Source organism: Pedobacter sp. AC402, assembly GCF_979252805.1.
This window is the reverse complement of record NZ_CEEDAI010000001.1, coordinates 288,358-403,700: the sequence shown is the minus strand read 5'-3', so window position 1 is coordinate 403,700 and position 115,343 is coordinate 288,358. Positions and strand designations below refer to the sequence as shown.

Annotated in this window: 111 protein-coding genes, 1 tRNA gene and 3 pseudogenes (2 of these 115 only partly in view); 64 read left to right on the top strand and 51 right to left on the bottom strand. The window is 37.8% G+C overall.

Annotated features, from left to right (window positions below; all coding sequences use genetic code 11):
* The 8 genes from ilvB to atpD form a co-directional block, all read right to left on the bottom strand.
* Positions 1-225: the start of a biosynthetic-type acetolactate synthase large subunit gene (gene ilvB / locus AC0IWE_RS01825; protein WP_471791679.1), read on the bottom strand. 1,527 nt of this gene lie to the left of the window's left edge; only the first 225 of its 1,752 coding nucleotides appear in the window; it begins with the start codon at positions 223-225; its stop codon lies beyond the left edge, outside the window.
* A 21-nt stretch (positions 226-246) separates the two neighbouring features.
* A complete protein-coding gene (locus AC0IWE_RS01820) occupies positions 247-837 on the bottom strand; it encodes an ORF6N domain-containing protein (protein ID WP_471791678.1) in 591 nt (196 codons plus the stop codon).
* A gap of 49 nt (positions 838-886) precedes the next feature.
* Positions 887-2,569 (bottom strand): dihydroxy-acid dehydratase, encoded by a 1,683-nt coding sequence (gene ilvD / locus AC0IWE_RS01815; RefSeq protein ID WP_463496728.1) that lies wholly within the window; start codon positions 2,567-2,569, stop codon positions 887-889.
* 241 nt (positions 2,570-2,810) lie between these two features.
* Positions 2,811-3,389, bottom strand: coding sequence for an O-methyltransferase (locus AC0IWE_RS01810; protein WP_471791677.1), 579 nt, complete (start codon positions 3,387-3,389; stop codon positions 2,811-2,813).
* 124 nt (positions 3,390-3,513) lie between these two features.
* Positions 3,514-4,164 carry an aminotransferase class IV gene (locus AC0IWE_RS01805; protein WP_471791692.1) on the bottom strand — a complete coding sequence of 217 codons (651 nt, stop codon included), beginning with the start codon at positions 4,162-4,164 and terminating at the stop codon, positions 3,514-3,516.
* 10 nt (positions 4,165-4,174) lie between these two features.
* Entirely contained in the window at positions 4,175-4,405 is a 231-nt protein-coding gene (locus AC0IWE_RS01800; protein WP_471791676.1) for a hypothetical protein, read from the bottom strand.
* Between the two features lie 755 nt (positions 4,406-5,160).
* Positions 5,161-5,406 carry an ATP synthase F1 subunit epsilon gene (atpC, locus tag AC0IWE_RS01795; RefSeq protein WP_055912620.1) on the bottom strand — a complete coding sequence of 82 codons (246 nt, stop codon included), beginning with the start codon at positions 5,404-5,406 and terminating at the stop codon, positions 5,161-5,163.
* 81 nt (positions 5,407-5,487) lie between these two features.
* The gene (atpD, locus tag AC0IWE_RS01790) at positions 5,488-6,990 is read right to left on the bottom strand and encodes a F0F1 ATP synthase subunit beta (RefSeq protein WP_025145829.1); all 1,503 of its coding nucleotides are present in this window, start codon (positions 6,988-6,990) and stop codon (positions 5,488-5,490) included.
* A 161-nt stretch (positions 6,991-7,151) separates the two neighbouring features.
* On the opposite strand from atpD, the gene AC0IWE_RS01785 reads away from it, so the two are divergent.
* The 19 genes from AC0IWE_RS01785 to AC0IWE_RS01695 all read left to right on the top strand — a co-directional run bounded on the left by AC0IWE_RS01785 (position 7,152) and on the right by AC0IWE_RS01695 (position 18,378).
* Entirely contained in the window at positions 7,152-8,060 is a 909-nt protein-coding gene (locus AC0IWE_RS01785) for an SDR family oxidoreductase (RefSeq protein ID WP_471791675.1), read from the top strand.
* 82 nt (positions 8,061-8,142) lie between these two features.
* Entirely contained in the window at positions 8,143-8,607 is a 465-nt protein-coding gene (locus tag AC0IWE_RS01780) for a redoxin domain-containing protein (protein ID WP_471791674.1), read from the top strand.
* A 99-nt stretch (positions 8,608-8,706) separates the two neighbouring features.
* Positions 8,707-8,780, top strand: a tRNA-Arg gene (locus AC0IWE_RS01775).
* A 398-nt stretch (positions 8,781-9,178) separates the two neighbouring features.
* Positions 9,179-9,772 carry an RNA polymerase sigma factor gene (locus AC0IWE_RS01770; RefSeq protein ID WP_471791673.1) on the top strand — a complete coding sequence of 198 codons (594 nt, stop codon included), beginning with the start codon at positions 9,179-9,181 and terminating at the stop codon, positions 9,770-9,772.
* A gap of 105 nt (positions 9,773-9,877) precedes the next feature.
* The gene (locus AC0IWE_RS01765) at positions 9,878-10,216 is read left to right on the top strand and encodes a hypothetical protein (protein WP_471791672.1); all 339 of its coding nucleotides are present in this window, start codon (positions 9,878-9,880) and stop codon (positions 10,214-10,216) included.
* Positions 10,182-11,054 (top strand): FecR family protein, encoded by an 873-nt coding sequence (locus AC0IWE_RS01760; RefSeq protein ID WP_471791671.1) that lies wholly within the window; start codon positions 10,182-10,184, stop codon positions 11,052-11,054. Before AC0IWE_RS01765 ends, AC0IWE_RS01760 begins: the two co-directional genes overlap by 35 nt.
* A gap of 138 nt (positions 11,055-11,192) precedes the next feature.
* Entirely contained in the window at positions 11,193-12,209 is a 1,017-nt protein-coding gene (locus AC0IWE_RS01755; RefSeq protein WP_471791670.1) for an STN domain-containing protein, read from the top strand.
* On the top strand, positions 12,184-12,426 hold the full coding sequence (locus AC0IWE_RS01750) for a hypothetical protein (RefSeq protein ID WP_471791669.1): 243 nt from the start codon (positions 12,184-12,186) through the stop codon (positions 12,424-12,426). Before AC0IWE_RS01755 ends, AC0IWE_RS01750 begins: the two co-directional genes overlap by 26 nt.
* A 41-nt stretch (positions 12,427-12,467) precedes the next feature.
* Complete coding sequence (locus tag AC0IWE_RS01745; protein WP_471791668.1) at positions 12,468-12,683, top strand: hypothetical protein; 216 nt, start codon at positions 12,468-12,470, stop codon at positions 12,681-12,683.
* Positions 12,684-12,746: 63 nt separating this feature from the next.
* A complete protein-coding gene (locus AC0IWE_RS01740; RefSeq protein ID WP_471791667.1) occupies positions 12,747-12,890 on the top strand; it encodes a hypothetical protein in 144 nt (47 codons plus the stop codon).
* Positions 12,891-13,237: 347 nt separating this feature from the next.
* The gene (locus AC0IWE_RS01735; RefSeq protein ID WP_471791666.1) at positions 13,238-13,396 is read left to right on the top strand and encodes a hypothetical protein; all 159 of its coding nucleotides are present in this window, start codon (positions 13,238-13,240) and stop codon (positions 13,394-13,396) included.
* A gap of 42 nt (positions 13,397-13,438) precedes the next feature.
* The gene (locus AC0IWE_RS01730) at positions 13,439-13,777 is read left to right on the top strand and encodes a hypothetical protein (RefSeq protein ID WP_471791665.1); all 339 of its coding nucleotides are present in this window, start codon (positions 13,439-13,441) and stop codon (positions 13,775-13,777) included.
* 242 nt (positions 13,778-14,019) lie between these two features.
* Positions 14,020-14,790: a hypothetical protein gene (locus AC0IWE_RS01725; RefSeq protein ID WP_471791664.1), complete on the top strand. Its 771-nt coding sequence runs from the start codon at positions 14,020-14,022 to the stop codon at positions 14,788-14,790.
* Positions 14,791-14,824: 34 nt separating this feature from the next.
* Positions 14,825-15,886, top strand: a complete 1,062-nt coding sequence (locus AC0IWE_RS01720; RefSeq protein WP_471791663.1) for a RagB/SusD family nutrient uptake outer membrane protein — start codon at positions 14,825-14,827, stop codon at positions 15,884-15,886.
* Positions 15,858-16,373, top strand: a complete 516-nt coding sequence (locus AC0IWE_RS01715) for a RagB/SusD family nutrient uptake outer membrane protein (RefSeq protein WP_471791662.1) — start codon at positions 15,858-15,860, stop codon at positions 16,371-16,373. The genes AC0IWE_RS01720 and AC0IWE_RS01715 overlap by 29 nt, the downstream gene beginning before the upstream one ends.
* Positions 16,333-16,770: a RagB/SusD family nutrient uptake outer membrane protein gene (locus tag AC0IWE_RS01710; RefSeq protein WP_471791661.1), complete on the top strand. Its 438-nt coding sequence runs from the start codon at positions 16,333-16,335 to the stop codon at positions 16,768-16,770. The genes AC0IWE_RS01715 and AC0IWE_RS01710 overlap by 41 nt, the downstream gene beginning before the upstream one ends.
* 91 nt (positions 16,771-16,861) lie before the next feature.
* Positions 16,862-17,251: a DUF5018-related domain-containing protein gene (locus AC0IWE_RS01705; RefSeq protein ID WP_471791660.1), complete on the top strand. Its 390-nt coding sequence runs from the start codon at positions 16,862-16,864 to the stop codon at positions 17,249-17,251.
* 222 nt (positions 17,252-17,473) lie between these two features.
* Positions 17,474-17,695: a metallophosphoesterase gene (locus tag AC0IWE_RS01700; RefSeq protein ID WP_471791659.1), complete on the top strand. Its 222-nt coding sequence runs from the start codon at positions 17,474-17,476 to the stop codon at positions 17,693-17,695.
* Between the two features lie 59 nt (positions 17,696-17,754).
* Positions 17,755-18,378: a metallophosphoesterase family protein gene (locus tag AC0IWE_RS01695; protein ID WP_471791658.1), complete on the top strand. Its 624-nt coding sequence runs from the start codon at positions 17,755-17,757 to the stop codon at positions 18,376-18,378.
* Between the two features lie 201 nt (positions 18,379-18,579).
* On the opposite strand, the gene AC0IWE_RS01690 is transcribed toward AC0IWE_RS01695, so the two are convergent.
* On the bottom strand, positions 18,580-19,278 hold the full coding sequence (locus tag AC0IWE_RS01690; protein WP_055912596.1) for a phosphonatase-like hydrolase: 699 nt from the start codon (positions 19,276-19,278) through the stop codon (positions 18,580-18,582).
* A gap of 220 nt (positions 19,279-19,498) precedes the next feature.
* On the opposite strand from AC0IWE_RS01690, the gene AC0IWE_RS01685 reads away from it, so the two are divergent.
* From AC0IWE_RS01685 to AC0IWE_RS01665, 5 genes are all read left to right on the top strand, one after another.
* Positions 19,499-19,846 carry an alcohol dehydrogenase catalytic domain-containing protein gene (locus tag AC0IWE_RS01685; protein ID WP_471791657.1) on the top strand — a complete coding sequence of 116 codons (348 nt, stop codon included), beginning with the start codon at positions 19,499-19,501 and terminating at the stop codon, positions 19,844-19,846.
* Positions 19,847-20,097: 251 nt separating this feature from the next.
* Positions 20,098-20,334, top strand: a complete 237-nt coding sequence (locus AC0IWE_RS01680) for a zinc-binding dehydrogenase (RefSeq protein ID WP_471791656.1) — start codon at positions 20,098-20,100, stop codon at positions 20,332-20,334.
* Positions 20,335-20,381: 47 nt separating this feature from the next.
* Complete coding sequence (locus AC0IWE_RS01675; RefSeq protein ID WP_471791655.1) at positions 20,382-20,579, top strand: hypothetical protein; 198 nt, start codon at positions 20,382-20,384, stop codon at positions 20,577-20,579.
* 23 nt (positions 20,580-20,602) lie between these two features.
* Positions 20,603-21,817, top strand: coding sequence for an MFS transporter (locus AC0IWE_RS01670; RefSeq protein WP_471791654.1), 1,215 nt, complete (start codon positions 20,603-20,605; stop codon positions 21,815-21,817).
* 84 nt (positions 21,818-21,901) lie between these two features.
* The gene (locus AC0IWE_RS01665; protein WP_055912590.1) at positions 21,902-22,231 is read left to right on the top strand and encodes a hypothetical protein; all 330 of its coding nucleotides are present in this window, start codon (positions 21,902-21,904) and stop codon (positions 22,229-22,231) included.
* 4 nt (positions 22,232-22,235) lie between these two features.
* Here AC0IWE_RS01665 and phnA read toward each other — a convergent pair whose 3' ends face one another.
* Positions 22,236-23,477: a phosphonoacetate hydrolase gene (gene phnA, locus AC0IWE_RS01660; protein ID WP_471791653.1), complete on the bottom strand. Its 1,242-nt coding sequence runs from the start codon at positions 23,475-23,477 to the stop codon at positions 22,236-22,238.
* A 452-nt stretch (positions 23,478-23,929) separates the two neighbouring features.
* Between phnA and AC0IWE_RS01655 the strand changes: the two genes are divergently transcribed.
* The gene (locus AC0IWE_RS01655) at positions 23,930-24,505 is read left to right on the top strand and encodes an adenylate kinase (protein ID WP_055912583.1); all 576 of its coding nucleotides are present in this window, start codon (positions 23,930-23,932) and stop codon (positions 24,503-24,505) included.
* Between the two features lie 170 nt (positions 24,506-24,675).
* A pseudogene (gene obgE / locus AC0IWE_RS01650) lies at positions 24,676-25,672 on the top strand (GTPase ObgE).
* A gap of 93 nt (positions 25,673-25,765) precedes the next feature.
* Here obgE and AC0IWE_RS01645 read toward each other — a convergent pair.
* A complete protein-coding gene (locus tag AC0IWE_RS01645; protein ID WP_471791652.1) occupies positions 25,766-26,512 on the bottom strand; it encodes a YdcF family protein in 747 nt (248 codons plus the stop codon).
* 124 nt (positions 26,513-26,636) lie between these two features.
* Positions 26,637-27,002 carry a YtxH domain-containing protein gene (locus AC0IWE_RS01640; protein WP_132400671.1) on the bottom strand — a complete coding sequence of 122 codons (366 nt, stop codon included), beginning with the start codon at positions 27,000-27,002 and terminating at the stop codon, positions 26,637-26,639.
* A gap of 185 nt (positions 27,003-27,187) precedes the next feature.
* Here AC0IWE_RS01640 and AC0IWE_RS01635 point away from each other — a divergent pair, with 185 nt between their 5' ends.
* From AC0IWE_RS01635 to AC0IWE_RS01610, 6 genes and pseudogenes are all read left to right on the top strand, one after another.
* A complete protein-coding gene (locus tag AC0IWE_RS01635; RefSeq protein ID WP_055912574.1) occupies positions 27,188-27,568 on the top strand; it encodes an OsmC family protein in 381 nt (126 codons plus the stop codon).
* Between the two features lie 104 nt (positions 27,569-27,672).
* Positions 27,673-27,990: a hypothetical protein gene (locus AC0IWE_RS01630; RefSeq protein ID WP_471791651.1), complete on the top strand. Its 318-nt coding sequence runs from the start codon at positions 27,673-27,675 to the stop codon at positions 27,988-27,990.
* A gap of 68 nt (positions 27,991-28,058) precedes the next feature.
* A pseudogene (locus tag AC0IWE_RS01625) lies at positions 28,059-28,925 on the top strand (DUF2130 domain-containing protein).
* A gap of 694 nt (positions 28,926-29,619) precedes the next feature.
* Entirely contained in the window at positions 29,620-30,873 is a 1,254-nt protein-coding gene (locus AC0IWE_RS01620) for a glycoside hydrolase family 97 N-terminal domain-containing protein (RefSeq protein ID WP_471791650.1), read from the top strand.
* Between the two features lie 16 nt (positions 30,874-30,889).
* On the top strand, positions 30,890-31,684 hold the full coding sequence (locus AC0IWE_RS01615; protein ID WP_471791649.1) for a glycoside hydrolase family 97 catalytic domain-containing protein: 795 nt from the start codon (positions 30,890-30,892) through the stop codon (positions 31,682-31,684).
* A 737-nt stretch (positions 31,685-32,421) separates the two neighbouring features.
* Positions 32,422-32,898, top strand: a complete 477-nt coding sequence (locus AC0IWE_RS01610) for an acyl-CoA thioesterase (protein ID WP_055912568.1) — start codon at positions 32,422-32,424, stop codon at positions 32,896-32,898.
* A 391-nt stretch (positions 32,899-33,289) separates the two neighbouring features.
* Here AC0IWE_RS01610 and AC0IWE_RS01605 read toward each other — a convergent pair whose 3' ends face one another.
* A complete protein-coding gene (locus AC0IWE_RS01605) occupies positions 33,290-35,041 on the bottom strand; it encodes a HAMP domain-containing sensor histidine kinase (protein ID WP_471791648.1) in 1,752 nt (583 codons plus the stop codon).
* A gap of 1,660 nt (positions 35,042-36,701) precedes the next feature.
* On the bottom strand, positions 36,702-37,223 hold the full coding sequence (locus tag AC0IWE_RS01600) for an NADPH-dependent FMN reductase (protein ID WP_471791647.1): 522 nt from the start codon (positions 37,221-37,223) through the stop codon (positions 36,702-36,704).
* A gap of 180 nt (positions 37,224-37,403) precedes the next feature.
* Between AC0IWE_RS01600 and AC0IWE_RS01595 the strand changes: the two genes are divergently transcribed.
* From AC0IWE_RS01595 to AC0IWE_RS01540, 12 genes are all read left to right on the top strand, one after another.
* Positions 37,404-38,207: a ParA family protein gene (locus AC0IWE_RS01595; RefSeq protein WP_055912555.1), complete on the top strand. Its 804-nt coding sequence runs from the start codon at positions 37,404-37,406 to the stop codon at positions 38,205-38,207.
* Between the two features lie 7 nt (positions 38,208-38,214).
* Positions 38,215-39,123, top strand: a complete 909-nt coding sequence (locus AC0IWE_RS01590; RefSeq protein ID WP_055912552.1) for a ParB/RepB/Spo0J family partition protein — start codon at positions 38,215-38,217, stop codon at positions 39,121-39,123.
* A complete protein-coding gene (locus AC0IWE_RS01585) occupies positions 39,123-39,845 on the top strand; it encodes a DUF5683 domain-containing protein (RefSeq protein WP_471791646.1) in 723 nt (240 codons plus the stop codon). Before AC0IWE_RS01590 ends, AC0IWE_RS01585 begins: the two co-directional genes overlap by 1 nt.
* A gap of 124 nt (positions 39,846-39,969) precedes the next feature.
* Positions 39,970-40,704, top strand: a complete 735-nt coding sequence (gene dapB, locus AC0IWE_RS01580) for a 4-hydroxy-tetrahydrodipicolinate reductase (RefSeq protein WP_471791645.1) — start codon at positions 39,970-39,972, stop codon at positions 40,702-40,704.
* A 164-nt stretch (positions 40,705-40,868) separates the two neighbouring features.
* Complete coding sequence (gene lepB, locus AC0IWE_RS01575) at positions 40,869-42,062, top strand: signal peptidase I (RefSeq protein ID WP_471791644.1); 1,194 nt, start codon at positions 40,869-40,871, stop codon at positions 42,060-42,062.
* 147 nt (positions 42,063-42,209) lie between these two features.
* Complete coding sequence (locus AC0IWE_RS01570; RefSeq protein ID WP_471791643.1) at positions 42,210-43,424, top strand: ROK family protein; 1,215 nt, start codon at positions 42,210-42,212, stop codon at positions 43,422-43,424.
* An 84-nt stretch (positions 43,425-43,508) separates the two neighbouring features.
* Positions 43,509-46,091, top strand: a complete 2,583-nt coding sequence (locus AC0IWE_RS01565; protein WP_471791642.1) for a SusC/RagA family TonB-linked outer membrane protein — start codon at positions 43,509-43,511, stop codon at positions 46,089-46,091.
* A 173-nt stretch (positions 46,092-46,264) separates the two neighbouring features.
* The gene (locus tag AC0IWE_RS01560) at positions 46,265-46,843 is read left to right on the top strand and encodes a hypothetical protein (RefSeq protein ID WP_471791641.1); all 579 of its coding nucleotides are present in this window, start codon (positions 46,265-46,267) and stop codon (positions 46,841-46,843) included.
* A 25-nt stretch (positions 46,844-46,868) separates the two neighbouring features.
* Positions 46,869-47,696: a SusD/RagB family nutrient-binding outer membrane lipoprotein gene (locus tag AC0IWE_RS01555; protein WP_471791640.1), complete on the top strand. Its 828-nt coding sequence runs from the start codon at positions 46,869-46,871 to the stop codon at positions 47,694-47,696.
* 7 nt (positions 47,697-47,703) lie between these two features.
* Entirely contained in the window at positions 47,704-48,465 is a 762-nt protein-coding gene (locus tag AC0IWE_RS01550; protein WP_471791639.1) for a SusD/RagB family nutrient-binding outer membrane lipoprotein, read from the top strand.
* 61 nt (positions 48,466-48,526) lie between these two features.
* Entirely contained in the window at positions 48,527-49,948 is a 1,422-nt protein-coding gene (locus AC0IWE_RS01545) for an alpha-L-fucosidase (protein WP_471791638.1), read from the top strand.
* Positions 49,949-49,951: 3 nt separating this feature from the next.
* Positions 49,952-52,624: a glycoside hydrolase family 3 N-terminal domain-containing protein gene (locus tag AC0IWE_RS01540; RefSeq protein WP_471791637.1), complete on the top strand. Its 2,673-nt coding sequence runs from the start codon at positions 49,952-49,954 to the stop codon at positions 52,622-52,624.
* A gap of 991 nt (positions 52,625-53,615) precedes the next feature.
* Here the strand turns inward: AC0IWE_RS01540 and AC0IWE_RS01535 are convergent.
* The 8 genes from AC0IWE_RS01535 to AC0IWE_RS01500 form a co-directional block, all read right to left on the bottom strand.
* On the bottom strand, positions 53,616-54,701 hold the full coding sequence (locus AC0IWE_RS01535) for an Ldh family oxidoreductase (RefSeq protein WP_471791636.1): 1,086 nt from the start codon (positions 54,699-54,701) through the stop codon (positions 53,616-53,618).
* Between the two features lie 90 nt (positions 54,702-54,791).
* Positions 54,792-56,378 (bottom strand): bacillithiol biosynthesis cysteine-adding enzyme BshC, encoded by a 1,587-nt coding sequence (bshC, locus tag AC0IWE_RS01530; RefSeq protein ID WP_471791635.1) that lies wholly within the window; start codon positions 56,376-56,378, stop codon positions 54,792-54,794.
* Positions 56,379-56,447: 69 nt separating this feature from the next.
* Complete coding sequence (locus tag AC0IWE_RS01525) at positions 56,448-58,289, bottom strand: alpha-L-fucosidase (protein WP_471791634.1); 1,842 nt, start codon at positions 58,287-58,289, stop codon at positions 56,448-56,450.
* Between the two features lie 825 nt (positions 58,290-59,114).
* Positions 59,115-59,270: a hypothetical protein gene (locus AC0IWE_RS01520; protein WP_157255484.1), complete on the bottom strand. Its 156-nt coding sequence runs from the start codon at positions 59,268-59,270 to the stop codon at positions 59,115-59,117.
* A gap of 14 nt (positions 59,271-59,284) precedes the next feature.
* Positions 59,285-59,818 (bottom strand): hypothetical protein, encoded by a 534-nt coding sequence (locus AC0IWE_RS01515; protein ID WP_471791633.1) that lies wholly within the window; start codon positions 59,816-59,818, stop codon positions 59,285-59,287.
* A 283-nt stretch (positions 59,819-60,101) separates the two neighbouring features.
* On the bottom strand, positions 60,102-62,021 hold the full coding sequence (locus tag AC0IWE_RS01510) for a DEAD/DEAH box helicase (protein ID WP_463496654.1): 1,920 nt from the start codon (positions 62,019-62,021) through the stop codon (positions 60,102-60,104).
* A 324-nt stretch (positions 62,022-62,345) separates the two neighbouring features.
* The gene (locus AC0IWE_RS01505) at positions 62,346-63,200 is read right to left on the bottom strand and encodes a carboxylesterase family protein (protein ID WP_471791632.1); all 855 of its coding nucleotides are present in this window, start codon (positions 63,198-63,200) and stop codon (positions 62,346-62,348) included.
* Positions 63,201-63,235: 35 nt separating this feature from the next.
* The gene (locus tag AC0IWE_RS01500; protein ID WP_463496650.1) at positions 63,236-63,703 is read right to left on the bottom strand and encodes a DUF4293 domain-containing protein; all 468 of its coding nucleotides are present in this window, start codon (positions 63,701-63,703) and stop codon (positions 63,236-63,238) included.
* 192 nt (positions 63,704-63,895) lie between these two features.
* Between AC0IWE_RS01500 and truA the strand changes: the two genes are divergently transcribed.
* The 5 genes from truA to rlmF all read left to right on the top strand — a co-directional run bounded on the left by truA (position 63,896) and on the right by rlmF (position 70,133).
* Complete coding sequence (gene truA / locus AC0IWE_RS01495; protein WP_471791631.1) at positions 63,896-64,648, top strand: tRNA pseudouridine(38-40) synthase TruA; 753 nt, start codon at positions 63,896-63,898, stop codon at positions 64,646-64,648.
* A gap of 124 nt (positions 64,649-64,772) precedes the next feature.
* Positions 64,773-66,542: an ABC transporter ATP-binding protein gene (locus tag AC0IWE_RS01490; protein WP_471791630.1), complete on the top strand. Its 1,770-nt coding sequence runs from the start codon at positions 64,773-64,775 to the stop codon at positions 66,540-66,542.
* Between the two features lie 57 nt (positions 66,543-66,599).
* The gene (locus AC0IWE_RS01485) at positions 66,600-67,625 is read left to right on the top strand and encodes an isoaspartyl peptidase/L-asparaginase family protein (protein ID WP_055912507.1); all 1,026 of its coding nucleotides are present in this window, start codon (positions 66,600-66,602) and stop codon (positions 67,623-67,625) included.
* Positions 67,626-67,681: 56 nt separating this feature from the next.
* Positions 67,682-68,968: a C4-dicarboxylate transporter DctA gene (dctA, locus tag AC0IWE_RS01480; RefSeq protein WP_463496643.1), complete on the top strand. Its 1,287-nt coding sequence runs from the start codon at positions 67,682-67,684 to the stop codon at positions 68,966-68,968.
* 148 nt (positions 68,969-69,116) lie between these two features.
* Positions 69,117-70,133: a 23S rRNA (adenine(1618)-N(6))-methyltransferase RlmF gene (gene rlmF / locus AC0IWE_RS01475; RefSeq protein WP_082458854.1), complete on the top strand. Its 1,017-nt coding sequence runs from the start codon at positions 69,117-69,119 to the stop codon at positions 70,131-70,133.
* A gap of 301 nt (positions 70,134-70,434) precedes the next feature.
* On the opposite strand, the gene AC0IWE_RS01470 is transcribed toward rlmF, so the two are convergent.
* Positions 70,435-70,857, bottom strand: coding sequence for a cupin domain-containing protein (locus AC0IWE_RS01470; protein ID WP_471791629.1), 423 nt, complete (start codon positions 70,855-70,857; stop codon positions 70,435-70,437).
* Positions 70,858-71,386: 529 nt separating this feature from the next.
* On the opposite strand from AC0IWE_RS01470, the gene sucD reads away from it, so the two are divergent.
* From sucD to fabG, 11 genes are all read left to right on the top strand, one after another.
* Positions 71,387-72,259, top strand: a complete 873-nt coding sequence (sucD, locus tag AC0IWE_RS01465; RefSeq protein ID WP_055912499.1) for a succinate--CoA ligase subunit alpha — start codon at positions 71,387-71,389, stop codon at positions 72,257-72,259.
* Between the two features lie 345 nt (positions 72,260-72,604).
* Positions 72,605-73,108 (top strand): methionine-R-sulfoxide reductase, encoded by a 504-nt coding sequence (locus AC0IWE_RS01460; RefSeq protein WP_055912497.1) that lies wholly within the window; start codon positions 72,605-72,607, stop codon positions 73,106-73,108.
* Positions 73,109-73,252: 144 nt separating this feature from the next.
* Complete coding sequence (locus AC0IWE_RS01455; protein ID WP_463496634.1) at positions 73,253-73,633, top strand: septal ring lytic transglycosylase RlpA family protein; 381 nt, start codon at positions 73,253-73,255, stop codon at positions 73,631-73,633.
* Between the two features lie 453 nt (positions 73,634-74,086).
* A complete protein-coding gene (locus tag AC0IWE_RS01450; RefSeq protein WP_025145778.1) occupies positions 74,087-75,058 on the top strand; it encodes a ribonucleoside-diphosphate reductase small subunit in 972 nt (323 codons plus the stop codon).
* Positions 75,059-75,203: 145 nt separating this feature from the next.
* Positions 75,204-77,588 (top strand): ribonucleoside-diphosphate reductase subunit alpha, encoded by a 2,385-nt coding sequence (locus AC0IWE_RS01445; protein ID WP_055912493.1) that lies wholly within the window; start codon positions 75,204-75,206, stop codon positions 77,586-77,588.
* A 118-nt stretch (positions 77,589-77,706) separates the two neighbouring features.
* The gene (locus AC0IWE_RS01440; protein WP_471791628.1) at positions 77,707-78,180 is read left to right on the top strand and encodes a hypothetical protein; all 474 of its coding nucleotides are present in this window, start codon (positions 77,707-77,709) and stop codon (positions 78,178-78,180) included.
* Between the two features lie 111 nt (positions 78,181-78,291).
* Positions 78,292-78,513 carry a cysteine-rich CWC family protein gene (locus AC0IWE_RS01435; RefSeq protein WP_082458853.1) on the top strand — a complete coding sequence of 74 codons (222 nt, stop codon included), beginning with the start codon at positions 78,292-78,294 and terminating at the stop codon, positions 78,511-78,513.
* 377 nt (positions 78,514-78,890) lie between these two features.
* Positions 78,891-80,858: an SPFH domain-containing protein gene (locus AC0IWE_RS01430; protein WP_055912827.1), complete on the top strand. Its 1,968-nt coding sequence runs from the start codon at positions 78,891-78,893 to the stop codon at positions 80,856-80,858.
* A 416-nt stretch (positions 80,859-81,274) separates the two neighbouring features.
* Positions 81,275-82,150 carry a carbon-nitrogen hydrolase gene (locus AC0IWE_RS01425; RefSeq protein ID WP_055912491.1) on the top strand — a complete coding sequence of 292 codons (876 nt, stop codon included), beginning with the start codon at positions 81,275-81,277 and terminating at the stop codon, positions 82,148-82,150.
* An 89-nt stretch (positions 82,151-82,239) separates the two neighbouring features.
* Positions 82,240-83,316: an agmatine deiminase family protein gene (locus AC0IWE_RS01420; RefSeq protein ID WP_471791627.1), complete on the top strand. Its 1,077-nt coding sequence runs from the start codon at positions 82,240-82,242 to the stop codon at positions 83,314-83,316.
* A 114-nt stretch (positions 83,317-83,430) separates the two neighbouring features.
* On the top strand, positions 83,431-84,174 hold the full coding sequence (gene fabG, locus AC0IWE_RS01415; RefSeq protein ID WP_471791626.1) for a 3-oxoacyl-[acyl-carrier-protein] reductase: 744 nt from the start codon (positions 83,431-83,433) through the stop codon (positions 84,172-84,174).
* Positions 84,175-84,268: 94 nt separating this feature from the next.
* On the opposite strand, the gene AC0IWE_RS01410 is transcribed toward fabG, so the two are convergent.
* Positions 84,269-85,003: a L,D-transpeptidase family protein gene (locus AC0IWE_RS01410; protein WP_471791625.1), complete on the bottom strand. Its 735-nt coding sequence runs from the start codon at positions 85,001-85,003 to the stop codon at positions 84,269-84,271.
* Positions 85,004-85,259: 256 nt separating this feature from the next.
* On the opposite strand from AC0IWE_RS01410, the gene AC0IWE_RS01405 reads away from it, so the two are divergent.
* Entirely contained in the window at positions 85,260-87,344 is a 2,085-nt protein-coding gene (locus tag AC0IWE_RS01405; protein WP_471791624.1) for a hypothetical protein, read from the top strand.
* 168 nt (positions 87,345-87,512) lie between these two features.
* A complete protein-coding gene (locus AC0IWE_RS01400) occupies positions 87,513-88,061 on the top strand; it encodes a transposase (RefSeq protein WP_471791623.1) in 549 nt (182 codons plus the stop codon).
* Positions 88,062-88,401: 340 nt separating this feature from the next.
* Here the strand turns inward: AC0IWE_RS01400 and AC0IWE_RS01395 are convergent, their stop codons facing one another.
* The 5 genes and pseudogenes from AC0IWE_RS01395 to AC0IWE_RS01375 form a co-directional block, all read right to left on the bottom strand.
* Positions 88,402-89,016 carry a trimeric intracellular cation channel family protein gene (locus AC0IWE_RS01395; RefSeq protein WP_471791622.1) on the bottom strand — a complete coding sequence of 205 codons (615 nt, stop codon included), beginning with the start codon at positions 89,014-89,016 and terminating at the stop codon, positions 88,402-88,404.
* Positions 89,017-89,128: 112 nt separating this feature from the next.
* On the bottom strand, positions 89,129-89,428 hold the full coding sequence (locus AC0IWE_RS01390) for an FtsB family cell division protein (RefSeq protein WP_025145767.1): 300 nt from the start codon (positions 89,426-89,428) through the stop codon (positions 89,129-89,131).
* Between the two features lie 126 nt (positions 89,429-89,554).
* A complete protein-coding gene (gene eno, locus AC0IWE_RS01385; protein WP_471791621.1) occupies positions 89,555-90,922 on the bottom strand; it encodes a phosphopyruvate hydratase in 1,368 nt (455 codons plus the stop codon).
* A 368-nt stretch (positions 90,923-91,290) separates the two neighbouring features.
* Positions 91,291-91,455 carry a GNAT family N-acetyltransferase gene (locus tag AC0IWE_RS01380; RefSeq protein ID WP_471791691.1) on the bottom strand — a complete coding sequence of 55 codons (165 nt, stop codon included), beginning with the start codon at positions 91,453-91,455 and terminating at the stop codon, positions 91,291-91,293.
* Positions 91,444-91,802: pseudogene (locus tag AC0IWE_RS01375) on the bottom strand (GNAT family N-acetyltransferase); the annotation flags it as partial. The gene AC0IWE_RS01380 and the pseudogene AC0IWE_RS01375, both read right to left, overlap by 12 nt.
* A 202-nt stretch (positions 91,803-92,004) precedes the next feature.
* Between AC0IWE_RS01375 and AC0IWE_RS01370 the strand changes: the two are divergent.
* Both AC0IWE_RS01370 and AC0IWE_RS01365 read left to right on the top strand, forming a co-directional pair.
* Complete coding sequence (locus AC0IWE_RS01370; RefSeq protein ID WP_471791620.1) at positions 92,005-92,511, top strand: ABC transporter ATP-binding protein; 507 nt, start codon at positions 92,005-92,007, stop codon at positions 92,509-92,511.
* The gene (locus AC0IWE_RS01365) at positions 92,511-93,623 is read left to right on the top strand and encodes a hypothetical protein (RefSeq protein WP_471791619.1); all 1,113 of its coding nucleotides are present in this window, start codon (positions 92,511-92,513) and stop codon (positions 93,621-93,623) included. The genes AC0IWE_RS01370 and AC0IWE_RS01365 overlap by 1 nt, the downstream gene beginning before the upstream one ends.
* Before the next feature lie 155 nt (positions 93,624-93,778).
* On the opposite strand, the gene AC0IWE_RS01360 is transcribed toward AC0IWE_RS01365, so the two are convergent.
* The 22 genes from AC0IWE_RS01360 to AC0IWE_RS01255 all read right to left on the bottom strand — a co-directional run.
* Entirely contained in the window at positions 93,779-93,937 is a 159-nt protein-coding gene (locus AC0IWE_RS01360) for a hypothetical protein (protein ID WP_471791618.1), read from the bottom strand.
* Positions 93,934-95,184, bottom strand: a complete 1,251-nt coding sequence (gene dacB, locus AC0IWE_RS01355; RefSeq protein WP_471791617.1) for a D-alanyl-D-alanine carboxypeptidase/D-alanyl-D-alanine endopeptidase — start codon at positions 95,182-95,184, stop codon at positions 93,934-93,936. Before dacB ends, AC0IWE_RS01360 begins: the two co-directional genes overlap by 4 nt.
* Before the next feature lie 21 nt (positions 95,185-95,205).
* Entirely contained in the window at positions 95,206-96,330 is a 1,125-nt protein-coding gene (locus AC0IWE_RS01350) for an ATP-binding protein (protein ID WP_463496600.1), read from the bottom strand.
* Positions 96,331-96,474: 144 nt separating this feature from the next.
* Positions 96,475-97,077, bottom strand: coding sequence for a CDP-alcohol phosphatidyltransferase family protein (locus AC0IWE_RS01345; protein WP_471791616.1), 603 nt, complete (start codon positions 97,075-97,077; stop codon positions 96,475-96,477).
* Between the two features lie 66 nt (positions 97,078-97,143).
* Positions 97,144-98,133, bottom strand: coding sequence for an aspartate-semialdehyde dehydrogenase (locus AC0IWE_RS01340; RefSeq protein ID WP_055912460.1), 990 nt, complete (start codon positions 98,131-98,133; stop codon positions 97,144-97,146).
* A gap of 391 nt (positions 98,134-98,524) precedes the next feature.
* On the bottom strand, positions 98,525-99,397 hold the full coding sequence (locus tag AC0IWE_RS01335; RefSeq protein WP_471791615.1) for a TIM barrel protein: 873 nt from the start codon (positions 99,395-99,397) through the stop codon (positions 98,525-98,527).
* Positions 99,398-100,273, bottom strand: coding sequence for a sugar phosphate isomerase/epimerase family protein (locus AC0IWE_RS01330; RefSeq protein WP_471791614.1), 876 nt, complete (start codon positions 100,271-100,273; stop codon positions 99,398-99,400).
* 11 nt (positions 100,274-100,284) lie between these two features.
* Positions 100,285-101,175 (bottom strand): hydroxypyruvate isomerase family protein, encoded by an 891-nt coding sequence (locus AC0IWE_RS01325; protein ID WP_463496592.1) that lies wholly within the window; start codon positions 101,173-101,175, stop codon positions 100,285-100,287.
* 1 nt (position 101,176) lies between these two features.
* A complete protein-coding gene (locus AC0IWE_RS01320) occupies positions 101,177-102,415 on the bottom strand; it encodes a nucleoside permease (RefSeq protein WP_471791613.1) in 1,239 nt (412 codons plus the stop codon).
* A gap of 157 nt (positions 102,416-102,572) precedes the next feature.
* The gene (locus AC0IWE_RS01315) at positions 102,573-103,253 is read right to left on the bottom strand and encodes a 3-keto-disaccharide hydrolase (RefSeq protein ID WP_471791612.1); all 681 of its coding nucleotides are present in this window, start codon (positions 103,251-103,253) and stop codon (positions 102,573-102,575) included.
* Between the two features lie 104 nt (positions 103,254-103,357).
* Entirely contained in the window at positions 103,358-104,815 is a 1,458-nt protein-coding gene (locus AC0IWE_RS01310; RefSeq protein ID WP_055912448.1) for a Gfo/Idh/MocA family protein, read from the bottom strand.
* 31 nt (positions 104,816-104,846) lie between these two features.
* The gene (locus AC0IWE_RS01305; protein WP_055912445.1) at positions 104,847-105,230 is read right to left on the bottom strand and encodes a c-type cytochrome; all 384 of its coding nucleotides are present in this window, start codon (positions 105,228-105,230) and stop codon (positions 104,847-104,849) included.
* 107 nt (positions 105,231-105,337) lie between these two features.
* Entirely contained in the window at positions 105,338-106,390 is a 1,053-nt protein-coding gene (locus tag AC0IWE_RS01300) for a sugar phosphate isomerase/epimerase family protein (protein WP_463496583.1), read from the bottom strand.
* 9 nt (positions 106,391-106,399) lie between these two features.
* Entirely contained in the window at positions 106,400-107,557 is a 1,158-nt protein-coding gene (locus AC0IWE_RS01295; RefSeq protein WP_471791611.1) for a Gfo/Idh/MocA family protein, read from the bottom strand.
* A gap of 266 nt (positions 107,558-107,823) precedes the next feature.
* Positions 107,824-109,524 carry a GMC oxidoreductase gene (locus AC0IWE_RS01290; protein WP_200912328.1) on the bottom strand — a complete coding sequence of 567 codons (1,701 nt, stop codon included), beginning with the start codon at positions 109,522-109,524 and terminating at the stop codon, positions 107,824-107,826.
* Between the two features lie 25 nt (positions 109,525-109,549).
* Positions 109,550-110,134 (bottom strand): gluconate 2-dehydrogenase subunit 3 family protein, encoded by a 585-nt coding sequence (locus AC0IWE_RS01285; RefSeq protein WP_471791610.1) that lies wholly within the window; start codon positions 110,132-110,134, stop codon positions 109,550-109,552.
* Between the two features lie 279 nt (positions 110,135-110,413).
* Positions 110,414-110,599, bottom strand: a complete 186-nt coding sequence (locus tag AC0IWE_RS01280; protein WP_471791609.1) for a hypothetical protein — start codon at positions 110,597-110,599, stop codon at positions 110,414-110,416.
* Positions 110,569-111,318, bottom strand: coding sequence for a sugar phosphate isomerase/epimerase family protein (locus tag AC0IWE_RS01275; RefSeq protein ID WP_471791608.1), 750 nt, complete (start codon positions 111,316-111,318; stop codon positions 110,569-110,571). The genes AC0IWE_RS01280 and AC0IWE_RS01275 overlap by 31 nt, the downstream gene beginning before the upstream one ends.
* Before the next feature lie 47 nt (positions 111,319-111,365).
* Entirely contained in the window at positions 111,366-111,908 is a 543-nt protein-coding gene (locus AC0IWE_RS01270; protein WP_471791607.1) for a TonB-dependent receptor domain-containing protein, read from the bottom strand.
* Complete coding sequence (locus AC0IWE_RS01265) at positions 111,824-112,492, bottom strand: TonB-dependent receptor domain-containing protein (RefSeq protein WP_471791606.1); 669 nt, start codon at positions 112,490-112,492, stop codon at positions 111,824-111,826. Before AC0IWE_RS01265 ends, AC0IWE_RS01270 begins: the two co-directional genes overlap by 85 nt.
* The gene (locus AC0IWE_RS01260; protein ID WP_471791605.1) at positions 112,470-114,296 is read right to left on the bottom strand and encodes a carboxypeptidase-like regulatory domain-containing protein; all 1,827 of its coding nucleotides are present in this window, start codon (positions 114,294-114,296) and stop codon (positions 112,470-112,472) included. The genes AC0IWE_RS01265 and AC0IWE_RS01260 overlap by 23 nt, the downstream gene beginning before the upstream one ends.
* 193 nt (positions 114,297-114,489) lie before the next feature.
* On the bottom strand, positions 114,490-115,343 hold the 3' portion of the coding sequence (locus AC0IWE_RS01255; RefSeq protein WP_471791604.1) for a FecR family protein. Its footprint extends 169 nt past the window's final position; only the last 854 of its 1,023 coding nucleotides appear in the window; the start codon falls outside the window, past its right edge; the stop codon is at positions 114,490-114,492.

Sequence of the window (115,343 nt, the reverse complement as noted above, 5' to 3'; positions counted from 1 at the left end):
ACCTCCTTGCTCATGGCGAACCAATATGTGTTCTAATTTATCGGCATAATCATAAAGAGCATCATAAATTGGCATGATTGCTCCACCCGGATAACCAAAAATGGTGGTAACACCTTCTTCAATTAATCCATTCAACAAAACCTGCGACCCTGTTCCTTTAAATAAGGTTTTTGAGGTTTCTGCTTTCGCCTCGCTTTGTTGTATTGTATCTTGTGCAGTTTCCATAGTTATGTTTTTGCGGTTCTATTATTTTTTAATTTTAAACCCAATTCTTTCTCTGTCGTTCCACTTCAATTGAGCGATTTTTTCGTCTATTAAGTTTTCCATTGCATCGTAAAGTTCGTTAAGCTGAACATCATGTTCGCCAATGCGCTCTTTAATTTCTGTTAGCTGTTCGTTAAGGTTGTTTTGCTTTAGCAAAATTTTCCGAACATCTACAAAGGCTCTCATAATGGCAATGTTCATGTTAATTGCCTTGTCACTCTTCAAAACGCCACTCAACATGGCAACACCTTGCTCTGTAAAGGCATAAGGCAATTTTCGAGTACCTCCCCAACTTGAAGTCACAATTTGTGACTTCAAGTTGGGGCTGCCTGTTATCACAATTTGTGATGATGTACCCTGATTATTTGCATCAATCTGAAGTTTTATCTCTTCAAACTCAGCAGAAGTTAACTGAAACATAAAATCTTCTGGAAAACGCTTTACGTTACGTTTCACCGCCTGATTCAGCACCTTGGTTTCAACTTCATAAAGCGATGCCAGATCAAAATCAAGCATTACTCTTTCTCCCCGGATGTCATAAATCCTATTCTGAATACTTTTAATTATTTGCATAATCTTTTCTTTTAGTAATCAATTAATCCAGGGATGATTTTTTTGATTTTTAGTCTTCGTCAGTTACGCAACCACTAGCTGCATCTGAAACTGTTTTAGCATATTTATATAAAACACCTTTTGTTACTTTTAATGGAGGCTGCACATAATTTCTTCTACGTTCAGCAATTACTTCATCACTTACTTCTAGGTGGATAATATTATTTACTGCGTCGATCAAGATTCTATCTTCATCTTCTACCAGGCCAATAAGACCTCCTTTGTAAGATTCGGGAGTGATATGACCAACTACGAAACCGTGTGTGCCACCAGAGAAACGGCCATCCGTAATTAAAGCGACAGATTTGCCTAAACCAGCACCAATAATTGCGGAGGTGGGTTTTAACATCTCTGGCATACCTGGTGCGCCAACAGGGCCTGAGTTTTTAATTACAATCACATCGCCGGGTTGAACGCGTCCGCTTGAAATTCCTGCAATTAAATCGTGCTCACCATCGAATACACGTGCAGGGCCTTCAAATTTTTCACCTTCTTTTCCGCTGATTTTTGCAACAGAGCCTTTTTCAGCAAGGTTTCCATAAAGAATCTGTAAATGCCCAGTTGCTTTAATTGGTTCACTTAATTTCTGAATAATTTTTTGGTCGTAATCCATAACCGATTTTACATCAGCTAAATTTTCGGCCATGGTTTTTCCGGTAACAGTTAAGCAATCACCATGTAATAAACCTTCATTTAATAAATATTTCAATACCGCCGGGATACCTCCATATTGATGCAAATCCTGCATTAAGAATTTTCCACTTGGTTTAAAATCAGCCAAAACCGGAGTTTCATCACTCATGCGTTGGAAATCATCCTGAGTAACCTCTACACCAATGGCTTTACCGATAGCAATAAAGTGTAATACCGCGTTTGTACTGCCACCTAAAATAATAATTGATCGGATTGCATTTTCAAATGCTTTCCTGGTCATGATATCAGAAGGTTTGATATCTTTTTCCAATAAAACCCTAATGTATTGACCTGCATCCAAACATTCCTGTTTTTTTTCTTCGCTTACTGCAGGGTTAGAAGAAGAATAAGGCAAACTCATACCTAAGGCCTCGATGGCTGCTGCCATAGTATTTGCAGTATACATGCCACCGCAGGCACCAGCACCAGGGCAGGTATGTTTTATAATGCCTTGAAAATCTTCTTCAGAAAGATTACCACATATTTTTTGTCCTAAAGCTTCGAAGGCAGAAACGATGTTCAATTCTTCACCCTTGTAATGGCCTGGGGCAATTGTACCACCATAAACCATAATTGAAGGGCGATCTAAGCGTGCCATGGCCATAATGGCTCCGGGCATATTTTTATCGCAACCTGGTATTGCGATAACACCGTCATAATATTGGCCTCCGCAAATGGTTTCAATACTATCTGCAATTACATCGCGGCTTACCAATGAGTAACGCATACCATCAGTACCGTTGCTCATGCCATCACTTACGCCAATGGTATTAAAAACCAAGCCCACTAAATCATTGTTCCAGACCCCTTTTTTGACATCTTTTGCAAGATCATTCAGGTGCATATTGCAGGTGTTACCATCGTAACCCATACTAGCAATACCGACCTGCGCTTTAGCCATATCAGCATCAGTTAATCCGATTCCGTAAAGCATAGCTTGTGCTGCCGGTTGTGTAGGGTCTTGTGTAAATGTTTTACTGTACTTGTTTAATTCGCTCATTGTTTAAAATGTATATTCTGGTTCTGTTAGTTGTATAATTTGAGGCAAAAAAAAACCGCCTCGTTTCGGAGGCGGTTTCGGTATGTATATTTTTTATATTATACGCAACGGTTTCCACCTCTTTTTTGAGAAATGACAATAATTAAGTTGCTAATAATGTTTGTGTTTATATTCATGTTTTCGATGAATCACAAACATACTAACTATTTAAAAGATGCAAAGAACTATTTTAAGTATTTCTCTATTTTTTTACTCCGATTACAATCCCGGTTGCCCAAACCTGCTTTGTTAAAAGCAAATCATCTCTGGATTCTAAATCTTTAATCAACTTAACTGCTTTTTCCTGATGCCCTTCAGGCCAGTTTTGTTGAGGTAGCATATCATCAATAATATAAAATCCGCCGGTGTTCAGCATGGATAAAGCTTCATCTAAAAGCAGGTATTTACCATGCCAGGTATCGGCAAAAATGTAATCGAATTTTTTGTCTTTATTATTTTTAATCCATTCGGCACCGTCCGTATCCACCAAGTTTAAGCGTGTGTCATCACCTAAAAAGGTTTCAGCGATGGCTAAAAATTTTGCGTCGTTATCGATTGAAGTAAATGTACTTTGCTGATCCAAACCATCCAATATCCATGATGTGGATAAACCTGTTCCGGTTCCAAGTTCTAAAAATTTGCCTGATGGTTTAGTCGCAGCCAGTGTTCTGAGTAAAGCGCATGTCAACACATCAGAAGCCATACCAAATCCTGATGCTTTTGTTGCATCGCTGATTTGCTGGTAAGCTTTTGGATAATGTTGATTGATCTCTTCAGTCATTTGCTTTTAGATGCTTTTTATTTTATTTAAGTTTATTTTTGGTTGATGATTTTTTAGTCGATGGCTCATAGCTTGATATGCCATTAACCATGAACTAATTAACCATCAGCCAGTATGCTTCTCACTATATGATTACCTCGTAATTTACTTTTTCCAATACCAGGTTTTTATAAGCGCGTTGTATGGTATAACCGATAGATTCTCTCCATAATGGGCGATAAACAATGTCATCAATCGAGGCAATGCCTGCAATTTCAGTAGCGGTACCACATAAGAAAGCACTATCTGCATTTTTAAGATCTTCTACAGTTAATTTTTTCTCAATACATTCAATATCAAGCACGGTACAAAGTTCTTTTACGGTTGCACGTGTAATGCCAGGTAAAATATTTCCTGCTGACGGGGTATAAAGTTTTCCATCTTTTTCGAGGAAAATATTTGCTCCGGATGCTTCGGCAACAAAACCATGCATATCTAAAAGGAGTGCTTCATCGTAACCTTTAATGTTGGCAGCAGTGGTAGCGAGGATTGAATTAACATAATTGCCACTCAACTTTGCTTCCATTGGAGTTGATTTTGGATTTGGCCTTTCGTAATCTGAAACTGTTAACTTCAATAATTTATTGCCAGAGTAAGCATCCCATTCCCAGGCACAAATCATGATCGAAACTCCACTAGGACCGTTTAATTTCATATTTGGGTGGCAAAATACCAGCGGACGGATGTAAGCATCTTTTAACTTGTTTAATTGAAGCAATTTATAGGTTGCAGCAATTAATTCCTGTTTATTCCATGGAAAAGGGATATTTGCCAGCTGGCACGAACGCTTCTAATCGGTCGAAATGTGCTGCAGCTTTGAAAATCCGGTTGCCATTATGTGTTTTATAGGCTCTAATACCCTCAAAAGCAGCATAGCCGTAATGTAGCGACTGCCCGTAAAGATCTGTACTGCTATTTACAGCCTTTTCGAAAGCACCATCAAGGTAAATAATCGTATTAGAATTGTAGTATTTCATCTGTTATCTTATTATTTTGTCATCAGTCAGATGGATCTTATCATGATTAATTAAGCCTTGCAATTGTGCTTTTTGGTTTATTAATCGTGGCCGGTTCATAATACTGTGTTTTGTTATTTAAAAAAAGCGTCCCGTTTGTATCGGGACGCTTTAAGTATATTAGTTTTTTAAAATCTATTTATAAGCTGCCCGTTTTCATTTCTGCTAAAATATTTAGGAGTAGCAGGTTAAGTAAAATGACAGGTAACAACACTACATTGCCAGCTGCTTTAGCAGTAGTATATGTAGAAACTATGTTGTTTTGAATGATCATTATTACCTTATTGTTTACAAAAACCAATTTAGTTTTTGGTTCATTAATATGCAAGAGAAATCAGAAAAAAGTGAAATCAATACATAATTCTTTATAATTATGTATTATCAGAATATTATTCTTATTTGGAGTCCGAATAGTTATTTAATGCCGATAGCCTTATACCAAATATCAAAACGGTATACGGTATGTTTATTATGCTTGCATTATAAATTTTCTATTTTTCTGCTTAAATCCCTGTATAGTGCGCTAAAAGTTGAAAATTTTGGCTGTATGTGAAATTGAAATCCGGATGAAAATTTAAGTATATATCAACAATTTTAGTTGATTATGTTTTTGCTTTAATTCTGGTTTCCAAATAAGGCATTTGGTTAGCCTATATAAAAAAAGCCTCCCGGATTTTTTAAATCGGGAGGCTTTTTAAATGAGTTAATTATTCTGCTTAAGCAATACCTTCAGCTAATACCACAATTTTGTTGTGGATAGCTTCAACCACACCGCCTTTAATAAAAAAGCGTTGCTCGTCAGCTTTGTTTGCTTTTATAATAACTTCTCCATCTTCTAAAGTAGAGATGATAGGGGCGTGGTCTTTTAAAATCTGGAAAGAACCTAAAGTACCAGGAACCGTAACTGCTGTTACTTCACCTTCGAAAACTTTTTTATCTGGAGTTAATATTTCTAAATTCATTTTGAATAGATTTGAGATTTGAGATACAAGATTTGAGACCAAGTCTCTCTCATATCTCATATCTAGTGTCTCACGTCTTTCTTAGTTTGCTTCTGCTAATAATTTTTTACCTTTTTCGATTGCATCTTCAATGCTACCAACCAAGTTAAATGCAGCTTCAGGGTACTCATCAACTTCACCATCCATGATCATGTTAAATCCTTTGATGGTATCTTTAATGTCAACCAATACACCTTTTAAGCCTGTAAATTGCTCAGCTACGTGGAAAGGTTGAGATAAGAAACGTTGAACACGACGTGCTCTTGATACTACTAATTTATCTTCTTCAGATAATTCGTCCATACCTAAGATCGCGATGATATCCTGTAATTCTTTATAACGTTGTAAAGTTTCTTTAACACGTTGTGCAGTATTATAATGCTCATCACCCAAAACAGCCGGAGAAAGGATACGTGAAGTAGAATCCAATGGATCTACTGCAGGATAAATACCTAGCTCAGCAATTTTACGTGAAAGTACTGTAGTAGCATCTAAGTGGGCAAAAGTTGTTGCCGGAGCCGGGTCAGTTAAATCATCCGCAGGTACATATACCGCTTGTACTGATGTAATTGATCCACGTTTTGTTGATGTGATACGCTCTTGCATTAAACCCATTTCAGTTGCCAATGTTGGTTGGTAACCTACTGCTGAAGGCATACGACCTAATAAAGCCGATACTTCAGAACCGGCCTGGGTAAAACGGAAGATGTTATCAACGAAGAAAAGGATGTCTTTTCCAGCGCCTTCTCCATCACCATCACGGAAATATTCTGCAACTGTTAATCCTGATAAAGCCACACGAGCACGTGCACCAGGAGGCTCGTTCATTTGTCCGAAAACCAAGGTTGCTTTTGATTCTTTTAATTTTTCAGTATCAACAGCTTTCAAATCCCAACCACCTTTTTCCATTGAGTGTAAGAATTCGTCGCCATAATTGATTACACCTGATTCGATAAACTCACGAAGTAAATCGTTACCCTCACGAGTACGCTCACCAACACCTGCGAATACTGATAAACCAGCATAAGCTTTAGCGATGTTGTTTACCAACTCCATAATTAATACTGTTTTACCCACACCAGCACCACCGAACAAACCAATTTTACCACCTTTAGCGTAAGGCTCTAATAAATCGATTACTTTAATACCTGTAAAAAGTACCTCAGTTTCAGTAGATAAATCTTCAAACTTAGGAGGAGTAGCATGGATCGGACGACCATCAGTTTTATCAACTGCATTGATACCATCAATCGCTTCACCAACTACATTAAATAAACGACCTTTAATCTGGTCGCCAACTGGCATTTTAATTGCAGCGCCAGTATCAACTACTTTCATACCACGAACTAAACCGTCAGTAGAGTCCATCGAAATTGCACGTACACGGTCTTCACCTAAGTGCTGTTGAACTTCTAAAACAATTTTTTGTCCATTTTCTTTCGTTATTTCTAACGCATCAAAAATTTTAGGTAGATGGGCATCATCAGCAAAGCTAACGTCAACCACTGGGCCGATAATTTGTGCTATTTTTCCTAAGTTAGGCATATCTGTTGTGAGTAAATTTATTACAGTCAATGAATTAAAGCTGTTTAAAGGGGCTCCAATTCGGTTGGCAAAGTTAAGTTATTCTAACTGAATTTTAAATATATATTATAAATTTTTTCAACATGGTTTTTATCGATAATTTAGAGGCTGAAATAAGCAATATGAAAACCATTTTAACAACAGGGAGCAATGGCCTTTTAGGACAGAAAATAACCGAAAAGGTACTGGCTGAAGGTAGGGTGAAATTGGTGGCCACATCCAAAGGTGATAATCGATATCCTGTAAAAGATGGCTATGAATATGCAGAAATGGATATTCTGAAGAGCGATGAGGTGAGGGGAGTTATTAAGAAATATCAGCCTGATGCGATTATCCATACTGCGGCGATGACCAACGTTGACACCTGCGAAGCCAACAAAGAATTATGTAACCAGCTTAATGTAGATGCTGTTCAGACCTTATTGTCGATTTGTGAAGAAAAAAATATTCAGCTGATCCATCTAAGTACCGATTTTGTTTTTGATGGTGCCGACGGACCTTACAGGGAAGAAGATGCCGTTAATCCGGTAAGTTATTATGGCGAATCGAAAGTGCTGGCGGAAGAGCTGCTTAAAAATTCAAAGGCCAGCTGGGCTGTTTTAAGAACGATCTTAGTTTACGGAATTACGAATGATATGAGCCGGAGCAATATTGTATTATGGGCTAAAGGCGCTTTAGAAAAATTATCTCCCGTAAACGTGGTAAACGATCAATGGCGCATGCCTACTTTGGCCGAAGATTTGGCCGAGGCCTGTTTGCTGGCTGTTGAGAAAAATGCACGGGTATTTCTCAGTGTATCGGGTAAAGATTACATGAGTATTGCAGGTTTAGTGCGGAAAGTTGCCGATTATTGGGCGCTCGATCAATCTTTAATTAATGAAATAAGCTCGGTAAGTTTAAACCAAGGGGCTAAACGCCCGGTTAAAACAGGTTTTGTGTTGGATAAAACGATAAAAGACCTGGGTTACAATCCTCATAGTTTTGAAGAGGGGCTCGCGATTTTAGATCGACAGATGAAAAAAGATTATTAATTCATTAGTCTGGCTACATGCATTAACGACAATTGAATTATTGAACCAATTAATATATTTAAACAATTAAACAAATTACCCAATGGCATTACAAGTTGGCGATACAGCCCCTGATTTTAAATTATACAGTTCTGATTTAGCAGAGATTTCACTTTCTGCATTTAAAGGCAAAAAGGTAATCATACATTTTTTTCCTATGGCTTTTACTGGTACATGTACCGAACAATTGTGCACCATGCGTGATAATTTCAGTTATTATGAAGGAATAAATGCACAGGTAATTGGTATTTCTGTTGATTCGCCATTCTCTTTGGGTAAATTTAAAGAGGTACAAAGTTATCAGTTCCCATTATTGTCTGATTTTAATAAAGAAGTTTCTAAAGCTTACGGTGCTTTTTATGATGAATTTGTGTTCGGATTGAAGGGTGTTTCAAAAAGAGCGGCTTTTGTGATTGATGAAGAAAGAAAAATTAGTTATGCTGAAGTTTTAGAAGATGCACATGATTTGCCTGATTTTAAAGCAATTAATAATGCATTAGGTGTATAAAGCATAAACTGTAGAAGATTTTTTTGATATTTTTTTAAAATTTAATTGGAAATTAAAATATCAAATTATACCTTTGCAGTCCGTTAACGATACGGAAACGCATTTGTAGCTCAATTGGATAGAGCATCTCACTACGGATGAGAAGGTTTGGGGTTCGAATCCCTACAAGTGCACTGAAAGGGAGGATTGTAAAATTCTCCCTTTTTTTATGTCTTAAAATTAATTATACGCTTGTCATTCAGGTAATTGTATTTTAATTTTCAATTAAGCATCACCTATTTATAATTTCCACTGTCAAATACTAATTGTGAGGGGATTCACTTTTAAACACCATTTTTTTCTGATAAACCTGCTCGATATTTCATTTACCTCATCTGCTGCTTATTACAGATAATTCCTAATCGGTACAACATTTCAAATTTATATGATTTCCTTTTTGTGCAGATCGAATCTATCATATCACAGTTTAAAAAAATGTTTTGATTTTAGCTAAACAAAGTTTAGCTTTGGTAAACAATAACCAAATAAATTTCATTCCCATCATTTTCAAATCGATAGATTTTAATCTAAAATGGAAAATCGCGATAAACTTTCTGATTATGATGTGGTTGCGCAGCTTCGGATGGGAAGTGAAGACGCATTTATACAAATCTATAACCGCTATTGGGAAACCCTTCTTAATTGTGCTTATCAGCGTTTGCATTCAAAAGCAGATGCAGAGGAAGTAGTACAGGAATTATTTGTAAATCTTTATTTCCGGCGGGAAGAAATAGATCCAAAATCCAATTTAGAAGCTTACCTTAAAACAGCACTTAAGTTCAAAGTGATTGATGCCTATCGTTTGCAGCAAATGCATTATAAGCATATTGATAACCTGGTTTATGAAGCCAATCTGTTGCCAGCTGCAGTAGACGATCAGTTAGAAAAAAAAGAATTTAAAACGCTGGTACTTGCTGCATGCAACAAACTACCCGAAAAGTGCCGGGAAGTATTTATCCTGTTCCGTTTCGAAGAATTATCTCATAAGGAAATTGCCGACCGAACTGCAATTTCTGTGAGCACTGTTAAAAAACACCTCCATAAAGCCATGCACTTTCTTAGGGAAGAATTTAAGGGAAGCAAAACTTTTTTCACTGTCGTTTGCATGTTTTTTTTATCGAAATAAATTTTTTTAAAAAATTATTTATTTGATAATCAATAATTTAATTGCTTTTTGATATTTTTTTTCCTTTGGCATAGAACCTTTTTTCTTTTGCTTCGAATACCTTATATGAGCAACAATCAAAATGCTTCAGATAAGCACCTGCTGGAAATAATAACCAAATTTAAAAATGGAGAGGCTACGGCAGCCGAAATCATGCAAATTGAACGTTGGTATGATCGTCAGGCCGCTAATGAGGGCTATACCGATCATATGTCATCGGAAGAACGTTTAGCAACCCAGCAGATGATGTTGATGCGAATTAACGACAGCATTAAACAAGCTCAAAAACCAACAATAAAACTTTCTAAACGCAAATGGTTAATTACATTGTCAATAGCTGCAAGTATAGCTCTTGGCCATAGGCATATCAATGTATATTGGGTTAAGTTCTCAAAAAGTAGTTAACCACAATCAAATTGTTAACAATGTTGATGTGGCTCCAGGAAGTGATAAAGCAACATTAACACTCGCAAACGGAAAAAAAATCAGTTTAGCTGCCCTAACCAATGGTGAGGTTGTTAATCAAAACGGGGTTCGTATTGCTAAAACAGCCAACGGGCAGTTGGTTTATGAAGTAACCGGAAATTCAGCATTGAAAAACCTTAAACCCGAATTTAATACCATAGATGTCCCCTTAGGCGGTCAATGGCAGGTAATTCTTCCCGATCATTCTAAAGTATGGTTAAATGCATTGTCAAGTATAACCTATCCATTACAATTTGTTGGTAAAGAGCGGGTTGTGGAAATTTCAGGCGAAGCCTATTTCGAAGTTGCCCATAACTCACAAATGCCATTTAAGGTAAATGCGAGGAATGAAGTTATTGAGGTTTTAGGTACTCATTTCAATATAGCGGCCTATGCCGATGAAAAACAAATTAAAACAACGCTTTTACAAGGTTCGGTAAAAATTTCGGATGGCAAAATAACCAGGTTACTCGTTCCGGGAGAACAGGCTGTGGCAAGCTCAGGAAAGATTACGGTAACGAACGATATCGACATGGAAGAGGTTGTGGCATGGAAAAATGGTTATTTTAAATTCGACGATAACCTCGAAACCATTATGGCCAAAGTTGCGAAATGGTACAATGTTAATGTTATTTATGAATTCAAACCTGATCCAAACAATATATACGCAGGCAAAGTGTCGCGTTCAAAAAATATCTCGTCCTTATTGAAAATCATTGAATTTAATGGTGATGTACACTTTAAAATAGATGGAAGGAGGGTAATTGTGACGAAATAACCCCATACAAACCAGGTAAATGAAAAAAAATGGCCAAAGGTGTTCGAGCACCTTCGGCCGGATGCTGAGTTTACCCATTCCGACAAGTCGGAATAAAATTTAACGAAGAATTAATCCGAAACCCAACAAATCAAATTTATGAATTTAAACTTACATAATCGGTATGGAGGTAACTGCCATATCTATTACAAAATTCTGCTGGTGATGAAAATTACTACATTTTTTCTGATTATAGCCATAATGCAGGTAAGCGCGGGTACTTTCGCGCAAAAAGTAACCCTTAACAAGGTGAATACACCCTTATCATTAATAATTAACGAAATACGGGATCAGAGTAATTACGATTTTTTTTACAATAAAAAAGCCCTAAAACTGGCCAAACCGATTACGATTAATGTAAAAAATGCTTCGGTAGAGGAGGTATTGAAAATTTGCTTCAAAGATCAGGCACTTGAATATCAGATTACAGATAATATCGTGATGATTAAAGGAAAGGAAGCAAAATTTAATTTTACCGATCCATTTCAGTTTACGGCCGAAAAAATAACAGGTAAAGTGGTTGATGAGCAAGGCCAGCCAATACCAGGAGCAAGCATAACCGAAAAAGGTACTACTAATGTAAGCCAAACCAATGGTAATGGAGAATTTACCATTAGTGTGAAAGACAATACATCTGTTTTAGTGATTTCTTTTATAGGTTACCAAAGTAGAGAAGTGGTGGCAGGTAACGTGAAAAAAGGTAATGTTACACTTACAGCATCACAAGAAAGCTTAAGTGATGTGGTTGTAACTGCTTATGGTAAGGCTAAAAAAAGCAGTTTAACTGATGCTGTGCAAACTATTGATGGCAAAGTATTGGAAAACAGGCCTATCCGTACAGTAACTGATGGATTAATTGGTTTAGCACCTGGAGTGAACATCAGAATGCCAAGCGGTGCTCCTGAATCCAATCCCTCAATAAACATTAGGGGCTTTACCTCTATTAACAACACAAGTGCGCCATTAATATTGGTTGACGGAGTTGAAAGGCCAATTCAGGATGTTAATCCTAATGATGTAGAAACGATTTCCTTTTCTGAAAGATGGGGCTGCAACGGTTATCTATGGTTCAAGAGCACCTTATGGGGTATTGTCAATTACCACAAAAAGCGGTAAAGAAGGAAAGCTGTCGTTTAATTATACCACCAATTCAAAAATTGGCAGGATGGTGCTTTTTCCAACGCAGCCGAATTCGCCAGATTGGGCAAGATACATTAACATTGCGCAGCGAAACGGGCAACCTAACGGAACAGGTACAGATGGCGTTGATGCACTTACCATTGCACGGATGGAGGCTTGGCTGAAAACAGGATTGGAACGATCCTTCATTTAATGCGATAAGAACTCAATTTGGAGATAAAGCGCAGCAATATATTGAAAACGGACAGTTTCCGAGTGGGAGATGCCAGTTTTAAAGGCTGGAACAGAGAACAATTTTTTGCTACAACAAAACTATACGACAGCTATTTTAATAAGTATGATTACAGTCAGCAGCACAATTTAAATTTTAGCGGTGGAACAGATAAGGTAAGTTACTGCTCTAGTTTCGGCTATAATGATACTAAAAGGCTTGTTAAAAGGCGATCTTAATTACACATACACGTTATAATTTTCAAACCAAACTTAAAATACAAGGCTGCCGATTGGTTAGATTTGAGAACAGATATTAATTATGCCAGGCAGGCAAACCAAGGCCCCAACTATATAGGTAACGGAGCAGATGTTGCCAATTATGACGCTATTTTCGCCGGTATGACGACAGTATTTTGCTACACCCTTAAAAGTTCCATCAGGTAATGCATATTCATGGATCTTAGGTGCAGCGGGTATTTTAGGTGATGGTGGACTTATTAACAACACCAGAAACGATATTGTACTTAGCGGTGGCGCAACCATAAAGCCATTTAAACATTTTGAAATTAACGCAGATTATTCAAGAAGACAGAGCTTTTCTGAATATTCTAAAGTTACAAAAGTAGTGTATACGGAATTTCCGGATGGTACGAAAATTCAAAATAACCGATCTGCAAATTTGAGTAGTATTAGTAAAACAAATGGCGTGCTGGGGTACCAGATGGGGCTAGATTGAATGCCCAGTACAGCAATACTTTTGCACAAAAACATACTTTGCTTGCACAATCTTGGTGTTCAAACAGCAGAAAACCGGTTTTAAATCTCTAACAGGGAGCAAAACAGATTTATATGCTCAGGATGCAAAACAAGCACTTAGTGCTGCGGCGAATAACCCGGCAGCAAGCGATAACATATACGAGTGGAGTACTTTCGGGTTTTTAACGGGGTAATTTTACCTATGATTCTTATCTAGAAAGTATACATGATCAAATTTGCCGGTAGAAGAGATGCAAGCTCCCGTTTTTGCACCTAAATCCAGATGGGGTTTATTTCCATCTATATCAGGAGCGTGGAACGCGGCGAAAGAGAAGCTTTTGGCCGTTGAAAAATATTGTTTTCAGAATTCAGGCCCTGTGTTTCCTGGTCAACATCCGGAGATTCGAAATACTTATAAATCAGATGGTATTACTCCTGAATATTATACGTATTTACCTACTGTACCTACTTCCTTAAATAGAAATCTGCTTTTAGGAAATGCGTACTTCGAAATGCTGCATCAACACCTGGCTTGGTTAATTCAGACCTCGCCTGGGCAAAACCTACAGTTTTAAACTTTGGGTCGGATATTACCGCCCTGAAAAAATAGGTTCACCTGAACGTTACGAATGGTACCAACGCACAGTAATAGATCAAAATCGGACCTGGTAGATCCACTTCGCACAGGTGTTCCGTACTGAATCCACCACAGAAAAACAATGCGGTTTCCGAAACCCGTGGTTGGGAGCTTACAGTAGGTTGGGCCGATCAGTTTAAGGCAGCAGGTAAACCTTTAAACTATTCGATTAAGTTTAATATGAGCGATTATATCGGCTATGTTAAACAATATAATTCAAACAAAACAGGGGTAAGTAATATTTGGACACCCGGCCAGCAATTCGGACAAAACTTTGTGTACGACGTAAAGGGCATTGCTCGGAACGCTGCCGACCTCAAAACAGGAACATTGAACGGAACTTATAACTATCCAGGATACATTATGTATAATGATGTTAATGGCGATGGTTACATTAATTCTGGTAACGGTGGCTTTTGGTACAGCAGGGGCGATTTAGTTAATGGCGGTTTTAATTACCCGCGTAAAAGTTATTCTATACTCCCAACTGTTTCCTGGAATAACATTACTTTTTCTGCAGTGTTGGAAGGGGTAATGCAATGGCGGGTTTACAATGATACTGAATGGGTTTGGGGTACAAGAGCAGGTAGTGACCTGGCTTATTTCTATACGCCTGCATTTAAAGAAAGTACTGATTTAGGTTATTGGAGCCCTGGTAACACCAATGCTTTTTTTCCGGCATTTAATACAGGCAGAGGTTTGCCAACAAATAAATATTCGTTAAACCTGGCCAATTTAAGAATCAGGAATATTACGCTTGCTTACGATTTACCACAAAAATGGGTAAGCAAGGTTAAATTGAAAAAGGTTAACATTTATTTTAGTGGCGAAAATTTAGGCTTTATCTATAATAAATCCTTTATTAAATACGATCCTGAACTCTTAAGGAATGGTGTAAATGGTTACCCGCCATTGCGCTATTATTCAATGGGATTAAACATAAACCTATAACTAATCTATCACTTCATACATAAATAAAATCGAGATGAAAGCTTACATTAGTAAATCAAGCAAACTCATATTTACCCTCTTTATAATGATGTGCTTTGTGGCCTGCAAGAAAGATTTTTTGGAAAAAACACCTTTGGATTCGGTAAATCCAAGTGATTTTTTTAAAACTGCAACACAACTGCAAATTTTTGTTAATGGATTTTACGGTCGACTTGCACCACAATATAGTGGAATAAACGGTACAGGTACACCTACAGGAGGCAATAGCAATCTAGGGCTGGATGCCAATTCTGACATGATGATTGTACAAACCACAGCTACAGCTAGTTTGTACAGGTGGGATGCTGTTTCAGTAGCACCAGATGCAAGTGCAGCTTGGTCTGGAAGTTATGCAAGTATCCGATCAGATAACTATTTCCTCCAGAATGCTAACCTTAAAGCCGAAAAAACAGATGCTGCCAACCATTACATTGGTGAAGGATACTTTTTTAGAGCGTGGGATTATTTTAGCTTGCTCAAAAACTTTGGCGGCGTGCCTATAATTACAGAATCCTTAAGTGAAAATGATTTGGACAAATTATTTAAGCCAAGAGCTTCGAGATATGAGGTAGCTAAACAGATTATTGCAGATTTGGATTTAGCTATTGCTAAGCTAAACTGGAAAGGAGAAGGCCAGGCGGCTATTGCAGGAAGATTAAATAAAGAATCTGCATTAATATTAAAGGCAAGGGTTGCATTATACGAAGGCACATGGGAATATTACCATGGTAAAAAAAGCAGTGCTTATGCCTTAGCCGGTAAAAATGGGGTTGAGTTTTTAGAAATGGTAGAACCTACAGTTTTGCAACTCATGGCAAGGAACGGTGCCAAAATATTTACAACAGGTGATAAAACAATGTCATACAATCAGCTTTTTGCACAAAGAAATGCTGCAAACCTCGACGGTGTTTTCCTTTATAAAGTATATGATGCGGCTTTGCTGGCTACAAGCCATAATTTCTTCACTAAGATTATGGATTCCGGTCCTTCTATTACCGATCACCTGGTTGATATCTACTTAAATAAGGATGGAACACCACAAGTATCTCTCCCCTAATTATACAAGTACACTAAATCAGCTTGGTGATAATTTAGATCCCCGGTTTAAACAAACCGTGTGGACTCCAGATCGTGGTCCGCTTAATCAATTGCCAGGCCGCGGTAGCGATGGCGTTTCATTCAGGTATCCGATTATTGCTTCGCAGCCTCCATATAGTTCGTTAGGTTTTACTTCAACCGGATATCGTAATTACAAGGGTGCAGTTTTGGCACAAGAGTCTACTAGAGGTGAAACAGATGATATCCTGATGCGCTATGAAGAAGGTTTGCTGTCATTAGCTGAAGCCAAAGCCATATTAGGAACAATTAATCAAACAGACATCGATAAAACTGTTAACCTGATTAGGAGCCGTGTTGGTATGGTACCATTAAATATGAATACCATTACTCCTGGAGCATATCGCGAGGATTTAGGATTTGATCCTACCGGAACACCTGTTTTAAATGAATATCAGAAGAGAGCGAACTGTAGAGTTTGCGCTTGAAGGTTTTAGGCTCGATGACATAAAGCGATGGGCCGTATACGAAAAGGTAATTAATGGTTATCAGCCAAAAGGAGCTTCATTACAGGAGTTTTTAGATTATTTTAACCGTACACCTGCTCAAGTCGTTATAGATAAAGGATCAGACCCAACATTATATAGCCAGATCAGAAAAGATGGTTATATCCTTAACGAATTTAGCTTGGTTATCGGTAACAATGTAGATAAGTTTACCAGCGGAAGAATGAATCCTTACTTTAAAGTGCCTGATTTTAAGGTTGGCGGACGAGGATTATTCATCGAGTCAGGAAGAGATTATCTAAGTGCCATCCCGCTACAGCAAATAAAGCTTTATCAGGCAAACAATGCTGTGCTGAGTCAAAATCCAGGTTGGAATTAATTCATTATTGATATTTACTAAACTATTAAAAAATGAAACATAAAAATATATTATATGGTTTGATGTTGATGGGCATTGTTGTTTTATCGTCTTGTTTGTAAAACCCAGGGTAGAATTGGATGATACCAAGTGGGGAGATAATGCGGTGATAACAAACGTGCAATTGTTCAGGTATGATGAGGTTAAAAACCAGTTGGGCTACGGAGAAACGGTTACCGGTTATCAGATAACAGGTATAACTACCGCCTCAAATGTTATTGATAAAAGCCAGGCTACGGTTAGAATTGTTGTTGTAAAGGGGACAGACCTAACTAAGGTTGGCATTAGATTTTCTCATTTTGCAAAATCAATTGAGCCTATAAATGGTGCGCCAACTGCCGGCATAATTGCTGATTTTTCTAAAGGCGATTTTACTTATCGGCTCCATTCGGCTGATGGAACTGATCGTGACTGGAAAATTTTAATTTCAGTGGCACCGTAAGTTAATTAAAACCCAATGCCAAGTGGAAACAATTTCTGCTTGGCATTTTTATTACATAAAATAGAAACAATTATCCTGATTTTACCGCAAATTCCAGTTAGCCGGATCAAATTATTTAACACAAATATTGTTAGCAATGAAAAACTTAAACAGAAGAGAATTTATCAGCGGGATGTTTGCCACAGGGATTGTTCTGCAGATTCCTGATACTGCTCTCTGGCCATGTTTTCGCCGAAAGCAAAACCGATTATAGTTGGTGTAATTACCGATTTACATCAAGATGTAATTCATAACGGCAGCGAACGGTTAAATGCTTTTTTAACCCACTGTAAAAATATTGATCCCGATCTGATTCTTCAAATGGGTGATTTTGCCTATCCAAACGAAAAAAATAAGGAACTGATAGATCGCTTTAATGGTGCCCACCCTAGGCATTGCATGTAATTGGCAATCATGATACAGATTCAGGCCATACCAAAGCACAGTGCATCAGCTATTACAAAATGCCAGCCAGGTATTATACAAAAGAAATTAATGGGGTATGTTTTATTGTGTTGGACGGGAATGATAAAGGATCGCCAAAACATAAGGGAGGATACCCATCATTTATAAATGATGAGCAAAAAAATTGGTTGCAGCAACAATTAAAGGAGATCAATAAACCCATTATTATTGTAAGCCACCAACCGCTTGCAGGTGCTTTGGCGGTAGATAATGCCGAAGAAATACAGGAAATACTCAGTTCGGCTGGTGATAAAATTCTATTGGCTATAAATGGTCATACCCATATCGATTGCCAGTTGTTGATTAAAAATGTCAATTATCTTCACATTAATTCAGCCTCTTACTTTTGGGTGGGAAGCAAATACAAACACAATAGCTATCCTGAAGAAATTCATCAAAGCCATCAATGGATAGCCAGCACCTGCCCTTACGAGGATTCGCTTTTTACTACCTTAACAATTGATCCCTCATCGGCAAGCATTATCATCGAAGGCAGAAAAAGCAAATGGGTTGGCCCATCTCCAAAAGAACTGAATTTTAAGGATGAAACGGGGTTGCTTGTCGGCAAAGAGATTGTTCCTATTATACGCAAAAGAAGAATTATTGGTGTAGGGAAAAAATAAGTTTGATACACTTGAAATTCATTTTTATGGTAGTTGCCATTGCGTTATGCTGATGGTAGCTACCTTAATTATAAAAGAAGCTTCCAGAAAATAGGTAAAGCGACATAATTTAAGCTAAAAACATAATTAAAAGCAAAAAAAATGCTGACGTGTTTCCACGCCAACATTTTGATGTTAATCATTGGGTATTTAATTGAGCGCTTATGCGTTTGCCGGGGCTCCAGATATAATGCTTAAAACTTCCTTTAGCTCGTTAATCACAGCATCTGGATTTGCTTCTTCCAATTGTTCTTGTGTATGTGCACCTGTGGTAATGCCAATACTTAATCCGCAACCTGCATTTTGGCCTTCTTCTATATCAATATTCGAATCGCCAACTTTAACCACAAGTTTTCCATCATTTATTCCATGTTGTTTCATGGCCAATAAAATCATATCCGGTTCAGGTCTGTTTTGGCTAACATCTGATGCTGTAATCAGGGTATCAAAATCAACGCCCGCTTTCCAGCCAATTTTATCCAGAATAGCTGTTGCAGTAGATCGGTCGTAACCTGTATTCAGCACTGAAATAATTTCTTTTTCACGAAGTTTTTTAAAAAGTTCAATCGCACCCGGTTGTCCTGAAATATCTTCCTTTTCGTAAGCGAGTTTTAATTTTCCGATAAACTCATCATAAATGTCTCCTACAACACTTTCTTCAAAATTACCTTCGTAAGTTCTTAATACAGACCTAATGGCTTCTCTTTTTTCTTTTCCGGCGGCTACAGCGAGTACCTGATCGAGACTGTAATTAAAACCAGCCGCATTTATAGCATTCATTAAAGTTTTGTATACCAGGTTATTTTCGTTTATTGTTGTGCCAGCCATATCAAATACGACCATTTTAATTTCAGTATGCATTGTGCTTTTTATCTTTAAGGTAAATTAATTTTTTAAACTCAGTGGCCAAATATAATACCTGAAAAGTTACTAAACAAATGTTTAGTAATTGTTAACATTTACATTAACATTTGTTTACTTTTGCTAAACATTAAAAACGTTTATTTGCCAATTCTTGGCAATACACAAAAATGTGAGGCCACGATAACCAAATTGATCAATAGATAAATAAATATGAAAAATGCAAACTCTCATTGCCTTCAATGGATCAGGAAACCACCTTGAAGAAATGAAAACGGCTATTCCTGAATTGAAACCTGGTGAAATTCTTGTCGAGAATCTTTACACAACCATTTGTGGGAGTGATCTGCATACTTTCTGTGGATTACGAACCGAAGCCGTGCCCACGGTACTGGGCCACGAAATTGTTGGCGAAATTGTAGGTTTTCATCCTGAGCATGCCCAAATAGATTATTTAGGAAACCAGCTCAAAATCGGTGACCGGGTTACCTGGAGCAGTATTTGCTTCCAATACCGATTCGGACAGGGCGAGGGCAGGCATGCCACAAAAATCAGATGGGCTTTTTAAATATGGCCATGCTACCATAACTGATACTGATGCCCTTCACGGCGGACTTTCTACACACTGTGTATTAAAAAATGGTACCACAGTACTTAAAATCAGTAAAGAAATTCCGTTAAAGGTGGCAGCTACCATTAATTGTGCAGTTGCTACGGTTGCCGGTGCGGTACGATTATCAGGAAGTTTAAAAGGAAAAAAAGTGTTAATCTCCGGAGTGGGTTTACTAGGTCTAGTAGCTGCGGCAATGTGCAGTGCTGATGGGGCAGGAAGAGGTACTCGTTGCCGATGTAAATGCAGAACGCTTACAGCTGGCGCAATCATTTGGGGCTGGCAACCAATACTTATTAAACGAAAATCCTCAGCTTCCCAATAATATTGATGTAGTTTTCGATATGAGTGGCTCGCCAGATGCAATGGAAGCCGGACTTTCTACACTTACAGTTGGCGGCACGAGCAGTTCTGGATCGGAGCTGTATTTAAAGCCCGTGAAGTAAAGGTAAATGCCGAACAAATTGTTCGCAACCTGATCACCATCAAAGGGTTGCACAATTATAACCATGAAGATTTTACAGCAGCAGTTAAATTTATAGAAAATAATTATTCAAAATTTCCTTTCGAAGCATTGGTTTCAGCGGAGTTTGTGCTCGCTGAGGCCGAAGCTGCATTTAATTATGCAGTTGCGAATAAACCTATTCGTGTTGGGATAAATATTGCTAAAAAAGGCGGTAATGAACAGTAGCTCAAATACTTTAAAGTGGCGAGATGCTCCTGGTAACCATGTTGTGTTACCTCTTCTTTTATACTGGAAGGCACAATTTCGGCTGGGCAATAAAAGGTATGGTTGCAGAATTGCATATTCCTTACAGCACCATTGGCTGGATTAGCTTTTGTATGTTAATCGGTTATGCAATAGGCCAGTTTATCAACGGAAACCTTGCCGATAAATTAAGCCCGAAACTGATGATCGCAACAGGTGCCTATTTATCAATTCTGACAAATATTGCTATCAGTTTTTCCAACACGGCTACCTTAATTATGATCCTTTGGGGGCTAAATGGTTTCTTTCAATCTATGGCCTGGGCACCGGGTGCAAAACTGATTAATAACTGGTGGGATGAACACGAACGTGGTAAAGCTTTTGGTTTTTATACCATGGCGGCTGGATTATCTTCGGCAGTTACTTACCTGATTTCGATCGTGTTATTACAGCAGGGAATAGAATGGCGGATGTTGTTCCGTTTGCCTGTTTTACTTTTATTGATTACGGCTACCATACTTTTAATTGTAGCGAAAGATAAACCGGATGAGAATGAAAACACAGGAAATGCACAAGTTGATGCTCAGGAAACTGCTTGGTTGGATCGATATAAGGAAGCTTTTAAAAATAAAAAGTTTCTTCTCACTTCTTTGTCTTTTGGTTTCGAAAGTATGGCCCGTTATGGCCTTATATTTTGGGTTCCTGTACATTTTCTGGGTAAAGAATGGAAAGAAAATCCAGGCAATATCTGGGTTACTTTTCTGCTGCCGGTTGGGATGGCCATTGGTGCACTTTGTTTTGGCGTTTTGTCCGATACCATGTTTAAAGGAAACCGACTAAAGGCCATCATTGTGGGCATGTCGGTAAGTGCCGTGCTATCAATTCTCATTTTTATTGTGCCAACACAACAAATTGCATTAAGTGGTTTGCTGATGTTGCTTACAGGTTTCTTTGTATACGGTCCGCAGGCTTGCTATTGGCCATTAAGTCCTGATATGTTGGGCAGTAAGTTAACTGGTACAGGAGTGGGAATTATGAATATGTGTGGTTATCTTTTTGCGGCCATTGGCGAACCTTTTTTAGGTTACGTGATTGATATTACCGGCGATAGCAACAATATTTTTATTGTTACGGCAATTGCCTGTGTATCATCAGCTTCGATAGCATTTTTTGTTTCCAGAATGGGAGAAAAGACAAAAGTAGAGCAAGTTTTGGCCTAGTAAAGGCGATTACACAGGTTAAATTAAAAACCGGCAGTAAATTTTGGCTGTCGGTATGGTTCAAAGCATTTTTTTAAATAGAATATGAGTGTAAAAGGGATTAACAGGGCAACGGTAACAAACATGATCGGATTGCTTGAGCAATTGGAAGAGCTGGAAGGCATGGTTGGTAATGACCCTGAGGGTTGCGACCAAATCAGGAATCTTAAAGCAGATTTAATTACTACTTATCAGAAGTACGAATGTATGGTAAGGGAAATTAGTGAGCAGGTTGGTGTTTATCAGGATCTCTACGGAAAAATCAGGTTTAGATTTGTACCGGAAAAATTGAAATTACTCAGGCGAACTATTCCACAGGATAGCTACGAATTTGTGTTATTAAAAGCTAGCATTCAAAAAAGCCATATGATTTAAGTGTTTAATGCGTGCCATTAACTGTAAAATCAAAAATATCAAAATTGCGTGGATCACCCTGTGCTTTTAACTTATAAATAGCATTTAAGGGTTCTGAAATTATCATGGGTACCATTTCTTCATATCGGCCACCGTGCGAGCGTAAGGTGCCGTCTAATGCCTTTAAATCATGATGAGCGGCTGTTTTTCCGATAACAACATCACGGGCAGACAGTACAAATAGATCTCCGGTGCGATCGGCCGGTTGTTCCAGTATGCGGCAACCTGTTTCCTTATCATACACTTCAGTAATGCCAATTTGCTGCCTCAACCAGTTTTTTACCACTTCAATTTTAGCGGCATCATCCACATAAACCAACACATAAGAACCCAAGGCTCCATGGTGTTTAACATAAGGATCAGTAATGGGGCAGATTACCCTAAATCCACCACCAAATTTCTCATTAAGCATGGTTTCGATAAACAAAACATTTGGTGTTCCATCAGTTTTTATTTTTGCATTCATGCCATGATCGGCCGTTGCACCAATAACAGCTCCTAATTGCAGCATTTTTCCCAGTTCAATATCCTGTTCTTCGTAAAAAGCAAGCGATTCTTCCGTATCAGGTGCATAAGTATGTTGCATATAATCGGTAAGCGATAAATATAAAAAATCAGCCATGCCTTTTTCCAACAAGGCTACACCTGCTCTTAATACAAATAAACTCGCCTCTGCACTATAAATAAGGGGAGCTTTTTGCCCAATGAGTTCTTCTACATTCTCAATACCATGGGTTTGCAAATTTGCTTGTGCAGCCTTTTCAGCCGAAAAAGCAATGCCATTTAACTGATGTGAAAGGATATCACGTAGTTTTTCTTTTGCCGTAACAACTGCTACTTTTCTGCCAGCGTGCGCTGCTGCTGCCAATAATGTTTCGGCCCTCAGGTAATTGGAAGCATTCATCATTACCTCCTCATCTTTTTCGGCATCGTAAAAAAAGTTGCCACAAATACCATGTACTGCCGGACTCACCCCTGTTACGATAGACGAATTATTTACATTGGTAAAAGAAGGCAATGCACCGCGTACCATACCTCTGTATCCCTGTAGTATCATTTTTTTTAGGTTTGGCATCCGGTCGTGAACCAGTGTGGTATCAAGGTACTCGTCGGCCGAGCCATCCATGCAGATAACTACAATCGGTTTTGAGGGCGGTAAATAGGTTATATTATTTGCTGAAAAAGATTTGGTAGAAATAGCATTCATTGTTTGGTTACAAGGTTGTTTTGCGAACTGTGAATTTAACGCTTTATCGTGTAAAACCCATTATAAATATAGTTTAATTAATAAATACAGTGTGAGTTAATGAGCTTAGAAAATCCTGAACTATTTCAGCTATTCGTTTGCTAAAAGGTTTAATCAAATTTGATTAAATGCGATCGGAATTATTTGGCAAAATGCCCCAGTTATTGGAAGAATATGATGTGAAATATAAATATAGCATAAGATTCTTTGTTGATTAAGATAAATGTCATTAAAATAGCTCTTTTTTAAATAAATTCTTAATTTTAAATGGCTTCTAAATTAATAATTATATATTTGCAGCCTTGAAAGTAAACAATTTAACTAATCTTTTAGATCCAGTAATTTGTATTTACTTTTGATAGAGCCATAGGAATAAGGCTTTTTTAATTTTAAAGACAACCTAAACAACTTGAATGCTTAATTTAGTTCTCTTTGGCCCTCCAGGGGCGGGTAAAGGCACCCAATCTGAAAAACTGATTGCAAAATATCAGCTGGTACACGTTTCAACAGGCGATCTTTTTAGAGCACACGTTAAAGGAGAAACCGAATTAGGAAAAAAAGTTAGTCAATTGTTAGCTGATGGAGAATTGGTTCCTGATGCCATTACAATTGCCATGCTTGAAGAAGAGGTAGATAAAAATCCGGATGCCAAAGGATTTGTGTTTGATGGATTTCCACGTACCGTTCCACAAGCAGCAGAGCTTGATTTATTTTTAGAGCGTAAAGGCAGCAAAATTGCTGGTGTAATTGCTTTGGATGTAGATCAGGATGAGTTGACAAAACGTATTGCTGAGCGCCATAAAACGAGTGGCAGACCAGATGATGACGCTGAAAAACTAAAAAAGCGGATTTCAGAATACTTTGATAAAACCATCCACGTTTTGCCTTATTATGAGGAGCAAGGAAAGTTGAATAAAGTAAACGGTATTGGCGAAATTGATACGGTATATAACGATCTTTGTGCTGTAATTGATCAGTACAAGGTATAATTATCGATTTATATTATAAAACAATAGGATTATAGAAAGGGATTTAACCAATCCTGATTCAATATTTCAAAAAACATACAAAGAGTTATAATGTTAAAACGTTATAACTCTTTAATTTTAAAGGAGCTTGTATTAACAATGTTCCATGATTAACATTTCAATATTTAAATATGTCACAGGGTTCGAATTTCGTAGATTATGTAAAAATTTGTTGCCGTTCTGGTAAAGGCGGTGCAGGTTCGGCACATTTACATCGTGATATTTTAACATCAATGGGCGGTCCTGATGGTGGTGATGGCGGTCGTGGTGGCCACATTATTGTTAAAGGAAGTATCCACATCTGGACATTGTTGCACCTTAAATACCGCAAGCACATTATTGCAGAAGATGGTGGTGCAGGTGGCAGTTCTCATAAATTTGGTAAGCAGGGCACTGATGAAATTCTTGAAGTACCGCTAGGTACCATTGCCAAAGATGCAGAAACCGGCGAAGTACTATTTGAAATTACCAAAGATGGCGAAACCAAAATTTTAACAGCTGGTGGCCGTGGTGGTTTAGGTAACGCACACTTTAAAAATTCAGTTCAACAAACTCCACGTTTTGCACAACCAGGAGAACAGGGAAAAGAAGTTTGGAATATTTTAGAATTAAAAGTACTGGCTGATGTAGGCTTGGTTGGTTTTCCCAATGCAGGTAAATCTTACTTTGCTTTCTGTTGTTTCTGCAGCCAAACCCGAAATTGCCGATTATCCTTTTACTACAATCGTACCTAACCTGGGTATTGTAAGTTACCGTGGTGGCAAATCTTTTGTAATGGCCGATATTCCGGGCATTATCGAAGGGGCATCAAAAGGTAAAGGATTAGGTTATCGTTTCTTGCGTCATATCGAACGCAACTCTGTGCTTTTATTTATGGTTCCGGCAGATACAAGCAGAAGCATTAAAGAAGAATATGAAATTTTAAAAAGCGAGCTCGAATCTTACAATCCGGAGTTAATGCAAAAACCACATGTTTTAGCCATTACGAAATCAGACATGCTTGATGATGAATTAATGGAAGAAATGAAACAGGACCTGCCAAAGATTCCATCTATTTTTATCTCATCAGTAGCAGAAAAGAATATTCTTGAATTGAAAGATATGCTTTGGAAAGCGATTGAAAGCTAGTTTTTGGTTAATAATTTAAACTTTTTAATTGCTTAACTGTTGCTTTGAGCAATTAAAAAGTTAACCGATTTCATCAATCAAGCTATCATTCATCTAGGCTCTGAAGCGGTCTACAGCCAGTCCGATCCATTCTTTAAATAGCAGTTCCCACATGCCTAGTGTACCCGCGTTTGGTATAATGCAATCAGCCCATGCAAATTCAGTTTCTCCCAAAAAATTGGTAGGGTAGTATTCAATTTTATTTTTGGTTTGTTTGTCGAAAATCAATTTCGCCCTTGGTATGTGCCAGGCACTCGTAATTACCAAAATCTTTGCCTGTGGGTTGTTGTTGTTAATAAGCGCTATACTGTATTTAGCGTTTTCAACCGTGTTTCTGCTTTGGTTTTCTACAATTATTGCAGCATCCGGAATGCCAATCAGTTTCAGGTATTTAATGGCTAAATCAGCCTCTTTAACTTTATTATTCATCAGGTTCGCACTTCCGCTGCTTAAAAGAATCTGTTTAATCTGCCCCTTTTTATAAAGCGCAATTGCCTGGAATAAACGATCGCTTGCTGAGCCAAAAGAAATTTCATTATTCCGTTTATTTAAGCCAGAAAAGCCACCAAGTACAATACCTACATCATATTTTTGTACTTTCGGGTAGCCCGCTTCATAGGCATTCATCACTACGCCCCCAATAAAGGCATTTGAAAAAAAAGCAGCCAGCACCAATCCGAAAATTAAATACTGCTTCCCTTTTTTAGGATTCCTTGCTGCGGTTGCGCAAATTAAGAGTACAAAAACCCATACTATTGGTTTAATCAGAAACAGTAAAATCTTCGAGAGGATAAAAATCATAAATGGACATTATCCTGTAAAACTAAGAAATTGTTTAAGAGCTAGTGATGCGAATGCAGCGAAAATTCGTCATTTCGAATGCAATGCAACCGAAACGACGAATTTCTATTATAAACTTTAATTTTTATCCTTGTCCTTCTTGCACCTGACCATTTTCATGCGCGTTTTCCAGAATTTCTTTCACATCCGATTTGCGTTTCTTGGCAACCGTATGTTTAAAGTGAGGCACTTCATGTTCAACAATATCTTCTTCAATTGCTTCAACACCAAAAACTTTCTCTTTCAAAAGATTGTACTTATCTTGAAAACCATACCTTAGGTTTTTGGCACCACCTGCAATTTTTCCGCGTGTACCTGCACCACTATCAGGGGCAAATAAAATACTGATTACCGCACCCGCAGCTAAACCAGCCACAAGGGCAAGCGCTATTTTTGCACTGTTATCCGATTCGTGCTTTAAATATTTTCCGATTAACTTTCTGTATTTCATAACGTAGCATTTTTAAAAGCAACAAATGCTGGCTTATAATGTTTTGAGGTTTTTTGATTTGGAAAAGAAATGCATTTGGTTTTAAAGAAAGAAGAAGTGCTTTACCCATCATTTTTAAAAAAAGACCGGAGTTTTACTTAAGTTTAAAGTTAATGCACATATTTGAAATTCTAAAATGAATAATAATGGTAAAAGCAACAATAAATAAAGAACATTATGCCTGTTCGGTAAGCAATGGTTCGCACGATATTATCGTAGATGAGCCCTTCGAACTCGGTGGAACACACAAGGGTTTTGCTCCCAAAGGATTGTTAATGGCCTCTTTAGCATCGTGTGTAGCCATTACCTTAAGAATGTATGCCGATAGAAAAGAGTGGCCGATTGATAAAATAGAAGTAGAGGTAAATATTGATACCGAAAATGGTGAAACAGTATTTTTCGAAGAAATTACTTGTACAGGAGTACTCACTGAGGAGCAAAAAATCAGGTTGGAAGATATCGCTTCGAAATGCCCGGTAAGTAAAATCCTGGCGGCCGGGCATGAAATCAGGTCGAAAGTACTTTAAAGGTAAAGGTGTAAAACTCGTTTTTACAATGATAAAAAGCTTTAATATCTTTACCAATAAAAATGCCTCGGTGTACTTTGCACCCGTGGTTAAAACAATAATCAATGCCTACCGAAATAAAATGCCCCAACTGTGCACATGTTTTTCCGATGGAAGAAGCCATGGCCGAAGATTATAAAAAAGAGTTACGAGAAAAAGCGGCTGCTTATGCAAGGCAGAAAGATGAAGAATATCAACGTAAACTGCAGATTTTCGAATCAGAAAAACAACAGCAGGTAAAAGCATTTGATGCTAAACTTGCAGAAGAAAAGGCCAAGCTCAAAGATAACCTGGAAGAAAACCTGCGCAAAAGTATTTCTGCAGATTTCGAAACCAAGCTGCAGATGCTCGAGGGCAATGCAAAAGATAATGCCGAAAATTAAGGCTTGCACGCGAAAAAGAACTGGAGTTTTTACGTCGCGAGGAAAGCCTTAAAGTTAAAGAAGAAGAAATGGAGCTTGCCTTTCAGCGTAAAATGCAAGAGCAGCGTAACGAGCTGGTAGAGCAGATCCGTAAGCAGGAAGCAGAAAAAAACAGCATTAAAGATACCGAACATCAGTTGCGTTTAAAGGAGCTGGAGAAACAGCTCGATGACCAGAAAAAACTGGCAGAAGAAATGAAACGGAAAGCCGAGCAGGGCAGTATGCAATTGCAGGGCGAAGTGCAGGAGCTTATTTTAGAAGAATTGCTCCGTACCAATTATCCTTTCGATTTAATAGAAGAAGTTGGTAAAGGAGTTAGGGGAGCAGATTGCGTGCAGGTGGTGCGCAACCAGTTTGGACAGGAATGCGGCAAAATTATTTATGAAAGCAAACGTACCAAAGATTTTGGTGGCGACTGGATCGAGAAACTGAAGAAAGACATGCGCAGCATGGGTATTGATGTGGCCGTAATTGTAAGTTAGTGTTACCCTAAAGGTATGGATTGTTTTGGGCAACGCGATGGCGTTTGGATCTGTTCTTTCGAAGAAGTAAATGCCGTGGCCTATGTTTTACGTGAAGGGATTTTGCGACTGGCAGGTGCAGTGAAATCGCAGGAAAACCGCGGTGAGAAAATGCATATGTTATACGATTACCTGATGGGAGCCGAATTTTCGGAGCAATGGAAAGCAATTAGAGAAGGTTTTATGAGCATGAAGCTTTCCATCCAGCGCGAGCGTGATGCAATGGAACGGTTATGGAAAGCGCGGGAAAAACAGTTGGAGAAAGTGCTGTTAAATGCAACGCATATCCGGGGTTCGATAGAAGGTATTGCCGGGAGTGATAGTGTGCAACTGAGTTTGACTGATGATGATGACGATACTTTGCTTTTAGAATAAGAGAGAAAACCGTGACTCTGTTTCGCTTTTAAATCGGACCTTCATTATGGCTCAAATATATTGAATCATCATCCGGGCTTAATTTTCTATCGGATTGTTTTCTGGTTAAATGATATTGTTGGTCGTTTTGTCTATATTGTTATAACTGATCATCGTCCGGGGCTAGTTTTTATAGCAGATCGTCATCCTGAACTTGTTTCAGGAACTATTGATAAGAAACATTAGAACTGGCAATTTCCAACTGAAAACTGTCAACTGAAAACTGCCAGCTGAAAACTGTCAACCGAAAACTGTCAACTGAAAACTGATCTGGGCGTTACCCAATCCCGTGAAAAACGGGAAAGGGTCAGGCTTTTCAGGGCTGCGCTGCGCTCTGGTACCGATGAAGAATCGGTACTGAACCCTTACAATCCTTAACGCGGATGAAATTGATAAGAAGAATACTTAAGTTAATTTGATAGATACTAGATTGATTTAAATGAGATGAAATTATAACCGGATAGTCTGCGGCAAGATTTGGTAAGGATCTATTAAAATGATTAAATCTCTTTTGAGATACGATTTGAGTGTTTCACGATTTGAATTACCATTCATTCGGTACTGTTCGATAACATTATCAGGAAGAAATTAATAACTTTAAATAATTTTCAGGTTGAATAAAACCTGAATTGAATAACAATAAATAAATAATAAAATGAATAAAAATTCTAATCAATCTTTTAACCGCTCAGGGATTCTTACTATCCTCTGCACCTTAATTTTTTTTGGGAATAGTTTCGGGAACGTTCCCGAAAAAGATTTTAAGTCGCCGGATGGTAATTTGATAGCTCACTTTGCATTGGCAGAAGGAGGGGTACCTACCTACAGTTTAAAGTATAAAGGCAAAGACGTTATTAAAACCAGTAAACTTGGTCTGGAGCTTAAAGATGGCAAATCTCTAATGAACGGTTTTACCATTACCGATACCAAAACAAGCACCTTTAACGAAACCTGGAAACCGGTTTGGGGTGAGGTAAAAGAAATTGTAAACCATTACAACGAGCTGGCCGTAACGCTAACACAAAAAGAAAGCAACCGTTATATTATTGTGCGTTTGCGGTTATTTAATGATGGTTTAGGCTTTAGGTATGAATTTCCTGAGCAGAAAAACCTCGATTATTTTATAATCAAAGAAGAAAAAACCCAGTTTGCCCTGGCTGGCGATCATAAAGCATTTTGGCTTCCGGGCGATTACGATACGCAGGAATATAGTACGGTAACTTCAAATCTATCAGAAGTTCGTGCTAAAATGAAAGCCGCTGTAACGCCAAATGCATCGCAAACCACTTTTTCACCAACAGGTTTACAAACACCTTTAATGATGAAGAGTAAAGATGGTTTATACATCAATATCCATGAAGCCGCTTTGATCAATTATTCTTTAATGTCGCTAAATCTGGATGACAAGAACATGGTTTTAGAATCGTGGTTAACACCTGATGCTATTGGTGATAAAGGATATATGCAGGCACCATGTTTGTCGCCTTGGCGCACCATTATTGTAAGCGATAAAGCTGCCGATATTTTAACTTCAAAACTCACTTATAACCTTAACGAGCCAACTAAATTTAAAGATGTATCATGGATAAAACCAACAAAATATGTTGGTGTATGGTGGGAAATGATTACAGGTAAAAGTACCTGGGCTTATAATGATTTAACCAGTGTACAGTTAGGTGTAACCGATTATTCGAAAACCAAACCCAACGGAAAACATGCTGCAAATACCGCACACGTAAAAGAATATATAGATTTTGCCGCCAAAAATGGTTTAGATGCCGTTTTGGTTGAAGGCTGGAACGAAGGCTGGGAAGATTGGTTTGGTAAAACAAAAGATTATGTATTTGATTTTGTAACGCCATATCCTGATTTTGATGTAAAAAGAGCTACACCGTTATGCAGCCAGTAAGGGCATTAAAATGATTATGCACCACGAAACCTCATCGTCGGTACGTAATTATGAACGCCATTTAGATACTGCTTATAAGTTTATGAAAGCCAATGGTTATGATGCCGTAAAAAGCGGTTATGTTGGCAATATGATCCCCAGGGGAGAGCACCATTATGGCCAGTGGTTAAATAACCATTACCTGTACGCAATTCAGAAAGCGGCCGAATATAAAATTATGGTAAATGCACACGAGGCGGTTAGGCCAACCGGTTTGGCGCGTACTTATCCAAATCTGATCGGAAATGAATCAGCAAGAGGTACAGAGTATGAAGCTTTTGGCGGTAACAATGCCGATCATACCACTATTTTACCCTTTACCCGTTTAATTGGTGGACCGATGGATTATACCCCGGGTATTTTCGAAACCAAAGTAAGTGCTTACAATCCCGAAAACACCTCATTTGTACACAGTACACTCGCCCGTCAGCTCGCCCTTTACGTAACCATGTACAGTCCGCTGCAAATGGCTGCCGATTTACCCGAAACCTATAACAAGTACATGGATGCTTTCCAGTTTATTAAAGATGTTGCTGTAGATTGGGACGATACCAAAGTTTTGGAAGCCGAACCAGGTGATTATATTACTTTCGCACGTAAAGCAAAAGGCAAAAACAATTGGTTTGTAGGTCGTACCAATGATGAAGAGGCACGTACCTCTAAAATTGATTTCAGCTTTTTAGATCCCGGTAAAAAATATACCGCAACCATTTATGCTGATGCAAAAGATGCAAATTATGAAACCAATCCTGAAGGCCTATACCATTCGTAAAATGGAAGTAACCAATAAAACAAAGTTCACGCAATACTGTGCTCCAGGCGGAGGATATGCAATTAGCATCATGGCGAAATAATTTTGTGGTGTCAGTTGTTAACAATTGACGTTGTATTTAACGTATTATTTTGTTTTACCACGGATGGACACAGATAAGCACAGATCAAATATTATCTGTGCTTATCCTTTTTATCTGTGGTTAAAGTGTTTTGTGGCGCCAGTTGGCAACAATTGACGCTGTATTAACGTATTGTTTTTTTACCACGGATGGACACAGATAAACACAGATCAAATATTATCTGTGCTTATCCTGTTTATCTGCGGGTTAAAGTGTTCTATGGAGTCAATTGGCAACAACTGACGCTATATTTAACTTATTATTTTATTTTACCACGGATGGACAAAAATAAACACAGATTATAACTCACTATCTGTGTTTATCCTGTTTATCTGTGGCTAAATTGTTCTGTAGTGTCAGTTAGTAACAATTAACGCTATTTTGTTATTAGTTGGATGTCAACATTTGGCCGCACAGGAAATGCGATTGTTCATTCCGTCATACTGAGCTTGTTTCATTATCTATCATGCAAATTAGATCCTAAAATGAACTCATGATCACGACCAAAAGGTAAAACATAGTGTTCTATCAAATGGTATCATCCAACCGCACGTTTCTTTCATTATACCTTATTTTATAATATCTTAGCAAAACCATTAAATCAAGCACTATTACCATGCCCAGAACCAAAAACCACATCGAACTTCAATTTTTAAGCGAACCGTCAGACGTTAATTATGGCGGCAAGGTACATGGAGGAATGATGATGAAATGGATAGATCAGGCAGCTTTTGCCTGTGCTTTACAGTGGAGTCAAACGTATTGTGTAACTGTTTATGTAGGAGGAATCCGCTTTTTTCATCCCGTTCATATCGGCCATTTGGTTAAAATGGAAGCTCGCATCATTTATACCGGTAAAACCAGTATGCACATTGCTGTTGATGCTTTTTCTAAACCTGTAGGACAAACAGATTTTGTGAAAAACACCCATTGTATTATTGTGTTTGTGGCCGTAGATGATGATGGACAGCCAAAACCGATCCCCGCCTTTAAACCCAAAACTGAAAAGGAAATTGCCATGCATGGTTATGCCATTAAGCTAATGGAATTACGAAAAAGCATTGATAAAGAAATGGAGCCGTACATTGTATAAGTGTTTGCCAGCATAGACGCTACGGTTTTAAATACAAAGAAAATAGAGGAAAATGCACGGAGTTAATTGTTTAACAACTTTTCTTCTCTATTACCTCTGTGAAAAACTCTTGCCCTCTGTGGTAAATCATCACCTCCGGCACATTCTCTTTGGGTTTGTTGGAAAATAAACATTACGTGTATGAAGCAGCATAGCCGCTACGGTTTTAACCACAAAGAAAACATAGGAAAATGCACGGAGTGCACCGAGTTAATTGTTTAGGAATTTATCTTCTCTATTACCTCTGTGAAAAACGGTATGCACTCTGTGGTAAATCATCACCTCTGGCCCATTCTCTCGCCATTTCTTGGCGAATTAAACTTTGCGTCCTTTGCGGTAAAAAACGAGCAATCTATTCCACAACTGGTAAGCTAAAACAAAACTTACTGCCTTCACCAATTGCACTTACCACCCATATTTTACCTTGTTCTGCTTCAATAAAATCTTTCGAAATGGCTAGGCCTAATCCCGAGCCCGATTTATTTTGTCCATCGGTAGGTACCTGGAAATACCTGTCGAACAATCTTTTCTGGTATTTTTCATCAATCCCTTTACCAAAATCGCGTACCGAAAACTCTATAAATTTATCCTTATGGAAAACATCAATCATCACCTTCGATTTTTCTGAACTGTAACGCAATGCATTGGATAAAAAGTTAACCAATACCCATGCAGTTTTCTGTATATCCGCATTTACGCTAGGTAAATACTGGTCGCAGTTGAGCACCAGTTCAATTGATTTTTGTTCAGCCTGAAATTTAACGGCATCAACAGCATAACGAACAATTTCTTCAGGTTTGGTAATGGCAAAAGTGAGTTTCAAGTTGCCGGTTTCTACTTGTGAGAGATCCAACAACTCACTGGTAATTTTTAAAAGCCTGTCGCTATCTTCCTTTATATGGTTTAGCAATTCATGTTGTTCTTCGTTCATGTTACCTACACGACTATCGTTAAGTAACTTTAAACTCATTTTGATAGAAGATAATGGAGTTTTCAATTCATGCGAAACAGTCGCAATAAAATTAGTTTTGGCTTCATCAAGCTCTTTAAATTGTGTAATATTTTTTAGGGTATAAACACTTCCGGCAGATTTTGAGGAAGCAAACAAAGTTTTTTCCTCCTGCTCTTCGTAATTCGGAATAATGATTTCCCGGTTTTCCAACAGAAAATAAGATTCTTTATCGTCGGCATATATTTTTAAGGTATTATCTGCCGTTTCTGGTTTAATAATGCGTTTAAGCAACTCGTTTTTTTGCATCAGTTCTGCCACATTCTGTCCAACAACTTTGTCCTCATCAAGGCTCATCAGCTTTGCGGCCAGGTGGTTTAAAAACAGCACTTCACCTTTTTCATTCAAACCGATAATGGCATCCTGCATTTGTGCAATAATGGCCTCTATACGTGATTTTTCAGATTTGATTTTCGATAAATTGCTATTTTCCCATTCATTAAGTTTCACTACCATGCCATTAAAAGAATCGGCCAGTTCGGTAAACTCATCATCATTTTCGAAATGCAGGCGTTGTTTGTAATTTTTGCGACTGATCTGTTTAATGGCTGCACTAAATTCGGCAAGAGGATTTGCCACAAAGCCAGGGAAGTTAACGATGAAGGTAAATAAAATGATAAAACTTAGAGTTGCCGCAATCATGATGTATAGATTTGCCCTGGAGGAAGCTTGATTAGCGAGTTCATTTTTATCGTAAATGGCTTTCATATTTACCTTTTCGATATTTTGAAGTGCAAACCGTAAATCTCTGATGCTGTTTTCTTTTATGGTGATGGTTGTTGTAGAAATTAGGGTTTTAAAAGCGGTTTCCAGTTTCTGAAAAGCTACTTTTTCACCAGGCTCGGTTATGTTTTTACCTTCATTTTCTAAATTTTCGGCAAATGTGCTTTCCTGTTTCTGGCTTAGCGGAAAATTATTCTGGTCGATTACATTGCGCATGGCAGCAACATATTTGAGCGATTTGTAGTTATCTTTAAGAATCACCTTCGATTTATCAGACAGCTCATTTAGATAAAAGAGCGCAATTAACCCGAAGGATAATACGATTATAAAGAGAAACCCGAATCCGAGGCGGAGCTTGGTTTTTATTTTCATCTGTTTTTATTTTTATGGTGGTGAGCTATCATGATTTACTTATTATTTTGTAAATCATTGATTGGTCATTACTTTTTTGGTTTTACCGCAAAGGGCGGTGAGATTTTCGCTTGGTAACGCAAAGCAACTGCTCATTTTTTGGTAAAAATAGGTTATAATTAAATCTGTTTCTTTACTAACTACATTATATAACAAAGGTTACATACTTAGCGGTTGTTTAGCCTGTTTACAATAGCTATGCCAGTGGATTGGCGTATTATTTAAGTTGTTGTTTTTTAAGATTTTATGATTTTTTTGGTGATTGTTTTGAGCTAAAGACCTTTTCATTTTGGAAGGGTTTTTATCAAAATGAAAAATAGTTTCTGGAGGTTTAGGGTTGGTGATTTTTGTTCTTAACGATAGTGGAAAGCATGCCAACGAGTAACAATTGCTAGTTTTTTTGGAAAGCAGGTACAGTAACATTTTAGGTTTAGGCAGTTCCTGCTGTCCGCTTTACTACGTGCCGCTTCCATCGGGTTTAGGTGGCGCAGCCTGTAATTCTATTTAAGGTTGTATGGTGCTGGAAATAAATCAAGGCACTGTTTTTTGTTCCTAAACCTGATTATAATGGAAAGCCCATAAACGAGGTACGAGTGCGGACTTGTAATGAAAAGCAGGACTAACATTCCTATGGAATACAGACTTCGCTTTCCAAAGAAGATGATGCTAATATTTTTTGGAAAGCAGGGGCAGTAACATTTTAGGTTTAGGCAGTTCCCGCTGTCCGCTTTACTTCGTGCCGCTTCCATCGGGTTTAGGTAGGGCAGCCTGTAATTCTATTTAAGGTTGTATGGTGCTCAAAATAAATCAAGGCACTGTTTTTTGTTCCTAAACCTGATTATAATGGAAAGCCCGTAAACGAGGTACGAGTGCGGACTTGTAATGAAAAGCAGGACTAACGCTCCTATGGAATACAGATTTTGCTTTCCAAAAGAAGATGATGCTAATTTTTTTGGAAAGCAGGTGCAGTAACATTTTAGGTTTAGGCAGTTCCCGCTGTCCGCTTTACTTCGTGCCGCTTCCATCGGGTTTAGGTAGGGCAGCCTGTAATCCTATTTGAGGTTGTATGGTGCTGAAAATAAATCAAGGCACTGTTTTTCGTTCCTAAACCTGATTATAATGGAAAGCCCGTAAACGAGGTACGAGTGCGGACTTGTAATGAAAAGCAGGGCTAACGCTCCTATGGAATACAGACTTCGATTTCCAAAAGAAGATGATGCTAATATTTTTTGGAAATCAGGTGCAGTAACATTTTAGGTTTGGGCAGTTCCCACTGTCCGCTTTACTTCGTGCCGCTTCCATCGGGTTTAGGTGGCGCAGCCTGCAATCATATTTGAGGTTGTATGGTGCTGAAAATAAATCAAGGCACTGTTTTTTGTTCCTAAACCTGATTGTAATGGAAAGCCCGTTAACGAGGTACGAGTGCGGACTTGTAATGAAAAGCAGGACTAACGTTCCTATGGAATACAGACTTCGCTTTCCGAAAGAAGAAGATACTTATATTTTTTGGAAGATGATAAACGCCAATTTTTCAATTAGCTTATCAAGGAATCGTCTCGCTGAGATGCACCTGTAATCTGTTGTGGGTTATAAAATGTTTCTTAAAGAGACGAATGTTTTATTAAAATTTGATAAACTTTTCTATCTGTTCGTTGGTAAACTTAACTGTATCAGGCTGATTGAAATTACCTTCAGCATCCAGTTCGGCTTTAATATTGGGAATATGCAAACGAAGGGGCAAAATATTAAGATGAATATAATGGCAAACACCTGTAAAATGATCTACACCACGGATATTACCATATTTACCGGAAGAAATGCCAACCAATGCCGCCTTTTTATCATAAAAACTATCAGGAAAATTACAGGCATCGATTAACACTTTTAATACTCCAGGGTAGCTGCCATTATATTCGGGCATAATAAATATAAACTTATCGGTTTTATCGATCATGTTCTGGATTTCCTGAAAAGCATCCGATCTTTTGCCGTACATATCAGTATTTAATACATCAGCAGGCAGATGCTCTAAACTGAACAAATTAGCAGGATTGCCTTTTTCTTTTAGTTGGCTTTGGTAATATTTAGCAACTTTTAGCGTATTGCTATTGGGTCTGTTTGTGGCGGCTATAATCGTGATCATGGATAATTGTTAATAAGATGTGTAAAACCCAAATGCGCTTCTTGCTAAAATTGCCATATAGTTTGTATCTTAGCTGATTGTGAAAAAGGCCGTAAACAAGGCAAAAATAGAACTTTTTGCCAATTAAAGCGCATAAATATCACAGCCCAAATAAACGTTAAGTAAATTTCGGATACATAGATGAGCAAAATTATTGCATTAGCAAATCAAAAAGGTGGTGTTGGTAAAACAACTTCATCAATAAACCTGGCTGCGAGTTTGGCCGTACTAGAATATAAAACTTTACTGGTTGATGCTGATCCTCAGGCAAATTCGACTTCAGGTATCGGTTTCGATCCCCGGAATATTAAAGATAGTATTTACGAGTGCATCATTAATGATATAGATCCTTTACAGGCCATTCAAAAAACGGATACTCCGAATTTAGATTTACTGCCTGCACATATAGACCTTGTTGGTGCAGAAATTGAGATGATTAACCTCAATAACCGCGAATATAAAATGAAAGCGGTTTTAGAGAAAATTAAAGACCAGTACGATTTTATTATCATTGATTGTTCTCCATCCTTAGGTTTAATTACCATCAATGCTTTAACAGCAGCCGATTCGGTTATTATTCCTGTTCAGTGTGAGTATTTTGCATTAGAGGGATTGGGTAAGCTTTTAAACACCATCAAAATTGTTCAAAACCGTTTAAATCCTGATCTGGAAATTGAGGGTATTTTATTAACCATGTACGATGTTCGTTTACGTTTATCCAACCAGGTGGTAGAAGAGGTGAGAACCCATTTCCACGAACTCGTTTTCGATACTATAATACAGCGTAACACACGTTTAAGTGAGGCACCAAGTTATGGTGTTTCGGTAATTATGCACGATGCAAACTGTAAAGGAGCCATAAATTACCTTAACCTTGCCCGCGAAATTGTGAAGAAAAACGGTTTGTTAAAGGAAGAAGAAAACATTGGAACAGCAACTTTATAAATTATAGATGACATCTTTTCAGCGAAAAACAGGTTTAGGAAGGGGTTTAAGTGCGCTTTTAGATGATAGCGAATCTTCTCATCCGCCAAAGCAGCAGGTAAATGCTGTAAGCGAAACCGAGCAGATTGGCAATATCAGTCACGTAAGTTTAACTGAAGTTGAAACCAACCCATACCAGCCACGAACCGAATTTGATCAGGTAGCTTTAAACGAACTTGCCGATTCGATAAAAGTACAGGGACTGATTCAGCCGATTACGGTTAGAAAAACAGGCGCAAATAAATACCAGTTAATTTCGGGCGAACGCAGGTTCAGGGCTTCAAAATTGGCCGGTTTAACACAAATTCCAGCATATATTCGTAGTGCCAACGACCAGCAGATGTTGGAAATGGCATTGATTGAAAATATTCAGCGCGAAAATTTAAATGCCATCGAGGTGGCTTTAAGTTTCCAGAGAATGATTGATGAGGTGGGCCTAAAGCAAGAGCAATTGGGCGAACGCGTTGGTAAAAATCGTACAACGGTTACCAATTACCTGCGTTTGCTAAAACTTCCACCAGCAATACAAGCCTCAATCCGCGACCAGAAAATTAGTATGGGCCATGCAAGGGCTTTAATTAATGTAGATGGCGTGGATAAACAATTGTTCATCCACCAGGAGATTTTAGAAAAAGGCCTTTCCGTACGTAAAGTTGAAGAAATTGTGCGCAATTTGCAGCATTTACCTTTGCCAGCCAGTGAGAAACCTAAAGTAAAAGGTGTTTCCTTTCAATATCAAAAACTACAAGATGATCTGGCTTCAAAATTTGCAACCCGTGTAAAGTTAAAAATCAGCCAGAATGGTAAAGGGGCAATTGAGATTCCTTTTATGAGTGATGATGATTTAAACAGGATTTTAGAATTATTAGACTGGTAATGCAAAAGACTAAGCTTTTAATACTGGTTTCCCTATTTACATTTTTTCTTGTAAACTTCGCCTCGGCGCAGGTTAAGGATACGGTGTTAAAATCTGTTGAACCCACTAAAAAAATTAAACTATCCAAATCAATAGATACTGCGGCTAAAAAACCGATGACCAGGAAAGATTCGATGAAGGCCAAATACGTAAACCCTGGTAAGGTTGCAGGTAGGAAAGCCGTTTTCAGATCGATGCTGATTCCGGGTTGGGGGCAATTGTATAATATACAGTTGCTTAATGACGGTTATGGTACAAGAGCAGGCAAAAGCCAGGTATTACAAAAGCTGTATACAGGTGGTAAAATTGTAGCCATTTATGGCGGTGCCACTGCGCTCACTTTATCCTACCTTGATAGTAGGAAAAATTATAATCGGTTTTTGGCAGAAGCACAATATCGAGAACAAAATCCGGGAAAAAAAGCTGATCAGGGTTTATCACAATATACCAATCAGGGGATATTGGATGGAAAAAGCCTTTATAAACGAAATTCTCAGATCGTGCTTTTTTCTTATGGGTTACTCTATGCTGCCAATATTGTTGATGCTTATGTGGCTGCACGACTGCACTTTTTCAATATTGATAACAACCTTTCTTTTAAGGTTACGCCATCAATGATCAATTCAAGCACTATGTATGGCTTTAATGCCACACCTGCATTAAAATTATCGCTAACCTTTTAGAAAATGAAACGATAAATGATTTCTCCATTTTCAATATGAAATCTTGATCGTTTTATTACCTTTAAACCACTAAAGCTGTTTTAACGACAATTAAATTAACAAAAACGGAAATAAATATATAGAAATGAAAATTGCGCTTTTAGGTTATGGCAAAATGGGGCAGATTATCGAAAGATTTGCACTTGAACGCGGTCACGAAATCGTTTTAAAAATATCAATCGATAATCAGGAAGATTTAACCAGGCAGAATTTAAAATCAGCAGATGTGGCGATTGATTTCAGTACTCCTGATTCGGTTTTGAAAAACATTGATGCCTGTTTTGATGCCAACGTTCCGGTAGTTGTAGGCACAACCGGTTGGTATGGCAAGCTGCAAGAGGTTAAAGATGATTGCAGCAACAGTAACAATACTTTGCTTTATGGGTCTAACTTTAGTATTGGCGTAAATTTATTTTTTAAGCTTAACCAAACTTTGGCCAAATTGATGAATAATTATCCGGCTTACGAGGTGCAGGTAGAAGAAATTCACCATACCCAAAAATTAGATGCACCAAGCGGTACAGCCATCACGCTGGCCGAGGGCATTGTTGATAATTTGGAGCGCAAGCAGGAATGGTTAAATGAAGTGGTAGGTACTGATGTGGAATTGTTTCCTAAAGCAGATCAATTGCTTATAGAATCGCATAGGATAGAAAATATTCCAGGTACACATACCGTAATTTACAGTAGTGAGGTAGATGAAATTGAAATCAAACATACCGCACATAACAGAGCTGGTTTTGCGTTAGGTGCAGTTGTTGCGGCAGAATGGGTGAAAGATAAAAAGGGATTTTACAACATTACTGATATTTTTGAGTAGAAAAACAATTTTCGGTTAATGGTTGGCCAAATTCAGTTAATGCAGTTAACCGATTGACATGTCAAAAATAAATATGTGATATCACGCAATTTGTGAAATCACACCCAAAGAAATACAGATAACAGGTAAACGATCAAGTTGATCGCCAACCAAAAATAAGATATATGAATTACAAATTCTGGCAGAAAAAAAATGATGCCCCAAGGAAGAAAAAAACGAAAACCCGCGAATGGGTGGATGCTATTGTTTTCGCAGTAGTAGCAGCAACAATCATTCGTGTATTTTTTATCGAAGCTTATACCATTCCTTCTGGATCAATGGAAAGATCTTTACTTATCGGAGATTTTCTTTTTGTTAGTAAGGTAAATTATGGTGCACGTATTCCGATGACGCCCGTAGCTTTTCCTTTTGCTCACCATACTATGCCATTAACAACATCAACTAAAGCATATTGGGATGGCGTACAGTGGAAATATCACCGTTTACCCGGTTTATCCAAAATTAAAAGAAACGATGTAGTTGTTTTTAACTTTCCGGAGGGCGATACCGTTGCTGTAGAAAATCAGGCAGCAAGTTATTATGAGCTTGTTAGGGGCATGGGCCGCGAACAGGTAAGAAGTACTTATACCATTACAGACAGGCCGGTTGATAAGCGTGAAAATTTTATTAAGCGTTGTATTGGCATCCCTGGCGATGTAATTTCAATGAGCAATGGTGTTGCGAATGTAAATGGTAAAAACGAACCTTTAAAAAATACAGGTATGATGCCTTATCGCATCGAATTTAAAACCATGGATTTTAATTATGCTGCGCTTGACGAATTTAATCTGAACCTTGGAGGTACACCAGCAGTAGCTGCCAATACGTATGTGGTAGATGCTTCGCCGGAAATTGCCGATAAACTGAAAACTTTTGATTTTGTAAAATCGGTAACGCTAAGTCCTGATGCACCCGGTGCTGTTCCGGGAGGCGTTTTTCCTAATGATCCTAACCGTGTATGGAATAGGGATAACTTTGGTCCGGTTAAGATCCCTTCAAAAGGGTGGACGGTTAAAATTGATACCAATACCATGCCGCTCTATTACAGGGCAATTAGAACTTACGAAGGAAACAAAGTAGAACAAAAAGCAGGTGTTTGGTACATTAATGATAAAGTTGCCACTACTTATACTTTTAAAATGGACTACTACTGGATGATGGGCGATAACCGCCATAACTCTGCCGACTCACGCTATTGGGGTTTTGTACCAGAAGATCATATTGTGGGCAAAGCCTTATTTGTTTGGATGAGTTGGGACAGTACAGCATCGTTTTTACATAAAATACGATGGAGTAGGTTGTTTATGGGTATCCATTAATAAAATATAATTCTTTTAAAAGGGTGGATAATCGAAGATTATTCGCCCTTTTTGTTTTATGTCGATTCATAATTAACTTAAAAAAAAAATTAAAAAGTATAACTATGTTTTAAAAATATTTATTAAGTTTGAATATAATCAAATAAAATGTCTGTAATTGTGAAGAAAAACCAGCGTCTGAAGGCTGGTATCATTAAGCATTTATATTATAAGAAGTCGCTTTCACTTACAGATTTAAGTAAGTTGACACAGAAAAGTTTACCCTTGGTTACAGCTGTTGTTAATGGCTTAATAGCTGAAGGTTATGTTTTAGAAGAGGGTTATGCACCATCAACAGGTGGTAGAAGAGCAGCTATGTTCTTTATCAATCCAAAGCTGACCAAATATGTAGTTGCGATTGCAATGGATCAGCTTACCACAAGGCTAACCATTTACGATCTTTCCAGGAAGATGATTATGCCAATTCAATCATTAGAATTCAATCTATCATCCGAAAATAACAACATCAATGATCTTGTCAATTTTATAAATACCAGTATCAATCAATCTGGAATTGATAGAGATAATATTTTAGGTGTTGGCATTGGTATGCCTGGTTTTGTTAATGCAGAAGAAGGCATTAATCACTCATTCTTAAAGGTTGAAGAAGGTACTACATTGCAGGCATGCCTTGCTTTAAATATCGGTTTACCAGTTTATATTGATAATGACTCGAGTTTAATTGCCCTTGCTGAATTAAATTTTGGTGAAGCTGTTGATCTTAAAGATGTTATGGTTGTTAATATCGGGTGGGGTACAGGTTTAGGGATGATAATTGATGGTAAGCTTTACAGGGGAAGTAGTGGAAGTGCAGGTGAGTTTAGCCACATTCCACTTTCTGATAGTGATAATTTATGTTCATGTGGCAGACGTGGGTGTTTGGAAGTAGATACTTCTCTACTGGTAATGGCAAAAAAAGCAGAACAGGAAATTAAAAATGGTGCAGAATCAAGCATGAATAAATTGTTTGAAGATAAAAGCAAGCACCCCGCCGATCATTTCTTAACAGCTGTAAGACAGCAAGATCCGGTTGCTATATCTATTTTAGTTAAAGCCATTTTTCAATTGGGTAAAGGTATTGCAACTCTTATCCATCTTTTAAATCCACAGTGTATTGTTTTGAGCGGAAGAGGTGCTAAAGCAGGTAAAATGCTATTGCCTCCGATACAACAAGCTATACACGAATTTTGCATTCCCCGCATTGCTGAGCAAACTGAAATCAGGCTTTCTACACTAACAGACGAAGCCGAATTATTGGCTGCTGCAAGCTTAGCAGTTGAACATAGCCATTTCGAAGAAATGGTAACTAATCCACTCATTTAAATCATTATTATGGAGAAATAAAAACATTTACTAACTCGATCAAATCAAACAAATTTCAACTAATTTTTAAACTAATCAATAATCATGGAAAAAATGTACTTAAGGTGTTTAAGTATACTATTGTTATCACTTATAACGATAAATGCTTTTGCGCAAAAAACAATTACCGGAACGGTAAGAGATGCATCGGGAACAATTCCCGGGGTAAGTGTTTCTGTTAAGGGAACAACTAAAGCTACCCAAACCGATGGTGCCGGAAAATTTTCTATAGCAGTTAACCCGAATGAAGTACTTGTATTTTCGGCAATTGGATATGCCAGGCAGGAAGTTTCTGTAGGGGCAGAATCTACACTAAACATAACATTAAAACAGGATGCAAAAGCCTTAAGTGATGTGGTTGTAACAGCATTTGGTATTCAACGCCAAAAAAAGGCACTAGGGTATTCTACAGCAACTGTTTCTGCAAAAGAGTTAACAGAAGCTGGTAATACCAACTTTGCTTCGGCTTTATATGGAAAAGCTTCAGGCGTGCAGGTAACTACAGCACCAGGTGGTGCAAGTAGTGCAGTTAATGTTCAAATCCGTGGTATTAATTCCATTAACTATAACCAACAGCCACTTTACGTTGTAGATGGTGTTGTGATTCGTAGTGAAGGCCAATATGGTGCTAGCGGAAGAAATAATGGAGGTTTTTATGATGACCAACGTATTAGGGGAAATGGTATTTTAGATATTAATCCAGAAGATATTGAAAGTCTTTCTGTTTTAAAAGGGGCCAGCGCATCAGCACTTTATGGCTCTGACGCTGGATCTGGAGTAATTATCATTACCACTAAAAAAGGGGTTAAAGGTAAAGGACCAACAGTTGATGTAAACTATTTTGGAACAGTTGAGCAGCCGGCGTTTCTTCCTAACTATCAAAATGTTTATGGGCAGGGATACGATAGGGCAACTAACTTATCTGTTGGAGCTACCGAAGAAGGATGGATTGCAGATTCTAAATCACCTTCAGGCTTTCGCCCAAACTTTAGGGCATACGCCAATTTCGGTCCTAAAATGGATGGACAACAGGTGCGCTGGTGGGATGGTTCTATCCGTTCTTTTTCTCCACAACCCGATAACTACAAAAATATTTTCAGAAATGGTTTAAGCTCATCTGCTAATATTGCATTGTCAAATCAAACAGATAATTATAGCTACCGCATATCTTACACACGTCTTGATTATGATGGCATACAGCGCGAATCAGGTCTTAAAAAGAATTCATTCACTTTAAACAGTTCGTTAAAATTAAGTAAAAGCTTAAGTGTTGATGTTGTTGCCAATTATGTAAATTCAATAACACACAATAGGGCATACCAAACCAATAGGCTTGCACAATCATTTGATGGATTTTTTGGACGGAATGAGGATATCGATTTAGTACGCGAAAAATATCAAACCTCACAAGGTTATGCCTGGGTTCCTTTTAATCAAACTGCCAGAAACCCTGCTGAAGCGTTTGTTTTTAACGTTCGTCCTAACCTTTACGACTATTTTTGGTCAACCCTAAAAAATACCAGCGATGAAACCGAAAACAGGTTATACAGCAGTGCTACTTTAAACTGGGATATTTTTAGCAAATTAAAGTTTAGAGGACGTGTTGGTAATGATTATACCGGCCGTAATACTGAAGATAAAAATTACAGCCAATTTCCAGTAGCCTTTAACCCTGAAACCTCAAGCACTGGAGCATATTCAACGGGGAATGGTACTTATAGTACAATATATACCGATGCACTTTTAACTTACACCGATAATATCACCAAAGATTTATCTTTTTCTGCAAGTGCTGGCTTTACATCCAGAAAAGAAAATTATAAAGATCAATCTTCAGGAACACAATTTGGTTTGGTTTCTGAAAACTGGTTTTCGCTAAACAACTCCTATGGTATTCTTCAAACTTCTGCAAGTAGAAGATCCCTTTTAAAATACGGATCTTTTGGTATCTTAAATTTATCATATAAAGACTATCTTTTTGTAGAGGGTACCATTCGCCAAGAATCTTCATCAACACTGCCACCGTTAAATAATACATATTACTATCCATCTGTTAACGGAAGTTTTGTTTTTACAGATGCATTTAAAGGTGCCTTGCCAGAGTTTTTGAGTTATGGTAAATTACGTGCTTCGTACGGTGTAGTTGCTAATGCTTCCCTTCCATACGAATCTAATGTATCTTACGGACAAAACTCCTTACAAACCAACAATGGTTCTGTTCCGCAACTGGTTTTGCCAGGTGGCTACGGTAACGAAAGCTTGCAACCTGAAAAAAAGTATGAGCAAGAGTATGGATTGGAAACCCGTTTTTTAAATGGCAGGTTTGGTATCGATCTAAGCTACTATAGCAATCGCATTAGAAATCAAATTCTGCGCCTTCAAATCGCGTCAAGTAATGGTAGCGGAAGTCAGATTGTTAACGTAGGAGAGATAGGTAGTAAAGGTTGGGAACTTTCATTAAATGCAAAACCTATAGTTTCAACAGATTTTAACTGGCAAACCAGTTTAAATTTTTCTCAAAATAGAACAAAAGTATATGCTCTTCAGCTCCTGGCATACCTGAGCTTATCTTTTTTAATGGTGAAGATAACGCAATCCGGATTACAGCAAAGCCTGGTGATGATTTAGGAAACATTTATGTTTACCCTACTAAAACCAATGCAGGAGGCCAGAAAGTTGTAAGCGATGATGGTTTTTATGTTATCGATAAATCGCAGTATGTAAAAGCAGGAAATGTTACTCCAAGTATAACAGGAGGCTTATCTAACACTTTAAACTATAAAAATTTCTCACTTAGCTTTTTGGTTGATTACCGTTTTGGTAGTGATGTAGTTTCTACTCCTTTAAAATATGCTACTGGAACTGGAGTTTACGAAAATACCCTTCAATATCGTGATACTGAGCATGGTGGTTTAAGTTATTATGTAAACAGTGCAGGTGCTAATGTATTGTTGCCAAATGCAAACAGCGCAGCACCAGGTGGACAAAAAGTATATCACGATGGTTTAATCCTTCCGGGTGTTAAAGCTAATGGCCAACCGAATGATATCATATTGGATGCAGCAAGCTATTATTTCAACTCATTTGCCGCAGGTAGTTCTGATGCGCTTAATCAGGAAGGTGCAGTTTATAAAAATAATTTTATTAAGCTAAGAGAATTAACGCTTGGTTATAGATTGCCTAACAACCTTATTAAAAAAATTGGAATGTCTAATATGAGAATTTCACTGATAGGCAGAAACCTTTTATACTTCCATAGAACTTTAAAGAATCTGGATCCAGAAACTTTAATTGGAGACAAATGGTATAGTCAAGGTGTAGATAATGGTTCATTGCCAGCCACAAGAAGTTTTGGATTTTCATTAAATGCTAGTTTCTAGGCTGTAACCCATAAAAATAATTACAATGAAAAAGATATTTATAAATATAAGTTTGATACTTTCTCTAGTGCTGTTATTTTCATCATGTAAAAAACAGTTAACTGATTTGTATTACAATCCAGAGCGCTCAACAACAACCAACTTGTCTGGTTTTTTTACAGCCATGCTAAATAGCGACCGTGTTAGACCAGCTTACTGGAACCAGCGTACTTTTCTGGCACCGCACCCTGCAGTGTATTCCCAAGCTGCATCATTTGCTAATGGCAGCGAAGCATACCGTCAAATTGATGGGTATATTGGTAACTATTGGTCAGATTTTTACTATCCGGCTGGTAATGGTAGCGGTCCGTTGGGCGTATACAGAGCTATGGAAGTAACTTATGCAACGCTACCTGCAGCTGAACAGGCTAACCAGGAAGTTTATATGCAGGCAGCCAAAATTTTTCTTTATGATCAAGCTTCAAAAATGGTCGATTTATTTGGCGATATTCCTTTTTCAGAAGCGGGAAGTCTGGAAGCTACAAATGCGATTAAGGATCCTAAATTTGATGATGCAAAAGCATTATATACAACTTTAATTAAAGGGCTTGATGATGCTGCTACATATTTTGCCAATGCAAAACTTTCGGCTACCGTGGCACCTGCGTTTAATAAGGCAGATATTTTATTAACTGGTAACCTTGATAAATGGAGGAGGTATGCTAATTCAATACGCCTTCGCTTATTAATGCGCACATCATTTGTAGATGAAGCAACCGCAAGAACAACCGTATTAAATATGTTGAGTAACAGTACAAATTTCCCGTTGGTAGATGGTAATAATGTAGGCAGTTATATCTCCGGCAACAACTGATATATTATTGCAGCCATTAACTACAAATACCAATAGTTTAAGAAGTGCAATTACCGAAATCAACACTTACTTTGCTCCTGATTATGCATTGAATAAATTAATGCTTCCAGCCAACGATCCTAGAATTCCGTTGGTTTATGATAAATTTGGCCAGACGGTTAATAACGTTTTTGTTCCAAATAAAAACTTTAGGGCAATGCCTGTAACTTACACATCTAACCAACAGGATACAGCTTTTACCAAATATTCGATATTAGATTCTGCAACTTTCATAAACAATATAAAGGTGCCCGGGATATTGATTACAGCTTCTGAGGTTAACTTTTTGAAAGCCGAAGCTTTTGAGCGTTGGGGAACTACAGCGAATGCGCAAACCGCCTACAATGCTGCTTTAGCACAATCGGTTTCCTTTTATTATTATTTACACTCCATAGGAGGTGGAAAATTAAGTGCTCCACTTGCTACCGATGTAAATGCATTTGTAAATGCCAGTACATCAGCATATACCGGTACATCTGAGGAAAAGCTAGCTAAAATCTGGAATCAAAAATGGCTAAATTTCGGTTTCTTGCAATCTGATCAAGCTTGGTCTGAATATAGACGAACGAAATATCCTAAATTGACGGTTGTTCCGCAAACATTAGTTGGTTTTGAACTCCCTCCAAATCGGTTAACTTACCCAAGTGTTGAATCGGCTAACAATTCAAATTATAATTCAGTTAGATCAAAAGATACACGGACCAATAAAGTTTTTTGGGACGTAAAATAATTCAAACTCTACTAAAAATGCCTTGTAAATTTTTTTACAGGGCATTTTAATTATTTGATACATGAAAACAAGAATCGTTTTATTAGCAATTATCTTTTCTGCGAAAATTTTGCACGCCCAGCAGAACGATATCATGCCACAATCGGAGATTTACGAATGGCCTAAAGATGACGCCGTTAAAAAGAAACTTGATACCTGGCAGGATAAAAAATTCGGAATGATTACTCACTGGGGACTTTATGCTGTTCCTGGCATTATAGAATCATGGTCCATTTGCTCAGAAGACTGGATAGAAAGAGACAGCACCATTAAATACGAAGACTATAAAAAGTGGTACTGGGGTTTAAGTGAAAAATTTAATCCAACAAAGTTTAACCCCGAACAATGGGCAAAAGCAGGTAAAGATGCAGGCATGAAGTATTTGGTGTTTACAACCAAACACCACGATGGCTTTGCCATGTTTGATACCAAACAATCTGATTTCAGCATTGCTAAAGGTCCTTTTTCAACCAATGCAAAAAAAGATGTTGCCAAATATGTATTTGATGCTTTCCGCAAGGAAAATTTCATGATTGGGGCCTATTTTTCTAAACCCGACTGGCATTCGCAATATTATTGGTGGGATAAATACGCTACTGCAGACAGGAATAACAATTACGATATCAGAAAGCATCCATGGCGATGGAATATGTTCAAAACCTACACACAGAACCAGATTGGTGAGCTGATGAACAACTATGGTAGTATCGATATTTTGTGGTTAGATGGCGGCTGGGTTCGTCCACGGGCCAGCGTAAACAAGGAGGTACTTTCCTGGGGTGCTCCAATTCCGGAATGGAGTCAGGATATTGATATGCCTAAAATTGCAGCTGATGCAAGGAAATCACAACCTGGCTTAATTGTAGTAGATAGAACAGTGCACGGGCAGTTCGAAAATTACCAAACGCCTGAACAGAAAATTCCGGAAAAGCAACTGGATTATCCATGGGAAAGTTGTATGACTTTAGGCGGAGCCTGGGGTTTTGTACCCAACGATCAGTATAAGTCGGCAACCGAAGTGGTTCATAAACTGGTAGAAATTGTAGCCAAAGGCGGAAGTTTGCTTTTAGGTGTAGGCCCGAAAGCTGACGGCACTTTACCAGACGATGTAATTAAAAAATTGGAAGATATTGGCAAGTGGACCAGTAAAAACGGTGCTGCGATTTATGGAACAAGGATTACCAAAAATTACCATGATGGGCAAAACTGGTTTACCCAAAGTAAAGATGGCAAAACAATTTACGGCATCGCTTTGATGGGAAATACTCCGCTTAAAGAAATTTCATGGAAAGGCAGTATTCCGAAAAAAGGAACATTGATAATCATCATTGGCAACAATCAAAAAGTAAAATGGAAATTGACAGATGGTAAAGTACATTTTGAGCTCCCTAAAACGGAGGAGAAAATAGCCTTAACCTTTGCTTTTACGCCCGAAAATAATTAAGTGATGCTTAAACCAAAAAAAATCTTCTGTTTATTGCCCGTACTTTTTGTATGCAGTAATCTTTTTGCTCAGGTTAAAAAAGGGCAACAATCAGCCTATAAAAATCCAAAATTAAGTATCGATTTGAGGGTGAAAGATCTCATTTCGAGAATGACTCCAGAAGAGAAATTTTGGCAGTTATTTATGATTCCGGGGGATGTAACCGAAGCAAATAAAAATCAATTTAAAAACGGGATTTTTGGTTTACAGGTAAGTGCTGCAGCACAAGGCGGTGGTACTGCCCAGCAGATGTTAACTTACAATACGGCAGAAGATGGACTTTCACTCGCAAAAAAGATCAATAAAATTCAAAAATATTTTGTTGAAGAAACCCGTTTGGGCATCCCGATTATTCCATTTGATGAAGCTTTGCATGGTTTGGTAAGGCAAGGAGCTACCGCTTTTCCCCAATCGATTGGTTTAGCAGCAAGTTTTGATACCGCTTTAGTGGCCAAAATTGGTACAGCAATTGCCAGTGAGGCACGGGCACGAGGTTTAAGAGATCTTTTGGCTCCTGTAATTAATATGGCTACAGATGTAAGATGGGGCAGGGTAGAAGAAACTTATGGAGAAGACCCTTACCTAACCACTGTGATGGGGCACGCCTTTATGAATGCCATAGAAAAACAAAACATCATCGTTACCCCAAAACATTTTATCGCAAATGTGGGTGATGGCGGTAGAGACAGTTATCCAATAGAAATGGATAAACATTTTTTAGAAGAAATCCACTTTCCTGCGTTTAAAGATGGAGTTAAAAATGTAGGGATCCGCTCATTGATGACTTCCTACAACAGCGTTTTTGGAACGCCGGCAACCTCAAATAAATGGCTGCTGACTACTAAATTAAAAAACGAATGGGGATTTAAAGGATTTGTCATTTCTGATGCAGGTGCAGTTGGTGGTGCCAATGTATTGCATTTTACCGCTAAAGATTATAAAGATGCAACGGCACAATCGATTAATGCTGGCCTTGATGTAATTTTTCAGGTAGATTATAACCATTATAAACTCTTCTTGCCAGCATTTTTAGATGGCAGCATTCCAAAATCCAGAATAGAAGATGCTTTAGCCAGAGTGCTGCGGGCAAAATTTGAGCTTGGGCTGTTTGAGCATCCTTATGTAGATGAAAGTATTGCCGAAAAAATGTTAACCGACCAAAGTAACCGGAATTTAGCAAAAGAAGCCGCAATAAAGTCGTTTGTGCTATTAAAAAATGAGAATAATACACTTCCTTTAAAAAGTACGAAACACATTTTGCTTTTAGGTGAAGATGCAATTGAGGCCAGATTGGGGGGCTACAGCGGCACTGGGAACAATAAGGTAAATATTTTAACAGGTTTAAAAAACGCAATATCCAATAACGTTGAGATTACTTATTTAAAAGGCAGCACCAGAGAAACTCAGCTTTATACGCCAATGGATAGCCAGTATTTATCCTCCAATAAAAAAGCAGGATTAACCGGAAAATACTATAAAGGACTTAACTTTTCTGGTAAGCCGGTAAAAGAAATAATTGATCAGGCTGTTAATTTCAGCTGGACACTTTACCCGCCAGATGAGCAGCTTCAATTGGATGATTATTCGGTAAGGTGGGAAGGCAAAATTGTAGTGCCTCAAAATGCCGACGTTAATATCGGATTGGAAGGAAACGATGGTTACCGATTATACCTGGATGATCGATTACTTATCGATAATTGGGACAAAAAATCTTTCAATACCAAAACAGTCCCATTTCATTTAGAGAAAAATAAGGAATATACAATTAAGGTCGAATTTTTTGAGTCAAAAGGCAATGGTAAAATCAAACTCATTTGGGATTATAACCTTAAGAAATCAAATGAAATAACTGATGCAGTTGCCGCTGCCAAAAATAATGATGTAATTGTTTTTGTTGCAGGCATAAAAGAAGGAGAATTTTTAGATCGGGCAATGTTAAACCTGCCCGGAAATCAAGAATTGTTACTAGAAGAGCTTTCAAAAACCGGAAAACCCATTGTTGTAGTATTAACCGGTGGAAGTGCAATTAATATGCAGCTCTGGTTAAATAAAGTTAATGCAGTTTTAAATGTTTGGTACCCTGGTGAAGCTGGTGGAGATGCCATTGCCGATGTTTTGCTTGGAAAAGTTAACCCTTCTGGTAAACTTCCAATTACTTACCCTATCGATGAATCTCAACTTCCGCTAGTTTACAACCACAAACCTACCGGAAGAGGCGATGATTATAACAATTTAAGTGGCGAACCTCTTTTTCCTTTCGGCTACGGATTGAGTTATACCAATTTCTCGTACACCGATTTAAAATTTAACCGGAAAAGCATTGCTAAAAATGAAACCGCTACGGTAAGCTTCGAACTTAAAAATACAGGTAATTATGATGGTGAGGAAGTTGTGCAGTTATACATGCGGCCATTGTTAAACAAATTGGCGCAACCTGTTCTTGCTTTAAGGGCTTTTATGCGAGTTACTTTAAAGGCAGGAGAAACAAGAAATGTTTCCTTTAAAGTGGACAAAAATGTGCTTCAAACTCTGGATATCAATAACGTATGGGGAGTAGCTCCTGGAGAATACCGGATTATGATCGGTTCGTCAAGCAAGGCCCTTTATTTGAAAGATAATGTAACCGTTAAGCCTTAAAATCACCCCCACAGTTGGGTATAAAAGCATATCGTTAATAGTTGCCGTCCTAAATAAATCGTCATTGCGAGAAGGCTTTTTCAGCCGCCGAAGCAATCTTTCCTGTAGATATCGCCAGCATGAAAGATTGCTTCGTCGTTCCTCCTCTTAATGACGATCGTTTTAATAACACCAAGGTCTGTGTCCCCACAGACCTTTCCTATCTTAAATAGTATTAGTTTGTAACGAGGATTTTTAAGGCACGCATTTGCAATGCGAAAATAATTCCTTTAAGAGCGATAAAATCGCATTACTCGTACATCCTCGTTACAAACGAGGACGATGTAGTTTATTAAGATTGTCCTAAATAAATCGTCATTGCAAGAAGGCTTTTTCAGCCGACGAAGCAATCTTTCCTGTAGATATCGCCCGCATGAAAGATTGCTTCGTCGTTCCTCCTCGTAATGACGATCGTTTTAATAACACCAAGGTCTGTGTCCCCACAGACCTTTCCTATCTTAATAGTCTTAGTTTGTAACGAAGATTTTTGAGGTACGCATTTGCAATGCGAAAATAATTCCTTTAAGAGCGATAAAATCGCATTACTCGTACATCCTCGTTACAAACGAGGACGATGTAGTTTATTAAGATTATCCTAAATAAATCGTCATTGGGAGAAGGCTTTTTCAGCCGACGAAGCAATCTTTCCTGTAGTAGATATTGCCAGCATGAAAGATTGCTTCGTCGCTTCTCCTAGTAATGACGATCGTTTTAATAACACCAAGGTCTGTGTCCCCACAGACCTTTACTATCTTAAATAGTCTTTTTTGTAACGAGGATTTTTGAGGTACGCATTTGCAATGCGAAAATAATTCCTTTAAGAGCGATAAAATCGCATTACTCGTACATCCTCGTTACAAACGAGGATGATGTGGTTTATTAAGATTATCCTAAATAAATCGTCATTGCTTTGGTTAAAGAAATCGACTATGGTCTATCAACCATCAAACCATTAACTAAGGCCTGCTATCTCTAACTTCACAGCCAGTTCATTCAAATTCTTCACCACAACATCAATGATCGGAATACCATTGTTTTTTCTTTCCTGCTCAAATTCATGTTCAGGTTCGCCAGGGATGATTACCTTTTTATCAGGATCTATCGTTTTTGCGCTTTTAAAGCGTTCTATCCAATTATCCAGGTGATCTTTAAAATCTGCAGCCGGTCTGAAGCCATCCACACGCATAGCACCTAAAAAGTGGCCCAATCCTTCGCCAACCGGATTTGCTGATGGTTCTAAAAATGCTACAAAAGGAGGCACCCAAGGGCCGTAATTTGCACCTGATAATACCGCTGATAAAATATCAACTGTAGCACTTAAACCATAACCTTTATGGCTGCCATGAGCTGCATCGCTGCCCAAAGGCAAAAGCGAGCCGCCATTTTTCAATTCGTTTGGATCGGTCGAGTTTTCACCGGTTTTATCCTGAACCCAGCCATCAGGGATACTTTTGTTCGCACGCTGGGCAATTTCCAACTTACCATTTGCTGCGGCGGCTGTAGCCATATCTACAATTACTGGTGGATATTTTCCTGCCGGGAAAGCATAACACATGGGGTTTGTGCCAAGCAAACGCTCATTTGCATAGGTAGGAGCAACCAAAGGACTGGCATTCGTCATACTGATACCGATCATATCTTTTTCTACCGCTATTAAAGCATGGTAACCCGCAATACCGAAATGATTAGAATTTTTAACCGATACCCATCCACTGCCATATTTTTCTGCTTTTTCAATAGCAACTTTCATTGCAAAAGGAGCTACAACCAATCCTAATCCGGCATCGCCATCTACAGTTGCAGTGGTAGGCGTTTCATGCACAATTTTGATATCAGGCGTGGCATTGATTCTTTTCTTTTCCCAAAGACGAACATAGCCACTTAAACGCGCAACACCATGCGAATCGATTCCCCGTAAATCTGAACGGATCAATACATCGGTTGCTAAATCAGCATGCTCATCAGAACAGCCCATTTTTTTAAAAACACTATAAGTAAATGCTCTGAGGGTGGTTTCGGTAAAAGTGATGAAGGTCATAGTATACTATTTGTCGTCACCCTGAATTTATTTCAGGGTCTTTATTGATAGATGCTGAAACAAGTTCAGCATGACGAATCTAAAAATAAATTACGGCAATAAAACAGTAAAATCGCCGCCGAGTGGTTCAAAATTTTCTATACAGGATGAAAGGAAATCTTCTCCATAATTCACATACATCGGTGCAATATTCAAAATTCTTTCCTGGAGCGTTCCGTTAGGAAAAAGTCTCTTCTTTACATGTTCAATCTGCAATAATGCAGTTTCGTGTTTTCGTTTTTCAGCACGGAAAAGTTTCTTTTCCAGGTTGGCCAGTAAATGATTTGTTCTTTGCTTAGCTGTATCGGTAGAAACAGAAAGCGTTTTATCTATTTTATAAGCATTAAGCTTAATTTGATCGAAAATGCTGTTGATTGCTCTCGTTTCATCAGCTAAACTCAATAATGCCGTGGTATTTCGCTTAACCCAAATGTTTTTTAATTCCTCAACAGGCAAGAAAATATCCTCAAGCGAAAAACCTAAATGGTATAAGTTCTGAGCGCTCCGTTTGTCGATTAATATAGCAGAGTTGCGAAGTAATAAAACCGGAAAATCAACTTTATAGTAGTCGAAATTTGCTTTTAACTGCATCCAGTAAGCTACTTCTGCTCCGCCACCAATGTAAGCGATATTTGGCAAAATTACTTCCTGGTACATTGGCCGCATCACTACATTCGGACTAAAACGTTCGGGATGTGATTCGATTTCGGCTTTTAGTGTTTCTTCAGTAAAACTGATATCAGTATGGTTTACAACATATTTTCCTTTTTCAAAGATTATACGTTCCCGAAGATTATCAATCAGGTAAAAAAAGTTAATGTCACGTCCGTTTACCTGTGTTTTATAACCTAAATCCTCCAGGTTTTTCGAGCTGTTTTCAATATTTTTTGCACTATTATGCTGAATAATATCTTCCGTAATGATGTTAGCAAATTGCTTTTTTAACTGTGCATCATCTGCATTTACAATCACTAAACCATATTTTTCAAATAAATTATTCACTAAGAAACGGGTGGCATCGGCTAAATTGTCGTGTTGCAGATAGGCCTGTTCTACCAATTTGGCAATCCGTTTTCCATTTTTAGAAATTCCCAGGTATCCCTTATATGCGGTTACTGCTGCGGCTACAGTTTTGGTGCTCAGCCTTCCTGTTGCGCCATTGGTTGTTTGTATCCAGCTGATGTTTTTTTCATCCACACTCACGTGGTTAATTTCATCAAAATCATGATCCTCAGTCGCCATCCAATACACAGGTACAAAGTTCTTATCTGGCTGAGCCATCTTTAACTCAATGGCTAAGTTAATGGTGGTTACAATTTTATAAATAAAATAAAGCGGGCCGGTAAAAAGGTTCAACTGGTGACCGGTGGTTACCGTAAAAGTATTGGATAGACCTAAAAGTTCGATGTTTTTGGTAACCGATTTATTAGGCTGCAGGTGTTGATATTGATTTTGAAGAACTTTGACTAATGTTTCTCTATTTCCTAAGAAATTTCTGTTTTCAATTGCATTTGCCAAACCCTCCATATCTGGGCGGTAACTGTAAAAAGCTTTAAGTTGCTCCTCGTTATTAATATAATCCAAAACCAGTTTTGAAAATGATCCGGTTTCCTGATATGAGATATATTTTGCCTGCATGATTTGCGAAAGTAATGCAATTTAAGGATAATCGTAAAGTTGCGCTACTATTTTACAATTGTTAAATAATTAGAGATTGCTTTCAATCGCGCCAACTTTTTCACGGTACAAATCAATCGGGCTATCTAAAAGCACTGCAATTACGGTCAATTCGGGATCTAGTTTATCTTTAGGCACCGGAATGTAAATAATACCTGGTATTTTGCTCCAATACAGTTTATTATAAATTTCGTGCGGCAACATAGTACCTTCTCCTACAATTCTGATCCTGCTGATGTTGTTTTTTAAACCTTTAATTGCAATTGGCCCGGTTGGTGTGCCTTCTATAAATAAATAAAGGGTTTGCTTATCTGCAGAAAGTGCCGCATTGCCCTGGTAATGTCCGGCAGGTATTCCTCCGGTTGTTTTATACAGTGCTTCAGCATTTTTAATTACCCATTTGTTAACCGTTTCGTCAAGAGGTTTTATATTTGCATTAAAATTCATCCCATCTGCCGCTAAATTCGTGTCGTTAAAAATATTGATACCCTTATTTAAGGTTGTAGCTAATTTTTTCAGTTTGTAAGAAGCATCATTTAGTTTAGTGTTCTTAGTGAATAAATCTTTAAACAAAATGCTTTCGCTTTCATTTTCAATAAGAGCAATAGGTTCATCAAAACTCACTTTTACAACTGTTACATCCTGATCAAAATCAGCTGAGGGAATATTAAAAATATAATCTGATGGATTGATGTTGGCAAATTTTACCAGGCCACCACCAACTAACTGCATACTTTTTACTTTTGATTTTATACCTGTTAACAAAATGCCATCATCTGTTTTATAGTCGAGGTAAAGGAAAAGCGTTTTTTTGTCTTTTGATAACGCTGTTTTGCCATTAAAATGTTTTGGAGCGATACCAGTTTGGGTTCCGTAAATGGCTTCACCATGTTTTTTTGTCCAGCGGCCCAAATCTTTTAAAATCTTAACCTGTTCAGGCGCGATGGTTCCATCTGCTTTTGGGCCAATATCAAGCAATAAATTACCGCCCATTCCAATACAATCAACCAGTGTACGGATAATCATATTTGATGATTTATAATGATTGTCGTATGGTTGATATCCCCATGAATCGTTCATAGTATAACAGAGTTCCCACTCTGGTGAATTTGGTTTCACTACAGGCACGCCTTGCTCAGGCGTATCGTAATCGCCATGTCCGTTTAGGCGCGAGTTAACAATAATATCCTTATTTGTATTACGTAAATTTTCTAATATATTTTTGGCCTGCCACTCATCTCCACTATGCTCCCAATCGCCATCAAACCATAAAAGATCTGGATTGTATTTTGTAGAAAGTTCATTAAGCTGCTCCTGAAAATAATTTTGAAATTTTTTAAACCGGGTAGGATCTTGTTTATAGTCGTAACGCTTCCTATCGCGGGTAAAGCCATCATAATCCGGATAGCTCCAATCGGGTAATGAGAAATATAATCCCGTTTTAAGCCCCGATTTTTTAAGTTCAGATACAAATGGAGTGATTAAATCTTTTTTGGCAGCACTATTTTTTAATGTGGTAGTGGCTAAGAGAGCTTTACTATCCCAAAGGGCCACACCATCGTGGTGTTTTGTGGTTATTACTGCATATTTTGCACCACTTTCTTTAATCAGGTTTACCCATTCATTAGGGTTATATTTTGCAGCGGTAAAACCATCAAGTTGTTTCATGTAGGCATCATGGTTGATATAGTTGTTGAAAAACGACCACGATTCGGAAATACCATTTACTGAATAAATGCCCCAATGGATAAAAATACCCAATTTTGCGTCAGCAAACCACAGCATTTTTTGATCAGAAACCTTTTGTTGGGCAGAAAGATTGCTCGTTATGAATAATAAAAATGAAATGATGAAAAACTTTAAATAACGCATATTTTGTTTAGTGTAGCTAAATGTTAAATATAATGTTTTAGGAAGATTTAGTTAGCAAAAGATGCGTTTTTATATTAGTTGGCCTCTGTGTCAGATGGTAATATCTGACAGCACGGGAATAGCGTCTGATTTCCATAGAACGATCGTCATCTCGACTGCAGCGGCGTAGTCCCGAACTTTCAGAAGAGAGATCTGTTATAGATTTAGCTTCGCTGAGCACTTACGTAGTTCTCGACTGCGTGGCACTTCGCTCGAAATATTTTGCCTGCATGATGTGCGAAAGTAATGCAATTTAAGGATAATCGTAAAGTTGCGCTACTATTTTACAATTGTTAAATAATTAATAGTCACTTTCTCTGGTTTTAATTTTAGGACAAAATTGGATGTCGAAGTTTGGCTTTAGTATTAATATTGTTAAAGGTATAGGTTCCCAATTGGGAATTAAATATTGTCCAAAAAATTGTAACTGACTTAGTAAAGTATCTGTGAAAATTACAGGTAATGAAGAACGGCTTTGTGCTTGCTGGGATTAGAATCGCATCAGTTGAAATTTCGTACAAAAAGCAGAATAGCTTATATATCCTCAATTTATTTCTTTAAGGTATCGGCAATTTGCACAAAACAGATATTGGATTTTCGCTTTTCTTTTGGTGAAATTAAAGAGAAAAGTCTATTTGCTTTCCATAGTAATATTGTTCTGAAGTTCATCATTTGAAATTTCAAAGGCAAAAAAGTCTGTCGCGTTAATTGTATTGTGGCACCCTGAAATAAATCTTTATGCATTTAGGCAAGTCATAAAAGATTTTTTGACAGCCCTCCCTCATATTAGCGGTTCGTGCTGTTACCCATATAAGGCTTAGAACTTTTCCTTAGATTAGTTGTTACAGATTTTTTTTTACGTGCTTTTAGAAAATCGCTAAATTCTTTTTCTTCTTTTTCTGTCAAAGTTTTGTTTACGAACACAAAGTCTTTGTTGTCCATTTTTTTGAAATTTATCATAACTTAAAATCTTTAAAATATCTAGTAGCCAAAATAAATGCTTCTTTAGTATCAATAAACATTCTGTTCCCACCATAAATCTTGGCACCCAACGTCTCTTGGTAATGGGAAACAAGTTGGGTTTTGGCCACAAAAGAAACAACTCCGTCATAATTTAGTTCGAATGAGGTTTTACAGCAAAATGCAATTAGATTTCCAGCAACCCCTTTATAAAGCTTGTTCTTTCCTTTGTTGAACTTTGCACTCTCAATTATGTTCATAAAAATATGATCGCCTTTGTCGGTAAAGCTTATGAATCCCTGGGTTATAGCTAAATTGTTAACCGTTGTCAATTTATAAACTTGCTTAGTATCATCCTTTAACTCATTCTGCCAGTCAAACACCCACTCGCTCTTCTTAAGAATCTTGGTATCGGATGCCGTCAATTTTATAATTGATGTGTCAAACACTTCGCCTGAAATTGCGTTTTCAATAGAATTTGTAAGCTTGTCAATTACAAAATCAAATTCGTTAGTCTGCTGCTGTTTCAATACACTAATTTACGAAAAATTAAGGTTTTAATCAAATGCTAATGTCTTTACTAAAAGCATATACGCTTTGTTGGGTGTATCCGATACATGACTGCCAATGGTTATCGCTTGGCTGTAGTCGGGAATAAAATTCTTTAACCTTTATAAAAAATAAAAGTTAAAATTTTTTAAGTAAAATTATTTTGGGTCTGGTTTAAAACTAACATTTCTATCCTTAAGCATGCTAACAAAAAAAAGCCGTTCTGAATAATCAGAACGGCTGTAATATATTTGGTTTAGTGATTTACCATTTTTTTCTGCGTTCGCCGCTTCCACCTTCACGGCTTCCACCTTCTCTGCGAGGGCCTCCAGTGTTACCACCTTTGTCGTCACGACTGCGTCCAGAGAAATCTCTGAAACCACCACCGCCGCTTCCGCCTTCACGTCTACCGCTACCACCGCCAGAACTTCTTCTGTCGCCGCCGCCACGATAACCGCCGCCGCCACCGCCGCTTCTGCGTTCACCGCCGAAACCACCGCCACCGCTACGTCTTTCGCCGCCACCGCGTCTTTCTCCAGCGCCTTCACCACGACCACCGTCTCCGCTTTTCTCGATACGTACCTGACGACCGTTAAACTCAACAGATTTAAAGCCTTCAAAAACTTTGTCAGCCACATCGTCTTCCACTTCAAAGAAAGAGAAAACACCTTTTAAATCGATTTTACCAACGCTTTTGCCACCAATTTTACCGTTGTTACAGATAAATGATAACATATCGCCACGGGTAAACTCATCTACAGAACCCAAGTTGATGAACAAACGGGTGTAACCTTCGCTACCACGTCCACGTCCGGCACCTCTTTCGCCCCTGTCTGCACCGCGGTCGTCGCCAACTGCTGCATTTAAATCAGGTGCTTTAGAATAATAATCCAAGAAACGGTTAAATTCTAACGAAGCAAAACGTTTAATTACATCTTCTTTAGATAAGTCAGCAAATTCATCCATAATACGTGGAATGTACTGATCAATCTGTTCGTTATTTACTTCTACATTGTGTACTTTATGTACCAAAGAGAACAATTGTTTTTCGCAAACGTCAAACCCTGTAGGAAGCTCAGCTTTGGTAAATTGTTTACCAATAATGCGCTCCAACTGGCGGATTTTACCTAATTCTTTAGAGTTGATGATACAGATAGAGATACCGGTTTTACCAGCACGGCCAGTACGGCCAGAACGGTGAGTATAACTTTCAATTTCATCAGGTAATGAGTAATTGATTACGTGAGTTACATTGTTTACATCGATACCGCGTGCAGCAACATCAGTAGCAATTAATAACTGCATGTTACGCTCACGGAAACGTTGCATTACTTTATCACGTTGTTGCTGCGATAAATCGCCGTGTAAAGCATCAGCATTGTAACCATCTTTAATTAAATGCTCTGCAACATCTTGTGTATCCAATTTGGTTTTACAAAATACTACGGCAAAAATTTCAGGGTTAAAATCTACAATACGTTTTAAGGCAGCGTATTTATCACGTGCACGAACAATGTAGTATTCGTGTTCGATGTTTACGTTACCCGTATTTTTTGTGCCCATGGTTAATTCTACAGGGTTATCCATATAGTTTTTAGCTATACGGCGAACTTCTGCTGGCATTGTAGCCGAGAATAACCAGGTTTTTTTGTCATCAGGAGTAGTTGATAAAATGTCGTTGATATCGTCCTGGAAACCCATGTTCAACATCTCGTCAGCTTCATCAAGCACAACATATTTAACGTTAGTGAAATCAATGGCTTTACGGCCGATGATATCCAACATACGGCCGGGCGTGGCCACTACAATTTGTACGCCTTGGCGTATTTCGCGTAGTTGTTGCATAATGTTCGCGCCACCGTAAACGGCAACAACGTGGGCATTAGCAACGTTTTTAGAAAAGTTTTTAAGGTCGTTAGCGATTTGCAAGCATAACTCACGGGTTGGGCATAAAATCAATGCCTGTGGTTTGTTAACTTTAAAATCGATTAGTTCTAACAGCGGCAAACCAAATGCGGCTGTTTTTCCTGTTCCTGTTTGGGCCAAACCAACAAAATCATTAGTGCCTTCTAACAGTACAGGAATACTTTGCTCCTGAATAGGTGTTGGAGTTTCAAATCCAAGATCCTTTACGGCATTAACGACGTCATCACTTATCCCCAATAATTGAAATGGGTTTGTCATTCGTCTTTTTATTTTTAATTGAGCCGCAAAGGTAAGGTTAATTTTTCGTATTTTACAGATAATCAAGTAAATAGTTTTTTAAGCTAAATATTTGAAAATAAGGATGTAACAGGGAATCGATAAGGGATGTTTGAAAAGGCGGGATGGTGGAGCTTTAAACTAGGCCGTAATTGCAATAGAAACAGTTGCTTTTTGTTTTGGAAATCAGTTGTAGTAGGGTTTCTGTTCCAACAGTCCCGTTTTCCGTTTCAATCTTTTTCAAACCTTAAAGGTTATCAAAAGTATTTTCGCTGCAACCGGGTTTAGGTGGCTAGGGCAAAGAAGCTATTTATGTTTGTTTTTAAAAAGCCACTTGGGCAGTGCATCTGTTAATATTGCAGGAGCAAAAATATCGTTGTGAGCCAGATTATCGAATTCCCAGAACCTGATTTTGTTGTAAGGACTTAATTCTTTAAAAAATTGCTCATCACTATCAAAAGGGTTTTCGGTGTCTTTATTCCCATGGATTAACCAGATTGGCATATTTGTTAATTCTTTCACCTTATTAAATTGAGGTATGCCCGAAATACTGATCCCTGCGGCAAATACCTCTGGTTTTAACGCTAAAGCATTAATCACCGAAGAAGCACCCATGGAAAAACCGATGAGGTAAATCCTTTTCTTATCAATATTTAAAGTGTTTTTTAAGCTATCGATCAGTTGCAAAGCAGTTGTTATACAAGGTTGCGGTATCGAAGTCAATACATTTCTGCTACTGTCTAAAACATAATTAGACGAGCGTAAAGGAAATTGTGGTGCTAAAATGAAAGCAGGATATTTCGTCTGTATTTCGTCAGCTGCAAACAGTTTTGCCAAAATACCCAACTGACTTGTATTATCGTTTCCAACCGCATTTGATCCATGAAATACAATTACCAGTTGGAGTTTTTTTGATGTACTTTTCGGTTTTAATAAGCGGTATACAATAGGCATATCACCAATGCCTTTAAATTCCCCTTTCGTAAACACATCTGTATTTAAATCTTTAATTTCTTCTATTCTCTGTTTAATGTAAAGCGAATCGGTATTGTTATCGATTTTGGTTTTGCCGAAAGTATTGATGCGTTTGCTACACGATAAGATTCCGCAAAGCAAAATCACAGCACAGGTATAGTAAAAGGCTTGACTTTTAACACGCATAGAGAATGGTAATTTTTTGGGTTAAAATTAAAAGATTAGCGCAACCTTTCAGCCGAACGGATCAACCTTTCATCTTTATTGATGCCGAAAATGCCCAATACTATAAATAAAATAGCTAAGGCAGGTAAATACGCGCCAGCCCCAAAACTTGCACCTTCAATACCACCAGGGAGTTTTTTGGCGTAAACACTGCACCAAAAGGCAAAACCGATAATTAATATGATCGAAACAATGGCAAAGCGTTTTTGAAAGCTGCGTTTTCTGAAATTAAAAATATTAACAAAACAGATAATCGCAATGGCAATATTGGTAATCAGTAGGGGTAAAAACGATAATATTTTAAAGGGAGAACCTGCTTTTCCTTCAATAACCTGAAATAAACCGCTTGAATATACTGCAGACTCTGAGCCGGCAATTTCTTTACTTGCAATAGGTAAAAACAACATTAAAATTAGCGTTAAAGCCGCTAAAAAAAACCAAATCGATTGTATTCTTTGTATCATGAATGTAAATATATTGTTGAGCAAATTTAATTGTTTTTAGCTAAGAATAAAGTATAAAAAGCGGAGGGCATAGAGCAAAGAGCGTTTAGCCGTATAATTTATTCGCATAAGGTTAATTCTTGCCTTTAAACTTAAACTAAGCAGCACCATACCCTTTGCCCTTTGCGAGCTAAACTGTACTTTTGCATCGCTTTGAGTAAAAAAAGGTATTTCATACAAATCGCATACGATGGTAGCTTATACCATGGCTGGCAAACCCAACCCAATGCAGTTACCGTTCAGGAATTGTTGGATAAGGCGATGTCTGTTTTTTTTCGGCAACCAATAGAAACCCTGGGTTGTGGGAGAACAGATGCAGGTGTGCATGCCACAGATTTTTATGCGCATTTTGATGTGGAAGGTATAGAAGAGGCTAAAGTATTAAATGCCATAACCGGTATTAACGCCATGTTGCCATATCAAATTGCTGCAAAACGCATTATACCTGTGCACAACGATGCCCATGCACGTTTTGATGCCACAGCACGTGCCTATAAATATTATATCCACTTCGAAAAAGATCCATTTAAACTCAACCGTTCCTGGTTGGTTAAAGATCAATTGGATGTTGAAGCAATGAACGAGGCGGCGGCACTTTTATTAAATTATACCGATTTTTCTTGTTTCAGTAAATCGAATACCCAAACATTTACCAACAATTGTAAAATCACAAAAGCAGTTTTCGAAAAGCAGGAAAATGGATTGGTTTTTACCATTCAGGCCGATCGTTTTTTAAGAAATATGGTTAGGGCCATTATGGGTACTTTAGTAGAAATTGGCAAAAAAGAAATAAATTTAACAGATTTTAAAGCAATAATAGAAAGTAAAAACCGCAGTAAAGCCGGGCAATCGGTACCTGCCTGTGGTTTGTATTTAGTAAAAATAGAATACCCTTATATAAGGTAGAAGGTTAAAGGCGTAAGCTAAAAGGTTTAGCCACCGCTTTACAAGATGAACCTAATACTTTTTTGAAATTTGTGTGAGCTATGTAGGACCTTAAACCCTAAACCTTACACCCTAAACCCTAAGCATGGCAGTTACAGGCGACGTATACAACACCGGATTACTGAAACGTATTTTTCAATACGTAAAGCCTTATCGTGCCGTTTTTGTATGGTCGGTTATTTTAACGATTTTACTGGCAGCAATTTCTCCCGTACGTCCGTTTTTAATAAAATATACCTTAGATCATTACATTTTAACTGGCAATTATTCAGGACTTGTAAACATGACCATGCTGATGGTTTTTATGTTGATTTTACAAACTTTAATCCAATATAACCATACGCTTTTAACAAATACACTTGGTCAGTCGGTTATCCGCGATCTCCGGATCAATGTTTTTAATCACATTACCAAACTCCGTCTCAAATTTTTCGATAAAACGCCTATAGGTCAGTTAATTACACGTACAGTTTCCGATTTAGAAACCATTGCAGATATTTTTTCAGAAGGTTTAATCTCCATGATCGGTGATAGTTTGCAGGTAGTGGTGATTGTGTGTGTAATGTTATATACCGATTGGCAACTGAGCCTGGTAGTTTTGTTACCTATTCCGTTGTTAATTATTGCAACCAGGAAATTTCAGAAAGCAATTAAGGTGGCCTTTCAGGAAATCAGGAATGAAGTTTCAAATCTGAATACCTTTTTGCAGGAACACATTACCGGAGTTTCCATTGTGCAGTATTTTGCCAGGGAGAAGCAGGAGTACAGGAAATTTTATGCCATCAACAAGCGTTATCGCGATGCCAATATCCGTTCCAATTGGTACTATTCTATCTTTTTCCCTGTGGTGGAGTTAATCTCAGCCATGTCATTAGGTTTGTTGGTTTGGTATGGCGCAAAAAGTATTCTTTCCAAACCTTTGGATGTAACGCCTGGAACCATCACCCAATTTATTATGTACCTGGGTATGGTGTTTACGCCGATCCGCCAATTGGCTGATAAATTTAACACCTTACAAATGGGTATGGTTGGTGCTGAGCGTGTTTTTAAAGTTTTGGATACTGATGAAACTACGCCAAATGAAGGAACTCAAAAACCTGCCAGCTTAAAAGGAAATATCCTTTTCGAAAAAGTCTGGTTTGCTTACAATGAGGAAAATTATGTGCTTAAAAACCTCAGCTTTGAGGTAAAAGCTGGTGAAACCGTTGCTTTGGTTGGTGCAACAGGAGCAGGTAAATCATCTACAATTAATATCCTGAACCGATTTTATGAAGTAAAAAGAGGAAATATTACCGTAGATGGTATCCGCATTGAAGATTTTGAGCTCGATTACCTTAGAAGTCACATTGCAACGGTACTTCAGGATGTTTTTCTGTTTTCGGATACCATTTTAAACAACATTACGCTAAATAATCCCGAAATTAAGATAGAAGAAGTTGTAAATGCTGCCAAAAAAGTTGGTGCGCATGATTTTATCGAAAGATTGCCCGGTGGATATCAATATAATGTGATGGAAAGAGGGGCTACACTTTCTGCTGGTCAGGCGCAGTTAATTTCCTTTATCCGTGCGCTGGTACACAATCCTGCTATTTTGGTTTTAGATGAGGCTACCTCTTCAGTTGATACTGAAACCGAATTATTGATCCAGAAAGCCATTGATAACCTGATGGAAGGCAGAACTTCTATTGTAATTGCCCACCGCTTATCAACCATTCAAAAAGCCGATCAGATTATCGTGCTTGATAAGGGCGAGATTAAAGAAAAAGGTACTCATCAACAATTGCTGAAGCTGAACGGCTATTATAAAAAACTTTACGATCTGCAATTCTCATCCAAAGGGATAGCTAAAGTTTAAGCCTGTTTATTCTCAAGGATTTTCTTAATTTAACAGCTTCTTAAACTTTAAAGGAAGATGAAACGGTTAAAATTAATTGCCTTATTCTTGTTTTCGGCCTTAACGCTCCAGGTTTCTGCACAACAGAAAAAATATGCAATGGTTATTCATGGCGGGGCAGGTACTATCCTCAAAAAAAATATGAGTCCCGAAATGGAAGCTGCCTATATTGCTGTTTTAACACAGGCATTACAAGCTGGCTATGCTCAAATTAAAGCTGGTAAAACCAGTATGGATGCCGTAGAAGCCACTATACATGTAATGGAAAACGATCCTCATTTTAATGCAGGTAAAGGTGCTGTGTTTACCCATGATGGGAAAAACGAGCTTGATGCAGCAATTATGGATGGAAAAACATTAATGGCAGGATCGGTTGCCGGAGTTACCACCATTAAAAATCCTATTTCTGCAGCAAGGGCAGTGATGGAAAAATCGGAACATGTAATGATGGTTGGCGCAGGGGCTGAACAATTTGCTAAAGAAGTTGGGCTGGAAATTGTAGATCCGAAATATTTCTGGACAAAAGAACGCTGGAATGGTTTACAAAAGGCTATTAAAGAAGATTCTACAAAAGCAGTATTAGATCATGGAAGCAAAAAATCGGAATTACTCGGAAGTAAAAACCACGATTATAAATTTGGTACAGTAGGTTGTGTAGCACTTGATAAAGCAGGCAACCTGGCTGCAGGAACATCAACCGGAGGTATGACGAATAAAAAATACGGTCGTGTTGGCGATGCCCCAATTATCGGTGCTGGTACTTATTGCAATAACGAAACCGCTGGTATTTCCTGTACCGGTTGGGGCGAGTTTTACATTCGCAATGTAGTGGCCAAAACCATTTCCGATTTAATGGAATATAAAAGTTTATCAGTAGCCGAAGCTTCGAAAATAGTATTGGATAAGGTAGGTAAAATGGGTGGCGACGGTGGTTTAATTGCGCTGGATAAAAACGGTAATGTGGCCATGCCATTTAACACCGAGGGCATGTACCGTGGAACAATAACCACAGATGGAAAAATTGAAGTCAGTATTTATAAATAGATTTATTTTAAGCTTATATCTGCTCAATGAAAAGCCAAAACACCTAAAAGATAAAGATGACATTTATAGCATTTGTAAAAAAAGTATTTTCCAATTTAACCTTTCAGGTTATTCTGGCCATTATAATAGGGATTAATGTTGGAATTTTCTTCCCGGGTTTTGCGCCTACAGCTAAATTAATCAGTGAGGGTTTTATTAACCTGATTAGCATGTTAATTGCACCCATTATATTCTTTACCATCGTTTTAGGAATCGCACACATGGGCGATATGAAAAAAGTAGGTAGGGTAGGTGGCAAAGCATTGTTGTATTTCGAAATTGTAAGCACAGTAGCGATTGCAATCGGTTTATTGGTAGCCAATGTTTTAAAGCCAGGTGTCGGAATGATCACTAAGGCTGGCGATGCTACAAAAATTGTAGGTTATGCCGAGAAAGCTAAAGACATGAACTGGGCAGAATTTTTTCTGCACATTATTCCGCACAATGTGATTGCTGCTTTTGCTGAAGGAAATATTTTGCAGATTCTGCTTTTCGCTATTCTTTTTGGCTACGGGCTTAATAAATTAGGCGGAGAGGGCACTAGCGTTTTAAATGCCTTCGATAAAATATCAAAAGTGCTTTTTAAAATCATGAAAGTGATTATGCGTTTAGCACCAATTGGTGCTTTCGGCGGCATGGCTTTCAGTATAGGTACCCATGGCTTAGAAAGTTTAGTGGGCATGGCAAAACTAATGGGCTCGGTGTATTTAACCTGCATCCTGTTTATTTTTATCGTGTTAAATGGCATTTGCAGGTACTATAAATTCAGTTTATGGCAATACCTTAAATATATCCGTCAGGAAATTTTAATTGTGCTCGGTACCTCTTCTTCCGAATCGGCCCTGCCAAGTATGATGCAAAAAATGGAAGCTATTGGCTGTGATAAATCGGTTGTAGGCCTGGTTATTCCAACAGGTTATTCTTTTAATCTTGATGGAACAGCAATTTACCTGGCCATGGCGGTAATTTTTCTTTGCCAGGTATTTCATGTCGATTTATCTTTAGGGCAACAGATTACAGTATTAGGCGTGCTCATGGTTACCTCAAAAGGAGCAGCAGGCGTAACTGGAAGCGGGTTTATAGTGCTCGTATCTACTTTAACGGCACTCAAAATTATGCCTATCGAACACATTTCGATTTTAATAGGCGTAGATCGTTTTATGAGTGAAGCAAGAGCCATTACAAACGTTATCGGAAACGGTATAGCTACCATCGTAATCGCCAAAAGCGAAAACCAATTTGATGAAGAAAAGTATTTAAAAGCCATACGGCCAGTGATGATTGAAAAAGGAGAGGAGGTGTAGTTTGCAGTTCTCAGTTTGGAGTTTTCAGTTTAACGAGTATAATTTAAAGTGTCCAGCAAGTCCGAACTAAAAACTTCGAACTCCAAACTAATTAAGTATCTTTGCAGCAGAAACACGCACACAGCTTGTTTAATTAATCCATAGCACATTGGCTCAAGAAGAACAAAATAACCGCAAAGAAAAAAGCGAGTTACACCCACGCAACAAGCACCGTTCGCGTTACAATTTCAAACAACTTATTGCAACTTCAAAAGAATTAAAACGCTTCGTTTTTAAAAATGAGCATAATGATGATTCTATCGATTTTGCAGATCAAAATGCCGTTAAAGCACTTAACAGGGCATTATTAAAGTATTTTTATAACATTTCTCAGTGGGATATTCCTGCAGATTTTCTTTGTCCACCAATTCCGGGCCGGGCAGATTATATTCATTATGTTGCCGATCTTTTAGGCTCAAGCAATAAAGGTAAAAATCCAAAAGGAGCCAACATTAATGTATTGGATATCGGTGTTGGGGCAAATTGTATTTACCCTATTATTGGTCACCAGGAATATGGCTGGAATTTCGTTGGTTCAGAAATCGATCCACTTTCGGTTGATTCGGCCAAACGCATTATCGAAGCCAATAAACCGTTACAGGGTGCAGTAGAAATCCGTCAGCAATCGTCAAAAATGGGTATTTTTAGAGGCATTGTGGGCGGTAAAGAGCGTTTTGATGCCGTAGTTTGTAATCCACCTTTCCATGCATCGTTAAAAGAGGCTGAGCAAGGTACACGTCAGAAATGGCGCAACCTGGGCGGAAACGAAAAAGAAGTAAAACACGTACTAAACTTTGGTGGAAACAAGGCTGAGCTTTGGTGCCCCGGTGGCGAACGTGCTTTTGTAGAACAGATGATTATTCAGAGCGAGCAGATTAAAAATCAGGTTTTATGGTTTACTTCATTGGTATCAAAAAGTGCCAATTTAAAAAGTATCTACAGTGCATTAGTTAAAGCTAATGCTTTTGAGGTAACCACGGTTCAAATGAGCCAGGGACAAAAAATAAGTCGTTTCGTGGCCTGGACTTTCCATGATGAAGCTGCACAGGCTGAGTGGGCAAAGGGCTGGAAAACGGAACCTAAACCTAAAGTAGATAATGCTAAAGCTGAAGTAAAAAGTTTATAGTTTAATAGCAAATAAAGCAAAGCCAGATTAGCGATTAAGTTAATCTGGCTTTTTGTGTTTTTATGGTAATTTGTAAAGTGTGTATTTAAGTTTTCAAGAAATGTTATAAATTCCCGCTGATTTTTTGAGATCATGTAACTTTCGATGCATTATGTGAGGTTTTTAAACCCATTCAACAGCAAAGGTTTTGCAATTTTTTAACTGAAGTATATACTTTTGTACTGCGAGTGAGAATTCAGATCCGGCAACTATTAACTGAAAAAGTTAACTAAATTCCGCCTAATCCTACTTATGTTTGTGCTTATTTCTTCTCATAAACAATGATAATCGTTAAGTCGTTACCCACATTTGGTGCAATGCCATGTGAGCTGCCCGGCCGGGTTAAAATGGCATCGCCAGGTTTAACAGCAAAGGTTTTTCCATTCATTTGCATGGTGCCGTTTCCACTGATCACATAATATATTTCGTCTTCTTTTTGTAAATGATAACCGATTGATGACCCAGACTTTAAAATTCTTTTTTTGAATACCGTTTTTAAATTCTTCGCATCACCAAAAAAGTTAAAGCCAATGGTTTTTCCACCGCCATTATGTGTTCCTGGCTCTTCTTTAGCTATTTCAGCATCATTTTGAAGAATGTATTTACTGGTATCATTACTTTGCCCGCTTGCATTCAGGGAAATAAAAATTGAAACAAATACAGTTACAATAAGGATTAATTTCATGGTTATTAAGGTTTTAGCATCATTATTAAGCTTGATATTGCGGCTTGAAAAGTAAATTTAAGCGTTTTGCATGAATCTTGCCAAAAGCATCCAAACTTTGTTACTAAACCCGATCGCAGTGGTTCTGATTCTTCATCAGAAAAAACGAAGAGCGGGGCAGAAGCCCTCCAAAAGAACAGGACTGTTCATTTCCTAAAAAATCCCTGATATTTTTGATTTGAAAACGAAAGTATTGCAATTCTTAACCCTTGAAGCCCTGCCATTCACTCTATTCCGATGAAATCTGTTAAACAAGCAAGCACACAATAAAAGACAAAACAGGCAGTGCTTAAATCGGGATGCCCGTTGCTGTCAAGTTTATTGCCGAAAGGCCTGCTTCTTACACGATACCAAAAACATGAATAATTTTATCTAAAACTCCCACAATGCATTTCCTTACATTTTCTTGAAAAAACAGACTAAATAATATGGTTTTAGATTTGAATTCCATTACAATAATATTAGCTTTGCACAAAAAAAATATTGATACATGAGCGTTTTAGTAAATAAAGATTCTAAGGTTATCGTTCAGGGTTTTACCGGAAACGAAGGAACTTACCACGCTGAGCAAATGCTGGCCTATGGTACAAACGTAGTTGGTGGTGTAACGCCTGGCAAAGGTGGGCAATTGCATTTAGAAAAGCCTGTTTTTAATACTGTTAAAGATGCCGTTGATAAAACGGGTGCAAATGTATCTATCATTTTTGTGCCACCAGCTTTTGCTGCTGATGCAATTATGGAAGCTGCCGAAGGTGGTATTAAAGTTATTGTTTGTATTACTGAAGGTATCCCTACAAAGGATATGATTCAGGTTAAAGAATATATTACTGACCGTGATGTTACGCTTATCGGCCCTAACTGCCCTGGTGTAATTACTGCTGATGAAGCTAAAATTGGTATTATGCCAGGCTTTATCTTCAAAAAAGGTCATGTAGGTGTGGTTTCTAAATCAGGAACTTTAACTTACGAAGCAGTAGATCAGGTGGTTAAAGCTGGTTTAGGTATTACAACTGCAATTGGTATCGGTGGCGACCCGATCATCGGAACGCCAACTGTAGAAGCTGTTAAATTATTAATGAACGATCCTGAAACTCACGGCATCATCATGATTGGTGAAATTGGTGGTGGAATGGAAGCTGAAGCAGCGCGTTGGATCAAAGAAAACGGTACTAAGCCTGTTGTTGGATTTATCGCTGGTCAAACTGCGCCTCCGGGACGTAGAATGGGCCACGCTGGTGCTATTGTTGGCGGTGCTGATGATACAGCAGCGGCTAAAATGAAAATCATGCGTGAGTGTGGTATCCGTGTAGTAGAAAGTCCTGCTGAAATTGGTGCTGCAATGGCAGAAGAATTGGCTAAATAAGATTTAAAGATTTTTATAGAGAAAAGCGTTTCGATTAGGTTCGGGACGCTTTTTTGTTGTTTTATTTAAATCTGATTCCAGTTTTACCACAGAGGGCACTAAGAAAACGCACAGAGCACACAGAATTATTTAATTTACTAATTTCGATCTTGCAGAGCGAAAGAATCTTATATCAGTTTTAAAAATGGTCAATATATAATTTTATCTCTGTTTTCTCTGTAGAAATCTCTGTGTACTCTGTGGTAGATTTCTAATTAGTTATTCTCATTTATCATCCCTTTGTAAACACTACTCCATTCTCTCAAACCAGCAAACCAAAACAAAATCTATAGCGTATATTGAGGTATGAAAACGATGTTAAATAAACTATTTTTGCTTTCTGCTGTTGTTTTAATAACAGGACTTTCTGCTTGTGCCCAAAAGCAAAATAAGGAAGCTGCAAAACAACCTAAGGAAACAGAACAAATCATACCAAAGAAGAAAATGAACTGGAATCCATTAACACCCGAAGAAGAAAGAGTAATTGTAAATAAAGGTACAGAATATCCTGGTACAGGAAAATACGAACATACAACTGATAAAGGAACTTATACCTGTAAACGTTGTAATGCAGCACTATATCGTTCAGAAACCAAGTTTGATGCACATTGCGGATGGCCTGCTTTTGATGATGAAATTAAAGGAGCTGTAAAACGTATTCCTGATGCAGATGGATCACGTACAGAAATAGTTTGTGCCAACTGTGGCGCGCATCTTGGTCACGTATTTGTAGGCGAAGGATTTACCAACAAAGACACCCGTCATTGTGTAAATTCGATCTCAATGAATTTCGTGCCAGATAAAAAATAAGGTGGATGTAGTAGGGTTAGGTAGAGGCGTATAGCGACAAGCTGTACGCCTTTTTTAATGCACAAAATCGGGCTGTTTTTCCACAAATTATTGATTATAAACTAAATGCTTATATTTGCAGGCTCGATAAATAAAATTTAGCCTATGAAGTATCTTCTGTTATTAAGTTTTTGTTTCCTGTTTTTACAAAGCAAAGCACACGATTCTGACCCATCAAATGAACCAGATAGTATCAATAAAACAGTTCTCGCCACTTATTACCACAGAAAATTCGAAGGCCGCCGAACCACCAGCGGCGCCAAATACAGGTCGAAAAAATTAACGGCCGCCCACCGCACATTGCCATTCGGCACACTCATTACAGTAACCAACCCCGATAACGGAAAATCAGTTGTAGTAAAGGTAAATGATCGCGGTCCTTTCTCTAAAAGATTGGCCATAGATCTGTCAGAACGTGCTGCAAAACAGATCGGTATCTACCGCAAGGGTATAGCCAAAGTGAGCCTGAGCTATGCTGTTGAGTAATACTCTTTTCCGCTCTATTTAGTGCTTATTATACCCCTCAAATTTAAGTTATTAACACTCATTTTTGTTTGCTAAACCCTTGAAAAGAAACGATTAGCTTTTTTTCGCTTGAAAATGATATTTGTCTGATCGTTTTTCCCCAGCATTATAGCCGGGTGTTAACAACTTTGGTTCACAAAAAAGGCCTGCCGTATCTATATTTGTTATAACAAAGTTCTTTAACTTCTTGCGTTTGAAAACAAATATAAAAGCTTAGTTTTTAGTAATTTATACGTATATCATCCTGATTGCTTTATTAAATTTTCCTAACTAAAAATTCAGTTGTTTGTCAGGCAATAGGGTTAGCACTTTCACAACAGCGTTTTGATAAAAGACATTACAATCATCATATAAAATTGATGGATGCGTGCCTTTGTCGGCTCTGTTAAAAATTAGAATTAAAAACATCAGTGTATGGAACAGGAATTATTACTACAAGAAAACAAAGACAGATTTGTGCTTTTGCCGATTAAATATCCGGCAATTTGGGAAATGTATAAAAAGACCGAAGCTAGTTTTTGGACAGCAGAAGAGATTGATCTTTCTGACGACCAGAAACACTGGGACAATTTAAATGATGGCGAAAGGCATTTTATTTCTCACATCCTTGCTTTCTTTTCTGCTAGTGATGGTATAGTGAACGAAAACCTTGCGGTAAACTTCATGAGCGAAGTGCAATTGCCTGAGGCACGTTGTTTTTATGGTTTCCAGATTATGATGGAAAACATTCATGCCGAAACCTATGCCCTGTTAATTGATACTTATATTAAAGATCCGGAAGAGAAAGACCGTTTATTCCATGCTATAGATACCGTACCTGCGGTAAAAAGAAAAGCAGAATGGGCTTTACGCTGGATCGAAAACGGAACTTTTGCCGAACGTTTAGTGGCATTTGCCGCGGTTGAAGGTATTTTTTTCAGCGGAAGTTTCTGCTCTATTTTCTGGTTAAAGAAACGTGGTTTAATGCCTGGGTTAACTTTTAGTAATGAGTTGATTTCCAGAGACGAAGGATCGCATTGCGAGTTTGCCTGTTTATTGTACAGCATGCTAAGCAATAAATTAAGTGAAGAGGCAGTGCATGGCATTATCAGTGATGCGGTAGAAATTGAAAAAGAATTTATTACAGATGCATTGCCAGTTGCTTTAATTGGTATGAATGCAAAATTAATGAGCCAGTACATCGAATTCGTAGCCGACAGATGGTTGCAGGAACTTGGTTACAAAAAAATCTACAATGCAACCAATCCATTCGATTTTATGGAAATGATTTCTTTGCAGGGTAAAACCAATTTCTTCGAGAAACGTGTAGGCGATTATCAAAAAAGTGGTGTATTAACTTCTGCTGATAACAACAAACAAGCGTTTTCTTTAGACGAAGACTTCTAAGGTAGAAGGTTAAAAGCTGAAGGCCGAAGGTTATTGTAGCCTCGATACCTGATACCAATTAAATAAATAACAAAAATATAAAGTGATGATTAAGTCTTGATACTTGATACTCGCTACTAAATATTAACTAAAAATCTCATAAAATATGTTCGTACTAAAAAGAGATGGCCGCAAAGAGGCGGTGCAATTTGACAAAATCACAGCCCGTATCCAAAAGTTGTGCTATAGTTTAAATTCAGATCTGGTAGATCCAATCGATGTAGCCAAAAAGGTAATCGAAGGTTTATACGATGGCGTAACCACGTCAGAACTGGATAACCTTGCTGCAGAAACTGCTGCATCGTTAACTACTAAGCATCCTGATTATGCTTTGCTGGCATCGCGTATAGCGGTTTCGAACTTGCATAAAAATACCACAAAATCATTCTCGGGTACGATGAAAATGTTGTACGAATATTTCGACCCGAAAGCGCAGAAAGCTGCACCGCTTATCGCTGATGATGTTTATGAGATCATAGAAAAAAACAAGGATATTTTAGATAGTTCTATCATTTACGACCGCGATTTCGGCTTCGATTATTTCGGTTTCAAAACGTTGGAAAAATCTTACCTATTAAAAGTTAATGGTCAGATTGTAGAACGCCCGCAACATTTGTTTATGCGCGTTTCTGTTGGTATCCACAAAGAAGATATCGAAAGCGCAATCAAAACCTATAACTTAATGAGCGAGCGTTGGTTTACACATGCTACACCAACCTTATTTAACGCAGCCACGCCAAAACCTCAAATGTCGTCGTGTTTCTTGTTAACCATGCAGGATGACAGTATTGAAGGTATTTACGATACGTTGAAGCAAACCGCTAAAATTTCGCAAAGTGCTGGTGGTATTGGTTTAAGCATTCACAACATCCGTGCAACAGGATCGTATATTGGTGGAACTAACGGTACAAGTAATGGTATCATCCCAATGTTACGTGTATTTAACGATACTGCCCGTTATGTAGATCAGGGTGGAGGTAAACGTAAAGGTGCTTTCGCAATTTATTTAGAACCTTGGCATGCTGATGTTTTTGAATTTCTTGATCTTCGTAAAAACCACGGTAAAGAAGAAATGCGTGCGCGTGATTTATTCTATGCCTTATGGATTAACGATTTGTTTATGCAACGCGTTAAAGATAATGGCGACTGGACATTATTTTGCCCGCACGAAGCACCAGGTTTAGCAGATTGTTTTGGTGCTGAGTTCGAAGCCCTGTATACTAAATACGAAGCTGAAAAACGTGGACGCAAAACCGTTAAAGCGCAAGAACTTTGGTTTGCCATCCTAGATTCGCAGATTGAAACCGGCACACCTTATATGTTGTTTAAAGATGCCGCGAACAGCAAATCTAACCAACAGAACTTAGGTACCATTAAGAGTTCTAACTTGTGTACCGAAATCATCGAGTATACCTCTAAAGATGAAGTTGCCGTTTGTAACTTAGCTTCATTGGCATTGCCTCGTTTCGTAATCAATGGTGCTTTTGATCACCAAAAATTATACGATGTAACTTATCAGGCTACTTTAAACCTGAACAAAATCATCGATCATAACTATTACCCGGTACAAGAGGCAGAAAACTCCAATATGCGCCACCGCCCGGTTGGTTTAGGTGTACAAGGTTTAGCTGATGCCTTTATTTTATTGCGTTTACCTTTCGAAAGTGATGAAGCTAAACGTTTGAACAAGGATATTTTCGAAACGATATATTTCGCTTCGATGACGGCTTCGCATGATTTAGCAGTTAAAAACGGCCCATATCAAACATTTAAAGGTTCTCCGTTATCACAAGGTAAATTCCAGTTCGATTTATGGAATGTAACACCAGATAGTGGCCGTTGGGACTGGAATGCATTGCGCAAAAAAGTAGTTAAAGATGGTGTGTACAACTCATTATTGGTTGCACCTATGCCAACTGCATCTACCTCACAAATTTTAGGTAACAACGAATGTTTCGAGCCATATACTTCAAACATTTACACCCGTCGGGTATTAAGTGGAGAGTTTGTAGTGGTAAACAAACATTTATTGAAAGATTTAGTAGCATTGGGCTTATGGAACAATGATATGAAAAATCAGATTATATTGGCTAATGGTTCAATTCAGGCTATTGATACCATTCCTGATTACATTAAAGAGTTATACAAAACTGTTTGGGAGATCAAAATGCGTAATATCATCGATATGGCTGCCGATCGTGGAGCCTACATCTGTCAATCGCAATCGTTAAACTTGTTTGTAAATGCACCAAATACATCAAAATTAACTTCAATGCACTTTTACGCATGGGAGAAAGGTTTAAAAACCGGTATGTACTACCTGCGTACACAAGCAGCTTCTCAAGCGGTTAAATTTACAGTAGAAAACCAAGGTGGTAAAGCAATTGAGGCAGTTATCCCTGCTGAGATGACACAAGACCAGGTTGCAGAAGAAATCGTTGACGGACCAGTTTGTTCAATGGAAGAAGGCTGTATCAGCTGTTCTGGATAAGGTAGAGGGTAAAAAGGCGGAAGGTTTAAGGCCTGCTTGCCGATTAAATATTCAAAAATTAAATAAGGTTTTGGGCAAATGCTCAAAACCTTTTTTTACGGTATAATGCACATTGTTAATGGCTGTAATTTTTAGCCAAAATTTTTCTATTATTATCCATATGAATAAGAAACGATTTGTAACATTGATTTTGATTTCTGTCATTCTGCTTTTCTCGAATTGTAAGAAACATGAAACAGAAGAGAAGGGCCCTTTAGATTATCTCACTAAGCGAACTTGGAAAAGGGCTACAGTAGATAAAAACCCAGGTTCGAATCCACTACTTAACATATATTTCTTACCTATAGATTGTGAAAAGGATGATGTTTACTCTTTTAATGCTGATGGTGTAATAAAAATTGATAATGGTAATGAAGAGTGCGATGCTGCTGAAAGTAAAATAGAAACAAGCTCTTATAGTATCGCTAAAGGAGAAATTACGATTAAAGGAGTGACGTATATCCTTACAGAAGTTTCGCCACAACAAATAAAATATATTAATGTAGTTTCTTCTCAGACTGGCTATTATTATGCTGTAATGTTATTGCAGTAGAGATTCCAAGTTTAAGCAATGTTAGTGTAAGGTTTTGGGCAAACGCTCAAAACCTTATTTTTTGTTTATATTTTTGTAATGCAATAGGTTTTACTTTAAACCTTACAACTTATGCCTTCAACCTTGAAACATAGCAAACATGAAATCATTCCTTGCGAGCGATGTAATACGGCTATTGAGTGCAAGGCAAATTCTTATACCAAATGCCAATGCAGTGTAGTGCAGTTAAGCATTAACGAAGTACAGTACATCTCCGAACTGTATGATGGCTGCCTCTGTGCCAAATGCCTGTTTGAGTTACAGCAAGAGTATCGTGTAGAAATAGGCATTTAATCTTTGCGTTTTCGTGCCTTGTGGCTAACCAATCAATAAAGGTGTATCCCAATCTGGTCAATCATGTAGGTCTAAAAAAGGACATATTTCCTCGCATTAATTGTAGTTTTTACAATTAAAATTTCGGCAGTGTTTTATTAAAACCTAAAACGTTAGTTTTTGGTGTTTATAAGCATTCAGTTAGGGTATTCTGCAAAATGTCATCTGTAGGTGATATTATTTTATCATCGATCCTGAGTCATCTTTTAGGCCTTAAAACCAATAAAAAATAGTTTTAAAATAAGTGTTAAAAACGGTAACAAAGCACGCTGTTTGATATCTATATCGTGCTTGATAAATGGTTTATCAGGCTAAAAAAAAAGAAAAAATATAACATTATGGAAGCGCTCATTTCTAATTATTGGTGGGTTTTAGTGGCACTGTTGTGCATCATTTTATACAAATATATTTTACGTTTCTTATTCGGGATGGTCATTGTACCCGAAGATAGAATCGGGTTAATTACCAAAAAATTCGTGCTCTTCGGTTCCGATCGCGAACTGCCTGACGGCCGAATTATCGCAGTTAAAGGTGAAGCAGGTTTCCAGGGAAAAACGTTAGCACCTGGAATGTATTTTGGAATGTGGTTTTGGCAGTACAGCGTAACCATGGAACAGTTTACCATTATTCCGGAAGGTAAAATTGGGCTGATTATGGCCAAAGATGGTTCCGAAATTCCAACGGGTAATATTCTTGGCCAAAGGGTAGAATCCGATAATTTTCAGGATGCTGTTAAGTTTCTGGATAACGGCGGTCAGCGAGGCCGGCAAACCTCCTATATTACTTCAGGTTCTTACCGTATCAATACAATGTTGTTTCAGGTTTCGGTTACCGATATGATCCGGATTCAGGAGAGCATGGTGGGTATTGTAACCACTTTAGATGGCTTACCGATTGAGGCAAACCAGATTGCCGGTAAACTAGTTGATGGGCACAATAATTTTCAAGATTTTGATGCCTTTATCAAGCAAGGAGGTAACCGTGGTTTACAGCCCCAGGTAATTTTAGCGGGTTCTTATAACCTTAATCCATGGGCCATTCAACTCGAAGAAATCCCGATGACAGAAATTGCGATAGGTTACGTAGGTGTGGTGATCTCGTTTATTGGTACTGAAGGAAATGATTTAACCGGTGCTGATTTTAAACATGGTAATATTGTGGGCAAAGGTTCTAAAGGAGTTTGGTTGGAACCACTTGGCCCGGGTAAATACCCGATTAATAAGTATATTATGAAGGTAGAGCTGGTACCAACCACCAACCTGGTGCTTAACTGGGCATCGGCAAGGAGTGAAGCACACAATTTGGATAAAAACCTTTCAACCATTACTGTGCGTTCTAAGGATGGTTTCCCGTTCAATTTAGATGTGGCGCAAATTATTCATGTACCTACAACCGAAGCTCCAAAAGTAATTGCCCGTTTCGGTAACATGGTGAATCTGGTTTCGCAGGTTTTAGAGCCTACAATCGGTAACTATTTCCGTAACTCGGCACAGGGAAGTGATGTGATTGCATTTTTAAGTACCCGTAAAGAGCGTCAGGAATCTGCAAAAGAGCATATCCGGAAAGTTTTGGATGAGTATAATGTAAATGCGGTTGATACTTTGATTGGTGATATTGTACCACCAGAATCGTTAATGAAAACTTTAACCGACCGTAAAATTGCAGAAGAGCAAAAGGTTACTTACGAAACCCAAAAACAGGCGCAGGAAACCCGCCAGGGCATGGAAAAAGAAACCGCAATTGCCGATATGCAGAAAGATATTGTGAAAGCACAACAAAGTGTTGAAATTGCCGAACGTACAGCCAGTGCAACTGTGAAAAAATCGGAAGGTGATGCAGCTGGGGTGAAATTAGCCGTTGGTGCAGAGGCCGAGGCTACAAAAATGAGGGCTCATGCCGAAGCCGAGGCCACTAAAGCAAGGGCACAAGCCGATTCGGAAGCGATAAAATTAAGGGCATCTGCAGAGGCTGAACAGATTTCGTTAACAGGTAGTGCCGAAGCAGGTAAAATATTAGCCGTTGGTAAATCAACAGCCGAAGCGTACGAACTTGCTGTGAAAGCACTGGGTGGTGAAAACTTCACCCGTTATAAAATCACCGAAGAATTATCAAAAGGCAATGTGAAATTAATTCCTGACGTGCTCATTGGTGGTAGTGGAGGCAACCATGGTGGTTCTGCAATGGATGGCCTTTTGGGCTTGAAATTAATGGAACTGATGGACCCAGCACAACGCAAAGAAGTGGTAGCAGTAGCAGAAATTGTAGAAACAAAAGCAAAACCTAAAAAGGATAATATAAACCCTTAGTTTGGTTTTAATCAGATTGAAAGCCTCGATGAAAATCGGGGCTTTTTCATTATTAGCTAATGATTTGTGACGTTAGGTGGGTAAACGCAAATAGCAGTAGAAACCAAGCCATTTAAACGGGATAGGAATGGCAGCCTCCGATTTAATCACTTATCTTTGTTATTTATGGCATGCTTGCTTGTTTCACAGGTTTCATCGGAGCTATAATGGATAGCCCGACTAACAAACGTTTGAAATGCAGTGTTTGCTTTTCCTAAAACAGAAAACAATTACATTATTATGCCGTTCTAGTTTTAAACAAAATAGTAACTTTGCAGCCTAATTTTGAATGAGCGAAAATTTGAATGGTGAGTATGCAAATCGCAGATGAAACATTCAATTATTCGCTAATTTGTTAATTGAATCATTTTGAGAACATGAAGAAAGTAAAAGTTGGCTTGGTGCAGATGAGCTGTACCAAAGATAAGCAGGAAAATTTAGATAAAGCGATTGCAAAAGTAAGGGAAGCGGCTGCAAAAGGTGCGCAGATTGTGTGTTTGCAAGAACTTTTTACCTCGCTGTATTTCTGCGATGTTGAAGATTATGATAATTTCGACTTGGCAGAGGCAATTCCTGGCCCATCTACCGATGCTTTGCAGGTTGTTGCTAAAGAATTGGGCGTGGTAATTATTGCATCTTTGTTTGAAAAACGTGCTGAAGGTTTGTACCATAATACTACAGCAGTTTTAGACGCTGATGGTTCATATTTAGGTAAATACCGCAAAATGCATATTCCTGATGATCCTGCTTTTTACGAGAAATTCTATTTCACACCTGGTGATTTAGGCTATAAAGTTTTCGAAACCAAGTTTGCTAAAATCGGTATTTTAATCTGTTGGGATCAATGGTATCCTGAAGCCTCACGTATTACAGCTTTAATGGGTGCCGATATTATGTTCTATCCAACGGCTATCGGCTGGGCTACCGATCAGGATGAAGAAACCAATCAAGATCAATATAATGCCTGGCAAACCATCCAGCGTTCGCATGCCGTTGCAAATGGTGTTCCGGTAGTGAGTGTAAATCGTGTAGGTTTTGAACAGGATGGTGCCATGAAATTTTGGGGTGGAAGTTTCGCTACAAACGGACAAGGGAAAATACTTTATTTAGGCTCGCATGATCAGGAAGAAACTGAAGTTGTAGAACTGGATTTATCGGAGTCTGATTTTTTCCGTAAACACTGGCCTTTCTTGAGAGATAGAAGAATTGATTCTTACCAACCGATTACGAAACGATATATTGATGGGGACTAAGCTGAAAGGTTAAAGACCAAAGCGAAAACCCATAAATAAAAATCCATGGTTCGTGTTATCACGGACCATTCATTTTATAAATTAAATAGATGTCAAACTTCCCACCGAAAAAAGATTTAAATATTAATCAATTCGATTATTCTCCAAAAAAACAAGGGTATACTTTTCCAGCCGAGTGGGTTAAACATGAAGCAACCTGGTTAAGCTGGCCGCATAAAGAAGCTTCCTGGCCAGATAAAATCGAAACCATTTACGAACCTTACTGCCAATTTATTAAAGCTGTTGCAGAGGGTGAGCAAGTACGCATCAATGTTAAAGATGAAGAAATGAAAGCGTTTGCAATTTCTGAATTAACCAAAGTTGGTGCCGATTTAAGCCAGATTGAGTTTTATTTTAATGAAACCAACGATGCCTGGTGCCGCGATCACGGTCCTGCATTTTTGTTGAAAGGAAATGAAAAAGCGGTGGTAGATTGGGGTTATAATGCCTGGGGTGGAAAATATCCGCCTTTTGATTTAGATGATGTAATTCCAACTAAGATTGCAAAACATTTTGATCTACCATTGTTTGCACCTGATATTGTTATGGAAGGTGGTTCAGTAGAATTTAATGGTGCTGGTACAGTTTTAACTACCACAGCTTGTTTGCTGAACGAAAACCGTAATCCACATTTAACAAAGGAGCAGATTGAGCAATATTTGCTTGAATATTATGGTCAGGATCAGGTATTATGGTTAGGAGATGGGATAGTTGGCGATGATACCGACGGTCATATTGATGATATTACGCGTTTTGTAAACGAGGATACGGTTTTAACTGTTGTAGAAAGCAATCCTTTGGATGAAAACTATCATTTGTTGCAAGAGAACCTTGAAGCTTTAAAAGCAATGAAATTAAAAGATGGAAGGGCATTAAATATTGTTGAGCTTCCAATGCCTTCACCAGTAATTTATGAGGATACCCGTTTACCTGCATCTTATGCTAATTTTTACATTGCTAATGCTGCGGTAATTGTGCCTATTTTTGATGATGTGAACGACCAGAAAGCTTTAGATATTATCCAGGGCTGTTTTCCTGATCGCAAGGTGATTGGTATCAATTCAGTAGATATTATCTGGGGATTGGGAAGCTTTCATTGTTTGAGCCAGCAGGAACCCACCCCCTAACCCCCTGAAGGGGGAACACCTATTGTGTTAAACAATTCACAATTAATATTAACTTTACCAAAATTAAATTTTTTATACATTATATAAAAGTCCCCTTTAGGGGATTTAGGGGTTATGAAATTATTAGAAGGAAAAACGGCATTAATTACAGGTGCATCTAAAGGGATCGGTCGTAAAATAGCTGAAAAATTTGCCGAACAGGGCGCTAATGTAGCTTTTACATATTTATCATCAGTAGAAAAAGGTGAAGCCTTAGAGCAGGAATTACAAAGCATTGGTACCAAAGTTAAAGGTTATCGTTCTGATGCTTCTAAATTTGTTGAGGCAGAGCAATTGATTAATGATATCGTAGCTGAATTTGGTACTATTGATATTGTAGTAAATAATGCTGGTATTACCAAAGATGGCTTATTGATGCGCATGAGCGAAGAAAACTGGGATGATGTAATTAATATTAACCTTAAATCTATCTTCAACGTTACTAAAGCAGCTTCTAAAATAATGATGAAAGCCCGTAAAGGTGTTTTTATCAATATGGGTTCTGTTGTTGGTACAACTGGTAATGCCGGACAAGCAAATTATGCTGCTTCAAAAGCAGGAATTATTGGTTTTACAAAATCGGTAGCTAAGGAGCTTGGTTCGAGAAACATCCGTGCAAACGTTGTTGCACCAGGCTTTATCCGTACTGAGATGACCGAAGTTTTAGATCCAAAAGTAGTTGAAGGCTGGGAAAAAGATATTCCATTAAAACGTGCCGGCGAAACTGAAGATATTGCAAATGTTTGCGTTTTCCTGGCCTCAGATATGAGTGCTTACGTAACCGGACAAACTTTATCTGTTTGTGGCGGGATGCTGTAGGGAGGCAGATGACATAAGGTTTAAGGTGGAGGGGTTCTTTCCAAAGCCATAAAAATATTAAAGAAGTCAAGTTTATAAAACTTGACTTCTTTTGTTACTTCACAACATATTTTCCTTTTAACTCACTTACATTTGCTTGGTTTTTATTTTTCTCAAAAGCTAAATAACCTGGCTGCAGCGATTTCCAAAAACTGGCCTGTGTAGGGAATTGAGCAATATATTTCTTCATATTTGCATCGGTCATTTTGAAAGGGTAGATGTTGACTGGAATATTCTCCTGACCCGCATTTCTGGCTTCAACGCCTAAAATATAAACCTCTTTAATTTTCTCGTCGGTTAGTGGGATACAGCCCACGGTTACGCAATTTCCATGGATGTAAATGTCGCTCCCAGGTTTTCTATCCTTTCCGGTTCGCGCATAATCTACAGTATTTGGATAATTTAACCCAAGCGATAAGTGAAAGTTACTCATTGGGTTAAAAATATTAATGTAATAAAAACCTTCCGGCGTTTGTCCGTCACCTTCAATTACTTTGGGGCCAATGGTGCCAGAATGTGCACAGAAATCGTAAGTTCTAAACAACGAATAAGTTTTAGCCGAATTATTCTTTAACCATACTTCCAGTTTGCCTTCTGTTTTATAGGCATTGATTACCATTGAAAATTGATCGCCATAACCACCAGCCTGAAGAAATTTCCTCAAGGTTTCCCATTTTTCACTGTAGGCTTTTTCTACTCTTTCGAATTTAATTTGTGTGGCTTTAAAATTATTTTGAGCATTCACCATAAGGCTTAGAGACAGTAAAAACGTTAAACAGATTAATTTCATAAATTTTGATTTGGTTTAAAAATAGGGATTTAACCACAGAGCGCACAGTGTTCTCTTTTTTTACCACAAAGATCACCAAGAAAAGGCAAGAAGTACACAGAGTTGGGCGCTTAAAAACAGCTTAGGTAATCCGTGTTCCTCAGTGTAAAATTCAGTGAACTCTGTGGTTAAATGAAGTTGTATTTTAGCCCTCGCATAAATTCTTTACAGACAATAATCTTGAAAATTTCCCCAAAATTACCATCTTTATAAAAGTATGAACAGTTTTTTTTCGGGTACTTCTATTTTGTTTTTTCTGGGTTGCTTGGCCTTAGGCGTCCTGTACGCATGGTTGCTTTATCGTAACAACAAAAATTTAGATAAAAAACTTCAGTATGCCCTTACGGCGTTGCGTATTATCGTTGTAACAACTGTTGCTTGGTTAATATTTGCACCGCTCATCAAAACATTAAATTACACCTTAGATAAACCAGTAATCATTATCGGACAAGATAATTCCTTGTCTGTTGGTCAGGTTAAAGCTGCCGGTTTTGATCAAAAATTATATGAACAAAATCTTAAAGCCTTACAAGATAAACTTTCGGATAAGTATGAAGTAAAAACACTTCATTTTGGTGATGAGGTAGCAGAAGGTCTCGATTTTAAAAATCAGGGTAAATTAACGGATGCCTCGGCATTTTTTCAGAAAGTGAGGGATGAATATACCAACCGGAATGTTGGGGCCATTATTTTAGCCACCGATGGTATTTTTAATCACGGTGGAAATCCGCTGTATAGCGTAAATCAGATTAATGCCCCGGTTTATACCATTGCCCTGGGCGATAGTATCCCAAAACGCGATGTCTTAATTTCGAACGTAAATTACAATAACATTGTGTACCTGGATGATGATTTTACAGTAGAAGTTCAGGTGCAGGCTTTTCAGAGTGATGGCGAAAACACCGCTTTAACGGTAAGCCAAAATGGTGTTAAAGTTGAGCAGCAAAATGTGGCTGTTAATGGAAGTTCTTTTGTCAAAACCATTCCGATTAAAATTCATGCGGGTAAAATCGGTGTTCAAAAATATACAGTTCAGCTGGGAGCCTTAAAAAATGAAATCACAACCCGCAATAATGTTCAGACCTTTTATGTAGAGGTGATTGATGGCCGACAAAAAGTATTGTTGGCTGCAGTTGCACCGCACCCTGATTTAGGCGTTTTAAAGGAGGCTATTTCACTAAATAAACACTACGAAGCTAAACTAGCCCTTGCTGATGATTTAAGTACAACAGATCCATCGAAATTCGATTTAATTGTATTGTACCAACTACCGGATGCGCAAAATATATCAGCTACATTTCTAAAGAAATTAGCAGGTTTAAAGAAACCGATTTGGTATATTTTAGGCGCACAAAGCAATATAAATGCTTTTAATCAGGTACAAAACCAGGTAAACCTAAGTGCAGCAAACGGATCCATCCAGGAAGTTTATGCCGATTTTGCAAGTGGTTTTACAAGTTTTAATCTTACTGAAGATGATAAGAAGCAGATTTCAGCTTTTGATCCGCTATTAAGTCCATTTGGAAGGTTAACAGTTAATACCGGCGCAATACCTGTTTTTAACCAGCGTATCGGTAAAGTAAGCACGCAACAGCCATTATTGTTCTTCGCCAATGAAAATGGCTTAAAGGTGGGCTATTTAATGGGAGAGGGGCTTTGGCGATGGAAACTTTCTGAGGCTGAAAATGAAAGCAATCAGTCAGTTTTAAATGATCTGATTTCGAAAACGGTTCAATATCTTTCTGTTAAAGATGATAAGCGTAGGTTTAAAGTGTTTACTTCAAAATCGGCTTACGATGAAAATGAAAGCATTCAGTTTAACGGCACGCTTTATAACGACAGTTATCAGCCTGTAAACGAATCAGAAGTTAATCTTCAGGTTAAAAATGAAGCTGGAAAAGTATTTAATTATATCTTTTCCAAAACTGAAAATGGTTATCAGCTAGATGCTGGTACCATGCCTGCAGGGAATTATGCTTATTTAGCCAATACAGAACTGGGTGGAAAGAAATTTACAGCAACCGGTAGCTTCTATATAAATGCATTGATTGCAGAATTTCAACAGACAACAGCTAACCACCAGCTTTTAAATACGATTGCTAAACAAAGCAATGGTAAATTGTTTATGCCGGTAGATTTGCTCAAAATAGCCGATGAGATTACTAAAAACGAAAATATTAAAACCATCAGTTACGAAGATCGAAAATACGATGAGTTGATCAGCATGAAATGGCTTTTTGGCTTAATTATGATTTTGCTTGGAACAGAGTGGTTTTTGAGAAAAAGGAACGGGGAACTTTAAGTTCTTAGGTTTGATGTGCAGTCAGATGTTACCATCTGACTGTGAGAAAAATTTAAGATTTACTGTGAGAAAAATTTAAGATTTATTGTAAGAATGATGATCCGTTATTTAAGTAACTTTTTAAGTGTCAGATAATAACATCTGACACCACGAAAAAAATCTATTGTTATGGGATTAAGAAACAGGAATTTATTTCTGGAGAAGAAATGTTTTTTCGTGACTACCAGTTGCTTCAAACATTTAAAACTTCTTGAAAGCAGTCCGTGTAAATTAATAATTGCGAATAGTTTAAATTTCATCGCTGTTAAATACAAGATTTCAATTCTTGGATATGTAATTATGCCTAATCACTTTCATGTTTTATTCTATTTTAACGATGAAAATAAATTGTCGGATAGCATGCGCGATTTAAAGAAGTTTTGTGCCTTTGAAGTACGTAAGTATCTTGAGTCTAACCAAAGTTTATTGCTGAATTTGATAAGGATTGATAATGATAAACAGGTTTTTAAAATTTGGGACGATAGATTTGATGATGTTTGGATTGGAAGTAAAGAGCTTCTAGAAATTAAACTGGAGTATATTCATCAAAACCCATTACAATCTCATTGGAATTTGAGTGAATATCCTGAGGAGTACCATTTTAGTAGTGCTGCATTTTATTTAGGAAATCCAGAAAATATTGTTGACTTAACTGATTATAGAGATATTTTTGAATGATCGACTTAGTTTGAGTGATGTGCAGTCAGATGTTACCATCTGACTGTGAAGGGCATCTCTTAATTGGCATTACAATAATGGCAATTGTAATTTTAAAGAATTTTGAGTGTCAGATGGTAACATCTGACACCACGGAGAGTTTAATCTTGATTTTACTCGGTACAGAGTGGTTTTTAAGGAAAAGGAACGGGGAACTTTAAGTTTTTAAGTTTAATGTGCAGTCAAATGTTACCATCTGACTGTGAGAAAAATTTAAGATTCATTGTAAGAATGATGATCCGTTATTTAAGTAACTTTTTAATTGTCAGATGGTAACATCTGACACCACGAAAAAACTAACTTAATGCCATTCATCTCGGTAAACAAACTTAGGCATGTGCCATTCAAAGCGGATAGAAAGTAGCCTTAATGTTAATCCGGTTGTAGCAGCTGTAATGGTGGCCAGCATTTCGCTTCCGTGAAAATGCTCTATACCGATATATACAGCACCGGTAACTATCGCGGCACTGGCATAAATCTCTTTTCTAAAAAGAAATGGAACTTCATTACAAAGCACATCACGAAGTACCCCACCAGCACAGCCAGTAATCATACCACTAAAAAGTACAATTAAATAAGGTAAATGAATTTCTTGTGCAACCTGGCAGCCAATTATGGTAAAAACCACCAAACCTAAAGCATCCAGGTAGAGAAAAAGCTTTTTGAGTTTAGTCATTATGGAGGCGATAAAAGCGGCAAGCAAAGCTGCTACAGCAGTTATTACCAAATATTCCGGGTGCTCTACCCAGCTCATAGGATAATGTCCGAATAATACATTTCTTACCGTTCCGCCACCTAAGGCCGTAACCCAGGCAATAATACAAACGCCAACCCAATCCATATCACGTCTGCCGGCAGATAGTGCAGCAGTCATTGCTTCAGCTGTTATGGCAATAATATAGAGGATGTGGAGCATTCTACTGGTTAACTATTTGAATAGGTTAATCGGTTAACTGAAAGAGAAATTGTTTTATGGTTTATCGTTAACTTAAACTGTAAAATTTTAACTGAACACTGCCAACTGAAAATTAATCTTTCTTCTCTTCCTGGATAATCACAAAAACATCTTCATTGTCTTTTTTCATGAAGTATTTTTCGCGGGCAAATTTTTCAGCCGTATTGAGGTTGGTATTCAGTTCGTTTAAATCTTTTTTAACCTGAGCGGTTTCTTTCTCAAAATACTCTTTTTCTTCCTGTAACTTATTGGCCTGACTGCGGTATTCGTATTGCGACATCATATCGTTTTTGTCGAAAAACAGCATCCACATCGCAAAAGCGACAGTAGCAAGGAAATATTTATTGCGGAAAAGATCTATTAAACGTTTCATATATGATATGAGATTTTAGATGTGAGATTTGAGAAGATCAAATCCAACAAACAAATATAGTATTAAAATAAAAACATCCGAAGATTTAAAATCTCCGGATGTTTCGCAAATAAGTTTTTCAACTTGTTAACACCTCTCTGCCTTTGGCATCTCTCCTAAAGAAGAGAACAAGAAGTCCCCTTCAGGGGATTTAGGGGCTATTTCTTTAGCGTATTTGAATTTCGAACCGATAAAACGAGCGTTTTCACCCAATTCTTCTTCAATACGTAATAATTGATTGTATTTTGCAATCCTGTCTGAACGTGATGCAGAACCCGTTTTAATCTGTCCACAGTTTAATGCTACAGCTAAATCTGCAATGGTAACATCTTCAGTTTCTCCAGAACGGTGACTCATTACCGAAGTATAACCACTGTTTTGCGCTAAAGTAACCGCATTAATGGTTTCAGTTAAAGAACCTATCTGGTTCACTTTTACCAAGATTGAATTTGCCGTATCTTCATCAATACCACGTTGTAAACGCGTTACGTTAGTAACAAATAAATCATCACCAACCAACTGAACGTGGTCGCCAATTTTATCTGTTAAGCTTTTCCAGCCAGTCCAGTCGTTTTCATCCATACCATCTTCGATTGAGATAATTGGATATTTTGCAGAAAGATCAGCTAAATATTGAGCTTGTTCTTCGCTAGAACGGATAACGCCAGTAGCACCTTCGAATTTTGTGTAATCGTATTTGCCATCTTTGTAAAATTCAGATGAAGCACAATCTAAAGCCAAGCAAATTTGCGAACCTGGTTTGTAACCAGCAGTTTCAATTGCTTTTAATACTGTTTCAATTGCATCTTCAGTACCATCAAAAGTTGGTGCAAAACCACCTTCATCACCCACAGCGGTAGATAAACCTCTATCGTGAAGGATTTTTTTCAGGCTATGGAAAACTTCAGTTCCCCAACGTAACGCTTCAGAGAATGAAGGAGCGCCAACTGGCATAATCATAAATTCCTGGAAAGCAATCGGCGCATCAGAGTGAGAACCACCGTTGATAATGTTCATCATCGGAATTGGTAAAGTGTTTGCGTTAACACCACCAATGTAACGGTATAATGGTTGGCCAATTTCATCAGCAGCAGCTTTAGCAACCGCTAAAGAAACACCTAAAATTGCATTAGCTCCTAGGTTACCTTTGTTTTCGGTACCGTCTAGGTCGATCATTAATTTATCGATTGCATTTTGTTCAAAAACATCAATACCTCTTAATGCATCAGCAATTTTAGTATTTACATTTTCTACAGCTTTTAAAACACCTTTACCTAAATATGTAGATTTATCACCATCACGTAATTCAACAGCCTCATATTGTCCAGTAGATGCACCGCTTGGTACAGCTGCACGGCCAAAAGCGCCTGCCTCTGTTACTACTTCTACTTCTACTGTTGGATTGCCTCTCGAATCGAGAATTTGTCTGGCATGGACATTAACGATTATGCTCATTTTTATTTGATTTTTATTGATTTTTTAACCTGCTTAGTGTATAAAGTACAATTACTAAGCGCAACATCAAAGTTAGTATATTTTTTAAATAAATAAAGAGATTAAAGGCTTAATGTTACGATAGTTGTTTAAGCTTAATTGGCTGTTAATTTTAAGTTAATATGGTGTTTATTAATAGTTATATTCATTTATTCGCTTATCAAAGCAGTTAATTTGCCTGACTACATTATTTTTTATGGGAAAGCAGTTTGAGTGGCTTTTTTGAAGCTGCAGTCCCGCTTTTTGTTACAACGAAAGCTGAAAAAGCTTTTGGTTTCCACGGCAATCGGGTTTAAACCATAAAGTGCTGGTAATTCTTGGGTAAGTGATTAACCCAGCTGATTTTTTCTGAATCCAAAAATTAATTCATCAAAATATTCGCCATTTTTAAAAATAGTCCCTTTTAATTCTGCCTCCAAAATAAAACCTGCTTTTTTTAATACCTGCTGTGAGGCCAGGTTGGTATGCGCAGTGCGTGCAAAAATCCTTTCCACATCAAATGTTTCGAAACCATATTCAAGCAATCTCCTTTTACGGCCTGAGGAACAATGCCCTTGCCCCAAAAGTCTTCAGCAATCCAATAGCCCATTTCTGCACTTTTACTATAAATATCAGCCAATTGGTGCACACCTATCGATCCAATTACTTCATTATTTACCACAATAGCCTTAATTTGAAGGGGATGATGACTTAAAGCCAGTTGAATAAATGCCTCTCCATCTTTTTTTTGATATGGAAAAGGAAATTTATCAGTCAAATATTTTGAAATGTTAAAATTGTTGGCATGTTTAACCAAATTATCAAGATCGTTATGTTCGTATGGGCGTAAAATTAATTGCATGGTGTAATCGTTTATCAAGATGAATGTGATTTGTAACTTTTTATTAAAACCAAAGTCAGAATTAAAATGATTTTATGCTGCACATCAGTCAATTTGAAAAATCCTATTTCGGTCATTTCGTTTTAAAGATAGATAATATTAAAGTTCCTGATGGTAGTTCTTCTGGATAAAAGGAAGCAATGGTTCGGGCAAAAGTACACTGTTGAAATCAATTGCAGGGATTTTGGCCTTTAAAGGAGATATTGCCATTCACAATGTTAATTTAAAAAATCATGGCGTTCAATACCGGAAACTTGTAAATTTTGCGGAAGCTGAACCAATTTTTCCAGAATTTTTAACAGGCACAGAAATGATTGGCCTTTTTGCGAAAGCAAAAGGTGCAACAGTAGGCCAGGAAAATGAATTGATTGCTGATATGGGTATGAAGGCATATATTCAGAATCCTCTGGGATCATATTCTAGTGGAATGCTTAAGAAACTGTCATTGGTTTTGGCTTTTTTAGGACAACCAAAACTGATTTTATTGGATGAACCATTGAATACGATAGATGTAGAATCGTTAAATGTATTGTACCATTGGATTGAAGAAAAATATCAAAAGGAGAAAGTCAGTTTTTTACTTTCTTCCCATCAGCCCCTTGATGAAACAAAATTATTCGGTATTAAAAAAATTGATATCAAGGAACAGAGATTAACCCTGAATTTTTAATGTTTATTTCATCGAATATTGCTTTAAAGAAAATATTTGTAGATGGATTTTACCGAATTCATGCAGGTATGCTGATATTTATATTTGTGATTTTAATCAGTTATTGTTTATTTATCAATACCCTTGGCACAGTTCGGCCTGAGCAAATAGATTTCTGGCAATTCTTCTTTACCATCAGTATTGTAAGCAATCCGCTCATTTTAACTTTTTATCTGGTAGGAAGCACACTTTATGCATATAAAAGCCTTAAATATGTTTTAGATCAAATGGCTTTGCCACAGCAAGAATTCTTGTTTTACAGTTTTACTGCATCAGCAAGAAAAAGCCAGTTTAAATGCTGGGTTATGGTGTATAGCTATATATTTTTACCTGTTTTAAGTTATACGTTATATGCCTTAACAATCGGACTTGTATTTGGATTTTATATCATTTCAATTGGCATTTTGCTTTTTCAGCTGCTGCTGATTGCTGGCAGTGCATACATCTGTTTAAAAGAAAATAACCGTTTGGTTGAGGTTAATAAGTCCAGTTGGTTAATCAGGATCACCCGAAAATGGAACAAACCTGTTTTCTTGTTGTATAGTTTTCAGGTTTTCAACCGGTCAAAATTGGCGTATGTGCTTACCAAATTACTTTCATGGGTACTGATTTCGGGTATATTATTGGTTTTTGCTGATCTTAAAGATGATTTAAGATTATTGATGCTTGTCACCTCATGTATTGTTGTTGCACATGTTGTACTCATTTACGAGGAAAAGGTTTTTAATGACAGATATTTATATTTTTTGCCCAATTTTCCCTTTAGTAAATCCAGGGTATTTTTTAGCTTTTGCTTAAATTATCTTATTTTATTATTGCCCGAGCTATGTTGGATTTTTACCCGATTTGGCTTTATAACTTCATTCTTGTTAGCTGCATTTGCTTTTTCTGCCATTCTCTTATTCAGAAGTTTGCTTTTGCTAAATGGGATTCGGGTTAGAGGATTTTTAATAGGCGTTTTTTGCCTGTTTTTACTTTTTTATGTGTTTATTATGTATGGGTTAGGCTTGGTGATTATTCCAATAAATTTGATTATTGCCTGGATGGTGTTTAGTAGAAACTTTGAACCATAATTGTTTAGGTATGTGATAAATGGTTTTTCAATCAAGATCTTTATTTTCTATTAAATCGAGATTGGGCTTTTATGTTCTTAAGACCCTGAAATGAATTCAGGGTGACGGCCGGAATGGATGTATCACCTAATATGAATTACTCGAAATTTTTTCTTCTACTTCAATTCATCCAACACTTTAAATAGTTTTTTATTAATTCCACTTCCACTATAATTATTTATGTTGATTACCACAATGTATTTATTACCTGCCGCATCGGTGTGGTAGCCCGCGAATGCTGAAACATCGTTTATTGTTCCGCTTTTAATTTTCATGCCATTATATTCAGGCAAGGCTTTATAATAATCAGGAAACCAATTTTCTTTTTGAATCTGAAAGTATCCCTCGCCATTGCTGATGTTGTTATCCTATCTCCAGGAGAAAGTCCGCTGCCATCGATAATGTTCAGTGCTGTTTTATCAATTCCTTTATCCGTCCAGAAATTAATTTCCGTTTCTGCACCTTTACTGGTTGTGCCTGCTTTACCAGATTTTATGGCAATGGTTTTCAGAAGTGATTCGCCATACAGGTTGATGCTTTTCTTTAAAAACCAATAAGTGATTTCGCTTAAACTTGGAGAACTTATGGTACTCATTTTTTGTGTAACCGAAGGAATTATCTGGTTGTTTAAAGTCATTAAACGGGCAGTTGTAGCTTGTTGAGAAACAGAAATCCCCAATCTTTTGAGCGTATCCTGCAAACGGTAGGCACAATCAAATGCAGGGTCGGGTAGGGCGACTGAAATGCCAGATTTGGCAATGCCAATTCCCCAGCTTCCTCTCATATAAGCGGTATTACTGTAAGGTGGCAAGAAAGCATAAGCACGATCACCCGAGCCTGGGCTGCCGGTTTTTAACTCATTTACAAGTTGGAGATAAGGTGTAACCGGAACTGTTTTTATCACTTTCACAGCATCTGCTGTACTACTTCCTGGCTTTAAATGAATATCGAATTGGTTTTCTCTCCAGGCCAATCCAGATGTTCCGGCACCGTAATAATTTCCTATATCTTGCCAAACCCAGCCTTCAGGTGTGGTTTGTGTACCAAAAATTCGGTCATCACCAATTATTGTACCTTCAATTTTTTTAATCCCTGTCGATTTTATTGCAGCAACCCATTGTGTTAAAACAGCATTTTCTTTATTTTGATAACGCCATGAGCCCAGGGTTGGGTCACCGCTCCCGATAATGATTAAATTTCCTTTTAAAGTTCCATCTGTGGTAATTGTTCCGGTATAGGCCAATGTAGTTTGAAACTGAAAATCTTTACCCAAAATACTGAAAGCAGTAGCCGCCGTAATTGTTTTAAGTGTTGATGCGGTTGCTAAACCAATCTGTTCATTTTTAGCAAATAATGTTTTGCCTGTATTGGCATCTAAAACACAAAGTGATGCAATGGCATGTTTTGCCTGTTCATCATTTAATAAACTATTGAAAGCTTTTTCAAGATTTTGAATCCTGTTTTGAGCAAGCGTAGCCGTTACTGAGAAAACGAACAAGAATATTAATTTGAAAAATTTCATTTTTTTATGATCAAAGATGAGTTATAACAAAAATTGGGTATAATTTGATTTGTTTATCACATATGTTTCATTAGTGGTATATGCATCCAGAAAAGTGGATGGAAATCTTACTTTTTTGTTTTCATTCCATTTAATCTCTATTGCGTTTATTTTTCCATCAACTTCTTCAATTAAATCAATTTCCTGTTGCTGAAAACTACGCCAAAAATAATATTTCGCATGTTTTCTTTTATTGTTACTGGCTTTTATATACTCAGAAACAATATAATTTTCAAAAAGCTGACCAGCATCCTGCCGCAATCCCAATGTGTTAAAATTTTCAATCACCGCATTGCGGATCCCGGTATCGTAAAAATATATTTTTTTGCTTTTTTTTATTTCGTTCCGAAGATTGCTACTGTAAGCACCTAACCTAAATACTACGAAGCATTGCTCCAATAAATCTATATAACGCTCAACTGTTAATTTATCTGCTTCAATCATTTGCCCTAGCTCGGTATATGATACTTCATTGCCAATCTGTAGTGCCAAAGCCTGTACTAATTTTTCGAGTTGTAAAGGTTTTCGGATACCGGTAAGTGATAAAATATCTTTAAACAAATAACTGTTAGCTAAATTTAACAAGAGTTCTTTTTCTTCTCCCGGATAGTTTATAGCATCAGGGTAAGTACCATAAATTAACCTCTTTTCTAAAGCTTGCTCTTCAATAAGTACATTCGTATCATCTACAAGTTCTGCAACTGAAAATGGAAATAGGTGGTATTCGAATTTTCTTCCGGTTAATGATTCTTTTATACCAGCAGCTAAATCAAGTGATGAAGAACCTGTAACTAAAAGCTGTACATTGGTAAAGTTATCTACAATCAATTTTAGTGTTAGGCCGATATTTGTAACGCGTTGTGCTTCGTCGATGAAAATAAATTTATTTGAGCCGATAATTGATTTAAGTCGCTCAACACTGATGTCTGTCAATATCGTTCGGACATTTGCTTCATCGCAATTTAGAAAAACGAAGGATAGACCTGTTTTATTTACCAATTGCTTTAGCATAGTGGTTTTACCCACCTGCCTTGCACCGGTAACAATAATCGCTTTTTGCTTAAAAAACTTCGATTCAATATGGGTTTGCAAACTTCTAATGATCATTTCATGTTGTCATCTTCAGTAACAAATGTACAAAATCTTTAAACTAATCTCCTTTTTATATATAATTTAGTGATTATAATCTCCTTTTTATATATAATTTAGTGATTACAATCTCTTTTTTTTATTCTTTAGTTATGTTTTACATTAGCCATTAAACAATTTATTGCGTTTAATTTCTTTCCCTTGTCTTAGTTTTATGGCATGATATATTGAGGGTACATCGTTTGTCCATTTTTTTAGTGTGATAACAATGGCAAGTATTTCTATTCTTGTTGCCAAACCAAGCCAGAAACAAATTTCGAAAAGCACAACCCACTCACAGTGTATCATAATTTCTATCAGTGTGGCAAATATTGTTAATGTCCAAATTTTAGCCCCGATAGAATGTGTAGCAATTTCCTTTTTAAATTTTATATAACTCAGTACATAAGTAGAAGCTTCAAAAGCACCGAGTACAATCAATTTAATCAGGTTTGTTTTAAAAAAATCCGGGCATTGGATATAGGTAGCAACAGCCACCGAAATAAAAAACACCTGATCGATGCCTGAGTCCAATCGCCTTAACTTTTCTGAAGATATATTAAGCTTGCGCGCAATTATCCCATCAAAAATATCTGTTAATAAACCGATGGATAATAATGTGATGGCTAAGATGGAATAGTGATTAACATGGAAAACACTTAAAAGAATTATTCCAAAACCGATCAGTAACCTGGAATAAATTAAGGCAATAGGGAGATGTTTCATGGTGGAGAGCGTGCATAAAAAAAGTCCCCAGATGTGTTATCAGGGGACTTTTTTTGAATTATTGATTTAAACCAATTCTTTTTGAACCAGGTATTCGGCAATCTGAACTGCGTTGGTTGCTGCTCCTTTACGCAAGTTATCAGCAACAATCCAAAGGTTTAATGCTTTAGGGGCCGATTCATCTCTACGGATACGGCCTACAAAAACTTCATCTTTTTCATGTGCATCTTTCGGCATTGGGTATTTTAAGTTGGCAACATCATCAACAACTATAATACCTGGCGATTTTTCTAAAATACTACGTACTTCAGCTAAATCGAAATCATTTTCAAACTCGATGTTAACTGATTCGGAGTGGCCGCCCATTACCGGGATACGAACAGTAGTAGCGGTAACTCTGATGTTATCGTCGCTCATGATTTTGTTCGTTTCCTTAACCATTTTCATTTCTTCTTTAGTGTATCCATTATCCATGAAAACATCGATATGAGGAAGAACATTTAAGTCGATTTCGTAAGGATAAGCTTTAGGGCCATCAATGCCTTTACGCTCATTCATTAACTGCTCTACCGCTTTAACACCTGTACCGGTAACCGATTGGTAAGTAGAAACAATTACACGTTTAATTTTGTATTTATCGTGCAAAGGCTTTAAAACCACCACCATTTGTATGGTAGAACAGTTTGGGTTGGCAATAATTTTATTATCAATAGAAAGTTCGTGTGCATTTACTTCAGGTACGATTAATTTAATTGCAGGGTCCATTCTCCATGCAGATGAATTATCAATTACCGTTGTTCCGGCTTCTTTAAAACGTGGAGCATGCTCCAATGAAGTATTTCCACCTGCAGAAAAAAGAGCGATATCTGGTTTCATGCTGATCGCAGTATCCATGCTAACGATTGGGAACTTCTTACCCTTAAAAGTAATTTCCTTACCAACGCTCTTTTCTGATGCTACGGGAATTAACTCTGTTAAAGGGAAATTTCTTTCCTCCAATACTTTTAACATTACAGTGCCTACCAATCCGGTGGCACCTACTACTGCTACTTTCATTTTAAATTTTAATTATATTTTATTAAACATTTGATATAAGTCCAAATATGCTAAAAATTAAGCTTATATCCCCATTGTTGCCAATTAAATTTGCTTTTTATATTTCAAATCTTAGTTTTTCGATAGAAAATAAGGTGTAAGAATTATGCATTAATTCGATTTAGCTGGAGTTAAAATGTATTAATCAGAAAGTGAATGGTAAGCTTATGTTTTAGAAACGCTACAGCTGGTAAGGCACGCCTAAATTTATTTCAGGATCTGTACCGCAAGAATGTTGCTGACCATTTGGTAGCGACGAGGGAGTTGAAATACTTTTCTACCAAGAAAATAAATCAGTATCACGTTTTGAATGCCAACCCCGCAGATTTAGAACCTGCGAGGTATATTCAATTTAAATTAAGTTGGCTTTGATATAATCGCAGCTCGTTTTAATAGAACCGATTGGATTTGGTTGATAATTGGTTTCGTGTTCTACAAAGAAATGTTGCATACCCGAAAGTTTTGCCTGGGCAAAAATCGCTTTGAAATCGATAGAACCTTTACCTACTTCAGTATTCCATTCTGGTTTGGTTTTGTCCATATCTTTAACATGCCACATTGGGAAACGGCCAGGATATTTTTTAAATAATGCCAGCGGATCGTTACCTGAACGGACAGCCCAGTATAAATCTAATTCAAAATTTACCAAATTTTTGTCTGTTTCGGTTAAATACACATCATAACCAGTTGTGTCACCTAATTTTTTAAATTCGAAATCGTGGTTGTGATAGGCAAATTTTAAACCACTTGCTTTTGCAATTTCGGCAACTTTATTAAAGTCGTTTGCTGTTTTCTTAAAACCGTCTGCACCCTTGCTTGTATCAACAGATGCGCCTGCGATGGTAAAATATTTACCGCCGATTGCTGCTGAAGATTCTATATCAGCCTTCAGCCTGTCTGTTTTACCTGTTTTTACAAAATCATCCATGTGGTAATGGCCACTTGGTGCTTTTAAGCCGTTTGCATCTAATAAAGCCTTAAATTCTTTTGGCGTTAAGCCCCAGAATTTACCGTTTGAAAAACCATAGGTTTCTACTTCTTTGTACCCGGCCTGCGCTACTTTTTCGATCACACCTTTTACATCTTTTGGCAATTCATCACGTAGGCTATACAATTGCAGGCCAACGTTTTTAGTCGCTTTATCAAAAGCAAATGATGGGATTAGCAATGCGGCACCCGTAGCTAAACCTGCCTGTTTTAAGAATGTTCTTCTTGAATTCATCATTTAAATAATTTCTTTTTTAATGTATGCGCAGCTTGCTGCAACAGATTCCATTGGATTTGGCTTATAATTGGTTTCGTGCTCTACAAAGAAATGTTTCATGCCCGAAAGTTTGGCTTCTGCGAAAATTGGTTTGAAATTGATTGAGCCTGTTCCAACTTCAGCATTTAAGGCAGGGTTTGATTTATCCATATCTTTAACGTGCCACATGGTAAAACGACCTGGATTTTCTTTAAATAATTTTATCGGATCGTTTCCAGATCTCACTACCCAATATAAATCAAGTTCAAAATCAACAAGATTTTTATCTGTTTCTTTTAGCAAAATCTCATAGCCAGTTGTATCTCCCTGTTTATCAAATTCGAAATTGTGGTTGTGGTAAGCCAATCTGATACCTGCTTCTTTTGCCAGTTTACCCGCTGCGTTAATTTTTACAGCAAGTTTTTTATAGTCGTCCGCAGTTTTTCTAATGCTTTCATCTAACCAGGGAATGGTTACATATTCACTTCCCAATACCTTTGCAGCGGCAATAGCAGCTTTTAATTCTTCGGTATTGCCATCGGTTAAATAGCTGCCTAAACCATAATGGCCGCTTGGTGCTTTTAATCCGTTTTCATCAAGCAGTTTTTTAAACTCAGCAGGGGTTAGGCCCCAAAATTGATCTTTAATCGAAAAACCATAGGTTTCAACTTCTGCAAAGCCTGCTTTTGCTACTTTGGCAATTGTTCCTTTAACATCTTTTGGCAACTCTTCTCTTAAAGAATATAATTGCAAACCAACTGATTTTTTATCGGCAGCCAGGCAAGCAAATGATGGCACCAATAGTGCTGCAGCGGCAGCCATACTACTGTTTAGTAGAAAACTTCTTCTTGATAACATAGGTATCTATTTTAGATGTCGCAGATTGCAACTGCCTTTTTTAACGAAGCAATTTTATCCGCATTTTTAGGTATAAATTCTTGTGCAACGAAACCTTTAAAGCCGGTTTCGGCAATGGCTTTCATTATTGCAGGATAATATAATTCCTGCGTATCATCAATCTCGTTTCTACCAGGAACACCTGCGGTATGGTAATGAGCAATGTATTGATGGTAATCTCTGATATTTCTGATTACATCTCCTTCATCAATTTGCATATGATAGATATCATATAACAATTTAAAATTTTCTGATCCTAAACGTTTGCAAAGTTCAGCCCCCCATGAGGTTCTGTCGCATTGGTAATCTTTATGGTTAACTTTACTGTTTAAAAGCTCCATTACAAGCACTACATTGTGCTTTTCTGCCAGTGGCATTAATTGTTTTAAGCCTTTAACGCAGTTGTTCCAGCCTGTTTCATCATCTTTACCACGGCGGCTTCCGCTAAAGCATATCAGGTTTTTGTATCCTGCTGCTGCAACAAGCGGAATCATTGCGGTATAATTTTGGATTAACTTATCATGAAATTTTTCGTCGTTAAAACCATCAGTTAAATTAATTTCGGCACCATTGCACATGGTAGATTCCAAACCATGTTTTTTTAACGTAGGCCAATCTTTCGGACCAACGAGATCAATACCTTTAATACCGATTTTTTTAGCTTCAACACAAAGTGCTTCTACATCAAAACTGCTAAAGCACCAGCGGCAAACCGCATGGTTAATCGTTCCTTTTAGCCTTAACGGCTGATCTGATTCTGGTTTATCCATTGCTAATGCTGAAAGACCTGAAGAAACACCAATTGCAGCGGTTCCTGCAATGATGTTTTTGAGTGCGTTTCTTCTATTTACGTTCGAGGCCATTTTAAACTGCTTTAGGTGCTATTTCTGACTTGGTTTTATCGTTAAATAGTAACGCGAACAACAAGAATACTGCGGCTGCAATTCCTGCCGGAATAATCCAAACCATTTTCCAGTCGGTTACCTCGCCAGTTTTGTACATATCTGTAATTAATCCAGCTACTTTAAAGCCGATAAGCATACCCACACCATAAGTTGCAAGGGTAATGATTCCTTGTGCTGCACTTTTAATTTTTTCTCCTGCTTTTGAGTTGGTATAAATCTGACCGGAAACAAAGAAGAAATCGTAACAAACACCATGAAGCGCAATACCGATAATTAACATAAAACTAAGGTTACCGGCATTACCATAAGCAAAAAGTACATAACGTACAGCCCATGCCAACATACCAACTATAATGGTTTTTTTGAAGCCATATTTAGAAAAGAATACTGGTATGGCAAGTAAAAACAATGCTTCTGAAACCTGGCCTATGGCCATTTTGCCTGTAGGATTGGAAACCTTGATATCTGCCAAGAAAAGGCCAGCATTTTGATAATAAAAGGCTAAAGGGATGCAAATTAAGATGGATGAGATGAAGAAAACAGCAAAGTTTTTATCTTTTAATAGTCTTAAGGCATCTAAGCCTAAAATGTCTCTTAATTTTATTTTTTCGTCTTTAGCAACTTTTGGAGGAGTTGCAGGTAGCGTAAAGCTAAATAAGCCCAATGCCAGGGAAGCAATTCCGGCCATTAGGAAAGTACTTTTTAACATTCCTGCCTGAATTCCTTCAGGTGAATCCCAGTGGAATGCAAAACTGATTAACAAACCAGCAATGATCCAACCAATGGTACCAAATACCCTGATGTTTGCAAATTCTTTTTCAGCATCTTTCATTTGGTTAAAAGAAACTGAATTCACTAAAGCAAGGGTTGGCATAAACAAAATCATGTATCCTAATACGTATGGATAAAAAACACTTACATCTGGTGCATTATACATCTGATACATTAAAATAGCACCAATAATGTGTAATACTCCTAAAATTCTTTCGGCGTTAAAATACCTGTCGGCAATTAAGCCGATTATAAAAGGGGCAATAATTGCACCCCATGATTGGGTTGAAAATACGGAGCCAATTTCGGAATTGGTTGCTTTTAGGTTATTGCTCAAAAAAGCGCCTAAAGTTACAAACCATGCGCCCCAGATAAAAAATTCCAGAAACATCATGGCAGAGAGTTTAAAGCGAGTAGTGCTATTCATTTGGTTTATATAAGGTTATATTATGGTATTAGGTTAATGGTTTATGCTGTAAGGTTTAATACGAAAGCGGGTAAGCTTTATGCTTTCCCGCTTTCTAATTCTAATTTATGGTTAAGCGAAGGAAAAGAAACCTTCAGCTTTACGCCTTAAACCTTGATTATAGTTCTTTTATTGAGATGTTTTTGTACCAAACTTCATCTCCGTGATCTTGTAAAGCAATTTTACCGGTTTTAAAGGTGCCCCAACTTTCCCATGTTGCAAATTTGCTTCCTGCTACAATTTTTTTCCAGTTATCATCCCAAAGCGTAGTTTTTACAACTTCAACTCCGTTTAAAATTAAAGTTAATTTGCCTTTTTTGCTAATAATTTCTGCTTTATTCCATTCACCAACTGGTTTAACCGGTTCTGACGAGCTTTTTACCAGGTCGTATAAATCGCCTGCACGGTGTTTGGTTATTTTTCCATCCGGGTGACCATCGTTATCAATAACCTGCATTTCTAAGCCTGTAGAGTAAGTTGCGCCATATTTAGGTTCTTCGTGAACATAAAAAATCAATCCACTATTTGCTTTTGGTGCTACTTTCCAATCATATTTTAAATGGAAATCTCCGTATTCTTTATTGGTCACTAAATCGCCACCGCCATCGGCGCCTTTTTTCGCTAAATCCAGGTGTAAAGCACCATCCTGTACTTGCCAACCGCTACCAACGGTAGTTTTGTTATAAGTATGCCAACCGGTTGTTGTTTTACCGTCGAACAATGGTTTAAAGCCTTTTTGCGCTTTTGATATTTGTGTTACTGCAAGTAAGATACAAGCAGAAAGAAAGATTTTTTTCATTTTTTTAAGTTTAAACCTCGCAGATTTAATTCGGGGTTTTTATTGTTTTCAAAGGCCTCATTGAAGACTTTGTCGTTTAAAAACCTGCGAGGTTTGTGGATTTATTAAAGTGTTAAATTGTTCCAGCCTTTGCGGTACTCGCGTTTTACAAACTGGTTGGCTTCTTCGAAATTGGTTACTTTCATATTGTCATTATCCCAAAGCATTTTGGTATACCTGCCTGGGTAAGTAACTTTATCACCTACAGTTTTTTGGATATCAAAGCTTCTGATTGCAAGATTGGCCATTAATAAAGCTTCTGTAAGCGGACCAGCAATTTCAAAAGGCGAACTTACTTCTTGTTTACCATAACCCGCAATTGCTGCTTCTACCCATTGTTTGTAGTGTCCGTTTGCACCATCAGGTACACGTGCATACTTTTGGGCAACTTTAATGTCTTTATTTCTGCTTAAAGGCAATAATTTTGGATTTGCACTATAAGTTTCCGACATCATTTTGCCTTTTGTACCAACAAATAGGGTACCGTTGCCACCATCACCAAAAGTTTCGTTTGCTTCTAGTTCTTCAGGGCGTTCTGGCTGGATACCACCATCCATCCAATGTAAAGTTACATCACCTTTGGTTTTATTTGTTTTAGGAAACTTTAAGGTAACATGACTTGATGGAGGGCAACTTTCAGGGAAATAACCGCGTTTAAATTCATCTACATAAACAGAACCAACACTTGCTTCAACTTCTTTGGCGTATTTTAAATTTAATACACTAAATGGAGCTTCAATCAGGTGACAGCCCATATCTCCAAGGGCACCCGTTCCGTAATCCCACCAGCCACGCCAGTTAAATGGAACTAATTTATCAACGAAATCTTTTTCAGGAGCTGTGCCTAACCATAAATTCCAATCTAATTCTTTCGGAATTTCGGCCTTTTTGTTTGGCCATGGAATACCCTGAGGCCAAACCGGGCGGTTTGTCCACGCATATACCGTATGTACATCGCCAATTAAACCTGCTTCATACCATTCTTTCATTTGGCGCGGACCATCATTTGATGCGCCCTGATTACCCATTTGAGTAACTACCTTATATTTTTTTGCAGCAGCGGTTAAAATACGTGCCTCATAAATATCATGCGTTAAAGGCTTTTGAACGTAAACGTGCTTGCCCAACTGCATAGCCGCCAAAGCTTGAATGGCATGGTTATGATCTGGAGTGGAAACAGAAACAGCATCAAAATTTTTATGTTCTTTATCTAACATTTCGCGCCAATCTTTATAGTATTTTGCTTTAGGGAAAGCTTTAACACTATTGGCTGCTCGGCGGTCGTCAACATCACATAAAAAAGCAATATCTGCCTTTCCGCTTTTGCTGAACATGCTGAGGTCGCTTTCGCCTTTTCCGCCAACGCCGATTCCGGCAACCAATAAGCGGTCGCTAGGTGCTAAATAACCCGGCCCGCCCAAAACGTGGCGGGGTACGATCATAAATGCTGCGGCAGCAATTGCCGAAGTTTTAATAAAATCACGGCGGTTACTCGTGTTTTTATTTTCTTGCTCTGTTTTCATACTAGTAAATCGATTTGCTAATTTGGTTAAATTATTTTTTTAGGGATAAAATGTACTTCACCATTAATTTTGCATCGTCTTTTTTAAGGCTGGCATGGGCTGTCATTGGTAAATTACCCCAAACGCCGGTACCACCTTTAATAATTTTATCGGCTAACATATTGATGTTTTTCTCAGTAGCCGGATATTTTTTTGCAATTTCTACGTAAGCAGGACCGATAATTTTATTGGTTTTGTTGTGGCAACCTAAACAATCGTTTTTATTGATCAATTTTTCTCCTGGATTTGACTGAAAAGCAGCATGATTTGTCATTGTTGCTGTTGCAACCACAGTTTTCTCTTTCGATAAGTCCGCTTTTGAAAAAGACGCCATAAAAATGACTACAGCGCCTAGAACTAAAAATGTTTTTTTCATATGTGTGTATTGTTTTAATAAGATTCAAGCTTGCATAAGCGGTTTTTGTTTTATTTGTTAATGCTTATGCAGGTTTTCATCCTGGGTGTGTTTTGTGTTTTTTAACCTTATAATCCTAATATTTTTTTATTGAAAGCGCTATCACTTCCCGATGCTGCAAAATCATCAAATGCTTTATCGGTTACGTTAATGATATTCTTTTTAATAAATTCTGCACCTTCACGGGCACCATCTTCCTGGTTTTTAATACAGCATTCCCATTCCATTACCGCCCAACCTTTAAAATCATATTGGGCCAATTTACTAAAAATGGTTTTAAAATCAACCTGGCCATCGCCTGGCGAACGGTAACGTCCGGCTCGGTTTGCCCAGCTTTGGTATCCACCAAAAGTGCCTTGTTTGCCTGTAGGATTAAATTCTGCGTCTTTTACGTGGAATGCTTTTATGCGTTCGTGGTAGAAGTCGATGTATTGAATGTAATCCAATTGTTGCAACACAAAGTGAGATGGATCATACAATAAGCATGCCCGAGGATGATTATTTACGGCAGCAAGGAACATTTCGTAAGTTTCGCCATCAAATAAATCTTCTCCCGGGTGTATTTCATAGCAAACATCAACGCCACATTGGTCGAATTCGTTTAAAATAGGGGTCCAGCGTTTTGCCAGTTCTGCAAAACCCTCCTCTACCAACCCTGCCGGGCGTTGTGGCCATGGATGGAAATATTGCCATAACAATGAACCACTAAAAGTAGCATGCGCGTTTAAGCCTAAGTTTTGAGAAGCTTTTGCTGCATATTTCATTTGTTGTACTGCCCATTCTGTTCTTGCTTTTGGGTTTTTGTGTACTTCTTTTGGTGCAAAAGCATCAAAAAGATCGTCGTACGCCGGGTGTACTGCAACCAATTGCCCTTGTAAGTGGGTAGATAATTCGGTAATTTCTAAACCGTAGGATGCAATTTTGCCTTTGAGTTCATCTGCATAAGTTTTACTCTCAGCTGCTTTTTGGAGATCGATAAATCTTGTGTCCAGGGTGGGCATCTGTATGCCTTTAAAACCTAATCCGGCGGCCCACTGGCAAATGTTATCTAAAGAATTAAACGGAGCTTCGTCGCTTATAAATTGAGCTAAAAATACTGCTGGTCCTTTTATAGTTGTCATGCTGGATTGTTATAATTTATAATCTAACCATTTCTGATCTGACTGGCTTGAGGCTACTACATTTTCGATAAAAGCCATACCTCTTATACCATCGTCACAGCTTGGGAAATCTAACATTTCTGCCGTTGGCTGTTCATTGTTTAGTTTCGCATTTACGGTTAGGGCAAAGTTTTTATAAATATTCGCGAATGCCTCTAAATAACCTTCAGGGTGCCCACCTGGGGTGCGGGTATTGTGCTGAGCAAAACTGCCCATGTAACCATTTCCTGTTCTGTAAATCTGGGCTGGTGCATTTAACCATTTTACAATTAATGTATTTGGTTCCATTTGGTGCCATTCCATGCCACCTTTTTCGCCATAAACTTTAATTTTTAGTGCATTTTCTTCGCCTGCAGCAATTTGCGAAGCAATTAGTACACCGTTTGATCCGTTATCGAATTTTAACAGTACGTTACCATCATCATCAATTGCCCTGCCTGGCACAACAATACTTAAATCGGCACAAATTTTTGCAATTTTTAAGCCAGATATGTATTCGGCCAAATGTGCGGCATGGGTACCAATATCGCCCATACTACCACTTTTACCGGTTTTTGACGGATCGGTGCGCCATGCGGCCTGTGCATTTCCTTCGCGTTCTGAAAGTGTGCTTAACCACCCTTGAGGATATTCTACAATAATTTTTCTGATTGCACCTATAGTACCCTCGCTCACCATTTGTTTGGCCTGTTTAACCATTGGATAGCCCGAATAGGTATGGGTTAAGCATAATGTTAAACCAGTTTCTTCTACTTTAGCTTTTAGCTGTTTTGCTTCTTCTAAGGTTAAGGTCATTGGTTTTTCAATTACCACATTAAAACCTTTATCCAAAGCCATCATAGCAGGGGCAAAGTGGGCAAAATTTGGGGTAACAATGGTTACAAAATCAATTCTTTCATCTGCTGGCAGTTCACTTTCTTTGGTCAGCATTTCTTCGTAATTGGTATAAATCCTGTTGTCTGGTAGAAAAAGTATTTTTCCAGATTCATATCCAATTTCAGGATTTACACTTAAAGCTCCGGCAGTTAATTCGATCAGGCCATCCATATTGGCGGCCAAACGGTGTACGGCACCGATAAAAGCGTCTTTTCCACCGCCTATCATGCCCATTCTTAATTTTCTTTTCATGTTTATAAAGGTGAGGGGTTTGAGGTTTAAGGCGAAGGATATTTCCCCACTTCCTTAAAAACCTGTGCCTTTAACCTGTCTAGATGTTTATTCTTATATAAATACTTATGAGATAAGGATTAATGCTATGGCTAATGTACCTATACCATAAGACCTTATGTCAATTACCTCTTCCAGAGGTTTTTTATGTCGTCTATTTTAAGTTAAAGGCTTAGGGTGTAAGGAGTTTAAACCCCTACACCTTAAGCCTTTTACCTTAAACCTTTCTATATGTTCTTTTTCTTTAATTCTTTTACTGCATAATCACAAGCGCGCGCAGTTAAAGCCATAAATGTTAATGATGGATTTTGGCAGGCGATTGATGGCATACATGATCCGTCGGTTACGAAAACATTATTTACCTCATGCATCTGGTTAAATTTGTTCAATACCGAAGTTTTTGGATCGTTACCCATTCTGGCGGTACCTTGTTCATGGATGGCCATGCCCGGATAACAGCCGTTATCGAATGTTTTGATGTTTTTCATGCCTGCTTTTTCTAACATTTCAGCTGCATCGTTCATCATATCCAAACGCATTTTTTTCTCGTTCTCTTTGTATTCGCAATCAATTGCCAATACCGGCTGTCCCCATTTATCTTTTTTGGTTTTATCAATGTAAACCCTGTTTTCGTAGTAAGGTAACATTTCTCCAAAACCACCCAATCCCATTGTCCATTTACCTGGCGTGGTCATTTTTTGTTTTAGATCTGCACCGAATGACAGCTCTGCGACATCACTTTGCCAGTTGCTTCTGCTTGCTCCGCCCTGGTAACCAAAACCACGTAAGTAATCACGCTTATCGTTACCAATGTTTTGATACCTAGGTACATAGATTCCGTTTGCGCGGCGGCCGTAAGTGTATTTATCATCAAAGCCTTCTGCTTCTCCATTTGCTCCGCAACGGAAATGGTGATCCATCAGGTTATGACCTAACTGACCGCTTCCATTACCCAAACCATTTGGATGAGCTTCAGAAGTGGAGTTTAACAACACGAAAGTTGAACCCAGTGTAGAACCGTTTACGAAAACAATTTTGGCATAAAACTCCATCGTTTTGTTGGTTTCGGCATCAATTACCATTACACCTTTTGCTTTTTTGGTGTCTTTATCGTAAATGATATGATTTACGATAGAGTATGGCCTCACAGTTAACCTTTTTGTTGCCATAGCAGCCGGAAGGGTAGAAGATTGGGTACTGAAATAAGCCCCAAACGGACAACCGCGGCTGCATAGGTTCCTATACTGGCAATTTCCACGGCCTTTGTGGGGTACTGTAAGGTTGGCAACACGGCCAATCATAATTATGCGTTCTTTTTTATAATGTTCTTCTACACGGGCTTTTACCGATTTTTCTACAATATTTAAATCCATTGGGGGTAAAAACTCCCCATCCGGGCAAGTAGGCCAGTTTTCTTTTGAACCACTGATGCCCGCAAACCGTTCTGCATAATCGTACCAAGGGGAAAGTTCGGCATAGCGAATTGGCCAATCATTTCCATGACCGTCTTTTTTATTGTCTTCAAAGTTATGATCGCTAAAGCGGTAACTCTGGCGGCCCCACATTAATGATTTTCCACCTACATGGAAACCGCGGTACCAATCAAAGCGTTTATCTTCGGTATATGGGCATTCTAAATCATTTACCCACCATTTTTCATTTGCTTCCTGGTACGGATAATCTCTTTTTTGTACCGGGTGGGTACGTTTTTGCTCTTCGGTTAGTTTGCCTGCATGTTTAAAATCCCATGGATTTTTCATTGCTGTTTCATAACCGGTAATGTGTTCGATGTTCATTCCTCTTTCGAGCATTAACACGCGCAACCCTTTTTCGGTAAGTTCTTTTGCAGCCCAGCCGCCACTAATCCCTGATCCTATAACAATAGCATCGTAAGTATTTTCTTCTTTTAAATTTGTATTTAAATTCATGATGTTTTGTAGTTGTGGTTAGAAATTAGGTTGCCCAAGATTTTTGACCTGGTTTTAATGGTGCATTGCCATCATATCGGCCCGGAATAAGCACATATTCGCGTGCTTTGGTACAACCAATTTCTGAAGAATAATAACCGAGCAGGGTTAAATCCCTTGCGGTTATGAAAAAGTAAGCCAAATCTTTATTTTCTTCTGATTTGCTTTCTTTTTGTGCAAGCGCAATGGCTCTTAAATCGATCATTAATTTTTTGCGGTCGGCTGGTGTTAAAGTGACATAACTTTTTCCAAAATCTTTCATTGATTTAGCCTGAAGATCTTTAAGTCCCTTTGCAAATGAGGTTTGCATTTCAGCGGGATAACAATCTTTCATCATCATAGGAATAAATTTCCCTAAGCCAGCGGCCTTGGCTCCGGCAGATGATTTGGTAGTTGGTACAATAATATCAGCGAATTCAGCAAAAATTTTTTCGTCTTCTAATGAATATAGAACGAAGTTTTTTTCATTTTCGGGGAGCGTAAAACTTTCAAACAAAACGCCCATTGTACTTGCCGAGATTGCTCCTCCCAGCAAAAATGCAACGTTTTTGAGTGCTTCTCTTCTGTGCATCGTTTTTATGATTTTATATATTGGTTACTTATGTGTTGAATTAGTAATATTAGAAAAAATATAATGGAAAGAGTAATTTTTTGTGGTTAAATTATCAGTCTGCAATGTGATTGTTACCGCATAGAATAATTCTAAACAACCGTTGTTTTCTTGCTCTGTACCCATTTAAAGGCATGTTTTACAACAAATTTACTTGGTGTAAAAAGTACATTTAGTACAGGCAAGTTTATTATTTACTAATAAATTTAAAATTGGCATTATTTTATGCGCAAAATCTGCTTAAAGCAGATTTTTTTTGATGTAATTATAGCTTTCTGAAATACTTTCGTAAGGTTCTTTTTTTATAATATCTTGTTCGGTAAAAATGTAATCTACACCGGCAAGTTTTGATGCTGCGAAAATGCGCTTAAAGTCGATTCTGCCAGCTCCAACTTCTACAAAAACAGCCTTATCTGTTTTATCCATATCCTTAACATGGAACATTTTATAGCGGCCTGGATTTTTCCTAACATTTCTACCGGATCTAACCCGGCATTTACTGCCCAGAAAATATCCAATTCAAAACCCACTCTTTTGGGATCGGTTTCTGAGAGCAGAATCTGGTAACCGGTAACACTTGCCCCCTGATCTTTAAATTCGAAGTTATGGTTATGATAGGCTAATTTTAAACCTGATTTTTCGCAAAGTAAAGCTGCTTCATTAAATTTCGATGCCATGCGTTTATAGTCATCTAAAGTGCCATTGGCCCTAATATCAGTTGGTAATGCGGGTATTACGAAATATTTATGGCCAACTGTTGCTGCCGTTTCGATGTGTGATTTCAATACTTTATCATTCCCGGTTGATAAAAATTCGCTTACGTTATAATGCCCGCTTGGCGAGCTAAGGTTATTTGCTTTTAACAAGGCATTAAAACTTTTTGCTGGCAATCCCCAAAATCCTTTCACTTCGTATTTGCCAGGGTAGCCATAGTAGGTTTCTACCTGGTTATAACCTATTTTGGCTACTTGTTCTATTGTGGCTTTAACATCTGCGGTTAGCTGTTCGCGGAGGGTAAACAACCCTATACCGATTTTAGAAATTTTTGCTGGTGCTGCCAAAGCGTGTGTAATTGCTGCCGGACTTAAAAAAGCTGCTGCGCTTGCAACACTTAGCTTTTGTAAAAATGATCTTCTTGTTGTCATGATGTTTTTAAATTAAAAAACCGGAGCGTAAACTCCGGTTTTGTTTGTTAGAATGAATAAGCCAATGATCCCCAGAAAGTACGTTGAAGTAATGTTCTGCCAATCATTAATGTGCCAGGGGTTACGGCCGAGAAATCTCTGAACTGATCTCCACGAACATCGCCTTCTGTCAACACTTTTGCATTTAACAAGTTGTCTGCCCAAAATCTTATTGAAACTTTTTTAGTAAAATTATATCCTGCTCCAGCTTTCATTACTACATATGCAGGTAACTTGTAACTATCGCTAGGCGAAGTAAAACGGCTGCCAACATAGTTTGCCGCTATATATAAGTTAAAGTTTTTGTAATCGTAATTGGCACCAAGCTCAGTATTTATAACCGGAACACGTTCTGTCCTTTTTCCGGTAAAACTATAGGTACGATCACCAAATTCGGCCAATACGGCTGCATTTCCTTTAGTTGAGGCTTCGTAATCGGTATATTTAGAATCCTGTAAGGTTCCTGTTAAACGCAGGCTAAGTGGTTTGGCAATTTTGTAAGAAACTTCGTACTCTGCACTAAATGTACGGGTTGATCCAAAAGCAACCAAAGCGGTGTACCTGCTGCCGTGGTTGGTACATTAATGGTAAGTGATACATTTTTAATAGCAGAATAACTTCCTGAAGCAAAAATAGCCAGGTTGTTTTTGGCATATTTAAAACCTACCTCCCCTAAATAAACAGGGCGTTTTTTAATATTTGCAGGATTAAATGCTGCCGCATTATAATCGCCCACGTTGGGTGCGTTGTATGCTTTTGTTGCCCTTGCAAAAATACTCGAAGTGGAATTGATTTTGTAATTGGCGCCAACAGATGCAGCCCAATTTGTTAAGGTTTCGTTGTATGGGGTATAACCTAAAATTGTTGCGGTAGCTGCTGCAGTGGTATTTATGGTTCCATTTGAATTTAATACATAGTATGGTCTGTCGCCTTTTACATTTTGATTGTCAATCCTTGCACCGATATCTAAACGCCATTTTTCCGAAATTTTAATCTCATCAGATGCATAAGCAGATAAAGTTCTGGTATCTCCAATAAAAGTATTTTTAGTCTGAATCGTTCTTTCTCCGGCTGTAGGCGATTGCAATAAAATGCTTGGATGTTCTTTAAACTCAGAGAATGAGTCGGAACGCATAGCGCAAATCGTCGCGATTATATTGATGGATACCTGCACCAATGCCCAAACTGTGGTTTTTAATGGTTTTTTTCAAGTCTAAATAATCCACTATCTGTACATCACTGTTAATCTGTCCGTTTGCTGAAGAAGTAATTACATAATCGCCAGTAACAAATGGAGCAACAGCACCTCCGGGATAATAATAAGGTGTTGCGGCAGTTCTTGCTGCAATTCCGGCGGGAACTGTATATGTAGAGTTGGTATGGGTATTTTGGTAACGGAAGTTGTTTACAATCTGCCATCCGCTATCAGTTAAATAATTAAACTGAAAACCTGCTGAACCTACTTTGGTATGGATTCCATCTGTTAAGCTGAAATCATGGTTTCCTGTTTTTGGATCGTTATAACTCCACTCGGTTTGCAATGGCACGATAGATTGTGAGGCCATATCGTAATCGCGGTAAGTGGTTGGTTTCCCGGTACCATCGTATGGATAGTAACTGGTTAGCAAGAACTGAACTTTATCATTTAAATATTTGCCATATACCCTGATAAAGCCTTTATGGTTTTTGAAATTAAAAGTCATGTTACCTTTAATTTGGCCACCTTGGTTGGCCGGGTTAAAGCCCTGATCTACCACGCCATTGTCAGTACGGTAAAAACCTCCGATGTTGTATTTGATGTTTTCGTTTATTTTTCCGCCAGTATTTCCATCAAAACGGTATAAACCCTGCGAAAAGCCTGTAGTGAATTTAAACTGACCATACTGTTTATCGGCACCAACGTAACTGATGTTGTTTACTACGGCACCTGGTGTATTGGCCTGGATAATGGAAGCATTGCCACCTCGCACCGCTTCAATATTCTGAATGGTTAAATCTGTTTTATAGTATTGATCTACAGAAGGATTGGTGTTGAAACCTGTTGGTAAAAGGGGCAAACCATCTTCCTGGATACCCAGAAAAATATAACCGCCCTGCTGCGGAAAGCCTCTTACCCACACATTTCCCGGTCCATCGCCTCCTGTACTTTCTACTGTTAAGCCCGGTATTGCTTTTAATAAATCGGTACTGTTTAAGGGTGCCCTATTGGTAATGTCTTTATTGCTTACTGAAGTTAAAGCCACACTACTTTCTAATTTTTTCTTTGGATTACCACCGGTTACCATTATGCTTTCCAACTGGAGGTTATCTTCTGACAGGCTAATGGTTAAATTTTCGTCGGCATTGCCGGGCGATAGGTTTACTTCTTTAGAAATGAAACCTACGTACCTTACTATAAGCACTCGACTATCTACAGTAAGGCCTTTTAAGGCAAATGCACCATTTTCGTCGGTGGTGGTTCCGATTGATTTCCCTTTAACAGTTACTGATACTCCCGGGATGGCATTTCCTTTGCTATCGGTTACTTTTCCGGTTACAATGCCTTCAAAAGCTTTTAATAATTCGAGATTGTTATTAGCGGGAATAGAATAGAGCAGAATCTGGTCTTTAACTATCCTATATCCCACGTCATAACGTTTTAGCGAATTCTCAAGAAAGTATTTAAGCTTTTGGTTTACCACATTAATGGAAACTTTGCGGTCGGAATTTATTAATTGTGGACTGTAAACAAATTTTACATTGGTTAAGTGTTCGGTTTTTTCTATAATGGTTTTAATATCTGTTTGATCGGCCTTGATCGAGATTGGTTTATTCAGAAAATCTTGGGCGTCGACATTTTTGGCAAATGCGCCGCAGGTAAAAATTATTATTGCAAGTACTTGGTAAATCGAAACTCTCATTGCATATATCGCCAGCGAAATAAGTTGATTTTTTTTCATAAATTTGGTTATTGTTCATTAAATGATTGGATTTATTGGACATAGGAATACCATGAATACAATTCTTTGTATTTAACTCGCCGGCAATGCCCCACATTGTCGGCTTTGTTTTTTAGAAAAATATTATGGAAAATGGTGCCCTGGTTACGGGCTGTTGGTGTTGTGGTTCTGCTTCATTGTTTTTTATATTTGGTTAGTTTTTATTGGAAACCACAATACTGGTTCCCTTAATGTAATATTTGCTGGATATGGTTCCACAGATTAGGTCGAGCTGCTCATAAAGCCCTTTTTTGCTTAAATCTCCGGTAAAAGTATAGGTTGCAATCTGCTCGTTATCAGATTTTATTTCTATTCCGTAAGCTTCTGATAAGGTTTTAAAAATTTCCTTAATACTTTCTTCTTTAAAGTTATAGCTTAAACTTGTTGGTACATTATAAGCTTCGGCCAGCGGAATGGGCTTCCTTACCAGTGTTTTATTTAACTGATGGTTTGAAAAAATACCTTTTTGGTTCGGTGTAAGCAGAATTGGCCTAGCCAGTTTTTCTTGGGCTAATGAGAACATTGAACTTTTTTCATTTTCCCGCACCTGAACTTTTCCTGTTCTAACGGCCACCTGTGCAGGTAGTTGATCAGTAGATGATTTTACCCAAAAGCTGGTACCCAATACGCGCACAACCAATTTTTGATTGTATACATAAAATGGTTTTTTTGGATTTTTGCTTACCGAAAAGAAGGCTGTACCTTTTAAGTAGACTGTTCTTTTATCGGCAGCAAAAACTTTTGGATAAATAATATTTGCCTGCGGTTTAAGTGTTACTGTACTTGCATCGCTAAGCGCTATAATGATGGGACGATCAGTATCATTGGTTTTGCTTACTAAAGCTAAATTGCCGTTTTCATCAATAAAAGATTGTTCAGCATGGTTATACCGCATTAAATATAAGCCGGCTATAAAAAAGGCAATCATAATAGATGCTGCGATGGCAAACTTTGGCCAAAGCTTTTTAACCTTTACTATTGGTGCAGGTTTGCGTTCAATATTGTTGA

Excerpts from the sequence above, each read along its gene's own strand:
- AC0IWE_RS01595 (WP_055912555.1), top strand. The coding sequence starts at position 37,404 with ATGAGCAAAATTATTGCATTAGCAAATCAAAAAGGTGGTGTTGGTAAA.
- bshC (WP_471791635.1), bottom strand. The coding sequence starts at position 56,378 with ATGCAGGCAAAATATATCTCATATCAGGAAACCGGATCATTTTCAAAA.
- AC0IWE_RS01565 (WP_471791642.1), top strand. The coding sequence starts at position 43,509 with ATGGAAAAAATGTACTTAAGGTGTTTAAGTATACTATTGTTATCACTT.
- AC0IWE_RS01725 (WP_471791664.1), top strand. The coding sequence starts at position 14,020 with ATGAGCGATTATATCGGCTATGTTAAACAATATAATTCAAACAAAACA.
- AC0IWE_RS01820 (WP_471791678.1), bottom strand. The coding sequence starts at position 837 with ATGCAAATAATTAAAAGTATTCAGAATAGGATTTATGACATCCGGGGA.
- AC0IWE_RS01505 (WP_471791632.1), bottom strand. The coding sequence starts at position 63,200 with ATGCGTGTTAAAAGTCAAGCCTTTTACTATACCTGTGCTGTGATTTTG.
- AC0IWE_RS01335 (WP_471791615.1), bottom strand. The coding sequence starts at position 99,397 with ATGATGAATTCAAGAAGAACATTCTTAAAACAGGCAGGTTTAGCTACG.
- AC0IWE_RS01330 (WP_471791614.1), bottom strand. The coding sequence starts at position 100,273 with ATGTTATCAAGAAGAAGTTTTCTACTAAACAGTAGTATGGCTGCCGCT.
- phnA (WP_471791653.1), bottom strand. The coding sequence starts at position 23,477 with ATGAATGCTATTTCTACCAAATCTTTTTCAGCAAATAATATAACCTAT.
- AC0IWE_RS01285 (WP_471791610.1), bottom strand. The coding sequence starts at position 110,134 with ATGCACAGAAGAGAAGCACTCAAAAACGTTGCATTTTTGCTGGGAGGA.
- AC0IWE_RS01610 (WP_055912568.1), top strand. The coding sequence starts at position 32,422 with ATGCCCAGAACCAAAAACCACATCGAACTTCAATTTTTAAGCGAACCG.
- atpD (WP_025145829.1), bottom strand. The coding sequence starts at position 6,990 with ATGCCTAACTTAGGAAAAATAGCACAAATTATCGGCCCAGTGGTTGAC.
- AC0IWE_RS01555 (WP_471791640.1), top strand. The coding sequence starts at position 46,869 with ATGAAAAAGATATTTATAAATATAAGTTTGATACTTTCTCTAGTGCTG.
- AC0IWE_RS01765 (WP_471791672.1), top strand. The coding sequence starts at position 9,878 with ATGAGCAACAATCAAAATGCTTCAGATAAGCACCTGCTGGAAATAATA.
- AC0IWE_RS01450 (WP_025145778.1), top strand. The coding sequence starts at position 74,087 with ATGGAACAGGAATTATTACTACAAGAAAACAAAGACAGATTTGTGCTT.
- AC0IWE_RS01590 (WP_055912552.1), top strand. The coding sequence starts at position 38,215 with ATGACATCTTTTCAGCGAAAAACAGGTTTAGGAAGGGGTTTAAGTGCG.
- AC0IWE_RS01800 (WP_471791676.1), bottom strand. The coding sequence starts at position 4,405 with ATGAAATACTACAATTCTAATACGATTATTTACCTTGATGGTGCTTTC.
- AC0IWE_RS01760 (WP_471791671.1), top strand. The coding sequence starts at position 10,182 with ATGTATATTGGGTTAAGTTCTCAAAAAGTAGTTAACCACAATCAAATT.
- AC0IWE_RS01545 (WP_471791638.1), top strand. The coding sequence starts at position 48,527 with ATGAAAACAAGAATCGTTTTATTAGCAATTATCTTTTCTGCGAAAATT.
- AC0IWE_RS01305 (WP_055912445.1), bottom strand. The coding sequence starts at position 105,230 with ATGAAAAAAACATTTTTAGTTCTAGGCGCTGTAGTCATTTTTATGGCG.
- AC0IWE_RS01365 (WP_471791619.1), top strand. The coding sequence starts at position 92,511 with ATGTTTATTTCATCGAATATTGCTTTAAAGAAAATATTTGTAGATGGA.
- AC0IWE_RS01345 (WP_471791616.1), bottom strand. The coding sequence starts at position 97,077 with ATGAAACATCTCCCTATTGCCTTAATTTATTCCAGGTTACTGATCGGT.
- sucD (WP_055912499.1), top strand. The coding sequence starts at position 71,387 with ATGAGCGTTTTAGTAAATAAAGATTCTAAGGTTATCGTTCAGGGTTTT.
- AC0IWE_RS01640 (WP_132400671.1), bottom strand. The coding sequence starts at position 27,002 with ATGAAATACAGAAAGTTAATCGGAAAATATTTAAAGCACGAATCGGAT.
- AC0IWE_RS01470 (WP_471791629.1), bottom strand. The coding sequence starts at position 70,857 with ATGAAATTAATCCTTATTGTAACTGTATTTGTTTCAATTTTTATTTCC.
- AC0IWE_RS01655 (WP_055912583.1), top strand. The coding sequence starts at position 23,930 with ATGCTTAATTTAGTTCTCTTTGGCCCTCCAGGGGCGGGTAAAGGCACC.
- AC0IWE_RS01300 (WP_463496583.1), bottom strand. The coding sequence starts at position 106,390 with ATGACAACTATAAAAGGACCAGCAGTATTTTTAGCTCAATTTATAAGC.
- AC0IWE_RS01275 (WP_471791608.1), bottom strand. The coding sequence starts at position 111,318 with ATGACAACAAGAAGATCATTTTTACAAAAGCTAAGTGTTGCAAGCGCA.
- AC0IWE_RS01700 (WP_471791659.1), top strand. The coding sequence starts at position 17,474 with ATGTTTTCGCCGAAAGCAAAACCGATTATAGTTGGTGTAATTACCGAT.
- AC0IWE_RS01315 (WP_471791612.1), bottom strand. The coding sequence starts at position 103,253 with ATGAAAAAAATCTTTCTTTCTGCTTGTATCTTACTTGCAGTAACACAA.
- AC0IWE_RS01525 (WP_471791634.1), bottom strand. The coding sequence starts at position 58,289 with ATGCGTTATTTAAAGTTTTTCATCATTTCATTTTTATTATTCATAACG.
- eno (WP_471791621.1), bottom strand. The coding sequence starts at position 90,922 with ATGAGCATAATCGTTAATGTCCATGCCAGACAAATTCTCGATTCGAGA.
- AC0IWE_RS01395 (WP_471791622.1), bottom strand. The coding sequence starts at position 89,016 with ATGCTCCACATCCTCTATATTATTGCCATAACAGCTGAAGCAATGACT.
- AC0IWE_RS01615 (WP_471791649.1), top strand. The coding sequence starts at position 30,890 with ATGCACCACGAAACCTCATCGTCGGTACGTAATTATGAACGCCATTTA.
- dapB (WP_471791645.1), top strand. The coding sequence starts at position 39,970 with ATGAAAATTGCGCTTTTAGGTTATGGCAAAATGGGGCAGATTATCGAA.
- AC0IWE_RS01680 (WP_471791656.1), top strand. The coding sequence starts at position 20,098 with ATGGGGCAGGAAGAGGTACTCGTTGCCGATGTAAATGCAGAACGCTTA.
- AC0IWE_RS01785 (WP_471791675.1), top strand. The coding sequence starts at position 7,152 with ATGAAAACCATTTTAACAACAGGGAGCAATGGCCTTTTAGGACAGAAA.
- AC0IWE_RS01455 (WP_463496634.1), top strand. The coding sequence starts at position 73,253 with ATGAAGTATCTTCTGTTATTAAGTTTTTGTTTCCTGTTTTTACAAAGC.
- AC0IWE_RS01435 (WP_082458853.1), top strand. The coding sequence starts at position 78,292 with ATGCCTTCAACCTTGAAACATAGCAAACATGAAATCATTCCTTGCGAG.
- AC0IWE_RS01420 (WP_471791627.1), top strand. The coding sequence starts at position 82,240 with ATGTCAAACTTCCCACCGAAAAAAGATTTAAATATTAATCAATTCGAT.
- dacB (WP_471791617.1), bottom strand. The coding sequence starts at position 95,184 with ATGAAATTTTTCAAATTAATATTCTTGTTCGTTTTCTCAGTAACGGCT.
- AC0IWE_RS01350 (WP_463496600.1), bottom strand. The coding sequence starts at position 96,330 with ATGATCATTAGAAGTTTGCAAACCCATATTGAATCGAAGTTTTTTAAG.
- AC0IWE_RS01755 (WP_471791670.1), top strand. The coding sequence starts at position 11,193 with ATGAATTTAAACTTACATAATCGGTATGGAGGTAACTGCCATATCTAT.
- AC0IWE_RS01810 (WP_471791677.1), bottom strand. The coding sequence starts at position 3,389 with ATGACTGAAGAGATCAATCAACATTATCCAAAAGCTTACCAGCAAATC.
- AC0IWE_RS01605 (WP_471791648.1), bottom strand. The coding sequence starts at position 35,041 with ATGAAAATAAAAACCAAGCTCCGCCTCGGATTCGGGTTTCTCTTTATA.
- AC0IWE_RS01490 (WP_471791630.1), top strand. The coding sequence starts at position 64,773 with ATGGCAGTTACAGGCGACGTATACAACACCGGATTACTGAAACGTATT.
- AC0IWE_RS01770 (WP_471791673.1), top strand. The coding sequence starts at position 9,179 with ATGGAAAATCGCGATAAACTTTCTGATTATGATGTGGTTGCGCAGCTT.
- AC0IWE_RS01585 (WP_471791646.1), top strand. The coding sequence starts at position 39,123 with ATGCAAAAGACTAAGCTTTTAATACTGGTTTCCCTATTTACATTTTTT.
- AC0IWE_RS01260 (WP_471791605.1), bottom strand. The coding sequence starts at position 114,296 with ATGAAAAAAAATCAACTTATTTCGCTGGCGATATATGCAATGAGAGTT.
- AC0IWE_RS01570 (WP_471791643.1), top strand. The coding sequence starts at position 42,210 with ATGTCTGTAATTGTGAAGAAAAACCAGCGTCTGAAGGCTGGTATCATT.
- AC0IWE_RS01665 (WP_055912590.1), top strand. The coding sequence starts at position 21,902 with ATGAGTGTAAAAGGGATTAACAGGGCAACGGTAACAAACATGATCGGA.
- AC0IWE_RS01535 (WP_471791636.1), bottom strand. The coding sequence starts at position 54,701 with ATGACCTTCATCACTTTTACCGAAACCACCCTCAGAGCATTTACTTAT.
- AC0IWE_RS01635 (WP_055912574.1), top strand. The coding sequence starts at position 27,188 with ATGGTAAAAGCAACAATAAATAAAGAACATTATGCCTGTTCGGTAAGC.
- AC0IWE_RS01340 (WP_055912460.1), bottom strand. The coding sequence starts at position 98,133 with ATGAAAGTAGCAGTAGTAGGTGCCACCGGATTGGTAGGCACTGTAATG.
- AC0IWE_RS01520 (WP_157255484.1), bottom strand. The coding sequence starts at position 59,270 with ATGGACAACAAAGACTTTGTGTTCGTAAACAAAACTTTGACAGAAAAA.
- AC0IWE_RS01630 (WP_471791651.1), top strand. The coding sequence starts at position 27,673 with ATGCCTACCGAAATAAAATGCCCCAACTGTGCACATGTTTTTCCGATG.
- lepB (WP_471791644.1), top strand. The coding sequence starts at position 40,869 with ATGAATTACAAATTCTGGCAGAAAAAAAATGATGCCCCAAGGAAGAAA.
- AC0IWE_RS01720 (WP_471791663.1), top strand. The coding sequence starts at position 14,825 with ATGAAAGCTTACATTAGTAAATCAAGCAAACTCATATTTACCCTCTTT.
- AC0IWE_RS01430 (WP_055912827.1), top strand. The coding sequence starts at position 78,891 with ATGGAAGCGCTCATTTCTAATTATTGGTGGGTTTTAGTGGCACTGTTG.
- AC0IWE_RS01325 (WP_463496592.1), bottom strand. The coding sequence starts at position 101,175 with ATGGCCTCGAACGTAAATAGAAGAAACGCACTCAAAAACATCATTGCA.
- AC0IWE_RS01280 (WP_471791609.1), bottom strand. The coding sequence starts at position 110,599 with ATGGATAAAACAGATAAGGCTGTTTTTGTAGAAGTTGGAGCTGGCAGA.
- AC0IWE_RS01600 (WP_471791647.1), bottom strand. The coding sequence starts at position 37,223 with ATGATCACGATTATAGCCGCCACAAACAGACCCAATAGCAATACGCTA.
- AC0IWE_RS01360 (WP_471791618.1), bottom strand. The coding sequence starts at position 93,937 with ATGAAAATTAAAAGCGGAACAATAAACGATGTTTCAGCATTCGCGGGC.
- AC0IWE_RS01400 (WP_471791623.1), top strand. The coding sequence starts at position 87,513 with ATGGGATTAAGAAACAGGAATTTATTTCTGGAGAAGAAATGTTTTTTC.
- AC0IWE_RS01290 (WP_200912328.1), bottom strand. The coding sequence starts at position 109,524 with ATGAATTTAAATACAAATTTAAAAGAAGAAAATACTTACGATGCTATT.
- AC0IWE_RS01410 (WP_471791625.1), bottom strand. The coding sequence starts at position 85,003 with ATGAAATTAATCTGTTTAACGTTTTTACTGTCTCTAAGCCTTATGGTG.
- AC0IWE_RS01460 (WP_055912497.1), top strand. The coding sequence starts at position 72,605 with ATGAAAACGATGTTAAATAAACTATTTTTGCTTTCTGCTGTTGTTTTA.
- AC0IWE_RS01425 (WP_055912491.1), top strand. The coding sequence starts at position 81,275 with ATGAAGAAAGTAAAAGTTGGCTTGGTGCAGATGAGCTGTACCAAAGAT.
- AC0IWE_RS01685 (WP_471791657.1), top strand. The coding sequence starts at position 19,499 with ATGCAAACTCTCATTGCCTTCAATGGATCAGGAAACCACCTTGAAGAA.
- AC0IWE_RS01695 (WP_471791658.1), top strand. The coding sequence starts at position 17,755 with ATGCCAGCCAGGTATTATACAAAAGAAATTAATGGGGTATGTTTTATT.
- AC0IWE_RS01445 (WP_055912493.1), top strand. The coding sequence starts at position 75,204 with ATGTTCGTACTAAAAAGAGATGGCCGCAAAGAGGCGGTGCAATTTGAC.
- AC0IWE_RS01690 (WP_055912596.1), bottom strand. The coding sequence starts at position 19,278 with ATGCATACTGAAATTAAAATGGTCGTATTTGATATGGCTGGCACAACA.
- AC0IWE_RS01265 (WP_471791606.1), bottom strand. The coding sequence starts at position 112,492 with ATGCGTTCCGACTCATTCTCTGAGTTTAAAGAACATCCAAGCATTTTA.
- AC0IWE_RS01320 (WP_471791613.1), bottom strand. The coding sequence starts at position 102,415 with ATGAATAGCACTACTCGCTTTAAACTCTCTGCCATGATGTTTCTGGAA.
- AC0IWE_RS01405 (WP_471791624.1), top strand. The coding sequence starts at position 85,260 with ATGAACAGTTTTTTTTCGGGTACTTCTATTTTGTTTTTTCTGGGTTGC.
- AC0IWE_RS01295 (WP_471791611.1), bottom strand. The coding sequence starts at position 107,557 with ATGAAAAGAAAATTAAGAATGGGCATGATAGGCGGTGGAAAAGACGCT.
- AC0IWE_RS01310 (WP_055912448.1), bottom strand. The coding sequence starts at position 104,815 with ATGAAAACAGAGCAAGAAAATAAAAACACGAGTAACCGCCGTGATTTT.
- AC0IWE_RS01645 (WP_471791652.1), bottom strand. The coding sequence starts at position 26,512 with ATGATTTTTATCCTCTCGAAGATTTTACTGTTTCTGATTAAACCAATA.
- atpC (WP_055912620.1), bottom strand. The coding sequence starts at position 5,406 with ATGAATTTAGAAATATTAACTCCAGATAAAAAAGTTTTCGAAGGTGAA.
- dctA (WP_463496643.1), top strand. The coding sequence starts at position 67,682 with ATGACATTTATAGCATTTGTAAAAAAAGTATTTTCCAATTTAACCTTT.
- AC0IWE_RS01510 (WP_463496654.1), bottom strand. The coding sequence starts at position 62,021 with ATGACAAACCCATTTCAATTATTGGGGATAAGTGATGACGTCGTTAAT.
- ilvD (WP_463496728.1), bottom strand. The coding sequence starts at position 2,569 with ATGAGCGAATTAAACAAGTACAGTAAAACATTTACACAAGACCCTACA.
- AC0IWE_RS01390 (WP_025145767.1), bottom strand. The coding sequence starts at position 89,428 with ATGAAACGTTTAATAGATCTTTTCCGCAATAAATATTTCCTTGCTACT.
- AC0IWE_RS01670 (WP_471791654.1), top strand. The coding sequence starts at position 20,603 with ATGCTCCTGGTAACCATGTTGTGTTACCTCTTCTTTTATACTGGAAGG.
- AC0IWE_RS01485 (WP_055912507.1), top strand. The coding sequence starts at position 66,600 with ATGAAACGGTTAAAATTAATTGCCTTATTCTTGTTTTCGGCCTTAACG.
- AC0IWE_RS01620 (WP_471791650.1), top strand. The coding sequence starts at position 29,620 with ATGAATAAAAATTCTAATCAATCTTTTAACCGCTCAGGGATTCTTACT.
- AC0IWE_RS01715 (WP_471791662.1), top strand. The coding sequence starts at position 15,858 with ATGGAACACCACAAGTATCTCTCCCCTAATTATACAAGTACACTAAAT.
- AC0IWE_RS01440 (WP_471791628.1), top strand. The coding sequence starts at position 77,707 with ATGGCTGTAATTTTTAGCCAAAATTTTTCTATTATTATCCATATGAAT.
- AC0IWE_RS01780 (WP_471791674.1), top strand. The coding sequence starts at position 8,143 with ATGGCATTACAAGTTGGCGATACAGCCCCTGATTTTAAATTATACAGT.
- AC0IWE_RS01500 (WP_463496650.1), bottom strand. The coding sequence starts at position 63,703 with ATGATACAAAGAATACAATCGATTTGGTTTTTTTTAGCGGCTTTAACG.
- AC0IWE_RS01540 (WP_471791637.1), top strand. The coding sequence starts at position 49,952 with ATGCTTAAACCAAAAAAAATCTTCTGTTTATTGCCCGTACTTTTTGTA.
- fabG (WP_471791626.1), top strand. The coding sequence starts at position 83,431 with ATGAAATTATTAGAAGGAAAAACGGCATTAATTACAGGTGCATCTAAA.
- AC0IWE_RS01710 (WP_471791661.1), top strand. The coding sequence starts at position 16,333 with ATGAATATCAGAAGAGAGCGAACTGTAGAGTTTGCGCTTGAAGGTTTT.